The 113,127-nt window shown below is 43.2% G+C and carries 122 protein-coding genes, 4 tRNA genes, 2 rRNA genes and 1 pseudogene (1 of these 129 only partly in view); 82 read left to right on the forward strand and 47 right to left on the reverse strand.

Features of this window, described 5'->3' with window-relative positions; all coding sequences use genetic code 11:
- The 4 genes from rrf (DK415_RS09580) to DK415_RS03810 all read left to right on the forward strand — a co-directional run.
- Nucleotides 1–79, forward strand: a 5S ribosomal RNA gene (gene rrf / locus DK415_RS09580); the annotation flags it as partial.
- Between the two features lie 52 nt (nt 80–131).
- A 5S ribosomal RNA gene (gene rrf, locus DK415_RS03800) occupies nt 132–247 on the forward strand.
- Between the two features lie 8 nt (nt 248–255).
- A tRNA-Asp gene (locus DK415_RS03805) sits at nt 256–332 on the forward strand.
- A 32-nt stretch (nt 333–364) separates the two neighbouring features.
- A tRNA-Trp gene (locus DK415_RS03810) sits at nt 365–440 on the forward strand.
- Nucleotides 441–465: 25 nt separating this feature from the next.
- Here DK415_RS03810 and DK415_RS03815 read toward each other — a convergent pair.
- From DK415_RS03815 to DK415_RS03825, 3 genes are all read right to left on the reverse strand, one after another.
- Nucleotides 466–1,014: a YtfJ family protein gene (locus DK415_RS03815; RefSeq protein ID WP_109432544.1), complete on the reverse strand. Its 549-nt coding sequence runs from the start codon at nt 1,012–1,014 to the stop codon at nt 466–468.
- A gap of 50 nt (nt 1,015–1,064) precedes the next feature.
- Nucleotides 1,065–1,141, reverse strand: a tRNA-Arg gene (locus DK415_RS03820).
- Nucleotides 1,142–1,175: 34 nt separating this feature from the next.
- Nucleotides 1,176–1,252, reverse strand: a tRNA-Pro gene (locus DK415_RS03825).
- A gap of 156 nt (nt 1,253–1,408) precedes the next feature.
- On the opposite strand from DK415_RS03825, the gene folD reads away from it, so the two are divergent.
- Nucleotides 1,409–2,266, forward strand: coding sequence for a bifunctional methylenetetrahydrofolate dehydrogenase/methenyltetrahydrofolate cyclohydrolase FolD (gene folD, locus DK415_RS03830; RefSeq protein ID WP_109432545.1), 858 nt, complete (start codon nt 1,409–1,411; stop codon nt 2,264–2,266).
- 89 nt (nt 2,267–2,355) lie between these two features.
- Here folD and groL read toward each other — a convergent pair whose 3' ends face one another.
- The 3 genes from groL to DK415_RS03845 all read right to left on the reverse strand — a co-directional run bounded on the left by groL (nt 2,356) and on the right by DK415_RS03845 (nt 4,946).
- Nucleotides 2,356–3,999: a chaperonin GroEL gene (gene groL / locus DK415_RS03835; RefSeq protein ID WP_109432546.1), complete on the reverse strand. Its 1,644-nt coding sequence runs from the start codon at nt 3,997–3,999 to the stop codon at nt 2,356–2,358.
- An 89-nt stretch (nt 4,000–4,088) separates the two neighbouring features.
- A complete protein-coding gene (locus DK415_RS03840; protein ID WP_109432547.1) occupies nt 4,089–4,379 on the reverse strand; it encodes a co-chaperone GroES in 291 nt (96 codons plus the stop codon).
- Between the two features lie 84 nt (nt 4,380–4,463).
- Nucleotides 4,464–4,946: an FxsA family protein gene (locus DK415_RS03845; protein ID WP_109432548.1), complete on the reverse strand. Its 483-nt coding sequence runs from the start codon at nt 4,944–4,946 to the stop codon at nt 4,464–4,466.
- 226 nt (nt 4,947–5,172) lie between these two features.
- Here DK415_RS03845 and aspA point away from each other — a divergent pair, with 226 nt between their 5' ends.
- Together aspA and DK415_RS03855 are read left to right on the forward strand one after the other, a co-directional pair.
- Entirely contained in the window at nt 5,173–6,591 is a 1,419-nt protein-coding gene (aspA, locus tag DK415_RS03850; protein ID WP_109432549.1) for an aspartate ammonia-lyase, read from the forward strand.
- Nucleotides 6,592–6,759: 168 nt separating this feature from the next.
- Entirely contained in the window at nt 6,760–7,803 is a 1,044-nt protein-coding gene (locus DK415_RS03855; protein WP_109432550.1) for a glycosyltransferase family 9 protein, read from the forward strand.
- Here the strand turns inward: DK415_RS03855 and yczE are convergent.
- On the reverse strand, nt 7,744–8,412 hold the full coding sequence (yczE, locus tag DK415_RS03860; protein WP_109432551.1) for a membrane protein YczE: 669 nt from the start codon (nt 8,410–8,412) through the stop codon (nt 7,744–7,746). The two genes, DK415_RS03855 and yczE, sit on opposite strands and share 60 nt — an antisense overlap.
- Before the next feature lie 237 nt (nt 8,413–8,649).
- Here yczE and DK415_RS03865 point away from each other — a divergent pair, with 237 nt between their 5' ends.
- The 5 genes from DK415_RS03865 to DK415_RS03885 all read left to right on the forward strand — a co-directional run bounded on the left by DK415_RS03865 (nt 8,650) and on the right by DK415_RS03885 (nt 20,089).
- Nucleotides 8,650–9,900, forward strand: a complete 1,251-nt coding sequence (locus DK415_RS03865) for a NupC/NupG family nucleoside CNT transporter (RefSeq protein ID WP_048749684.1) — start codon at nt 8,650–8,652, stop codon at nt 9,898–9,900.
- 115 nt (nt 9,901–10,015) lie between these two features.
- A complete protein-coding gene (gene deoD, locus DK415_RS03870) occupies nt 10,016–10,735 on the forward strand; it encodes a purine-nucleoside phosphorylase (RefSeq protein WP_109432552.1) in 720 nt (239 codons plus the stop codon).
- A 416-nt stretch (nt 10,736–11,151) separates the two neighbouring features.
- Complete coding sequence (locus tag DK415_RS09565; RefSeq protein ID WP_109432553.1) at nt 11,152–11,274, forward strand: ESPR domain-containing protein; 123 nt, start codon at nt 11,152–11,154, stop codon at nt 11,272–11,274.
- 197 nt (nt 11,275–11,471) lie between these two features.
- Nucleotides 11,472–19,061, forward strand: coding sequence for a YadA-like family protein (locus tag DK415_RS03880; RefSeq protein WP_162540465.1), 7,590 nt, complete (start codon nt 11,472–11,474; stop codon nt 19,059–19,061).
- 206 nt (nt 19,062–19,267) lie between these two features.
- Entirely contained in the window at nt 19,268–20,089 is an 822-nt protein-coding gene (locus DK415_RS03885) for an OmpA family protein (protein ID WP_109432555.1), read from the forward strand.
- 136 nt (nt 20,090–20,225) lie between these two features.
- On the opposite strand, the gene udp is transcribed toward DK415_RS03885, so the two are convergent.
- Nucleotides 20,226–20,984 carry a uridine phosphorylase gene (udp, locus tag DK415_RS03890; protein ID WP_109432556.1) on the reverse strand — a complete coding sequence of 253 codons (759 nt, stop codon included), beginning with the start codon at nt 20,982–20,984 and terminating at the stop codon, nt 20,226–20,228.
- Between the two features lie 28 nt (nt 20,985–21,012).
- Nucleotides 21,013–21,465: a transcriptional regulator AsnC gene (gene asnC, locus DK415_RS03895; RefSeq protein ID WP_005715729.1), complete on the reverse strand. Its 453-nt coding sequence runs from the start codon at nt 21,463–21,465 to the stop codon at nt 21,013–21,015.
- Nucleotides 21,466–21,636: 171 nt separating this feature from the next.
- Here asnC and asnA point away from each other — a divergent pair, with 171 nt between their 5' ends.
- Nucleotides 21,637–22,629 (forward strand): aspartate--ammonia ligase, encoded by a 993-nt coding sequence (gene asnA, locus DK415_RS03900; protein WP_109432557.1) that lies wholly within the window; start codon nt 21,637–21,639, stop codon nt 22,627–22,629.
- 129 nt (nt 22,630–22,758) lie between these two features.
- Here asnA and dusA read toward each other — a convergent pair whose 3' ends face one another.
- Both dusA and DK415_RS03910 read right to left on the reverse strand, forming a co-directional pair.
- Nucleotides 22,759–23,742 (reverse strand): tRNA dihydrouridine(20/20a) synthase DusA, encoded by a 984-nt coding sequence (gene dusA / locus DK415_RS03905; RefSeq protein ID WP_109432558.1) that lies wholly within the window; start codon nt 23,740–23,742, stop codon nt 22,759–22,761.
- A 2-nt stretch (nt 23,743–23,744) separates the two neighbouring features.
- The gene (locus DK415_RS03910) at nt 23,745–25,133 is read right to left on the reverse strand and encodes a chloride channel protein (RefSeq protein ID WP_109432559.1); all 1,389 of its coding nucleotides are present in this window, start codon (nt 25,131–25,133) and stop codon (nt 23,745–23,747) included.
- 260 nt (nt 25,134–25,393) lie between these two features.
- On the opposite strand from DK415_RS03910, the gene DK415_RS03915 reads away from it, so the two are divergent.
- The 32 genes from DK415_RS03915 (at nt 25,394) to rplQ (ending at nt 43,623) form a co-directional block, all read left to right on the forward strand.
- Nucleotides 25,394–26,398 carry an ornithine carbamoyltransferase gene (locus DK415_RS03915; protein ID WP_005715736.1) on the forward strand — a complete coding sequence of 335 codons (1,005 nt, stop codon included), beginning with the start codon at nt 25,394–25,396 and terminating at the stop codon, nt 26,396–26,398.
- A 10-nt stretch (nt 26,399–26,408) separates the two neighbouring features.
- Entirely contained in the window at nt 26,409–27,341 is a 933-nt protein-coding gene (gene arcC, locus DK415_RS03920) for a carbamate kinase (RefSeq protein ID WP_048750166.1), read from the forward strand.
- 110 nt (nt 27,342–27,451) lie between these two features.
- A complete protein-coding gene (locus DK415_RS03925) occupies nt 27,452–28,981 on the forward strand; it encodes a YfcC family protein (RefSeq protein WP_109432560.1) in 1,530 nt (509 codons plus the stop codon).
- Between the two features lie 94 nt (nt 28,982–29,075).
- Nucleotides 29,076–29,543: an Lrp/AsnC family transcriptional regulator gene (locus tag DK415_RS03930; protein WP_109432561.1), complete on the forward strand. Its 468-nt coding sequence runs from the start codon at nt 29,076–29,078 to the stop codon at nt 29,541–29,543.
- A gap of 313 nt (nt 29,544–29,856) precedes the next feature.
- A complete protein-coding gene (gene rpsJ / locus DK415_RS03935) occupies nt 29,857–30,168 on the forward strand; it encodes a 30S ribosomal protein S10 (RefSeq protein ID WP_001181005.1) in 312 nt (103 codons plus the stop codon).
- 16 nt (nt 30,169–30,184) lie between these two features.
- A complete protein-coding gene (gene rplC / locus DK415_RS03940; protein ID WP_005704440.1) occupies nt 30,185–30,811 on the forward strand; it encodes a 50S ribosomal protein L3 in 627 nt (208 codons plus the stop codon).
- 15 nt (nt 30,812–30,826) lie between these two features.
- On the forward strand, nt 30,827–31,429 hold the full coding sequence (gene rplD / locus DK415_RS03945; protein WP_005556240.1) for a 50S ribosomal protein L4: 603 nt from the start codon (nt 30,827–30,829) through the stop codon (nt 31,427–31,429).
- Entirely contained in the window at nt 31,426–31,728 is a 303-nt protein-coding gene (gene rplW, locus DK415_RS03950; protein WP_005701885.1) for a 50S ribosomal protein L23, read from the forward strand. Before rplD ends, rplW begins: the two co-directional genes overlap by 4 nt.
- Before the next feature lie 20 nt (nt 31,729–31,748).
- On the forward strand, nt 31,749–32,570 hold the full coding sequence (gene rplB, locus DK415_RS03955) for a 50S ribosomal protein L2 (protein ID WP_005701883.1): 822 nt from the start codon (nt 31,749–31,751) through the stop codon (nt 32,568–32,570).
- A 25-nt stretch (nt 32,571–32,595) separates the two neighbouring features.
- Nucleotides 32,596–32,871 (forward strand): 30S ribosomal protein S19, encoded by a 276-nt coding sequence (gene rpsS / locus DK415_RS03960; protein WP_005539416.1) that lies wholly within the window; start codon nt 32,596–32,598, stop codon nt 32,869–32,871.
- Between the two features lie 10 nt (nt 32,872–32,881).
- On the forward strand, nt 32,882–33,214 hold the full coding sequence (gene rplV, locus DK415_RS03965; protein ID WP_005539363.1) for a 50S ribosomal protein L22: 333 nt from the start codon (nt 32,882–32,884) through the stop codon (nt 33,212–33,214).
- A gap of 16 nt (nt 33,215–33,230) precedes the next feature.
- Nucleotides 33,231–33,938, forward strand: a complete 708-nt coding sequence (gene rpsC / locus DK415_RS03970; RefSeq protein ID WP_005715746.1) for a 30S ribosomal protein S3 — start codon at nt 33,231–33,233, stop codon at nt 33,936–33,938.
- A 13-nt stretch (nt 33,939–33,951) separates the two neighbouring features.
- Nucleotides 33,952–34,362 (forward strand): 50S ribosomal protein L16, encoded by a 411-nt coding sequence (rplP, locus tag DK415_RS03975; RefSeq protein WP_005715748.1) that lies wholly within the window; start codon nt 33,952–33,954, stop codon nt 34,360–34,362.
- On the forward strand, nt 34,362–34,553 hold the full coding sequence (gene rpmC, locus DK415_RS03980; protein WP_005539356.1) for a 50S ribosomal protein L29: 192 nt from the start codon (nt 34,362–34,364) through the stop codon (nt 34,551–34,553). The genes rplP and rpmC overlap by 1 nt, the downstream gene beginning before the upstream one ends.
- Nucleotides 34,553–34,810: a 30S ribosomal protein S17 gene (rpsQ, locus tag DK415_RS03985; RefSeq protein WP_005539352.1), complete on the forward strand. Its 258-nt coding sequence runs from the start codon at nt 34,553–34,555 to the stop codon at nt 34,808–34,810. Before rpmC ends, rpsQ begins: the two co-directional genes overlap by 1 nt.
- A gap of 294 nt (nt 34,811–35,104) precedes the next feature.
- Complete coding sequence (gene rplN, locus DK415_RS03990; RefSeq protein WP_005548786.1) at nt 35,105–35,476, forward strand: 50S ribosomal protein L14; 372 nt, start codon at nt 35,105–35,107, stop codon at nt 35,474–35,476.
- 10 nt (nt 35,477–35,486) lie between these two features.
- The gene (gene rplX / locus DK415_RS03995) at nt 35,487–35,798 is read left to right on the forward strand and encodes a 50S ribosomal protein L24 (protein ID WP_005548785.1); all 312 of its coding nucleotides are present in this window, start codon (nt 35,487–35,489) and stop codon (nt 35,796–35,798) included.
- Nucleotides 35,799–35,815: 17 nt separating this feature from the next.
- The gene (rplE, locus tag DK415_RS04000; protein ID WP_005715751.1) at nt 35,816–36,355 is read left to right on the forward strand and encodes a 50S ribosomal protein L5; all 540 of its coding nucleotides are present in this window, start codon (nt 35,816–35,818) and stop codon (nt 36,353–36,355) included.
- Between the two features lie 12 nt (nt 36,356–36,367).
- Entirely contained in the window at nt 36,368–36,673 is a 306-nt protein-coding gene (gene rpsN, locus DK415_RS04005) for a 30S ribosomal protein S14 (protein ID WP_005715753.1), read from the forward strand.
- 36 nt (nt 36,674–36,709) lie between these two features.
- Nucleotides 36,710–37,102, forward strand: coding sequence for a 30S ribosomal protein S8 (gene rpsH / locus DK415_RS04010; protein ID WP_005715755.1), 393 nt, complete (start codon nt 36,710–36,712; stop codon nt 37,100–37,102).
- Nucleotides 37,103–37,117: 15 nt separating this feature from the next.
- A complete protein-coding gene (gene rplF / locus DK415_RS04015) occupies nt 37,118–37,651 on the forward strand; it encodes a 50S ribosomal protein L6 (RefSeq protein ID WP_109432562.1) in 534 nt (177 codons plus the stop codon).
- Between the two features lie 13 nt (nt 37,652–37,664).
- Complete coding sequence (gene rplR / locus DK415_RS04020; RefSeq protein ID WP_048750160.1) at nt 37,665–38,018, forward strand: 50S ribosomal protein L18; 354 nt, start codon at nt 37,665–37,667, stop codon at nt 38,016–38,018.
- Nucleotides 38,019–38,033: 15 nt separating this feature from the next.
- The gene (rpsE, locus tag DK415_RS04025; protein WP_005715763.1) at nt 38,034–38,534 is read left to right on the forward strand and encodes a 30S ribosomal protein S5; all 501 of its coding nucleotides are present in this window, start codon (nt 38,034–38,036) and stop codon (nt 38,532–38,534) included.
- Between the two features lie 6 nt (nt 38,535–38,540).
- Nucleotides 38,541–38,720, forward strand: a complete 180-nt coding sequence (rpmD, locus tag DK415_RS04030; RefSeq protein WP_005715766.1) for a 50S ribosomal protein L30 — start codon at nt 38,541–38,543, stop codon at nt 38,718–38,720.
- A 3-nt stretch (nt 38,721–38,723) separates the two neighbouring features.
- Nucleotides 38,724–39,158 carry a 50S ribosomal protein L15 gene (gene rplO / locus DK415_RS04035; protein ID WP_109432563.1) on the forward strand — a complete coding sequence of 145 codons (435 nt, stop codon included), beginning with the start codon at nt 38,724–38,726 and terminating at the stop codon, nt 39,156–39,158.
- Nucleotides 39,159–39,161: 3 nt separating this feature from the next.
- Nucleotides 39,162–40,487, forward strand: a complete 1,326-nt coding sequence (secY, locus tag DK415_RS04040; protein WP_005715771.1) for a preprotein translocase subunit SecY — start codon at nt 39,162–39,164, stop codon at nt 40,485–40,487.
- Nucleotides 40,488–40,511: 24 nt separating this feature from the next.
- The gene (gene rpmJ / locus DK415_RS04045; protein ID WP_005548767.1) at nt 40,512–40,625 is read left to right on the forward strand and encodes a 50S ribosomal protein L36; all 114 of its coding nucleotides are present in this window, start codon (nt 40,512–40,514) and stop codon (nt 40,623–40,625) included.
- A 137-nt stretch (nt 40,626–40,762) separates the two neighbouring features.
- Complete coding sequence (gene rpsM / locus DK415_RS04050; RefSeq protein WP_005548758.1) at nt 40,763–41,119, forward strand: 30S ribosomal protein S13; 357 nt, start codon at nt 40,763–40,765, stop codon at nt 41,117–41,119.
- Nucleotides 41,120–41,134: 15 nt separating this feature from the next.
- Nucleotides 41,135–41,524 carry a 30S ribosomal protein S11 gene (gene rpsK / locus DK415_RS04055; RefSeq protein ID WP_005701868.1) on the forward strand — a complete coding sequence of 130 codons (390 nt, stop codon included), beginning with the start codon at nt 41,135–41,137 and terminating at the stop codon, nt 41,522–41,524.
- A gap of 29 nt (nt 41,525–41,553) precedes the next feature.
- Complete coding sequence (rpsD, locus tag DK415_RS04060) at nt 41,554–42,174, forward strand: 30S ribosomal protein S4 (RefSeq protein WP_109432564.1); 621 nt, start codon at nt 41,554–41,556, stop codon at nt 42,172–42,174.
- A gap of 28 nt (nt 42,175–42,202) precedes the next feature.
- Complete coding sequence (locus DK415_RS04065; RefSeq protein WP_109432565.1) at nt 42,203–43,192, forward strand: DNA-directed RNA polymerase subunit alpha; 990 nt, start codon at nt 42,203–42,205, stop codon at nt 43,190–43,192.
- 41 nt (nt 43,193–43,233) lie between these two features.
- The gene (gene rplQ / locus DK415_RS04070; RefSeq protein WP_048750157.1) at nt 43,234–43,623 is read left to right on the forward strand and encodes a 50S ribosomal protein L17; all 390 of its coding nucleotides are present in this window, start codon (nt 43,234–43,236) and stop codon (nt 43,621–43,623) included.
- A gap of 95 nt (nt 43,624–43,718) precedes the next feature.
- Here the strand turns inward: rplQ and DK415_RS04075 are convergent, their stop codons facing one another.
- Nucleotides 43,719–44,480, reverse strand: coding sequence for a glycosyltransferase family 2 protein (locus DK415_RS04075; RefSeq protein WP_109432566.1), 762 nt, complete (start codon nt 44,478–44,480; stop codon nt 43,719–43,721).
- A 97-nt stretch (nt 44,481–44,577) separates the two neighbouring features.
- On the opposite strand from DK415_RS04075, the gene waaA reads away from it, so the two are divergent.
- Nucleotides 44,578–45,861: a lipid IV(A) 3-deoxy-D-manno-octulosonic acid transferase gene (waaA, locus tag DK415_RS04080; protein WP_109432567.1), complete on the forward strand. Its 1,284-nt coding sequence runs from the start codon at nt 44,578–44,580 to the stop codon at nt 45,859–45,861.
- A complete protein-coding gene (gene coaD / locus DK415_RS04085) occupies nt 45,862–46,347 on the forward strand; it encodes a pantetheine-phosphate adenylyltransferase (RefSeq protein ID WP_109432568.1) in 486 nt (161 codons plus the stop codon).
- A gap of 59 nt (nt 46,348–46,406) precedes the next feature.
- Here coaD and DK415_RS04090 read toward each other — a convergent pair whose 3' ends face one another.
- Nucleotides 46,407–47,132: a 3-deoxy-D-manno-octulosonic acid kinase gene (locus DK415_RS04090; RefSeq protein ID WP_109432569.1), complete on the reverse strand. Its 726-nt coding sequence runs from the start codon at nt 47,130–47,132 to the stop codon at nt 46,407–46,409.
- 87 nt (nt 47,133–47,219) lie between these two features.
- Between DK415_RS04090 and DK415_RS04095 the strand changes: the two genes are divergently transcribed.
- Nucleotides 47,220–48,263 carry a glycosyltransferase family 9 protein gene (locus DK415_RS04095; protein WP_109432570.1) on the forward strand — a complete coding sequence of 348 codons (1,044 nt, stop codon included), beginning with the start codon at nt 47,220–47,222 and terminating at the stop codon, nt 48,261–48,263.
- An 87-nt stretch (nt 48,264–48,350) separates the two neighbouring features.
- On the opposite strand, the gene DK415_RS04100 is transcribed toward DK415_RS04095, so the two are convergent.
- The gene (locus tag DK415_RS04100; protein WP_032997740.1) at nt 48,351–48,692 is read right to left on the reverse strand and encodes a carboxymuconolactone decarboxylase family protein; all 342 of its coding nucleotides are present in this window, start codon (nt 48,690–48,692) and stop codon (nt 48,351–48,353) included.
- A 113-nt stretch (nt 48,693–48,805) separates the two neighbouring features.
- Between DK415_RS04100 and DK415_RS04105 the strand changes: the two genes are divergently transcribed.
- From DK415_RS04105 to yigB, 5 genes are all read left to right on the forward strand, one after another.
- Nucleotides 48,806–49,723 (forward strand): cupin domain-containing protein, encoded by a 918-nt coding sequence (locus DK415_RS04105; protein WP_109432571.1) that lies wholly within the window; start codon nt 48,806–48,808, stop codon nt 49,721–49,723.
- An 89-nt stretch (nt 49,724–49,812) separates the two neighbouring features.
- On the forward strand, nt 49,813–51,657 hold the full coding sequence (locus DK415_RS04110; RefSeq protein WP_109432572.1) for an ABC transporter ATP-binding protein: 1,845 nt from the start codon (nt 49,813–49,815) through the stop codon (nt 51,655–51,657).
- Nucleotides 51,658–51,827: 170 nt separating this feature from the next.
- Complete coding sequence (gene dapF / locus DK415_RS04115) at nt 51,828–52,652, forward strand: diaminopimelate epimerase (RefSeq protein ID WP_109432573.1); 825 nt, start codon at nt 51,828–51,830, stop codon at nt 52,650–52,652.
- Nucleotides 52,653–52,668: 16 nt separating this feature from the next.
- Nucleotides 52,669–53,559, forward strand: coding sequence for a tyrosine recombinase XerC (gene xerC, locus DK415_RS04120; protein WP_048750148.1), 891 nt, complete (start codon nt 52,669–52,671; stop codon nt 53,557–53,559).
- 10 nt (nt 53,560–53,569) lie between these two features.
- Complete coding sequence (yigB, locus tag DK415_RS04125; RefSeq protein WP_109432574.1) at nt 53,570–54,283, forward strand: 5-amino-6-(5-phospho-D-ribitylamino)uracil phosphatase YigB; 714 nt, start codon at nt 53,570–53,572, stop codon at nt 54,281–54,283.
- A gap of 87 nt (nt 54,284–54,370) precedes the next feature.
- Here yigB and DK415_RS04130 read toward each other — a convergent pair whose 3' ends face one another.
- Complete coding sequence (locus DK415_RS04130) at nt 54,371–54,796, reverse strand: excinuclease ABC subunit A (RefSeq protein WP_109432575.1); 426 nt, start codon at nt 54,794–54,796, stop codon at nt 54,371–54,373.
- Nucleotides 54,797–54,987: 191 nt separating this feature from the next.
- Between DK415_RS04130 and DK415_RS04135 the strand changes: the two genes are divergently transcribed.
- Genes DK415_RS04135 through DK415_RS04220 form a run of 18 tightly spaced genes read left to right on the forward strand, consistent with a single transcriptional unit; the run spans nt 54,988 to nt 70,148 of the window.
- On the forward strand, nt 54,988–55,404 hold the full coding sequence (locus tag DK415_RS04135) for a hypothetical protein (RefSeq protein WP_109432576.1): 417 nt from the start codon (nt 54,988–54,990) through the stop codon (nt 55,402–55,404).
- A 6-nt stretch (nt 55,405–55,410) separates the two neighbouring features.
- The gene (locus DK415_RS04140) at nt 55,411–56,154 is read left to right on the forward strand and encodes a beta-ketoacyl synthase chain length factor (RefSeq protein WP_109432577.1); all 744 of its coding nucleotides are present in this window, start codon (nt 55,411–55,413) and stop codon (nt 56,152–56,154) included.
- Entirely contained in the window at nt 56,139–56,927 is a 789-nt protein-coding gene (locus DK415_RS04145) for a lysophospholipid acyltransferase family protein (protein ID WP_109432578.1), read from the forward strand. Before DK415_RS04140 ends, DK415_RS04145 begins: the two co-directional genes overlap by 16 nt.
- On the forward strand, nt 56,905–57,168 hold the full coding sequence (locus DK415_RS04150) for a phosphopantetheine-binding protein (protein ID WP_005715810.1): 264 nt from the start codon (nt 56,905–56,907) through the stop codon (nt 57,166–57,168). Before DK415_RS04145 ends, DK415_RS04150 begins: the two co-directional genes overlap by 23 nt.
- 1 nt (nt 57,169) lies before the next feature.
- Nucleotides 57,170–57,421, forward strand: coding sequence for an acyl carrier protein (locus DK415_RS04155; protein ID WP_005715813.1), 252 nt, complete (start codon nt 57,170–57,172; stop codon nt 57,419–57,421).
- Complete coding sequence (locus tag DK415_RS04160) at nt 57,421–59,085, forward strand: ApeI family dehydratase (protein ID WP_109432579.1); 1,665 nt, start codon at nt 57,421–57,423, stop codon at nt 59,083–59,085. The genes DK415_RS04155 and DK415_RS04160 overlap by 1 nt, the downstream gene beginning before the upstream one ends.
- Before the next feature lie 48 nt (nt 59,086–59,133).
- Nucleotides 59,134–59,679: a COG4648 family protein gene (locus DK415_RS04165; protein ID WP_109432580.1), complete on the forward strand. Its 546-nt coding sequence runs from the start codon at nt 59,134–59,136 to the stop codon at nt 59,677–59,679.
- The gene (locus DK415_RS04170; protein WP_109432581.1) at nt 59,672–60,982 is read left to right on the forward strand and encodes an AMP-binding protein; all 1,311 of its coding nucleotides are present in this window, start codon (nt 59,672–59,674) and stop codon (nt 60,980–60,982) included. Before DK415_RS04165 ends, DK415_RS04170 begins: the two co-directional genes overlap by 8 nt.
- Nucleotides 60,979–61,701 (forward strand): glycosyltransferase family 2 protein, encoded by a 723-nt coding sequence (locus DK415_RS04175; RefSeq protein ID WP_109432582.1) that lies wholly within the window; start codon nt 60,979–60,981, stop codon nt 61,699–61,701. The genes DK415_RS04170 and DK415_RS04175 overlap by 4 nt, the downstream gene beginning before the upstream one ends.
- The gene (locus DK415_RS04180) at nt 61,698–62,618 is read left to right on the forward strand and encodes an LpxL/LpxP family acyltransferase (protein ID WP_109432583.1); all 921 of its coding nucleotides are present in this window, start codon (nt 61,698–61,700) and stop codon (nt 62,616–62,618) included. The genes DK415_RS04175 and DK415_RS04180 overlap by 4 nt, the downstream gene beginning before the upstream one ends.
- On the forward strand, nt 62,611–63,072 hold the full coding sequence (locus tag DK415_RS04185; protein ID WP_204098396.1) for an acyl-CoA thioesterase: 462 nt from the start codon (nt 62,611–62,613) through the stop codon (nt 63,070–63,072). The genes DK415_RS04180 and DK415_RS04185 overlap by 8 nt, the downstream gene beginning before the upstream one ends.
- A complete protein-coding gene (locus tag DK415_RS04190) occupies nt 63,072–63,656 on the forward strand; it encodes a LolA family protein (protein ID WP_109432584.1) in 585 nt (194 codons plus the stop codon). Before DK415_RS04185 ends, DK415_RS04190 begins: the two co-directional genes overlap by 1 nt.
- 6 nt (nt 63,657–63,662) lie before the next feature.
- Nucleotides 63,663–65,936, forward strand: a complete 2,274-nt coding sequence (locus DK415_RS04195) for an MMPL family transporter (protein ID WP_109432585.1) — start codon at nt 63,663–63,665, stop codon at nt 65,934–65,936.
- Between the two features lie 6 nt (nt 65,937–65,942).
- Entirely contained in the window at nt 65,943–66,419 is a 477-nt protein-coding gene (locus DK415_RS04200) for a hypothetical protein (protein WP_048750136.1), read from the forward strand.
- 7 nt (nt 66,420–66,426) lie between these two features.
- Complete coding sequence (locus DK415_RS04205) at nt 66,427–67,650, forward strand: beta-ketoacyl-ACP synthase (protein WP_109432586.1); 1,224 nt, start codon at nt 66,427–66,429, stop codon at nt 67,648–67,650.
- Entirely contained in the window at nt 67,643–68,086 is a 444-nt protein-coding gene (locus tag DK415_RS04210) for a hotdog family protein (protein WP_109432587.1), read from the forward strand. The genes DK415_RS04205 and DK415_RS04210 overlap by 8 nt, the downstream gene beginning before the upstream one ends.
- 49 nt (nt 68,087–68,135) lie before the next feature.
- Entirely contained in the window at nt 68,136–68,864 is a 729-nt protein-coding gene (gene fabG, locus DK415_RS04215) for a 3-oxoacyl-ACP reductase FabG (protein WP_109432588.1), read from the forward strand.
- A gap of 39 nt (nt 68,865–68,903) precedes the next feature.
- Nucleotides 68,904–70,148 carry a beta-ketoacyl-ACP synthase gene (locus DK415_RS04220; protein WP_109432589.1) on the forward strand — a complete coding sequence of 415 codons (1,245 nt, stop codon included), beginning with the start codon at nt 68,904–68,906 and terminating at the stop codon, nt 70,146–70,148.
- A gap of 26 nt (nt 70,149–70,174) precedes the next feature.
- Here DK415_RS04220 and DK415_RS04225 read toward each other — a convergent pair whose 3' ends face one another.
- The 14 genes from DK415_RS04225 to ilvG all read right to left on the reverse strand — a co-directional run bounded on the left by DK415_RS04225 (nt 70,175) and on the right by ilvG (nt 84,019).
- Nucleotides 70,175–70,762: a hypothetical protein gene (locus DK415_RS04225; protein ID WP_109432590.1), complete on the reverse strand. Its 588-nt coding sequence runs from the start codon at nt 70,760–70,762 to the stop codon at nt 70,175–70,177.
- The gene (locus tag DK415_RS04230; protein ID WP_109432591.1) at nt 70,759–71,745 is read right to left on the reverse strand and encodes a beta-ketoacyl synthase N-terminal-like domain-containing protein; all 987 of its coding nucleotides are present in this window, start codon (nt 71,743–71,745) and stop codon (nt 70,759–70,761) included. The genes DK415_RS04225 and DK415_RS04230 overlap by 4 nt, the downstream gene beginning before the upstream one ends.
- Entirely contained in the window at nt 71,745–72,035 is a 291-nt protein-coding gene (locus DK415_RS04235) for an acyl carrier protein (RefSeq protein ID WP_109432592.1), read from the reverse strand. Before DK415_RS04235 ends, DK415_RS04230 begins: the two co-directional genes overlap by 1 nt.
- Nucleotides 72,035–73,276, reverse strand: coding sequence for an ABC transporter permease (locus tag DK415_RS04240; RefSeq protein WP_109432593.1), 1,242 nt, complete (start codon nt 73,274–73,276; stop codon nt 72,035–72,037). Before DK415_RS04240 ends, DK415_RS04235 begins: the two co-directional genes overlap by 1 nt.
- Nucleotides 73,270–73,992, reverse strand: coding sequence for an ABC transporter ATP-binding protein (locus DK415_RS04245; protein ID WP_109432594.1), 723 nt, complete (start codon nt 73,990–73,992; stop codon nt 73,270–73,272). Before DK415_RS04245 ends, DK415_RS04240 begins: the two co-directional genes overlap by 7 nt.
- Nucleotides 73,993–73,998: 6 nt before the next feature.
- Nucleotides 73,999–74,481 (reverse strand): ATP-binding protein, encoded by a 483-nt coding sequence (locus DK415_RS04250; protein WP_109432595.1) that lies wholly within the window; start codon nt 74,479–74,481, stop codon nt 73,999–74,001.
- Nucleotides 74,482–74,491: 10 nt separating this feature from the next.
- Nucleotides 74,492–75,475, reverse strand: a complete 984-nt coding sequence (gene darH / locus DK415_RS04255) for a BtrH-related acyltransferase DarH (protein WP_109432596.1) — start codon at nt 75,473–75,475, stop codon at nt 74,492–74,494.
- A 220-nt stretch (nt 75,476–75,695) separates the two neighbouring features.
- Complete coding sequence (locus DK415_RS04260; RefSeq protein WP_109432597.1) at nt 75,696–76,085, reverse strand: DarG family dialkylresorcinol biosynthesis protein; 390 nt, start codon at nt 76,083–76,085, stop codon at nt 75,696–75,698.
- Nucleotides 76,075–77,235: a beta-ketoacyl-ACP synthase III gene (locus tag DK415_RS04265; protein ID WP_109432598.1), complete on the reverse strand. Its 1,161-nt coding sequence runs from the start codon at nt 77,233–77,235 to the stop codon at nt 76,075–76,077. Before DK415_RS04265 ends, DK415_RS04260 begins: the two co-directional genes overlap by 11 nt.
- Nucleotides 77,236–77,237: 2 nt before the next feature.
- Nucleotides 77,238–78,158, reverse strand: coding sequence for a hypothetical protein (locus tag DK415_RS04270; protein ID WP_109432599.1), 921 nt, complete (start codon nt 78,156–78,158; stop codon nt 77,238–77,240).
- A 158-nt stretch (nt 78,159–78,316) separates the two neighbouring features.
- Complete coding sequence (gene ilvA / locus DK415_RS04275) at nt 78,317–79,858, reverse strand: threonine ammonia-lyase, biosynthetic (RefSeq protein ID WP_109432600.1); 1,542 nt, start codon at nt 79,856–79,858, stop codon at nt 78,317–78,319.
- A gap of 173 nt (nt 79,859–80,031) precedes the next feature.
- The gene (gene ilvD, locus DK415_RS04280; protein WP_109432601.1) at nt 80,032–81,870 is read right to left on the reverse strand and encodes a dihydroxy-acid dehydratase; all 1,839 of its coding nucleotides are present in this window, start codon (nt 81,868–81,870) and stop codon (nt 80,032–80,034) included.
- Between the two features lie 276 nt (nt 81,871–82,146).
- Nucleotides 82,147–82,362, reverse strand: coding sequence for an acetolactate synthase 2 small subunit (gene ilvM / locus DK415_RS04285; protein WP_109432602.1), 216 nt, complete (start codon nt 82,360–82,362; stop codon nt 82,147–82,149).
- A 4-nt stretch (nt 82,363–82,366) separates the two neighbouring features.
- A complete protein-coding gene (gene ilvG, locus DK415_RS04290) occupies nt 82,367–84,019 on the reverse strand; it encodes an acetolactate synthase 2 catalytic subunit (protein ID WP_109432603.1) in 1,653 nt (550 codons plus the stop codon).
- 153 nt (nt 84,020–84,172) lie between these two features.
- On the opposite strand from ilvG, the gene DK415_RS04295 reads away from it, so the two are divergent.
- Nucleotides 84,173–84,991 (forward strand): Cof-type HAD-IIB family hydrolase, encoded by an 819-nt coding sequence (locus DK415_RS04295; protein ID WP_109432604.1) that lies wholly within the window; start codon nt 84,173–84,175, stop codon nt 84,989–84,991.
- On the forward strand, nt 84,991–85,377 hold the full coding sequence (gene crcB, locus DK415_RS04300; protein ID WP_109432605.1) for a fluoride efflux transporter CrcB: 387 nt from the start codon (nt 84,991–84,993) through the stop codon (nt 85,375–85,377). The genes DK415_RS04295 and crcB overlap by 1 nt, the downstream gene beginning before the upstream one ends.
- Here crcB and DK415_RS04305 read toward each other — a convergent pair.
- The 4 genes from DK415_RS04305 to DK415_RS04320 all read right to left on the reverse strand — a co-directional run bounded on the left by DK415_RS04305 (nt 85,355) and on the right by DK415_RS04320 (nt 89,608).
- Nucleotides 85,355–86,287, reverse strand: a complete 933-nt coding sequence (locus DK415_RS04305; RefSeq protein ID WP_420884509.1) for an alpha/beta fold hydrolase — start codon at nt 86,285–86,287, stop codon at nt 85,355–85,357. The genes crcB and DK415_RS04305 overlap by 23 nt on opposite strands.
- 119 nt (nt 86,288–86,406) lie before the next feature.
- Complete coding sequence (gene fbaA, locus DK415_RS04310; protein ID WP_109128352.1) at nt 86,407–87,486, reverse strand: class II fructose-bisphosphate aldolase; 1,080 nt, start codon at nt 87,484–87,486, stop codon at nt 86,407–86,409.
- Between the two features lie 125 nt (nt 87,487–87,611).
- Complete coding sequence (gene pgk, locus DK415_RS04315; protein ID WP_109432606.1) at nt 87,612–88,775, reverse strand: phosphoglycerate kinase; 1,164 nt, start codon at nt 88,773–88,775, stop codon at nt 87,612–87,614.
- A 137-nt stretch (nt 88,776–88,912) separates the two neighbouring features.
- On the reverse strand, nt 88,913–89,608 hold the full coding sequence (locus tag DK415_RS04320) for a ribonuclease T2 family protein (RefSeq protein WP_109432607.1): 696 nt from the start codon (nt 89,606–89,608) through the stop codon (nt 88,913–88,915).
- A gap of 66 nt (nt 89,609–89,674) precedes the next feature.
- Here DK415_RS04320 and DK415_RS04325 point away from each other — a divergent pair, with 66 nt between their 5' ends.
- Complete coding sequence (locus DK415_RS04325) at nt 89,675–89,935, forward strand: YfhL family 4Fe-4S dicluster ferredoxin (protein ID WP_109432608.1); 261 nt, start codon at nt 89,675–89,677, stop codon at nt 89,933–89,935.
- 59 nt (nt 89,936–89,994) lie between these two features.
- On the opposite strand, the gene DK415_RS04330 is transcribed toward DK415_RS04325, so the two are convergent.
- A complete protein-coding gene (locus DK415_RS04330; protein ID WP_109432609.1) occupies nt 89,995–91,071 on the reverse strand; it encodes a tRNA/rRNA methyltransferase in 1,077 nt (358 codons plus the stop codon).
- 171 nt (nt 91,072–91,242) lie between these two features.
- On the opposite strand from DK415_RS04330, the gene pssA reads away from it, so the two are divergent.
- On the forward strand, nt 91,243–92,610 hold the full coding sequence (pssA, locus tag DK415_RS04335) for a CDP-diacylglycerol--serine O-phosphatidyltransferase (RefSeq protein WP_109432610.1): 1,368 nt from the start codon (nt 91,243–91,245) through the stop codon (nt 92,608–92,610).
- A gap of 133 nt (nt 92,611–92,743) precedes the next feature.
- Here pssA and uvrA read toward each other — a convergent pair whose 3' ends face one another.
- Complete coding sequence (uvrA, locus tag DK415_RS04340; RefSeq protein ID WP_109432611.1) at nt 92,744–95,575, reverse strand: excinuclease ABC subunit UvrA; 2,832 nt, start codon at nt 95,573–95,575, stop codon at nt 92,744–92,746.
- Nucleotides 95,576–95,744: 169 nt separating this feature from the next.
- Between uvrA and DK415_RS04345 the strand changes: the two genes are divergently transcribed.
- Together DK415_RS04345 and DK415_RS04350 are read left to right on the forward strand one after the other, a co-directional pair.
- On the forward strand, nt 95,745–96,221 hold the full coding sequence (locus DK415_RS04345) for a single-stranded DNA-binding protein (RefSeq protein WP_109432612.1): 477 nt from the start codon (nt 95,745–95,747) through the stop codon (nt 96,219–96,221).
- A gap of 369 nt (nt 96,222–96,590) precedes the next feature.
- Nucleotides 96,591–98,705: a DUF262 and DUF1524 domain-containing protein gene (locus DK415_RS04350; protein WP_109432773.1), complete on the forward strand. Its 2,115-nt coding sequence runs from the start codon at nt 96,591–96,593 to the stop codon at nt 98,703–98,705.
- 69 nt (nt 98,706–98,774) lie between these two features.
- Here DK415_RS04350 and DK415_RS04355 read toward each other — a convergent pair whose 3' ends face one another.
- The 3 genes and pseudogenes from DK415_RS04355 to DK415_RS04365 form a co-directional block, all read right to left on the reverse strand.
- Entirely contained in the window at nt 98,775–99,125 is a 351-nt protein-coding gene (locus DK415_RS04355) for an SDR family oxidoreductase (protein ID WP_204098397.1), read from the reverse strand.
- Nucleotides 99,126–99,254: 129 nt separating this feature from the next.
- Nucleotides 99,255–99,672, reverse strand: a pseudogene (locus tag DK415_RS04360) (IS1595 family transposase); the annotation flags it as partial.
- Complete coding sequence (locus DK415_RS04365) at nt 99,594–99,938, reverse strand: nitroreductase family protein (protein ID WP_109432614.1); 345 nt, start codon at nt 99,936–99,938, stop codon at nt 99,594–99,596. The pseudogene DK415_RS04360 and the gene DK415_RS04365, both read right to left, overlap by 79 nt.
- Nucleotides 99,939–99,976: 38 nt before the next feature.
- On the opposite strand from DK415_RS04365, the gene DK415_RS04370 reads away from it, so the two are divergent.
- Both DK415_RS04370 and DK415_RS04375 read left to right on the forward strand, forming a co-directional pair.
- On the forward strand, nt 99,977–100,177 hold the full coding sequence (locus tag DK415_RS04370; RefSeq protein WP_204098398.1) for a type 2 periplasmic-binding domain-containing protein: 201 nt from the start codon (nt 99,977–99,979) through the stop codon (nt 100,175–100,177).
- 159 nt (nt 100,178–100,336) lie between these two features.
- A complete protein-coding gene (locus DK415_RS04375; RefSeq protein WP_109432615.1) occupies nt 100,337–100,915 on the forward strand; it encodes an NAD(P)H-dependent oxidoreductase in 579 nt (192 codons plus the stop codon).
- A gap of 99 nt (nt 100,916–101,014) precedes the next feature.
- Here DK415_RS04375 and DK415_RS04380 read toward each other — a convergent pair whose 3' ends face one another.
- From DK415_RS04380 to DK415_RS04415, 8 genes are all read right to left on the reverse strand, one after another.
- Nucleotides 101,015–101,881, reverse strand: a complete 867-nt coding sequence (locus tag DK415_RS04380) for a Dam family site-specific DNA-(adenine-N6)-methyltransferase (protein ID WP_109432616.1) — start codon at nt 101,879–101,881, stop codon at nt 101,015–101,017.
- Nucleotides 101,882–101,885: 4 nt separating this feature from the next.
- Nucleotides 101,886–102,974: a 3-dehydroquinate synthase gene (gene aroB, locus DK415_RS04385; protein ID WP_109432617.1), complete on the reverse strand. Its 1,089-nt coding sequence runs from the start codon at nt 102,972–102,974 to the stop codon at nt 101,886–101,888.
- A gap of 33 nt (nt 102,975–103,007) precedes the next feature.
- Nucleotides 103,008–103,535, reverse strand: a complete 528-nt coding sequence (gene aroK / locus DK415_RS04390; RefSeq protein ID WP_048750075.1) for a shikimate kinase AroK — start codon at nt 103,533–103,535, stop codon at nt 103,008–103,010.
- 214 nt (nt 103,536–103,749) lie between these two features.
- Complete coding sequence (locus tag DK415_RS04395; RefSeq protein WP_109432618.1) at nt 103,750–105,174, reverse strand: type IV pilus secretin PilQ; 1,425 nt, start codon at nt 105,172–105,174, stop codon at nt 103,750–103,752.
- A gap of 19 nt (nt 105,175–105,193) precedes the next feature.
- On the reverse strand, nt 105,194–105,580 hold the full coding sequence (locus tag DK415_RS04400) for a pilus assembly protein PilP (RefSeq protein ID WP_109432619.1): 387 nt from the start codon (nt 105,578–105,580) through the stop codon (nt 105,194–105,196).
- 10 nt (nt 105,581–105,590) lie between these two features.
- Nucleotides 105,591–106,118, reverse strand: a complete 528-nt coding sequence (locus DK415_RS04405; protein ID WP_109432620.1) for a competence protein — start codon at nt 106,116–106,118, stop codon at nt 105,591–105,593.
- Nucleotides 106,115–106,633 carry a PilN domain-containing protein gene (locus DK415_RS04410; RefSeq protein WP_109432621.1) on the reverse strand — a complete coding sequence of 173 codons (519 nt, stop codon included), beginning with the start codon at nt 106,631–106,633 and terminating at the stop codon, nt 106,115–106,117. The genes DK415_RS04405 and DK415_RS04410 overlap by 4 nt, the downstream gene beginning before the upstream one ends.
- Nucleotides 106,630–107,451: a type IV pilus biogenesis protein PilM gene (locus DK415_RS04415; protein WP_109432622.1), complete on the reverse strand. Its 822-nt coding sequence runs from the start codon at nt 107,449–107,451 to the stop codon at nt 106,630–106,632. Before DK415_RS04415 ends, DK415_RS04410 begins: the two co-directional genes overlap by 4 nt.
- A 110-nt stretch (nt 107,452–107,561) precedes the next feature.
- On the opposite strand from DK415_RS04415, the gene DK415_RS04420 reads away from it, so the two are divergent.
- From DK415_RS04420 to gorA, 3 genes are all read left to right on the forward strand, one after another.
- A complete protein-coding gene (locus tag DK415_RS04420; RefSeq protein ID WP_109432623.1) occupies nt 107,562–110,129 on the forward strand; it encodes a penicillin-binding protein 1A in 2,568 nt (855 codons plus the stop codon).
- Between the two features lie 92 nt (nt 110,130–110,221).
- Entirely contained in the window at nt 110,222–111,067 is an 846-nt protein-coding gene (locus tag DK415_RS04425) for a 23S rRNA (adenine(2030)-N(6))-methyltransferase RlmJ (RefSeq protein ID WP_109432624.1), read from the forward strand.
- A 109-nt stretch (nt 111,068–111,176) separates the two neighbouring features.
- On the forward strand, nt 111,177–112,547 hold the full coding sequence (gorA, locus tag DK415_RS04430) for a glutathione-disulfide reductase (protein WP_109432625.1): 1,371 nt from the start codon (nt 111,177–111,179) through the stop codon (nt 112,545–112,547).
- Nucleotides 112,548–112,666: 119 nt separating this feature from the next.
- Here the strand turns inward: gorA and crp are convergent, their stop codons facing one another.
- Nucleotides 112,667–113,127, reverse strand: partial view of a cAMP-activated global transcriptional regulator CRP gene (crp, locus tag DK415_RS04435; protein WP_109128369.1) — the 3' portion only. It continues 187 nt past the right edge of the window; the window shows 461 of its 648 coding nt (coding positions 188–648); its start codon lies off the right edge, out of view — the gene reads right to left on this strand; the stop codon is at nt 112,667–112,669.

Here is a 113,127-nt window from a genome sequence, read left to right on the forward strand (position 1 = left end):
TACCGAACTCAGAAGTGAAACGCCGTAATGCCGATGGTAGTGTGGGGCATCCCCATGTGAGAGTAGGTCACCGCCAAATTTATTACTTTAGTTAATTAAATATTATTAGTTAACTAAAGTAATAAAAATTTTTTAGCAGTCATAGTGCAGTAGATCCACCTGAATCCATACCGAACTCAGAAGTGAAATGCTGTTACGCCGATGGTAGTGTGGGGCATCCCCATGTGAGAGTAGGTTACTGCTAATCCCAATCTCGGAGTGGTAGTTCAGCTGGTTAGAATACCTGCCTGTCACGCAGGGGGTCGCGGGTTCGAGTCCCGTCCATTCCGCCAATTTTATAACTTTTCCAAAGTTAAGTACCAATAGGGGCGTAGTTCAATTGGTAGAGCACCGGTCTCCAAAACCGGGTGTTGGGAGTTCGAGCCTCTCCGCCCCTGCCATTCATTTTCTCATTTTTACTACTTTCTACTGAGTTAATTTTTTAATAAGTTCGATAACTTGATTCGTTTGTTGCTCAGATAATTTTCCTTCGTGTACAAATTGTACTTTTCCAGACTTGTTTAATACTACAATTAGGCTTTCTTTAGGCTGTAATCCCCAGACGTTTTTAACTAGACCTGTTTGATCCAAAATCACTTGGCTGTGTGGATTATTTTTTTTGCCTTTTTCAGCACTACTTTTGACGAAAGGACCCGTGCCAAAGATAGCGTCTTCTGCATTAATAATCGTTGTTGTTTGATATTTGCTAGCATCAAAGTGTTGAGCTTTGATCATTTCCATTAAGCCATCATTTTTTTCTTTAACGCTACTTCTTCCTGCCATGTGCTGAAGAACTCGTACTTTTCCTACAAGTGCTGGCGATTCCCAGTTTTTATAGTTGATGCTTCCATTGTTTATGATTACTTCTCCGTCAGTTTGAACGGAAACATAAGGGAGAGTTGTATTGAGTTGAAGATTATGAGCGAAACTCGATGTTGCTAAGGATGTTAGCAATACAAATGCTAATTTTTTCATTCTATTTTCCTTGGGTTGGAAGTAAAAAATATTTAGTCTGGCTTATTAAATGGCACGCCCTAAAGGATTCGAACCTTTGACCCACGCCTTAGAAGGGCGTTGCTCTATCCAGCTGAGCTAAGGGCGCATTTAAAATGGGATGATGAAAGAATAGAGAAAGGTGGTCGGCGAGATAGGATTTGAACCTACGACCCACTGGTCCCAAACCAGTTGCGCTACCAAGCTGCGCTACTCGCCGAAAGATGTGTAGCATTATAGTTTTCTTTCATTTTCAGTCAATCAATTTTTATGGTTTTACTGTCAATCGTCTAAATTTATTTCAATTCAGTTTACATAAAACGGATTTTTCTGACAAAATAGCGTGCGTAAATATTTACCTCATGCGGAGAATTCAATGGCAGCTCAAATTATTTCAGGTACTCAGTTATCCCAGCAAATTAAATTGAATATTACACAAAAAATTGCACAGTATATTGAGCTGGGTAAACGAGCTCCTGGTCTAGCGGTAATTCTTGTTGGTGCAGATCCGGCTTCTCAGGTTTATGTGGGAAGTAAGCGTAAAAGTTGTGCTGAAATCGGTATTTTTTCCAAATCTTACGATTTACCGGAAACCACCTCTGAACCAGAATTATTAGATCTCATTGAGCAGTTAAATCAAGATCCTGAGGTTGATGGTATTTTGGTGCAGTTACCGTTACCAAAGCATATCGATAGCACCAAAGTGATTGAAAAAATTTCACCGGAAAAAGATGTGGATGGTTTTCATCCTTATAATGTCGGGCGCTTGTGTCAACGTATTCCAACATTACGTGCTTGTACGCCTTATGGTGTGATGAAATTATTGGAAACCACCGGTATTTCTTTTTATGGCAAGCATGCTGTCATTGTTGGTGCGTCCAATATTGTTGGTCGTCCAATGGCATTAGAATTGTTACTTGCCGGCTGTACCGTCACGATAACTCACCGTTTTACCGAGGATTTAGCGAGTCATATTCGCCAAGCGGATATTTTAGTGGTTGCTGTGGGTAAACCTAAATTTATTAAAGGTGAATGGATCAAAGAAGGCGCTGTTGTTGTTGATGTCGGGATTAACCGTATTGATGGCAAGTTGGTTGGCGATGTTGAGTTTGAGGTTGCTGCCGACCGTGCTGCTTATATTACACCGGTGCCGGGTGGCGTTGGCCCAATGACGGTAGCAATGCTCATGTACAATACGCTTTCTGCTTATGAAAAACATGAAAATTTAGTGTAAAAGTGCGGTCATAAAAAATAGCGTTTTGACAGAGATAAAAAAGCCCTTGAATTAACTCAAGGGCTTTTGTTTTTTCGACAAGGGAGGAATTACATCATTCCGCCCATGCCTCCCATGCCACCCATACCGGCAGCACCTAGGTCAGCTTTGTCGTCTTTTGGTAATTCGGTCACCATACATTCGGTGGTGATCATTAAACCGGCGACAGAGGCTGCAAACTGCAATGCGGAACGAGTTACTTTAGTCGGATCTAAAATACCCATCACAATCATATCGCCGTATTGCTCGGTACCTGCGTTATAACCGAAGTTTCCTTCGCCGTTTTTCACCGCACTTGCAACCACAGAGGCTTCTTCACCGGCATTTGCGACGATTTGACGTAATGGGGCTTCCATGGCACGAAGGGCAAGTTTAATACCAACGTTTTGTTCTTCGTTGTCGCCACGTAAATCAGCAACTTTGCTGGCCGCGCGAATTAACGCCACACCACCGCCGGCAACCACGCCTTCTTCCACTGCTGCACGGGTAGCGTGTAGCGCATCTTCCACGCGGGCTTTTTTCTCTTTCATTTCTACTTCCGTTGCGGCACCGACTTTAATCACCGCAACACCGCCGGCGAGTTTCGCCACGCGTTCTTGCAATTTTTCTTTGTCGTAGTCGGAAGTGGATTCTTCGATTTGTTGACGAATTTGCGCCACACGACCTTGGATTTGCGCCTCATCGCCGATACCGTCGATGATAGTGGTGTTGTCTTTATTGATTACAACGCGTTTTGCTTGACCAAGATCTTCAAGAGTGGCTTTTTCTAACTCCATACCGATTTCTTCAGAAATCACCGTACCCGCAGTTAAAATCGCAATGTCTTGTAACATCGCTTTGCGACGATCACCAAAGCCCGGTGCTTTCACCGCAGCTACTTTCACGATGCCGCGCATGGTGTTCACGACCAATGTTGCTAACGCTTCGCCTTCTACGTCTTCCGCAATGATTAATAACGGTTTACCTGCTTTTGCAACGCCTTCTAATACCGGTAATAATTCACGAATATTCGAGATTTTTTTATCGACTAATAAAATGAATGGGTTATCTAATTCTACGGTCGCGGTTTCCGGTTTGTTGATGAAGTATGGGGAAAGGTAACCGCGATCAAATTGCATCCCTTCAACCACATCCAACTCGTCTTCTAAGCCGGTGCCGTCTTCTACGGTGATGACGCCTTCTTTACCCACTTTTTCCATCGCTTGTGCGATTAATTGACCCACAATGCTGTCGGAGTTTGCGGAAATGGTACCCACCTGTTCGATTTCTTTAGAGGTTTCGCAAGGTTTGGAAAGGGATTTAAGTTCGGCAACGACGGCAGTAACCGCTTTGTCGATACCGCGTTTTAAATCCATTGGGTTCATGCCTGCTGCTACGGCTTTTAGGCCTTCGTTCACAATGGCTTGCGCTAGAACCGTTGCTGTGGTTGTACCGTCACCGGCGGCATCATTGGCTTTAGAAGCAACTTCTTTCACCATTTGTGCACCCATGTTTTCAAATTTATCTTCTAATTCGATTTCGCGTGCTACAGACACACCGTCTTTAGTAATGGTTGGTGCGCCGAACGATTTGTCTAATACTACGTTACGGCCTTTTGGACCAAGAGTGACTTTTACTGCGTCAGCTAAAATGTTTACACCTTTTAACATTTTCACGCGTGCGTCGTTACCGAATTTTACGTCTTTTGCTGCCATATTTAATTTCCTTTTATTTTGTTGCGTGAGATTGCTCTCACCATGATCTATTTCGTTTAAAGTGCGGTCGTTTTTTAGCGTGTTTTTGCTTATTCAACAATCGCCAAAATATCGCTTTCGGAGAGGATGAGTACTTCCTCACCATCAATTTTTTCTGTTTTCACGCCATAGCTATCGCTGAAAATCACGATGTCGCCCACTTTTACGTGCATTGGGTGAATGCTACCGTTTTCTAATAAACGACCAGGGCCGACTGCTAACACTTTCGCGCGGGTAGATTTGGTGGCTGCAGAACCGGTCAATACGATACCGCCGGCAGATTTAGTTTCCACGTCTTCACGTTTTAAAATCACTTTGTCGTGTAATGGACGAATATTCATCTGAAATTTCCTCTATTTCTTAAATTAATAAAAAAGCTTTTTCTATATGGGAATCATTTTTCCGCTTTCAAGGGAAAGGCAAAATTATTTTAACCGTTTATTTTCATCCGCTTCCTTTTCAAATTCTGCCTCAAAAATTTCGCTGTCGTTCTGGCGATTGCCTTGGGACGAATAAAAAGTGCGGTCGGTTTTAAAGATGTTTTGTCGAAAGAATACAAACCGACTGCCAATGAAGGCGTTGATTATGTAACGATCGAGCGGGCTTAACAACACGCAAGCGAGAATGTCAGTCACAAAACCGGGAATGACAAAAAGGATGCCGGCAATAAACCAGCGCAGCGAGCCAAAAAGCGCATCAGTAGGCAATTCGCCTTGTGTGAGCTGCTGTTTTACGCGAGTGAGGCTATACCAACCACGAACACGGATGATGACAATGCCCAGTAGTGAGGAGCCAATCAGCAACAAAATGAGCATGAGGATACCCAAATGGCTTCCTAGCCAGACCAGTAGACTCAGTTCCACATAAATAAATAGAAAAACAGCGAAAAGAAAGGTGATAAACGGCATGTTCGCTCCTTAAAAACACGTTGGATGTGCATATTACCCGCTTTATTTTGCGGTGCAACTTTTATTCATGCCTACATCTTTCAGGTTAGAAAAACTAATCTGAAAAATAAAAATAACTCTTAAGGGCGTATAAAAATCTGTGACTTGGATCAATTTAATTTTAATCGAATTTTCTATAATTTAAATGACTTAAAGATGTCTGTTATGCATAAAAGGAGAAGCTCAAATGACACAATACAGAAAAGAAGTGGATTTATTAGGTGAACGTGAAGTCCCGGCAGATGCGTATTGGGGTATTCACACCTTAAGAGCGGTAGAGAATTTTAACATTTCGAATGTCACTATTTCCGATGTGCCGGAATTTGTTCGCGGCATGGTGATGGTGAAAAAAGCAGCGGCATTGGCGAACGGTGAGTTGGGTGCCATTCCAAAAGAAATTGCAGAAGCAATCGTAAAAGCTTGTGATGAAGTCTTAGTAAACGGCAAATGTTTAGATCAATTCCCGTCCGATATTTACCAAGGTGGTGCAGGTACTTCCGTCAATATGAACACCAATGAAGTGATTGCCAACTTAGCGTTAGAAATTTTAGGTCACAAAAAAGGTGAATATAAATACCTCGACCCAATGGATCATGTGAACGCCAGCCAATCCACCAACGATGCGTACCCTACCGGTTTCCACATTGCAGTGTACAATAGCGTGATCAAACTTCTCGAAAAAGTCGCTTATTTACAACAAGGTTTTGAAAATAAAGCGAAAGAATTCGAGAAAGTGTTGAAAATGGGTCGTACCCAATTACAAGATGCGGTGCCAATGACCGTTGGTCAAGAATTCAAAGCGTTTGCAGTGTTAATGGCAGAAGAAGTGAAACACTTAAAAGCCGCTGTAGCACACTTGCTTGAAGTGAACATGGGCGCGACCGCAATCGGTACCGGTTTAAATACCCCACAAGGTTATGTGCCTTCTGTTGTGAAACATTTATCCAACGTCACCGGATTACATTGCACCGGTTCAGAGAACTTAATTGAAGCCACTTCTGACTGTGGTGATTATGTTTCCGTGCATGGCGCGTTAAAACGCACTGCCGTGAAATTGTCAAAAATCTGTAACGACTTACGTTTACTTTCTTCCGGCCCTCGTGCAGGTATTAAAGAAATCAACTTGCCTGAATTACAAGCCGGTTCTTCTATCATGCCGGCAAAAGTGAACCCGGTTGTACCGGAAGTGGTGAACCAAGTGTGCTTCAAAGTCATTGGTAACGACACCACCGTCACCTTCGCGTCAGAAGCGGGTCAATTACAATTAAATGTAATGGAACCGGTAATTGTACAAGCCATGTTCGAATCCATTGAGATTTTAGGCAACGCTTGCGTGAACTTACGCGATAAATGCGTTGATGGCATCACCGTAAACAAAGAAACGTGCGAAAACTATGTTTACAACTCTATCGGTATTGTCACTTACTTAAACCCATTCATTGGTCACCACAACGGCGACTTAGTGGGTAAAATCTGTGCGCAAACCGGTAAAGGCGTGCGTGAAGTCGTCTTGGAAAAAGGCTTGTTAACCAAAGAACAATTGGATGACATCCTTTCCGTAGGAAACTTGATGAATCCGACTTATAAAGCAAAATTAAATAAATAAAAGTGAACAAATCGGCAAATAATACGTCGAAGAATTAACTTGTTTATTTAGTCAAAATCAGCGTCTTAAGGGATTAGGGCGCTGATTTTTTATTTGTCGCTTTTTAATGGTGGTTGGTCAGGCTAGAATAACGCCTAATTTGGGAAAGAATCTGTATAGGATGAAATAATGAAAAACGTATTGGTGATTCGTAACGATAAATTGGGCGATTTTATGTTGGCATGGCCATCCTTTGCCATGTTAAAAGCCTCCGAACCATCGCTAAAACTGACCGCACTTGTGCCGGCTTACACAGCAGATATTGCTCGGGCATGCCCTTATTTAGATGACGTTATTATTGATGCGCCGAAAGATGATAAAACCGCGTTTCAGCGCGTGGTGAACGACATTAAAGCGCGCCAATTTGATGCCATGATCAGTTTCTTTTCCAATACACATAACGCCAAATTGGCGTGGAAATGCCGCATTCCCTACCGTTTAGCACCGGCAACAAAATGGGTGCAATTTTTCTATAATCATCGTTTAACGCAACGCCGTTCCCAGTCAGCTAAGCCGGAATTTGAATATAACTTGGATTTGGCCCGTACGTTTTTACGCGATCATGGCATCGCTGTTGTCGAGCCGCGCCCACCATACCTTACTTTCCCTAAAAGTGCGGTGGATTTTCAGCGTGAATCTTTGTGTCATCAGTTAAACATTGATGCTGAGAAAAAATGGATTTTTGTACACAGCGGTTCGGGCGGGTCTGCCAATAATTTATCCTTGGCACAATATGCGGAGCTCATTTGCGGCTTATTAGCGCGGTTTGACGCCTATGTGATTTTAACGGCGGGACCAAATGAAAGTGAAAAAGCCCACGAATTGGCAAATTTGGTACAGGATTATCGGGTGGTCGTGTATGACAAAAATAACGGCATGGTGGATTTTGCTCAATCTCTGGCGTGTGCTGATTTGTTTGTTGCCGGCTCCACCGGGCCATTGCATTTAAGTGCTGCATTAAATGTCCCGACCATCGGTTTTTATCCAAGCCGTCGTTCTGCCACACCGTTGCGTTGGCGTCCAATTAATGATGTCGATAAACATTTGGCATTTTGTCCGCCGAATGACAAAGAGAGCCAAACGGATTTAAGCAAAATTCATATTGATGAGAAATTAGAGGAGATCGCGCGGTTTGTCATTCAAGTGTGGCACGCGACAGCGAATAAAGAATAGGGTGTATTGCACTACCCAGCCAATCCCCAGTGCGAACATGAGTGTGCCGATGCCGAGCACGCCACCGAGCAGATAGCCGAAGAGGCACACTAAAACTTCAATGGACGTTCGCACGATGCCGATTTTCCAATGGAAATGATAGCAAAGCCCCACCATTAACCCATCGCGCGGGCCGGGGCCTTGGTGGCAGGTCAGGTAAAAGGCATTACCGATGCCGAACAATAAGATACCGACGACAGCGTAAGTGAAACGCAGATAAAGTGCGGTGGGTTTTTCCAGTAAATAAACGGTTAAGCCGAGAAAGAGGGCGATCACAAAAATATTCATGACGGTGGCAAGTCCTGGCCTCAGTTTTAATGGAAACCACGCTAACATCACGATTGAACTGATTATCCATGACGCCCAACCGACACTAAACTCCCATCGTAATGCCACGCCTTGCGATAATATGGTCCAAGGCGCGGAGCCCAAATCGGAGAGAAGCAATAACGCGTCGCCAAATCCCATGACACTTAAAGATAAAAGCAGCACACTAAATGATTTCGGCTCAAATGCCCAGAGAGATTTTGCTGCCCAAGGTGTATACGGCAGAACATGTGCTTTCTTCATTAATCTTTAATCCATCGTTTATTACTAAGTGGCGCGCATTATCCCAGTCTTTATTACTACTGTCTAAATAAATTACGTTGAATTTTGACCGCACTTTATCCATTTTTAATGACGTCATTTGTATCTAAGGATGGTCGGTTGCACTAATTATGATATTAATCAATAAAATTCACTCTCCTTTTTTATGGAAAACAAGTAGAATACGGAAAATTTTATTCAATGACTTTTGAGGTATTTATGGACATTTTAATTAGTGTTGTTGGTATTTTCGTGCTGTTAGGGATTGCTGTCTTGTTCTCTAACAACCGTAAAGCGATAAATCTGCGTACTGTTTTCGGTGCGCTAGCAATTCAAATCGCAATTGGTGCTTTTGTGCTGTATGTGCCGGCAGGGCGTAGTGCGTTACAAGCGGCTTCTGATTTTATCGGTAAAATCATTAGCTTCGGTAACGAAGGGATTAGTTTCTTATTTGGTGGTTTGACTGACCCAAGCCAAAGTTTCGGTTTTATCTTTGCGATTAAAGTGTTGCCGGTCATCATTTTCTTCTCTGCTTTGATTTCTTTGCTTTATTACATTGGCGTCATGCAATGGGTCATTAAATTAATCGGTGGTGGATTACAAAAATTATTAGGCACATCAAAAGCGGAATCTATGTCTGCGGCTGCCAATATTTTCGTGGGTCAAACAGAAGCGCCATTAATCGTCAAACCATTTATCAGTCGTATGACGCAATCCGAATTATTTGCTGTGATGGTTGGTGGTGTTGCCTCTATCGCCGGTTCTGTGATGGCGGGGTATGCCGGTATGGGTGTGCCGTTAACTTACTTAATCGCAGCCTCTTTTATGGCGGCGCCGGGTGGTTTATTGTTTGCTAAAATCATGTTCCCACAAACCGAAAAAACGGATGACTCATTAAAAGAAAGTGCAGACGTTGAAAAACCATCTAACGCAATTGAAGCCTTAGCAAACGGTGCGCGTGACGGTATGCACTTAGCGATGAACGTGGGTGCCATGTTAATCGCGTTTGTTTCTGTGATCGCTTTAATCAACTGGATTCTAAGCAGCTTCGGCGGCGTTATTGGCGAACCGGATTTAACCTTACAAGTGATTTTAGGTTGGATTTTCAAACCATTGGCATACTTAATCGGGATTTCTTGGGAAGAGTCTGCCATTGCCGGTCAAATGATTGGTTTAAAATTAGCAGTGAATGAATTTGTGGGCTATTTAGAATTTGCTAAATATTTACAACCGGATTCGGCTGTGGTGTTAAGTGATAAAACCAAAGCGATTATTACCTTCGCACTTTGTGGTTTCGCTAACTTTAGTTCAATCGCGATCTTAATTGGCGGCTTAGGCGGCATGGCACCAAATCGTCGTAGTGACGTGGCTCGTTTAGGCTTGAAAGCCGTAGTTGCGGGTTCATTATCTAACTTAATGAGCGCAACAATTGCAGGTTTATTTATTGGTTTAAGTGGTGCCGTGCTATAAAGTGCGGTATGATTTCGCCATGTTTTTTATGATGACACCACGGCCACGTTCGTGGTGTTGTCGTTTATAGGCAACGGAAACGTTTGCTTCATCATGTCAACAAGAGGGAAAAACTATGACTCCACACATTAACGCACCTGCCGGTGCATTTGCTGATGCTGTATTAATGCCTGGTGATCCGCTACGTGCGAAGTATATTGCGGAAACTTTTTTGGAAAACGCACAGGAAGTGACTAACGTACGCAATATGTTAGGTTTTACCGGCACCTATAAAGGTCGCCGTATTTCCGTGATGGCGCATGGTATGGGGATCCCTTCCTGTTCCATTTATGCGAAAGAACTGATCACCGAATATGGCGTGAAAAAAATGATTCGCGTCGGGTCTTGTGGTGCGGTACGCATGGATGTGAAATTGCGTGATGTGGTTATCGGTGTAGGCGCATGTACCGACTCCAAAGTAAACCGTATCCGTTTTAAAGATAACGATTTTGCCGCCATCGCAGATTTTGGTTTAACACAAGCCGCCGTGCAAGCAGCGAAAAACTTAGGTGTCAAAGCGCTCGTTGGGAATTTATTCTCTGCCGATTTATTCTACACGCCGGATGTTAGCATGTTTGATGTGATGGAAAAATACGGCATCCTTGGGGTGGAAATGGAGGCCGCCGGTATTTACGGTGTTGCCGCAGAATATGGTGCACGCGCATTAACCATCTGTACGGTATCTGACCACATTCGCACCCACGAGCTCACCAGTGCGGAAGAGCGTCAGCTCACGTTTAATGAAATGATTAAAATTGCCTTAGAGGCTATATTGATTGACGATCAATCAATTTAGTTTTAAAATTCCTCCCCCCTTATATCATAAGGGTATTTTTTTATATGTTACTTATTCAATTAATATGATAGTAACGATTTCAGTTTTTATACTTGTGATAAACATTATTGGTAGTGATATTTGTGTCGTTTAGTGGTTCAAATGGCTTAGCACTATTGATGATGTTATTTATAGGGGGGGGATTCTTTTTAGGAATTCTATGAATGTTTTAGTGAAAAGGTCGTAGAAAGACAGGTGTCTAGTAGACCGACTAAATAAATGTATTTGCATTTTCTATGTTGAGTGGTCTTAGGGTTGCTCGACATTTTTTCATACGTCACAGATCTATATTTTTGATATAAAACAAAAACGTTGTTTATGGCAGTTAGGCGTTTGTATAGATTTGAATCAAGTTTCAATCAGTTAGGAGATTTTCCATGAATAATATATATAAGGTTATCTGGAGTAAGGTGGCCAACGCATTAGTTGTTGTATCTGAATTAGCGCGCTCCAAAGGGGTTCCGGACGCAATTCAGTCGCGGCATCAAGCAATACAGTAAAAGTACGTACAAAATTAACCGCACTTTCCGTTGCACTTTCATTCTGTTTCGGTGCGTCTTCTGTTTTTGCGGCGGATATTAAAGAAGCGAATGTGACCGCGACAACATCATTGACAGTTGGTGCCGCAGGTGCCGCTGGTAGTGCTGCAACAGGTACAACAACATTGCATGGTACTGCTACACTGAACGGAAAAAATTTGGCAACTGTTGCTGATTTAGTAACTAAAGCAGATCAAACTGCTTTAACTGCCTTAGAGGGTAAGGTTAATACCAAAGCAGATCAAACTGCTTTAACTGCCTTAGAGGGTAAGGTTAATACCAAAGCAGATCAAACTGCTTTAACTGCCTTAGAGGGTAAGGTTAATACCAAAGCAGATCAAACTGCTTTAACTTCCTTAGAGGGTAAGGTTAATACCAAAGCAAATCAAACTGCTTTAACTGCCTTAAAAGATACGGTGGATAAATTAGGTATTCAGACTACCTACAATGGTATTAAATATTTCCGTGCAAATTCAACCGGCGAAGATGCTACGGCAACAGGTACGGATGCGGTTGCAATTGGTTCTAAGGCTCATGCAACAGCGGTTGAGACGGTCGCCGTTGGTCACGAGGCGAGAGCATTAAAAAGTACGGCTATTGCAGTAGGTAAAAAATCGTATTCTGGTGGTAAGGATGGTGTTGCCGTGGGTAAGGGCGCTATGGTTACAGGGGATGCAACTTCTGCAGTTGCATTGGGCCCGACTGCTCAAGCAGGTTCTAAGAGTGGTAATGATCCAGAGGGGAACCCCTGGACCGAAAATACTTATGACGGTGCTAATAAATACCTAGTCGGTGACGGTCATAGCGCAATTGCTATCGGTAATAAAGCAGTAAGCCGAGGGCAACAAAATATTGCGATTGGTAAAGACGCATTAACAACAAACAAGGATAAAGCGGGTGCATTTAGTTTTGATAGCATAGCCATTGGTACTAGTGCTAAAACCATTGCTGCAAGTTCTGCTATCGCCCTCGGTAAAAATGCACTTGTTGGTGTAAGCGCTGATTCCGCTATTGCGATGGGGGATGGGGCGCAGGCTACCGGGTTAGATGCAACAGCAATCGGTCATTCAGCACAGGCAAGTCAATACGGGTTAGCCGCCGGTTCTAGTGTTCAAGCAGTTGGAGAAGGGGACGTTGCATTAGGTCGTTTAACGACTGCTGCAGGAGGCAGTTCAGTCGCTATTGGTGAAAATGCAAAGGCTTTACAGTGGAAAACCATATCTATTGGTTTAAATGCGGGTGAAGGCCAGGCAGCTGATGTCACAAGAACGAAACATTCTAATATTAATATCGGTGCTTTGTCAGGTAAAAGTGCTGAAGGTCAACATAACATTTTCATTGGTTCTGAATCCGGCCATAATACAAAAGGTAAAGCCAGTGTAGCAATTGGTTTACAAGCTGGTACGAATACTAGTGCGGGTTCTACTCCAGAGGCTATGGTTGAAAACGTTTCAATCGGTAACAAAGCAAATTACCGTGATGATACAACTTCTTCAGTGACGAAAGCGACTGCTTTAGGTGCCCAAACGTTTGCTGCAGATATGGCGACTGCCGTGGGTTATGGTGCGCGATCTGAAAGAACTCGCTCACTGGCGGTGGGTAATATGTCTGTTGCTAACGGTGAAGAGTCAACAGCAATTGGTGCTTCTGCGCAAGCTCATGGTGGTAGTGTCGCTTTAGGCTCAAATTCAATTGCGAAGAATAAAACTGCTCAAGGCGTATATACTGGAATGCAGTCTGAATCCGTTGTCTCTGTTGGTAACGACACATTAACAACACCCCTTTATCGTCGTTTGGTTAATGTTGCTGACGGTGCGGATGACCACGATGCCGTCACAGTGCAGCAACTGAAAGAATTAAAAACGCAAGTTACACAAACAATTGCAGTGGCTAACAATACCGCGGCCTCTGTTGCGGGAGCTGTGCTTTATGACACGACTGATGGGGATAATGATCCTACAACGAATAGTGTTACATTCAAAGATTCTGGTGGTTCCTCACCAAAACTCACACGTTTGCAAGGGGTTGCTGCAGGAAAGAACGAGACTGATGCAGTTAACTTTAAACAGCTGAAAAGTGAAATTGCTCAAAACTCCCAGCATTATTTTAGTGTCAATGATGATAAAGAAACGGGTATTGCCAACTATGATAATACGGGCGCGAAAGGAAAACGTTCAACCGCAATCGGGACTAGCAGCATTACATACAGTAATAATAGCGTTGCTTTAGGTAATGAAGTGACTAACTATGATGAGGGTGGTATTGCTATCGGGACAGAATATGTTGGTAGTGATGCATTAGATGACAATAAAAAAACCGATGGTAAAACAACCGTATCGAAACAGAACCAAAATTATAAATATGGTATAGCGTTAGGTGCTGGTACAAATGCTCAAGGTAATAACTCAATTGCTATTGGTAGTTTAGCGGCGACTTCTACAGATGATGTTGCGCACGGTGATCCGGATCGCGCCATTGCAATCGGTTATTACGCCGTGTCTTCTGCTGCAAAAGCAAATGCTATAGGTGATCGTGCAAGAGCTAACTCCTTAAAATCAAATGCCTTTGGTAGTCAGGCTGAAGCCCTTAACGAATCAGCAAATGCATTTGGTTCGGTAGCTAGGGCAAGCGGTAAAAATTCAATTGCTATGGGGACACACCAAGAAGTGACGGGCGAAAATTCCGGTAGTATTGGTTACGCTGGGGGCTTTACTAATACGACAGTAGGTTCAAAACTGTCCGGTACTTATGATCCTAATGCAACAAAAGTTGCAGGCTCAGGTACTTATTCTATTGGTAACACCAATAGTAAGATTACCTCTAATGAATCAGGCGTATTTGGTAATAATAACTTTGTCCAAGGCAAAGAAAATATCCGCGTGATGGGGAACAACAATATTATTACCAAGAATAATCAAGATTTGACAGGCGGTGGAGCAGCGGTCACGCCGACATTAAAAAATGTCTATGTGACCGGCCATGGCAATACTATTGATACGGCTAAGAAACCGTTAGAAGCCAGCAAAAATATTTTTGTTATGGGTGCTGGGAATACTATTGGTAGCGAGTCAGATAAAGATGCACTGAAGATCACTGATTCTTATGTTATCGGTACCGGAAACACGATTAATAAATCAAATAAAGCACTCGATAACGCTGAGGATCCATCTGATCTAGCGGCTGCCGGTCAAAAAGCTAAGATCGGTAAAGGTTATTTCATCTTAGGTAACAACGTTAAGGCTTTAGAAGATAACTCGGTTTATCTAGGTACAAGCTCTGCCTTTATTGCCTCAGGTAATGTATCTGCCGGAAGAGATAACTATAGTCAATTCACGGCTAGCAACCGAATTGGTGCTCCGACTTATACTTATGCTGGTGGGGCAGCAGTAGGTGTTGTTACGATCGGTAATGATGCTGAGACACGTCGTCTTCAAGGTGTTGCGGCTGGTTTAGTGGATTCTGGAAGTACCGATGCAATCAATGGTAGCCAATTGTATGCGCATACCCGTCCGCTTGGTTTTGCTGCAGATGATTCTACTGGTTTTAACGCAGCGAATAGTAACACGTTGGCTGTTGATGAAGGCAAAATCACTAAGATGGTCAAACGTTATGCCGGACAAGCAATTCAGCTTAAAGGTGGCGCGACAAATCTTTCCAATGAGAATATTGGTACTGTTGTCGATGAAGCTAATAATGCCATTAATATCAAATTAGCCAAAGAGCTGAAAGGGCTGACCAGTGCTGAGTTTGTTGAAGGTACAGCGCCAAATAAAAATACTACGATCATCAATGGTAAAGGTGTCACTATCAATACCGATGGTCCACGTATGACAACTGACGGTATTCACGCAGGTAATCTGAAAGTGACCGGTGTAAAAAGTAGCATTACGGATCAGGTTATCAACAATAATCCTAATCCAACCTTTATTGACAAGCTCAAACAAGCGAATAATACAAATCCGAATAATGCGGTAAACGTAAGCGACTTACACAATGTAGTGAGTGGTGCTAACGGCGGTGGTTTTGGCTTGAAAGACCAAGATGGTGCAGAAGTGAAACAAGACTTAGGCACAACCGTGAAGGTGAAAGGCGATGCTAACGTTTATACCAAAGTGGTTACGGATGGTAGCGGAAAAGCGTTAGAAGTTGGCTTGAAGGATACTGTAACCTTAGGTAAAGCAGGTACTGACGGTAAAGACGGTAAGATTGGCGTGAACGGTAAAGACGGTTCAGCGGTTGTTATCAATGGTAAAGACGGCTCCATTGGTCTGAATGGTAAAGACGGTAAAGATGGTTTAACCATGAAGTCAGCTAATGGCAAAGACGGTGTTGATGGATTAAACGGAACCGATGGTAAAACCCGTTTAGTGTATGAATACAAAGATAAGAACAATCAGCCTGTTAAAGAAGAAGTAGCGACCTTGAATGACGGTCTCAAATTCGGTGCTAATTCAGGTGATGTTCATAATGCTAAATTGAATAGCCAAGTGAATGTTAAAGGTGCAGAAACGAATACAGATTGGACTAAATTTGATGCGGGTACAAACATCATGACCCAAGTCACCACAGATAAAAATACCGGTAACGGTACGGTCACTGTAGGGTTGGCTAAAGACTTGACGAAGCTCAATAGCGTGACCTTGGAGAACAAAGATGACTCAACTAAATCTGTGACGTTGAAAGCAGACCAAGGGGGTAACTTGGATGTTGGTGGTAAGAAAATTACCAACGTTGCAAAAGGTACAGATGACACTGATGCAGTGAATGTCAGTCAGTTGAAAGAAGTCGCTGCGACAGCTGGAAAAGGTTGGAATCTTACTACTGGTGGTGATGTAAACACTAAACACAATGTTAAACCTGATGGTACTGTTGATATTAGCGGAGATGAAAATATCACTGTAACAAATCCGGGAGAGAACGGTAAAGGTAGTGGTAACGTTAAAGTAGGCTTGAAACCGGTTGTTACGCTTGGTGAAAAAGCTGTGCCGGCAGCAAATGGTCAGCCGGGTAAAGATGGTGTTGACGGCAAACTTAGCGTGAACGGTAAAGACGGTTCAGCGGTAGTTATCAACGGTAAAGACGGCTCCATCGGTTTGAATGGTAAAGACGGTAAAGATGGTTTAACCATGAAGTCTGAGGTCGGTGACGCAGGTCTTGACCAAAATAATGCGACTGATCCGAATAAGCCTGATGATAAGGGAAGCAAAACGCGTCTTGTGTATGAGCATGTGTTGAAAGACAAAGATGGTAACCCTCAGAAAGGTCAAGATGGCAACCCTGTGACAGTGAAAGAACAGGTGGCGACATTAAATGACGGTCTCAAATTCGGTGCTAATGCGGGTGCGGTGCACAGTGCGAAACTTAACACCCAAGTGGATGTTAAGGGGGCAACAGAGAACACAGATTGGACTAAATTTGATGCGGGTAAAAACATCATGACCAACATCGCTGGAAATACCATTACCGTGGGATTAGCCAAAGACCTTGATGTCAATAGTGTTACAACGGGTGATACAAAAGTTAAGAATGATGGAATCACTATTAAGAATGGTTCTGAACAAAGTAAAACAGTAAGTTTAACTAAAACTGGTTTAAACAATGGCGGTAACCAAGTCGTCAATATGGATAGTGGTCTAAAAGATTCTCAAGGTAATAAGGTTACGTTAACTGAGGCAACTGGTGCCGTATTAAACAATGGCGTCAATGTCGGCGACTTAAAAGAGACCGTTAATAAGCTTATTGGACCAAGCGATATCGGTGGTTTTGGTCTGAAAGATAAAGCGGGTAATGAGTTCAAACAAAGCTTAGGTACTACCGCTCAAATTACCGGTGATAAGAACATCAACACTAAAGTTGTTGATGTGTTAGATGCACAAGGTAAAGCGACAGGTAAAAAAGCGCTTGAAGTGGGTTTAAACCCAGAAGTTGAGCTTGGTAAGAAAGGCAACGATGGCGTTGACGGCAAACTTACCGTGAGCGGTAAAGACGGTTCAGCGGTTGTTATCAACGGTAAAGACGGCTCCATCGGTCTGAACGGTAAAGACGGTGAAAATGGTTTAACCATGAAATCAGCTAACGGCAAAGACGGTGTTGATGGAGCGAATGGTACAAACGGTAAAACGCGTATTGTTTATGAGCTTAAAGACAAAGATGGCAACCCTGTGAAAGGTGCTGATGGCAAACCTGTTACAGAAGAAGTGGCGACACTGAACGATGGTTTAGTCTTTGCGGGTAACAACACAGATAAAGAGAACAAACACAAGTTGAACTCAAAAGTGAACATTGTGGGTGATTCTACCGCTGAACAGTTGAAAGACTTCAAGAGCGCGACAGGCAATCTTAATGTTGTTGCGGATGGTAACAATAAATTGACGGTTCAAATGAGCAAAAATCTGAAGAATCTCAATAGCGTGACCTTAGAAAACCCAACAGATACGACAAAATCTGTGACATTGACTGTAACGGATAAAGGTGAGTTGAATGTTGGTGGTGGTAAAGCTGAGGGTAACCAAGTTACTGGGGTGAAAAGTAGTATCACCGATAAACTTGCAGACAATCCTAAAGCGACTTTTGCTGATAAGTTGAAAAATGCCGCCAATAAAGATAACGGCAATCCGAATAATGCGGTTAATGTTGGCGACTTGTATAACGTCTTCAGTGGTGAGTCTGGCGGTGGCTTTGGTCTGAAAGACAAAGCGGGTAATGAGTTTAAACAAGACTTAGGTACTGCTGCTCAAATTACCGGTGATAAGAACATCAACACTAAAGTTATTGATGTGCTAGATGGTCAAGGTCAGCCGACAGGTAAAAAAGCGCTTGAAGTGGGTTTAAACCCAGAAGTTGAGCTTGGTAAGAAAGGCGACGATGGCGTTGATGGTAAGATTGGCGTGAACGGTAAAGACGGTTCAGCGGTTGTTATCAACGGTAAAGACGGCTCCATTGGTCTGAACGGTAAAGACGGTAAAGATGGTTTAACCATGAAATCAGCACAGGGTAAACCGGGTGTAGATGGTAAAGATGGCGAAACTAAAACGCGTATCGTTTATGAGCTTAAAGACAAAGATGGCAAGCCGGTGAAAGGTGCTGATGGCAAACCTGTCACAGAAGAGGTGGCGACCTTAAATGACGGTCTCAAATTTGGTGCTAATTCAGGTGATGTTCATAATGCTAAATTGAATAGTCAGGTGGATGTTAAAGGTCATAAAGACAACACGAAATGGGATAAATTTGATGGTGGTAAAAACATCATGACCCAAATCAATGGAAACACCATCACAGTAGGGTTAGCGAACGACATTAATGTTAGTAGTGTTACAACGAATAAAGTGACTGTAGGCGATACCACAATCACTACTGATGGCGTAACCATTAACAACGGTCCAAGTATGACGAAGAGCGGTGGTATCAACGCGAATAATACAACGATTAAAAATGTTGCGCCTGGTGTGAACAGTACGGATGCGGTGAATGTTTCACAATTGCGTGCGGTTGAAGGCAAACTCAATCGTGCGGATAAACATTTACGTGCCGGTATTGCAGGTGCTAATGCGGCCGCAGGTTTACCACAAGCCTACTTACCAGGTAAGAGCATGGTGGCTGTTTCTGCCGGTACGTATCGCGGTGAAGGCGCGGTTGCTTTAGGTATGTCCCGCATTTCCGATAACGGAAAAGTGGTGGTGAAAATTACCGGTAACAGCGACACGCGTGGCAACCTTGGTGCTTCTTTAGGTGCAGGCTATCAATGGTAGTAGCGTTGGCATAATAAAATAGGGAAGCAGTCGCTTTCCTATTTTTGCCGACATGCCAAGGTGAATTTCACGCGAAAAAATGACCGCACTTTTGCGTGCAATCAGGTTTAATCATGTGATTACGCCTTGGCAACCTAAAAGAACTCAGCTAAATAAGCCAAAGTTGAAACAGACAACATATTTTATGAATTTTACGAGGTGAAGAGATGACCTTAGCAAAAATGTTATTATCGACTATCGCAGCGACAATGTTGGTTGCTTGCGGTAATTTAAGTCAAGTATCTAAAGAGGGCGCACCGGCGGATAACACGGAGTTGGTATGGCCTAAAATTGAAGATTCCAAATTTAATCACGATGGCAGCCAATTCGGTTCTTGGCCGAATTGGGATAATGTGCGCATGATTGAAAAAGGCATGAATAAAGATCAGCTTTACAATTTGATCGGCCGTCCGCATTTTGCGGAAGGTTTATTTGCCGTACGTGAATGGGATTATGTTTTCCATTATCGTGAAAACGGCGAACATAAAGTATGCCAATATAAAGTTTTGTTTGATTCAGACATGAACGCACAGAATTTCTATTGGTATCCAAACGGTTGTAACAGCAATTTCTCCTTCAGCTTAGCGGGTGATTTCTTATTTGATTTTGATAAGGACACATTAACCGCAAGAGGTGTTGAAGTGATTGATAACATTGCTCAACAGTTAAAATCGGCACATGCGAAAGATGTGAAAATTGATGGTTATACGGATCGTTTAGGTTCAGACCGCTATAATTTAGCCTTATCACAACGCCGTGCAGACCGCGTGAAAGCTCGTTTAATCGAATTAGGTTTGAATGCGCGTATTGTAGCTATCGGGCACGGTAAAGCAAATCAAGTGAAAGCCTGTGATGGCAGTGGCCAAGCACTAAAAGATTGTTTAGCGCCTAATCGTCGCGTAGAGATTTCCTCCTCCGGCTCATTGGTAAAAGCCGAAGGCACGAAATCGATGGGAAGAACAGGCCCTGCACCGTTATACGCAAAATAACATGCTAAAAAAAGCCTCTGAACAGAGGCTTTTTTATTGCCATTGATTTGGTTCAGACAATAAGAAAGAGCGGTCGAAATTCATTGTATTTTTCGACCGCTCTTTTTTTATACGATAAGCCCTGTGCTTACGTCAATTACACCAACAAGCCTGCCGCTTTCACTACTACGTGAATGGCGGTTTCTTCCGTGGATTGAATCGTCGCCTCATTCGGGATTTCTTGTTGGGTGCGGTTGACGATAGCACCTGCGATCATGCCGGCACGCAAACCCAGTGCGGAGCACATGGTGAACAAGGTGGCAGATTCCATTTCGTAGTTCATTACGTTCAATTCTTGCCATTGTTTTAATGAACCTTGGAAATGACGGCAAATCTTGCCGGTGTAAGTGTCATAACGTTCTTGTCCCGGGTAGAAAGTATCTGAAGAGGCGGTGATACCCACATGGACGGCATCGCCGACTTCTTCTTTGGCAACTTTGTAAAGGGCTTCGGTACATTCAAAGTTTGCCACCGCAGGATATTCCAATGGCGCAAAATGGCGGCTGGCACCATCGAGACGCACCGCCCCAGTTGTGACTAATAAATCACCGACGTTAATGTGCGGTTGGATGGCGCCGGTTGTGCCGATACGTAAGAAAGTACGCACACCGAGTTGGGCTAATTCTTCTACCGCGATGGAAACCGATGGACCACCAATACCAGTGGAACACACGACCACGGCATGCTCCTCAATATAGCCGAGCCAAGAGGTAAATTCGCGGGTGGAGGCGAGGAATTTTGGGCGATCCAATAAGCGTGCAATGCGTTCCACACGCTCCGGCGCACCCGGAACGATGGCTAATTTAGCCCCATCTAACATGGCTTTCGTTAAGCCAAGGTGAAAGACTTCTGACATAACATCCTCCTTTCTTGTTCGTTGTTTTTTAAGGTTTAATATCACGCAAAATCGGATTCTGCATGGAAATTAAGGTTTCTGTGGATTGAATCTCGTCGATTAACTGAATTTTAGCCGACAAGACTAAATGCAATTCGGCGATCGTGTGCGTCATAACTTTAATAAAAATGGAATAATTGCCGGTGGTGTAATAGGCTTCCACCACTTCATCAATGGCTTCCAGCTTTTTGATCACTTTGTCATAATCTTTTGCCGATTTCAAAATAATGCCAATGAAACCGCAAACATCATAACCCAGTTTGCGTTCATTGATTTTCACTTTTGTCCCCTCAATAATGCCTGACTGGCGCATTTTTTCCACCCGGACATGAATGGTGCCGGGGCTAACACCAAAATTTTTCGCCATTTCTGCATAAGGGGTTCGGGCATCTTTGGTTAATACACGCAATATTTGTTGATCTAAATTGTCGATATTGTGCATAACACACTCCTTTGTTTTAAAAACTCTAAATAATTATATTATTTTTTAGATGTTATTTAAATAATGATGGGGTTTCTTTAATTCTGGCTAAATTGTGTTGCATTAATCCTAAAGAATGGGGAGAATCTACCGCATTCATGTAGAAACGTTAAATAATATAGGGTAAAAACAATGAAAAAGACATTTATTTTGCAACAACAAGAGATTAGTTTTGTAAAAAATACATTTACTCAAAACCTCATCGAGCAATTAGGCATCATCGAAGTTCAAGGTCCAATCTTAAGTCAGGTCGGTAATGGCATGCAAGATAACCTTTCCGGCATTGAAAAAGCGGTTCAAGTGCATGTAAAACAAATTCCAAATGCGGTGTTTGAAGTGGTTCACTCTTTGGCAAAATGGAAACGTCATACATTGGCTCGTTTCCATTTTAAAGAAGGCGAAGGCCTGTTTGTGCACATGAAAGCGTTGCGTCCCGATGAAGATTCGTTAGATGCGACCCACTCCGTGTATGTGGACCAATGGGACTGGGAGAAAGTGATTCCGGAAGGTCGTCGCAATTTCGCCTATTTAAAAGAAACCGTGAATTCGATTTATCGTGCGATTCGTTTAACAGAATTGGCGGTGGAAGCCCGTTTTGATATTCCGTCCGTACTACCAAAACACATTACTTTCGTACACAGTGAAGACCTCGTGAAACGTTATCCAAACATGAGCGGCAAAGAGCGTGAAAATGCGATCTGTAAAGAATACGGCGCCGTTTTCTTAGTCGGTATTGGCGGCAAATTGTCTGACGGCAAGCCACACGATGGACGTGCACCGGATTACGATGACTGGACAACAGAGTCAGAAAACGGCTACAAAGGCTTGAACGGCGATATCTTGGTTTGGAACGACCAACTCGGCAAAGCCTTTGAGTTGTCTTCTATGGGGATTCGTGTAGATGAAGCGGCGTTACGTTTACAAGTGAGCTTAACCGGTGATGAAGACCGTCTCAACATGGATTGGCACCAAGAATTATTGCAAGGCAAATTGCCGTTAAGTATTGGTGGTGGTATCGGTCAATCTCGTTTAGCAATGTTGTTATTACGTAAAAAACATATCGGTGAAGTGCAATCCAGCGTTTGGCCGAAAGAAATGTTAGAAGAATATCAACATATTCTGTAATAGATGAAAAAGTGCGGTGGGTTTGCAAAACGTTTTTTAAATCCACCGCACTTTTGTTTTATAACTGATTTATTGATGGCACGCATTTTCTCATGCGTGCTTTTTTTGCATCTAAAACTGACCGCACTTTTACGCTTCCACAAACCCTAATGCGGTTTCTACTACGTCAATACCTGCGCCTTCTTTGTAGGCGTTTTCGCTTAAATAACGACGCCATTGGCGTGCTCCTTTGCAGTGTTGGAAGGCACCGAGCATGTGGCGCACGATATGATTCAGATAGACGCCTTGGCTGAGTTGCTGTTCGATGTATGGAAACATGTTTTCCACCGCTTGGCGTGGGGGGATAATCGGGGCATTCTCGTCAAACAATGCGTGATCGATATGACCGAGTAATGCGGGATTTTGATAGGCTTCGCGCCCCACCATGACACCATCCACATACTTCAAGTGCTGTTGCATTTCTTCAAGGGTTTTAATGCCACCGTTAATGCTGATGAGCAAATGGGGGAAATCCTGTTTTAGTTGATACACACGTTCGTAATTCAGCGGCGGAATTTCACGGTTTTGTTTTGGGCTTAGACCGGATAACCACGCTTTGCGTGCATGCACGATAAATTCCTGACAGCCGGCTTGCTGCACTTTTTGGACAAAATCACATAGAAAATCATAGCTGTCAAAATCATCAATGCCGATGCGGGTTTTTACGGTGACGGGAATGTGCACCGCACTTTGCATTTGCTGCACGCACTCCGCAACCAGTTCCGCTTTTGCCATTAAGCAAGCACCGAACATACCGTTTTGCACGCGGTCGGATGGGCAACCTACGTTCAAATTGATTTCTTGGTAACCGCGCTGTTGTGCTAATTGAGCGCAATGTTGAAGTTGTTTCGGATCGCTGCCACCCAGTTGCAACGCCACCGGATTTTCTGCCGGATCAAAATCAAGGTGATCGTACTTGGCATGAATAATGGCTTGGGTAGTCACCATTTCCGTATAAAGCAAGGCGTGACGGGAAAATTGGCGGTGGAAATAACGGCAATGGCGCGTTGTCCAATCTAGCATCGGGGCAACGGCGAAGCGGCCACGGTAAAAGTGCGGTTGATTTTGGGACATTTTTATGGGTTTTCCTTCATGTCTTTTGGCATTTCTTCTTTGATCCGTTGGCGGAAACGCCCTGCCGCCATGTGATAAAACGGCTTCGGATTAAATTGGCGTGAAATAATGGAGGAAATCAGGCAGCAAATCAATAGCCAAATCAATACAGGTTGGCAGCCGGTCATTTCCATCACGATAACGCTGGCGGTGACCGGCGATTGGGTCGCACCTGCGAGAAATGCTGCCATACATAACAACACCAGCAAGCGCTGGTCGACTGAACCGTCAGTAAAGGCGGCAACTTGTACGCCAAGCCCTGCACCGATGGTAAGCGATGGGGTGAAAATACCACCGGCAATGCCTGTCCAATATGTGCCTACTGTGGCGAACAGTTTCATGATGCCAATGTCGCTTTGTACCGCTTGGCCATCGAGTGCTTGGGTGACAACTTGGTAGCCGGTACCGTAACTTTGGCCGTTGGTGTAAACGCCAAGTGCGGTCAAAATTAGGCCTAAAATAATGGCAGTGAAAATAGGGTGCTTGCGTATCCAATGACGACAGAAAGGGATGGTCCCGGCAGCCCCTTTGATTAACAAGCGGCCGAAAATTCCTCCGCTGACACCGCTCACTGTGCCACAAACCAAAACCCATAAACATAAATAAGGCATATCGGTGACACCTTGATATGTTGGAAAATAGGGGTTGTTACCTTCAATCGCCACCAAAATAAAACCGGCAGCGAGCACCCCTAACAATACGCGCCGTTCCCAACGCAATAACACGCCACGTCCCAATTCCTCTATGGCAAAAATAACGCCGGCTAAAGGCGCATTAAATGCAGCGGCAAGGCCACCGGCCGCCCCGGTTGCCATCAGTTCATTCGCACTCAATCCATTAAATGCCACGCCGTATTTTCGGCACAAGTTGCCCCACCATAACATCACGGCTGCACCGACTTGCACGGAAGGACCTTCCCGTCCTACGGAGGCGCCGATAAGCATCGCTAAAAACGTGAGTGGAATTTTCCATAGAGTTTGTCCAAAGGCGACTAAACGGTTTTTATTGGCTTGATGGGGCAGGCTAAGCGAGGCAATCACTTGCGGGATGCCACTGCCACCGACATAAGGTGTGTATTTGGCGATGAACCAGGTTAAGAGCGCCAAACCGCCGGGCAAGATAAACCAAACGGCAATCGGATGTTGTTGTGTCCATTGGGCATTCCATTCCAAGCCCAAATCCGCAAGTTTGGCAAAGCCAAGGGAAAATAATGAAACCAAGCTGGCGCCGATCAGTAAACAGGTAAATTCAACGCTTTTATGGGAGATTCGATAGGTTTGACGTAATTTCTTGTGTAAAACATACCGCACTTTAATGGCGTTATGACGTAAAAAAAGAAGCACAGTGTTCATGATGAGGTTAATGTTGGGTGATGAGGTTAAAATTTTTTCACATAGAAAATTTTTTGTTCGAATTTTATACCAATAAAAAGCCCTTTGTTAGACATTTGTTCAAAATCTTTACATTACGAGCGGAAATTCGAAACGATATTTACTTGCCTTTCTTTTAGAATGAAGTCGTTCGCAAGGAGTAGGTTGTATGTCGAATAAATAGTTTGTGAATAGCTTGGCTATTCGGATTAAGTCAATAAACAAAAATCAAGGAGATTATTATGGCTTTCAATCTTAAAAACAGACACTTATTAAGTCTTGTTAATCACTCAGAACGTGAAATCAAATATTTATTAGATTTATCCCGAGACTTAAAAAGAGCAAAATATGCCGGTACCGAACAACAAAAATTAAAAGGCAAAAACATTGCGCTAATTTTTGAAAAAACCTCTACCCGCACCCGTTGCGCCTTTGAAGTCGCTGCTTATGACCAAGGCGCCCAAGTTACTTACATCGATCCAAACTCATCTCAAATTGGCCACAAAGAAAGTATGAAAGACACTGCCCGCGTATTAGGCAGAATGTACGATGCTATTGAATATCGTGGTTTCAAACAAGAAATTGTGGACGAATTAGCAGAATATGCCGGTGTGCCGGTGTTCAACGGTTTAACCGATGAATTCCACCCAACACAAATGTTGGCGGACGTGCTAACCATGATTGAAAACTGCGATAAACCATTAAGTGAAATCAAATATGTTTACATCGGTGATGCGCGCAACAACATGGGTAACTCCTTGTTGTTAATCGGTGCTAAATTGGGTATGGATGTACGTATTTGCGGACCGAAAGCCTTATTGCCGGATGCAGAGTTAGTTGACATGTGCGAAAAATTTGCAAAACAAAGTGGTGCACGAATTACGGTAACCGATGATATTGATAAAGCCGTGAAAGGCGTTGATTTCGTGCACACCGACGTATGGGTCTCCATGGGTGAGCCATTAGAAACCTGGGGCGAACGCATTAAATTATTATTACCTTATCAAGTGACACCTGAATTGATGAAACGCACCGGCAATCCACGTGTGAAATTCATGCACTGCTTACCGGCATTCCACAACAGTGAAACCAAAGTGGGGCGCCAAATTGCAGAAAAATACCCTGAATTAGCCAATGGTATTGAAGTGACCGAAGATGTCTTTGAATCTCCAATGAATGTGGCTTTCGAACAAGCAGAAAACCGCATGCACACCATTAAAGCCGTACTTTATTCCAGCTTAATTTAAGAGGTGGTATATGAGAATTGTTATTGCATTAGGTGGAAATGCCTTGTTGCGTCGCGGCGAGCCGCTCACCGCTGAGAACCAGCGATTAAACGTGCGCATTGCTTGCGAACAAATTGCGAAGATTTATCCAAATAACGAATTGGTCATCGCACATGGTAATGGTCCACAAGTAGGTTTGTTAGCATTACAAAGTGCGGCCTATAAAGAAGTGCCTCCTTATCCGTTAGATGTATTGGGGGCAGAATCTGTGGGTATGATTGGTTACATGATTGAACAAGAATTAGGTAACTTAGTGCCGTTTGAAGTGCCGTTCGCCACATTGCTATCACAAGTGGAAGTCGATATTAACGACCCGGCATTTAAGAACCCAACCAAACCAATCGGTCCGGTGTATTCCAAAGAAGAAGCGGAACGCTTAGCGAAAGAGAAAAACTGGAGCATTGCACAAGATGGCGACAAATATCGCCGCGTGGTGCCAAGTCCGTTACCAAAACGCATTTTTGAAATCAATCCGGTGAAATGGTTGTTGGAAAAAGGCAGTATCGTGATTTGTGCCGGTGGTGGCGGTATCCCTACTTACTACGATGAGCAACATAATTTGCGCGGCGTAGAAGCGGTTATCGATAAAGACTTATGTTCTGCATTACTTGCCGATAATTTGGAAGCAGATTTATTCATTATCGCGACTGATGTGTCAGCAACCTTTGTAGATTGGGGCAAACCAACACAAAAAGCTATCGCGTCAGCACCACCGGATGAAATTGAAAAAATGGGTTTTGCCGCCGGTTCTATGGGACCGAAAGTACAGGCTGCAGTGAATTTTGCACGTAGTACCGGTAAAGATGCGGTGATCGGTTCACTTTCCGATATCGTTGATATCGTGAAGGGTAAAGCCGGCACACGTATCACGAATAAAGTGAAAGAAATTTCTTATTATTCATAATAATAAACTCACTTTGAGTATTTTAGCAGTTCAAAGTAGAATGTGCGGTCGGCATAGTTGATGAATGATTATGCCGAACTGCTAACTTCGATATTGACGAGGAGTCTGCTATGGAAGCGTCTAATAAAAAAAAGGTCTTTAATTTCCCATCAGCGTTCACGATTTTATTCTTCATTTTAATCCTTGCGGTGGGATTAACATGGGTTATTCCTTCCGGTTCCTATTCTAAGTTGACCTATAATATGACCGAAAAAGTCTTTGTAGTAAAAGCTTATGGTGAGCAAGATAAAACCTATCCTGCTACGGAAGAAACCTTAAATAATCTTAATATCAAAATTAAACTCTCCAATTTCACCGAAGGGGTGATCAAAAAACCGATTGCCATTCCGGGCACTTATCAACGTATTGAACAACATTACAAAGGTATCAAAGATATTCCTATCAGCATGGTGGAAGGAACCATCGAAGCGGTAGATGTCATGGTGTTCATCTTCGTGCTGGGCGGTATGATCGGTGTGATTAATAGAACAGGGTCATTTAACGCAGGGCTCATGGCACTAGCACGGCGCACGAAAGGCAATGAATTTATGATTGTATTTAGTGTTTCCGTGTTGATGGTGTTAGGCGGTACAACTTGTGGTATCGAAGAAGAAGCCGTTGCGTTTTACCCTATCTTGGTGCCGGTATTTTTAGCGCTGGGGTATGATGCCATCATTTGTGTTGGTGCAATCTTCTTGGCTTCCTCTATGGGGACAGCGTTTTCCACAATTAACCCATTCTCAGTGGTTATCGCGTCTAATGCTGCCGGTATTCAATTTACTGAAGGGATTGGATTCCGTGCCATTGGTCTCTTGTTAGGGGCAACTTGCGTTATTGCTTACTTATATTGGTATGGTAAGAAAGTAAAAGCGGATCCGAGTTTTTCCTATACTTATGAAGATAGAGAAGAGTTTTATCATCGTTATATGAAAAACTTTGACCCAAATACCGTGGTTGAATTTACCTTAAGAAGAAAACTGATCTTAATCCTCTTCTGTATTGCTTTCCCAATCATGATTTGGGGGGTAATGGCTGGCGGTTGGTGGTTCCCACAAATGGCTGCTTCTTTCTTGTCCATCACAATTATCATCATGTTTATCAGTGGCTTGAAAGAAAAAGATATTGTGGAATCCTTTACCGAAGGGGCTTCCGAATTAGTTGGCGTTTCTTTGATTATCGGTTTGGCGCGTGGTGTAAACTTAGTGCTTGAACAAGGTATGATTTCCGACACCATTTTGGACTATATGTCTAACCTTGTAAGTGGTATGCCGGGTAGTGTCTTTATTCTTGGTCAATTAGTGGTCTTCATCTTCTTAGGCCTTATCGTGCCATCTTCTTCCGGTTTGGCTGTGCTTTCCATGCCAATTATGGCACCGCTTGCGGACGCAGTGGGTATTCCGCGTGACATCGTGGTTTCTGCCTATAACTGGGGTCAATACGCCATGTTGTTCTTGGCACCGACCGGTTTGGTGTTGGTGACATTACAAATGTTGCACATTCCATTTAATAAATGGGTGAAATTTGTGATGCCGATGATTGGCTGCTTATTGGTCATCGGGGCAATCCTACTGGTTGTTCAAGTCTCCTTATATAGCGTTTAACATCAATTTTAATAAAGGCCACCTATATCACAGTTTTTTATAGGTGGCCTTGTTATAATGCGCACGCGTTTTCTTTCCTAAAAAAGGATTTTTTATGTTTAAGAAATTATTCGATAACATTGATACGCGCATTTTAAAGGCTTTACAGCGCAACGGGCGCTTACAAAATAATGAGCTCGCCAAAGAAATCGGGCTATCAAATTCCGCTTGTTTGCGTCGAGTAAACCATTTAGAAGAAAGCGGTGTTATCGATGGTTATACGGCGTTATTGAATCCTAAAAAATTAAACCGCGATTTACTTGTTTATGTGCAGGGGACATTTTTTGAAGAAGATCCTGCCCTCAAAGAGCGGTTCATTTTTGAAGTAAAATTGATTCCGCAAATCACGGAATGCCATTTGATGGCGGGAAGTTACGATTTTATTTTAAAAATGCTGGTATCCGATTTGGATGAATTTCACGCCATAAAAACCAAATATTTGACCAAAGAGATCGGCATTAAAACGTTAAAGTCGGAAGTGTCGTTAAAAACTATTAAATACACTACCGAATTGCCTTTGTAATTCTCTGCTTCATTAATAAAGTGCGGTCGTTTTAGAAAACGTTTTTAAAATTCACCGCACATTTATCAATGTAAAAAGTAAGAAAAGGCTTGCAGTTCAGGCTGGGTTTTAGTAGAATTCACGGGCTTTAATTATAGAAGCCGTTTAATGTAATCATTTATTAAACGGGTATTACGATATGTAATACTAACAATGTCTCCGATTTGGAGACTATATAACAGGTAGCTTGCACCTCCTTTTCTTGTTGTTTTGATGTAAGAATTGTGATGGTGTTAGTTTTTTTATTAGCTAAATTTATTGGAGCTCTGGTCTCATGCAGAACCAAAGAATCCGTATCCGCCTTAAAGCGTTTGATCATCGTTTGATCGATCAATCCACAGCGGAGATCGTTGAAACAGCTAAACGTACCGGTGCGCAAGTGCGTGGTCCGATTCCTTTACCAACTCGTAAAGAGCGTTTCACAGTATTGATTTCTCCACACGTAAACAAAGATGCGCGTGATCAATATGAAATCCGTACTCACAAACGTTTAGTTGATATTGTTGAGCCAACAGAAAAAACTGTTGATGCTTTAATGCGTTTAGACTTGGCTGCCGGCGTTGACGTGCAGATCAGCCTAGGTTAATTAAGAGGTTATTACAATGATTGGTTTAGTCGGTCGTAAAGTCGGTATGACCCGTATCTTCAATGAAGATGGCGTGTCTGTACCGGTTACCGTTATCGAAATCGAAGCCAACCGCGTAACTCAAGTTAAAACTCTTGAAAACGATGGCTATACTGCAGTTCAAGTTACCACTGGCTCTAAAAAAGCAAGTCGTGTAACGAAGCCTGAGGCGGGTCATTTCGTGAAAGCTGGCGTTGAAGCTGGTCGCGGTTTATGGGAATTTCGTACTGAAGGTGAAGAATTCACTTTAGGTCAAGAAATTAACGTTGACATCTTCGCAGATGTTAAAAAAGTTGATGTTACCGGTACTTCTAAAGGTAAAGGTTTCCAAGGTGGTGTTAAACGTTGGAACTTCCGTACTCAAGATGCTACCCACGGTAACTCTTTATCACATCGTGTTCTCGGTTCTATTGGTCAAAACCAAACTCCGGGTCGTGTGTTTAAAGGTAAAAAAATGGCAGGACACTTAGGTGCTGAGCGTGTAACCGTTCAATCCCTTGAAGTTGTTCGTGTAGATGCTGAGCGTAAATTGTTATTAGTAAAAGGTGCCGTTCCAGGTGCTACTGGTAGCGATGTTATCGTTAAGCCGGCAGTTAAAGCATAGGTCTAGGAGATAGAGATGGAATTACAAGTTGTTGGTGCTAATGCACTCACTGTTTCTGAAACTACCTTCGGCCGTGAGTTTAACGAAGCGTTGATTCACCAAGTTGTTGTTGCTTATGCAGCAGGTGCTCGTCAAGGCTCTCGTGCACAAAAAACTCGTGCTGAAGTGTCCGGTTCAGGTAAAAAACCTTGGCGTCAAAAAGGTACAGGTCGCGCTCGTTCCGGTGATATTAAATCACCAATTTGGCGTTCTGGTGGTGTCACTTTCGCAGCGAAACCACAAGATCACAGCCAAAAAGTGAACAAGAAAATGTACCGCGGTGCAATCAAAAGCATTCTTTCCGAGCTTGTTCGTCAAGATCGTTTAGTTGTTGTTGATAAATTTGAAATTGATGCACCAAAAACCAAAGTATTAGTACAAAAATTAAAAGAATTAGCACTTGAAGATGTGTTAATCATCACAGCAAGTTTAGATGAAAATCTGTTCTTGGCAGCACGTAACTTATACAAAGTAGATGTTCGTGATGCTCAAGGTATTGATCCGGTAAGTTTAATTGCTTTTGATAAAGTAGTTGTAACTGTGGATGCTGTGAAGCAAATTGAGGAGATGTTAGCATGAGTCAAGAACGTTTGCTAAAAGTGCTTAAAGCACCACATGTCTCTGAGAAAGCAACAAATAATGCTGAGAAGTCAAACACGATCGTTTTCAAAGTCGCTTTAGATGCGAATAAAGTAGAAATTGCTAATGCAGTAGAGCAACTTTTTGAAGTGAAAGTGGATTCTGTTCGTACCGTTGTGGTGAAAGGTAAAACTAAACGCCGTGGTGCTAAGATGGGACGTCGCAGTGACTGGAAAAAAGCTTATGTTACACTTCAAGAAGGACAATCTTTGGACTTCGTTGAAGGCGCAGCAGAGTAATTACGGAGGAGTAGAAGATAATGGCTATCGTTAAATGTAAGCCGACCTCCGCTGGTCGTCGTCATGTTGTTAAAGTTGTTAATCCTGAGTTGCATAAGGGTAAACCTTTTGCTGCGCTTTTAGATACTAAATCTAAAACCGGTGGTCGTAACAACTATGGTCGTATTACTACTCGTCACATCGGTGGCGGTCACAAACAACATTATCGTTTAATTGATTTTAAACGTAATAAATTAGACATTCCTGGTGTTGTTGAACGTTTAGAATACGATCCGAATCGTTCTGCAAATATTGCTTTAGTGCTTTATAAAGACGGTGAGCGTCGTTATATCTTAGCACCAAAAGGTTTGGCTGCAGGTGATCAAATCCAAGCGGGTGCACATGCGCCAATTAAAGTTGGTAACTCATTACCAATGCGTAATATCCCGGTTGGTTCTACCGTACATAACGTTGAATTAAAACCAGGTAAAGGCGGTCAAATTGCTCGTTCAGCCGGTGCTTATGTACAGATCATTGCCCGTGAAGGTAATTATGTGACTTTACGTCTCCGTTCTGGTGAGATGCGTAAAGTGTTAGCTGAATGTTCTGCCACCATTGGTGAAGTAGGCAACTCAGAGCATATGCTTCGCGTATTGGGTAAAGCTGGTGCTAACCGCTGGAGAGGTGTACGCCCTACAGTTCGTGGTACTGCAATGAACCCAGTAGATCACCCACACGGTGGTGGTGAAGGTCGTAACTTTGGTAAACACCCAGTAACACCTTGGGGCGTTCAAACTAAAGGTAAGAAAACTCGCCATAACAAACGTACTGATAAATATATCGTACGTCGTCGTGGTAAATAATTTTAATTAAATAAGAGGATAAGCCATGCCACGTTCTCTCAAGAAAGGTCCTTTCCTTGACCTACACTTGTTGAAGAAGGTAGAGAAGGCGGTGGAAAGCGGGGATAAAAAACCAATTAAAACTTGGTCCCGTCGTTCAATGATCATTCCATCAATGATTGGATTGACCATCGCAGTCCATAATGGTCGTCAGCATGTTCCTGTTTATGTTTCTGATGAAATGATCGGTCATAAATTAGGCGAATTTGCACCGACTCGTACTTACCGCGGTCACGCTGCGGACAAGAAAGCTAAGAAGTAAGGGGTAAAAGATGGAAACTATTGCAAAACATCGTTACGCTCGCACTTCAGCGCAAAAAGCTCGCTTAGTTGCGGATTTAATCCGTGGCAAGAAAGTTGCTCAAGCTCTAGAAATTCTTACTTACACGAATAAAAAAGCATCTGCTTTAGTGAAGAAAGTTCTTGAGTCAGCGATTGCTAATGCTGAGCACAATGACGGTGCAGATATCGATGATCTTAAAGTTGCGAAGATTTTCGTAGATGAAGGTCCAAGCATGAAACGTGTTATGCCACGTGCTAAAGGTCGTGCAGATCGTATTTTAAAACGTACAAGCCACATTACTGTGGTTGTGTCAGATCGTTAATCGTAGAGGAATAACAATGGGTCAAAAAGTACATCCACATGGTATTCGCCTAGGTATTGTAAAACCTTGGAGCTCTACTTGGTTTGCGAATACACAAGACTTCGCTGACAATCTTGAAGGCGATTTCAAAGTACGTCAATTCTTAAACAAAGAATTAGCGAATGCTTCCGTTTCACGTATCACTATTGAACGTCCTGCGAAAAGTATTCGTGTTACTATTCACACAGCTCGCCCAGGTATCGTAATTGGTAAAAAAGGTGAAGATGTTGAGAAATTGCGTAATGCAGTAGCAAAAATTGCTGGCGTTCCTGCACAAATCAACATTGCTGAAGTGAAAAAACCTGAATTAGATGCAAAATTAGTTGCAGACAGCATCGCTTCACAATTAGAACGTCGTGTTATGTTCCGTCGTGCTATGAAGAAAGCGGTACAAAATGCAATGCGTTTAGGCGCTAAAGGTATCAAAGTTGAAGTTAGCGGTCGTTTGGGCGGTGCTGAAATTGCTCGTTCTGAATGGTATCGTGAAGGTCGCGTGCCTCTACATACATTGCGTGCGGACATCGACTATAACACTGCAGAAGCTCATACTACATACGGCGTAATCGGCGTTAAAGTATGGATCTTCAAAGGTGAGATTCTTGGTGGAATGGCTGCGCTAGCGCAACCGGAACAACAACCTGCCGACAAGCCTAAAAAGGCTCCGCGCGGTAAAGGTCGTAAGTAAGGAGAATCGCTAAATGTTGCAACCAAAACGTACAAAATTCCGTAAAGTTCACAAAGGCCGTAACCGCGGTATCGCGGGCGGTACAGAAGTTAGCTTCGGTACTTTCGGTTTAAAAGCAGTTGGTCGTGGTCGTTTAACTGCGCGTCAAATTGAAGCCGCTCGTCGTGCTATGACACGTGCAGTAAAACGTCAAGGTAAAATCTGGATTCGTGTATTCCCAGATAAACCAATTACTGAAAAACCATTAGAAGTCCGTATGGGTAAAGGTAAAGGTAACGTTGAGTACTGGGTAGCCTTAATCCAGCCGGGTAAAGTTCTCTATGAAATGGATGGTGTGTCTGAAGAGATCGCAAGAGAGGCATTTGCTTTAGCAGCTGCTAAATTGCCAATTAAGACCACTTTCGTAACTAAGACGGTGATGTAATGAAAGCTCAAGAACTACGTACAAAAAGTGTTGAAGAGCTGAATGCTGAATTGGTTAACTTGTTAGGTGAGCAATTCAAGTTGCGTATGCAAGCAGCCACCGGTCAGCTTCAACAAACCCATCAGTTAAAACAAGTGCGTCGTAGTATTGCACAAATTAAAACTGTTCTAACCGAAAAGGCGGGTGAGTAATGACTGATAAAATTCGTAGCGTGCAAGGTCGTGTAGTAAGTGACAAGATGGAGAAATCTTTCGTTGTTGCTATTGAACGCAAGGTTAAACACCCACTTTATGGTAAGTTTATCCGCCGCACAACTAAACTACATGTGCACGATGAAAATAACGAAGCTAAATTAGGTGATTTAGTAGAAGTTCGCGAATGTCGTCCGATTTCTAAAACTAAATCATGGACTTTAGTTCGTGTAGTTGAGAAAGCAGTGATTGCTTAATTAACAACAAAAAGTAATAAAATAAAAGCCAATAGCGTAAAGTTGTTGGCTTTTCATTTTTTAAACGCTTGAAATTCTGACCGCACTTCTATTTTCTCACATAAGTATAAGAGGGAGATGAGATTTTACTAACTGGAATTTTTTCCTATAAGTAAATTTTTAGAAATAAAATCCCGTTGCTTTTCGTATCTAATTTTGCTAAACTCCGCCACCTCTCCGTCGTACATATTTAGTAATATGTTAGCGGAAGGTTCGTCCCGCAAGGGTGGTTTTTTAATTTAACGGAGCACTAATATGATCCAAGAACAGACTATGCTGGATGTTGCTGATAACTCAGGGGCTCGTAGCGTAATGTGTATCAAGGTTCTAGGTGGATCGCACCGTCGTTATGCTGCTATTGGCGACATCATCAAAATTACCGTAAAAGAAGCAATTCCACGTGGTAAAGTTAAAAAAGGTGATGTGTTAAAAGCAGTTGTTGTGCGCACCAAGAAGGGTGTTCGTCGCCCAGATGGGTCAGTTATTCGTTTCGATGGTAATGCCTGTGTAATTTTAAATAATAACACCGAGCAACCAATCGGTACTCGTATTTTTGGACCGGTGACTCGTGAACTTCGTTCTGAGAAATTCATGAAGATCATTTCTTTAGCTCCAGAAGTACTGTAAGGAGAATGTAATGGCTGCAAAAATCCGTCAAAATGATGAAGTAATTGTGCTTACTGGCAAAAGCAAAGGTAAGCGCGGCAAGGTAACAAAAGTGTTATCTAACGGTAAAGTGATTGTTGAAGGTGTAAATATCATCACTAAGCATGAAAAACCGGTACCTGCTTTAGGTAAAGAAGGTGGTTTAGTGAAGAAAGAAGCTGCGATTGATGTGTCAAACGTTGCAATTTTTAACCCGACAACAAACAAAGCTGACCGAGTAGGTTTTAGATTTGAAGACGGCAAAAAAGTACGTTTCTTTAAATCTAACAATGAAATTATTTAACAAACTGGAGTAATGCGATGGCGAAACTGCATGATTACTACAGAGATCAAGTAGTAAATGAATTGAAAACTAAATTCAACTACTCATCTGTCATGCAAGTCCCACGAATCGAAAAGATAACCCTAAATATGGGTGTGGGTGAAGCATTGACCGATAAAAAATTGCTAGATAATGCAGTAGCAGATTTAGCAGCAATTAGCGGTCAAAAACCTTTGGTTACTAAAGCTCGCAAGTCTGTTGCCGGCTTTAAAATCCGTCAGGGATATCCAATCGGTTGTAAAGTAACACTACGTGGTGAACGTATGTGGGAGTTCTTAGAACGTTTAATTACAATTGCTGTTCCACGTATTCGTGACTTCCGCGGTTTAAGCGCGAAATCATTTGATGGTCGTGGAAATTACAGTATGGGTGTGCGTGAGCAAATCATCTTCCCTGAAATCGACTACGATAAAGTAGATCGTGTACGTGGTTTAGATATTACTATTACCACAACAGCTAAGAATGATGAAGAAGGTCGAGCACTATTGGCTGCCTTTAATTTCCCATTCCGTAAGTAAGGCAGGTTGCAAATGGCTAAACAATCAATGAAAGCACGCGATGTAAAGCGCGTCAAATTGGCTGAAAAATTTTATGCGCAACGCGTAGAATTGAAAAAAATTATTTCTGACGTTAATGCCTCTGACGAAGACCGTTGGAATGCCGTGATGAAGTTACAAACTTTACCACGTGATTCTAGCCCTAGTCGTCAACGTAACCGTTGTCGTCAAACTGGACGTCCTCACGGCGTTCTTCGTAAGTTTGGTTTAAGCCGTATTAAGGTTCGTGAAGCTGCTATGCGCGGTGAAATCCCAGGCCTTAAGAAAGCTAGCTGGTAATATGCCACTTTAATTTGGAATCGGAGTAAAAGCACAATGAGTATGCAAGATCCTATCGCAGATATGTTGACCCGTATTCGTAACGGTCAAGCTGCGAATAAAGTTGCGATCAGTATGCCTTCATCCAAGCTAAAAGTTGCAATTGCCAATGTATTAGCTAGCGAAGGTTATATCGAAAGCGTTAAAGTAGTTGAAGGTGTAAAACCTGAATTGGAAATTACATTAAAATATTTCCAAAATAAACCGGTTGTAGAGAGTATTCAGCGTGTAAGTCGCCCAGGTCTTCGTATTTACAAACGTAAAGACGAATTACCGAAAGTAATGGGTGGTTTAGGTATTGCTGTAGTATCTACATCTAAAGGTGTAATGACTGACCGTGCAGCTCGTCAAGCGGGTTTAGGCGGTGAGATCATTTGTTATGTAGCTTAATGGAGAGGTAGGAAAATGTCTCGTGTTGCAAAAGCACCTGTTAGTATTCCTGCCGGTGTTGAGGTAAAACTTAACGGACAGTTACTAACAATTAAAGGTAAAAATGGTGAGTTATCTCGCTCTATCCATCATTCAGTAGAAGTTAAACATGAAAATAATGAATTAACATTTTCACCTCGCGAAGGTATTGAAGGTGGTAATGCTCAGTCAGGTACTGCTAGAGCATTAGTTAATTCCATGGTTATCGGTGTGACTGAAGGATTTACAAGAAAACTACAATTAGTAGGTGTAGGTTATAGAGCTCAAATTAAGGGAAATGCTGTTGCTTTAAGTCTTGGATTTTCTCACCCTGTTGAGCATGTTTTACCTGCAGGAATTACTGCTGAGTGTCCTTCTCAAACTGAAATTATTTTGAAAGGCTCAGATAAACAGTTGATTGGTCAAGTTGCTGCAGATATTCGTGCTTATCGTCGCCCTGAACCGTATAAAGGTAAAGGGGTACGTTACGCTGATGAAGTGGTACGTATTAAAGAAGCTAAGAAGAAATAATTAAGGTAACACTATGGATAAGAAATCAGCTCGTATCCGTCGTGCGGCTCGTGCGCGTCATATGATGAGAGAGCAGGGAGTAACTCGTTTAGTTATTCATCGTACTCCACGTCATATCTACGCTCAGGTGATCGCACCAAACGGTTCGGAAGTGCTTGCTGCTGCTTCTACTGTTGAGAAAGTAATTAGTGAGCAAGTGAAATATACCGGAAATAAAGAAGCAGCCGCTGTTGTCGGTAAAGTTGTTGCGGAAAGAGCATTAGCAAAAGGCGTTAAAGACGTGGCTTTTGATCGTTCTGGTTTTAAATATCATGGCCGTGTCCAATCTTTAGCGGATGCTGCTCGTGAAGCTGGTCTACAGTTCTAATTGAGGTAATTTGAGATGTCAAACATCGAAAAACAAGCTGGTGAACTGCAAGAGAAGCTAATTGCGGTAAACCGCGTATCTAAAACTGTGAAAGGTGGTCGTATCATGAGCTTCACTGCGTTGACCGTAGTGGGTGATGGTAATGGTCGTGTCGGTTTTGGATATGGCAAAGCGCGTGAAGTTCCTGCAGCTATTCAAAAGGCAATGGAGAAGGCGCGTCGTAATATGATCAATGTAACTTTAACTGAAGGAACATTGCAGCACCCTGTTAAAGGTGTTCACACAGGTTCTAGAGTATTTATGCAACCTGCTAGTGAGGGTACCGGTATCATTGCCGGTGGTGCAATGCGTGCTGTGTTAGAAGTTGCTGGCGTACGTAACGTATTGTCAAAGGCTTATGGTTCAACTAACCCAATCAATGTTGTTCGTGCAACTATTGATGCTTTAGCAAATATGAAATCACCAGAAATGGTTGCTGCTAAACGTGGTAAATCAGTTGATGAAATTTTGGGGTAATTAATAATGGCTAAAACTATTAAAGTAACGCAAGTTCGTAGTTCTATTGCTCGTTTACCGAAGCATAAAGCTACGCTACGTGGTCTTGGTCTTCGCCATATGCATCATACTGTTGAGTTAATTGATACTCCGGCAGTACGTGGAATGATTAACCAGATTTCATATATGGTTAAAGTGGAGGAGTAATAGATGCGTTTAAATACTCTATCTCCGGCTGAAGGTGCTAAGCATAGTGCTAAACGTCTTGGTCGTGGTATCGGTTCTGGTTTAGGTAAAACCGGTGGACGTGGTCATAAAGGTCAAAAATCTCGTACCGGTGGCGGTGTTCGTCGTGGGTTTGAAGGTGGTCAAATGCCTTTATATCGTCGTTTACCTAAATTTGGTTTTACTTCAATGAAGTCTGCAGTAACAGCAGAAGTTCGTTTAGATGACCTAATCAAAATTGAAAATGGCATTGTAACTTTAGAGACACTAAAAGCAGCTAATATTTTAACTAAGGATATTCAGTTTGCTAAGGTAATTTTAGCTGGTGAAGTTAAAGTTAAGTTAGTTGTTCGTGGATTACGTGTTACTAAAGGCGCTAAAGCAGCTATTGAGGCTGTTGGCGGTTCAATTGAGGAATAATTAATGGCTAAGCAACCAGGCTATCAAACGAGAAGTGTTCAAGACGGTAAAAGTGAACTGAGAAGCAGATTATTATTTGTTCTTGGAGCGCTTATTGTTTTCCGTATTGGTTCGTTCATTCCGGTTCCTGGTATAGATGCAGCTGTGTTAGCTCAATTAATTGAACAGCAAAAAGGCACCATCATTGATATGTTTAATATGTTCTCTGGTGGTGCATTGAGCCGAGCTTCTATTTTTGCTTTGGGTATTATGCCTTATATCTCGGCATCAATTATTATTCAGTTGTTAGCATCGGTTCATCCAGCACTTGCTGAGTTAAGAAAGGAAGGTGAATCTGGTCGTCGCAAAATTAGTAAGTATACCCGTTATTCTACGGTTGTTCTTGCTACCTTGCAGGCGGTTGGTATTTCAACGGGTTTACCTAACATGCTACCAGGCCTAGTTCCGAATCTAGGGTTTGGGTTCTATTTTACTGCCGTGATTAGTTTAGTTACAGGAACCATGTTTTTAATGTGGCTAGGCGAGCAAATTACAGAGCGTGGTATTGGGAATGGCATTTCTTTAATTATCTTTGCTGGTATTGTGGCAGGATTGCCTGCGGCTGTAGGTCAAACAATTGAGCAGGCTCGTCTTGGTCAGATGCATTTTCTGGTTCTTATATTAATTGCTGTAATTGTCTTCGTAGTTACTTATTTTGTTGTTTTCGTAGAACGAGGGCAAAGAAGAATTAAAATTGAGTATGCTAAACGCCAACAAGGTAGACAAATCTTGGGGGGACATACTACTCATCTTCCATTAAAAGTGAATATGGCAGGTGTTATCCCAGCAATTTTTGCATCAAGTATAATTCTTTTCCCAGCAACATTAACTCAATGGGTTGGGCAAGGGTCAAGCTTAGAATGGCTAACTGATTTATCAATGTTATTGCATCCTGGGCAACCTTTATACTTGATTGTTTATGCTACTGCAATTATCTTCTTTAGCTTTTTCTATACTGCAATGCAATATAATCCTAGAGATACAGCAGATAACTTGAAAAAATCAGGTGCATTTATACCTGGAATTAGACCTGGGGAACAAACATCTCGGTATATCGATAAAATTATGACTAGATTAACTCTTATTGGTGGTCTATATGTCACATTTGTTTGTTTAGTTCCTTATATCATGACATCAGCTTGGAATGTGCAGTTTTATTTTGGCGGTACCTCTTTGCTAATTGTTGTGGTGGTCATTATGGATTTCATCGTTCAGATTCAGAGTCATTTGATGTCTACAAAATATGAATCTGCGTTGAAAAAAGCAAACCTCAAAGGTTTTGGACAATAGTCCAATTATTCAAAAGGATAAGCAATGAAAGTTCGTGCTTCCGTTAAGAAATTATGTCGTAACTGTAAGATTGTTAAACGCGAAGGTGTTGTTCGTGTACTTTGTAGCGATCCTAAGCATAAGCAACGTCAAGGTTAGTTGATATTTTTCTTGCAAAGAACAGGTTGGGTATATATACTACCCAACTCATTTATTTCCTCGACGCTCTGTTTGAGTATCCTGAAAACGGGCTTTTCAAGATCAGAGTGTCAACTAATTAACAATAGGAGTGCATAGTGGCCCGTATTGCAGGCATTAACATTCCTGATCATAAACACGCTGTAATCGCTTTAACTGCAATTTACGGTATTGGCAAAACCCGCTCAAAAAGCATTTGTGCTGCTGCGGGTATTGCCGAAGATGTTAAGATCAGCGAATTGTCTGAAGAGCAGATTGACAAACTGCGTGACGAAGTTGGTAAATTTACCGTCGAAGGGGATTTGCGTCGTGAAGTAACACTTAACATTAAACGCCTATTAGATTTAGGTTGTTATCGTGGTTTACGTCATCGTCGTAGTTTACCGGTACGTGGTCAACGTACTAAAACTAATGCGCGTACCCGCAAGGGTCCTCGTAAGCCGATCAAAAAATAGTCGGGGTAAATTAAGATGGCAAAAACACCAGTTCGTGCACGTAAACGTGTAAAAAAACAAGTTGTAGATGGCGTTGCACATATTCACGCATCTTTCAATAACACAATCGTTACTATAACTGATCGTCAAGGTAATGCCCTCGCTTGGGCTACCGCAGGTGGTTCAGGTTTCCGTGGTTCTCGTAAATCCACCCCGTTTGCTGCACAGGTTGCTGCTGAACGTTGTGCTGAAGTTGTAAAAGAATTCGGCTTGAAAAACTTGGAAGTTATGGTAAAAGGACCTGGTCCTGGTCGTGAGTCAACTATTCGTGCATTAAATGCGGCAGGTTTCCGTATTACGAATATTACTGATGTGACTCCGATTCCTCATAACGGTTGTCGTCCACCGAAAAAACGTCGTGTTTAATGACGTTATAGGATAGTTGGAGAAAGAAAATGGCAAGATATTTGGGTCCTAAACTCAAGCTAAGCCGCCGTGAAGGTACTGATTTATTTCTTAAATCAGGCGTTCGTGCGATTGATTCAAAATGTAAAATTGATACTGCGCCAGGTCAACATGGTGCACGTAAGCCACGTTTATCTGACTATGGTAGTCAGTTACGTGAGAAGCAAAAAGTTCGCCGTATGTACGGTATTTTAGAACGTCAATTCCGTAATTACTACAAAGAAGCAAATCGATTAAAGGGTAATACAGGTGAAAATCTATTAGTATTACTTGAGGGTCGATTGGATAATGTAGTTTATCGTATGGGATTTGCAGCAACTCGTGCTGAAGCTCGCCAGTTAGTGAGTCATAAAGCTATCGTTGTTAATGGTCGTGTGGTAAACATCCCATCTTTCCAAGTTTCAGTTAATGATGTGATTGCTGTTCGTGAAAAATCTAAAAAACAAGCACGTATTAAAGCATCATTAGAATTAGCAGAACAGAAAGAAAAACCAACTTGGTTAGAAGTTGACGCTGCTAAAATGGAAGGTGTATTCAAACGTGTTCCTGAGCGTTCTGATTTATCAGCAGACATTAATGAACATCTGATCGTTGAGCTTTATTCTAAATAATAGAGCTTAGAAGCAAAGAGAGGATAAAATGCAGGGTTCTGTTACAGAATTTTTAAAACCACGTTTAGTTGATATTGAGCAAATTAGCTCAACTCAGGCTAAGGTGATCTTAGAGCCTTTAGAGCGTGGTTTCGGTCATACTCTAGGAAATGCACTACGTCGAATTCTTTTATCTTCAATGCCAGGTTGTGCTGTTACTGAAGTAGAGATTGATGGTGTACTGCATGAATATAGTAGTAAAGAAGGTGTACAAGAAGATATTATCGAAGTGCTGTTAAACTTAAAAGGTTTAGCTGTAAAAGTACAAAATAAAGATGATGTTCTTTTGACACTTAGTAAGTCTGGAATTGGCCCTGTTGTTGCTGCAGACATTACCCATGATGGTGATGTTGAAATTGTAAATCCTGAACATGTCATTTGCCATTTAACAGATGAGAGTGCGTCAATTAATATGCGCATTCGTGTCCAGCGTGGTAGAGGATATGTCCCAGCATCTGCTCGTACTCAGAATCAAGATGAGGACCGTCCAATTGGACGTTTATTGGTAGATGCTTGTTATAGCCCTATTGACCGTATTGCTTACAATGTTGAGGCAGCACGTGTTGAACAACGAACCGATTTAGATAAATTGGTTATTGAGCTAGAAACAAATGGTACCATTGATCCTGAGGATGCGATTCGTCGTGCAGCAACAATTTTAGCAGAACAGCTTGATGCATTCGTTGATTTGCGTGATGTTCGTCAGCCTGAAGTTAAGGAAGAGAAGCCAGAATTCGATCCAATTCTGCTTCGTCCTGTTGATGACTTAGAGTTGACAGTTCGTTCTGCTAACTGTTTGAAAGCAGAAACAATTCACTATATCGGTGATTTAGTTCAACGTACAGAAGTTGAGTTGTTAAAAACTCCTAATTTGGGTAAAAAATCACTTACTGAAATTAAGGATGTGCTCGCTTCAAGAGGCTTATCACTAGGTATGCGCCTTGAAAATTGGCCACCAGCAAGTATTGCTGAAGACTAGTTTGGTCGTAGGTTAAAGATTTTTCTGAGAAGGATAAGGTTATGCGCCATCGTAAGAGTGGTCGTCAACTAAACCGTAATAGCAGTCATCGTCAAGCGATGTTCCGTAATATGGCAAGTTCTTTAATTGGTCATGAGATCATTAAAACAACTTTGCCTAAAGCAAAAGAATTACGTCGAGTAGTTGAGCCGTTAATTACTTTAGCAAAAGTAGACACTGTGGCAAATCGCCGCTTAGCTTTTGCTCGTACACGCAATATTGAAACTGTTGCAAAATTATTTAATGAATTAGGTCCACGTTTTGCTCAGCGTGCTGGTGGTTACACCCGCATTCTTAAATGTGGTTTCCGTGCAGGCGATAATGCACCAATGGCTTACATTGAGTTAGTTGATCGTCCGGAAGTTTCTACTGAAGAAGCTGTAGCGGAATAAGATTTTAATTTATTAACTAAAAAGGTCGAATGGCAACATTCGACCTTTTTTATTTTTAAAGAGTTATAGGCTTAAAATATCGTAATATATCACTCTTATTTAGTTCTCTTTCTAACCCATAAATCTGCGTATTTTACAAAAGTAGAGTGTGCAGAAAGAATTGCTAGTAATAACCCTGCCTTGCCATCCAAGAAACCTAATCGAATAAAATACATTTTTACAAAACAACCGATAGCATGGGTTATGCCTTGCCATAAGGTGGCTTTTTTACCCGCTTTTTCTCGTTGCTCTGCCCATGCTTTGGCATAGCCGGCAGATTTGACTAAGTAATGATGAATATCTTGATAAGTGTAATGAAGCAAATCGCCATTTAATTTTTGAATCTCCGCATTGGCAGGCAATTCGACTTTTTCATGCACTAATTGATCTCCATAGTGGGCGAAATCTGTGCGGTAAAGACGAATGACATAATCGGGATACCAGCCGGAGTAGCGAATTTGGCTACCGAACACTTCGCTTAAACGCGGGATTTTGTATGCTGTATTTGGTGCATCTTGTGCTATTGCATTTTGAATAGATTGGCGTAATTCTGGTGTGACTCGTTCGTCTGCGTCTAACCATAGTACATAATCACTGGTGACATGTTGTTGAGCCAATTGGCGTTGTTTACCAAAGCCAGGCCAATCAATATTCTGGTAAAATTTTGCACCGTATTGCTCGGCGATGCGTTGCGTATCGTCTGTACTGCCGGAGTCTAAAATGATGATTTCATCTACCCAATCTTTCACCGTATTTAAGCAAGATGCGAGGTGATGGGCCTCATTTTTGACAATCATCGCAACACTGATAGTAGGCATGTTTTTATCCTTTGTGAATCTGTTGCAAACGCTTATACTAAGCGCTTGTTTATCATTATTAATTTTCGCAATTCTAACATAAGCCGGCGTATTTTCTATGTTACGTTTTTTTTATACCTGTGTAATGTATCTTGCCCAGCCATTTTTGTGGTTGACACTGCTGGCTGGTAGCATAAAGGCATCTAATGCCCGTAAACGTTTGAGTGAACGTTATGGCTTGTATTGTAAGTTGTCCTCGCCTAAACCTAATGGTGTGCTTATTCATGCCGCTTCTGTGGGAGAGGTCATCGCTGCAGTGCCACTGATTAAGCGTATTCAGCACGATTATCCGGATTTGCCGATTACCGTCACGACCATGACACCTACCGGTTCTGATCGCGTTAAAGCGGTTTTTGGAGAAAGTGTTACTCACGTTTATTTGCCTTATGATTTACCTGATGCCGTTGCACGCTTTATTCTTTTTGTGCAGCCAAGTTTAGTCGTGGTGATTGAAACGGAACTTTGGTTTAACCTGATTCATCAACTGGCCAAGAAACAAATTCCATTTGTTATTGTGAATGCCCGCTTATCAGCACGCTCTACCAAACGTTATGGTTGGTTTAAAAAGGCATTAAAACCGCTTTTAGAGAACATCACTTTAATTGCTCCGCAAGATGAGGTGAGTTTATCGCGTTACGCTCAATTAGGGATTGCGCCAGAACGCTTAAAATTGGCCGGCAACATTAAATACGATTTAAATTTAACAGACGATTTATTGGCTAACATTTCGGCATTAAAAACCCAATGGAATACTGGTCGCCCTGTTTGGATTGCGGCGAGTACCCATGAAGGTGAAGATGAAATCATCTTAAAAAGCCACCGCACTTTACTGCAGCGCTTTCCCGATTTATTACTGATTTTAGTCCCTCGTCATCCTGAGCGTTTTAATTCCGTTGCACAGCTTATTGAACAACAACGTTTTAATTATATTCGTCGTAGCGGATATTTGATTCCACAGGCAGAAACGCAAGTAGTACTCGGTGATACGATGGGTGAGCTGATGTTGCTATACGGCATGGCAGATGTTGCCTTAGTTGGCGGGAGTTTAGTGGCACATGGCGGGCATAATCCGTTGGAGCCGTTAGCGTTCAAATTGCCGGTGATTAGCGGTAAACATACCTTCAATTTTCCTGAAATATTTGCCAAGTTGGAAGCGCGTCAAGGCGTGTTAATGACGGAAGAAAGTCCTCAAGCCGTGGCAGAGGCTGTTGCACAGTTTTTAGAATCACCGACGCTTAGCCAACGTTATGGTAATGCAGGTTATGCAGTATTAAATGAAAATCGCGGTGCGTTGCAACGAGTGATGGATTTATTAAAACCTTATTTGAATGAGGCAAACTAAATGACAACGGTAATTTATCCCGGTACTTTTGACCCCTTAACTAATGGCCATTTAAATATTATTGAGCGAAGTGCGGTGCTTTTTTCTCACGTTTTGGTAGCCGTAGCCGAAAGCCCAAGTAAGAAACCGTTATTCAGTTTGGCGGAGCGGGTAGCGTTGGCGCGTCAATCAACAGCGCATTTGCCAAATGTGGAAGTGATTGGGTTTAATAATTTATTAGCGGACACCATTGCGGAATATCATGTCAAAGCGATTATTCGGGGGGTGCGTAGTACGACAGATTTTGAATATGAAGTTCAGCTAGCCCATCTTAACCGTTTGTTGACGCATGGTGTTGAGAGCCTGTTTTTTCCACCGGTCGAGCAATGGTCTTATGTGTCTTCTACGATGATTCGTGAGATTTATCTTCATAATGGCGACATGAGCCAACTTGTTCCACCGGCCGTGTTAAAGGCGTTGCAGCATAAACGAGAATTAGGTACATAGGCATCTGTAACTTACTATGTCACTAGTGCATGTATTTTGCCTGCACTAGCATTTTCTCCTTAGCTTGAATATCCCTCGAGTAAATCCCGCCAATTCTGTTCATCAAACTGAATATGCATTCGTTCCACTTCCTTAATAAAAGAACGATGTAATCGTTGTAAGTTTGCGTCTTTCCAAAAACTTCTGGATTTTTCACCGCACTTATCGAAGTCGATGAGCCAGAATTGGCTGTCGCTTTCGTTTTGTTGAAACAGAATATTATGGGCATTGAGGTCAGTATGGCAGATTTGTAAATCGTGTAAGCGGCGAATAAGTCCACCGATTTCTTGCCATTGTTTGGGTTCAAGGACGTGATGTTGTAAAAGTGCGGTCAGATCTTGGGCATTTTCTACTTTTTCACTTAATAAATCGGCTTGATAACAAATGCCTAGATTCCCCTTATACACCCGAGCCCCAATCGGTTTCGGCACCGGTAAACCAGCTTGATGTAATTGATTTAGTAGGTTGAATTCCGCCATGCTGCGAGTATGGTTCAAATCGTTGAAGCGATAACGATCTTTGTTGATTTTTCCCCACAAGCCACCGCGATAATAATGTCGTAATGCCGTGTTTACGCCAAATAGATCTGCGGTTTGGAGAAACCACGTGGTGCCACGCCCTTTGGCGGAGCCGATAATGCGATTGTGTTGTTGCCAAAATGTTGGATTAAAAAACAGATCTTGGTTTGCCAGCGGTTGATCAAAATTAAAGAGAAAAAAGTCGTTTTTGAGTTGAAATTCAAGCATTTTAAGTGATGAAAATGAGATAGCGGATAGGCTCATTCTACTTTAAAATAAGCCGATTCCCAAGTTTAACCGAGATAACAAATCCCCATGGCACTTTTCTCCCAAGCACCTCAATCTCTCTGCATTCTACGTTTATCCGCTATCGGTGACGTTTGTCATGCGTTAGCGGCAGTGCAACATATTCAACGTTATTGGCCGAACACCCAAATTACTTGGATTATTGGCAAAACTGAAGCGCAGTTATTTCGCCATGTGTCGGGCATTGAATTTATTGTTTACGATAAAAAGAGCGGTTGGCGTGGTGTGTGGGATTTATGGCGGCAATTGAAACATCGTCGATTTGATGCACTTTTGAATATGCAAACAGCCTTTCGAGCCTCCATTTTATCTCTCGGAATCCATGCGAAATACCGTATTGGTTTCGGTAAGCAACGGGCACGAGAAGGGCAGTGGTTGTTTACGAATCAACGAATTCATGATCCTGCTAAGCCGCATGTATTAGACGGGTTTATGGCATTTGCCGACTATCTTGGTGTCCCCTTCTCTCAACCGCAGTGGGATTTACCGGTGACGGAGGCGGATTTAACAGCCGTGCGAGAATATCTTGATCCGCATCGCAAAAATCTGCTGATGTCACCTTGTTCCAGCAAAAAAGAAAAAGACTGGCTGGTGGAACGTTATGCTGCAGTGGCAAATTGGGCACATCAACATGATATCAATGTGATTTTATGTAGCTCACCCGCGCCACGTGAATTGGCGATGATTGAGGAAATAAAAACCTTATGCAATTTTGAGCCTGTAGATGTGGCTGGCAAGTTGACTTTAACTCAACTGACCGCATTAATTCGCGAGGTCGATTTAGTGATTTCACCGGATTCCGGCCCGGCGCATATTGCCACGACACAAGGGACGCCTGTTATTGGGCTATATGCCTACCATAATCCACTTCGCACCGGACCTTACCATAATTTAGATAATGTGGTTTCTGTGTATGAACAAAATGTACAAAAAGAATACGGCAAACCTTCAGCGCAATTGCCTTGGGCAACCAAGTTAAAAGGGCAAAATTTGATGGCTCAAATTGAAGTGAAAGAGGTGGTTAAACAAATGGAAGCCTTTCTCTTGCCGTAAAAGTGCGGTGGTTTTTCATCTTGTTTTTTATAAGAAAATCGGCACCTATAAAAGGTGCCGATGATATAAAGTTCCTAATAAATGAAGTTAGTCTTTCTGCGTATTATATGCTTCTAATGCGCGTAAAGAATAGGTGTAGGCAGCACCGGCATTGAGTGCGATTGACATCGCTAAGGCTGCGGCTACTTCTTCTTCGGTTGCACCGGCTTTTACCGCTTCCGCGGCGTGTACGCCGATACAGCTTTCGCAGCGCGTGGTGACGGCCACTGCAAGGGCAATTAATTCGCGGGTTTTAGCATCCAACACGTCGCCTTCTGCCGCTGCTGCGCTTAGTGCGCCGTAGGCTTGTAACATTTTCGGGTGTTTTTTACCTAATTCGCCGAATGATTTTTTTACATGGGCAACATCATTTTTCCAATCTGCAAACATCTTGTTCTCCTTAAATATGTTTAAAATGTGTTCTGAATTTCGGAACAAATTATAGGCGAATTCTTGTATCATACTTGCCAATTCGTCTTAACTTTTATACTTAAAATCTCATTATGGATTGTTTAGATAAACTTATTCAGTTAGCGCAGGTCAGCGGAGAAGTGAACGTCCGTTGTTTATTTCAGGGTGATTGGCAGGTGCAGCAGGACATTGGTGAAAATCAATATGTCGGCATTTTTCATTTGATTGAACAAGGGAATTGTTGGTTGAGTTTGGAAAATCAACAGATTCATTTGCAAGCGGGCGATGTCTTTTTTCTTCCACAAAATCGACCGCACTTGATTACCAGCCACTCACCACAGGCGGCAATTCAAGCATCGTCAATTCTGGCAACACCGCAAGAAAACCAGACAGATTTATTTAAGGTTTATCATATTGGGCGGAATTCACCGGATTTGAAAATGTTTTGCGGCATGTTGTATTACAGTCGTCCGTCGTTGTTAATAGAGGCGCTGCCTACATATTTGCATTTGTCTTTGCATGATACGCCGTTGTTAGCATTGATTCAGGTGCTACAACAGGAGGCGAACAAAACGCAAAGTGGGGCGAAATCTTTGATTGATTCACTGGTCACGGTGCTGTTTATTTATATTTTGCGCCACGGATTGCAATCAACTCAGTTAAATCAAGGGGTGTTGGCGGGGTTGCAGGATAAACGTTTGAGTCATGTGATAACACAGTTATTAAGTGCACCGCAACAAGCATGGAATATGGATTCTTTGTCCGAGTTGGCGGCAATGTCGCGAGCGAATTTTATGCGGGTGTTTCAGCAAAAAATCGGTATGGCACCGGGTAAATTTTTAACTCAGCTTCGTCTTCAACAAGCGGCGCTATTATTAAACCAAGGCCAGAAAAGTGTATTGGCGGTGGCGTTGGACGTGGGCTATCAATCGGAAGCGCATTTTAGCAAGGCTTTTAAAAGCGCTTACGGTATGAGTCCAAGCCAATACCGTAAACGTGTCTCCCTTTAGTATGGGTTGAAGACAATTTAGGCTATAATATGCCGCAGTTTGTGGGCAACATCGAATAAGGTTGCCCTTTGTTTTTAAGGAAAGATGATATGTTAAATAAAATTTTTAGTTGGTTTGAAAATCGCTTGAACCCCTATCCCGACCAATCGCCGAAAACACCGGAAAACGGTTTGCTCCGCTTTATTTGGTCGAGTATTGAGGGCATGAAAGGCTGGATTTTGTTGTTAGCGGTGCTGACGATTGGCAACGGTGTGATGGAAGCCATGTTGTTCCAATTCATGGGCTTGTTGGTGGATTGGTTAGGGGCTTATACACCGGCAACCTTATGGCAGGAAAAAGGCCATTTACTCATGGGGATGGGCGGCTTGTTAGTCTTCAGCATCGTTTGGTTGTTTTTAGCTTCCTCCGTGCGTCTGCAAACCTTACAAGGCGTGTTCCCAATGCGCCTGCGTTGGAATTTCCATCGTCTGATGTTGGGGCAAAGTTTAAGTTTTTACCAAGACGAATTTGCCGGACGGGTGTCTGCCAAAGTCATGCAGACGGCTTTAGCGGTGCGTGATACGGTGCTGACGATCGCCGATATGTTGGTTTATGTGGTGGTGTATTTTGTGACCTCAGGCTTGGTGTTGGCATCATTGGATAGTTGGTTCCTCGTGCCTTTCTTTGTTTGGATTGTGCTTTTTATCACCATTTTGCGTTTGTTAATTCCCCGTCTGTCTAAAACAGCTCAACGTCAAGCGGATGCCCGTTCATTAATGACGGGGCGAATTACCGATGCCTATTCTAATATTGCCACCGTAAAATTGTTTTCTCATGGTGCTCGTGAAGCGGGTTACGCCAAACGTTCCATGGAGGAATTTATGGTCACGGTGCATGCCCAAATGCGTTTGGCAACCTCGCTAGACAGCTTAACCTACATCAATAATGTCGTGTTGATTTTAAGTACGGCAATCATTGGTGTATTGCTATGGCAACAAAGTTTAGTCGGCGTTGGCGCGATCGCTACGTCCACGGCGATGGCGTTGCGCGTTCATGGCTTGTCGCGTTGGATTATGTGGGAATCGGCACGCTTGTTTGAAAATATCGGTACGGTAAATGACGGCATGAATACGCTGACCAAGCCGCAGACCATTTTGGATAAACCAAATTGCCCACCGTTAAATGTCACGCGTGGCGAGATTAAATTTAACGACCTAAGTTTTGCCTACGATCCGGCAAAACCTTTGTTGAGCCATTTTAATTTAACCATTAAACCAGGTGAAAAAGTGGGATTGATTGGGCGTTCCGGTGCAGGGAAATCCACGATTGTGAATTTGCTGTTACGCTTTTATGAAGCGCAACAAGGCAGCATTACCATTGATGGACAAAATATCATGGACGTGCAACAGGAAAGCCTGCGCAGTCAAATCGGTTTGGTGACGCAAGATACGTCGTTATTGCACCGTTCTGTGCGTGATAACATCGTGTACGGCAGACCGAGTGCCACCGAGCAGGAAATGTTTGATGCGGCGGCGCGTGCAGAAGCGGCGGATTTTATTCCGTTTTTAAGTGATGCACAGGGACGCAAGGGATATGATGCGCACGTTGGTGAACGTGGCGTGAAACTCTCCGGTGGGCAACGTCAACGTATCGCCATTGCCCGCGTGATGCTAAAAGATGCGCCGATTTTATTATTGGACGAAGCCACCAGTGCGTTGGATTCCGAAGTGGAAGCGGCGATTCAAGAAAGTTTGGATAAAATGATGGAAAACAAAACCGTTATCGCCATCGCGCACCGTTTGTCTACGATTGCCGCGATGGATCGTCTGATTGTGTTGGATCACGGACAAATCGTGGAGCAAGGCACTCATGTTGAATTACTCGCACAAAACGGTCTTTATGCCAAATTATGGCAGCACCAAAGCGGTGGCTTCTTGAGTGGGCACACAGATTAAAAATACCTTCTAAAACGACCGCACTTTTGCTTGGCAAAGTGCGGTTTCTTTTTACGGCGTTTTTCAGCCTTGTGTTCTTCGCATTTTTTTAGCGTAGAAGCAATAGATTTACTCAACGGATAGGGCTGATTATAATGCTTCGCATGATTTAAACGATTTTAAGGATACACATGCAATTTTCTAAAATGCACGGGCTCGGCAATGATTTTATGGTGGTGGATGCGGTTACGCAGAATGTTTATTTTCCCGCCGACACCATTAAACGTTTAGCCGATCGTCATCGTGGCATTGGTTTTGATCAGCTATTAGTGGTGGAGCCGCCTTATGATCCTGAATTGGATTTTCATTATCGTATTTTTAATGCGGACGGCAGTGAAGTGGCGCAATGTGGTAATGGTGCCCGTTGCTTTGCCCGTTTTGTCACGCTTAAAGGCTTAACCAATAAAAAGGACATCGCCGTCAGTACGCAAAACGGCAAAATGGTGTTAACCGTTAAGGAAGACGACAATGTGCGTGTGAACATGGGCGAACCCATTTGGGAGCCGAATAAAATTCCGTTTACCGCCAATAAATTCGAGAAAAATTATATTCTGCGCACGGAAATTCAAACGGTACTGTGTGGCGCGGTATCCATGGGGAATCCCCATTGTGTGGTGCAGGTGGATGATATTCACACGGCTAACGTAGCGCAGCTCGGACCATTACTCGAAAACCATGAGCGTTTTCCGGAACGGGTGAATGCCGGTTTTATGCAAGTGGTGAACCGTAAACATATTAAATTACGCGTACATGAGCGTGGCGCGGGCGAAACCCAAGCCTGCGGTAGCGGTGCTTGTGCGGCAGTCGCTGTGGGGATTATGCAAGGCGTATTGGACAATGAAGTGCAGGTGGATTTGCCCGGCGGCAGTTTGCTGATTGAATGGCAAGGCGAAGGGTATCCGCTGTATATGACCGGTAGCGCCACCCACGTCTATGACGGCGTGATTTATCTCTAATTTTCGATCATCTGCGATGCAAAACGAACTGCAAAAATACCTAACTTATCTGCGCATTGAACGTCAAGTGAGTCCTCATACGCTGACCAACTATCAACATCAGTTGGTACGCGTTATCGCCATTTTGCAGGACGCCGGAATTCAACAATGGCAACAAGTCACACCAAGTGTCGTGCGCTATGTGCTGGCACAAAGCAGTAAACAGGATGGCCTAAAAGAAAAAAGCTTAGCGTTACGCCTTTCTGCGTTGCGCCGCTTTTTGAGTTATTTGGTGTATCAAGGGCTGCTCAAGGTGAATCCGGCTGTCGGCGTTTCCGCACCTAAGCAACCCAAACATTTACCCAAAAACATCGATACGGATCAAATTCAGCTATTACTTGCTAATGACAGTAAAGAACCTATTGATATCCGCGATCGTGCCATGATTGAATTGTTTTACAGCTCCGGTTTGCGTTTGTCGGAATTGCAAGGATTGAACTTAAACAGCATTAATCTTCGCGTGCGTGAAGTGCGGGTGATTGGTAAAGGGAATAAAGAGCGCATTGTGCCACTGGGACGTTATGCTTCCCACGCCATTCAACAATGGCTCAAAGTGCGGTTGTTATTTAACCCAAAAGACGATGCGTTATTTGTCAGTCAGTTGGGGAATCGCATGTCCACGCGCACGATTCAAATGCGCTTGGAACGCTGGGGAATTCGACAAGGGTTGAATAGCCATTTGAATCCGCACAAACTTCGCCACTCTTTTGCTACTCATATGTTGGAAGCCAGTTCGGATTTACGTGCGGTGCAAGAATTGCTCGGACATAGTCATTTATCAACAACGCAAATTTATACACACTTAAATTTTCAACATTTAGCAGACGTGTATGATGCGGCGCATCCGCGAGCCAAACGGAAAAAATAAGAGAAACGTCATGAAATTTTACCGCACTTTACAGCCTTTTCAGGTGATCAGTTTTGATTTGGATGACACCTTATACGATAACTCACAGGTGATGATTAAAGCGGAAAGTGAATTTTTGGCATTTTTACGCCAATATGACGGTGTTCAAGACGTGACGCAGGCGGAATGGGTGTTTTGGAAAGAAACGATTGGGCGTGAAAATCCTCTCCTACAAGAAAATGTTACCGCATGGCGAACGCAAAGTTTACAAGCGCTATTAGCAAAACGACAAAAAAGTGCGGGGGACATTTCCGCTATTTCTGAAAAAGCCATGTCGTATTTTTTACACTGGCGCCATCAAATCGACGTGCCACCACAAAGTTTCGAGATTCTAAAACAACTCAAACAACACTATAAACTTGTGGCGATAACTAACGGCAATGTAGAACCGGCACGTATTAGCTTTCACCACTTTGATTTAACATTACGCGGCGGTGAGCATGGCAGAGCTAAACCCCATGAGGATTTATTCCGACAGACCGCCCGGCATTTCAATATTTCACCACACCAACTTTTGCACGTAGGCGATAACTTACAAACTGACGTACAAGGCGCCATCCAAGCCGGCTGCCAAGCAGTTTGGTTAAACTTAACTCAAAAGCATATTCACCAATTCAGCGATGCTCGTCTGTTACCAACGGTAGAAATGTCGGATTTATCAGCATTGTTGTCGTTGCATTGTTAAAAGTGCGGTCCTTTTTTACCGTGTTTTGATAAAGAAAAAGGCATAGTCAATCTATGCCTTTTTTATTTTATGAATGAATCTTTCCGATTATTTTACAATATCGCCTTTTAGTGCGACACCAGCGATAAGGTTGCCCGCGTGGCATTCATACTGTGTTTCGCTAGTATAAGGGGTCTTTTTGTAGTAACTCACGATGTTACCCACTTTTGTGGCACCCGAGGATTGTGCTTTTTCTTGTAATTGTTTTACGGCGGATAAGAATGCCCATTGGCAGGCTTTTTCATCTGACTTGTTAGCGGCATTCGTTTTTTTGTTCGTTACGGCATTTGCTGCGATGACTTTTCCCGGTGCAGGTTTGCCGAAATAAAGTTTAATGTTTGGGTTTATGATGCCTTGCGCTTCTGCTGATTTTAAAGCGCTTTGGATATCATAGTGATGTGCAGTGTCTCTTGGTGCGCAAGCAGCGATGAAGATGCTGGCTAAGACAACGCTTAATTTCATAGTAAGTTTCATAAACCTCTCCTTGGGTAGTGAATAAATTGAGATCGTGAATACAATCAGATTGAGTATAGCATTTTTATTTTAGTTACGAATTAACATATTGTCTTTCTTATTGGGTTGCGATTTGCTTTAATTAGGCTGGGTATGTAAAATTGACAAAATTTGCATTTTGATATTTTAAATTTAATTAAATGGATCATTTCATGAAAAAATTATTGTTATCTATGAGTTTAGCCGCATTTTCTTTGACTGCTTGTTCTTCCGGTGTTGTTGATTTAAAACCTGTTAGTGCGACTCAGAACATTAAGCATATTTGTTTAAAAGGCAGTATTAAAGCTGCGCCGGATAATTTTATTGATGCATTAACGCGTAGCTTAAAAAATAAAAATATTTCAGCTGAATTAATGAGAAATAAAGCGGATTGTGATTACGTCTTATTTTTTAACGTAAGAGGAAATAATCATATTATTGGCCGTGCTAAATTTGAGTTGAAAGAGATGGGAACAAAACAATCTTTGGGATCATTATCGTATAAACGTCGCGGTGATGAGAAAGAACGTGTTGATCAGGTTGGTTTACAAGGTCAAACGGATTTAATGATTAACCAACTCTTTCAATAAACCATAATGACTAAGACCATTTGTCAGTTTTCTTGCAATATTTCAGCGTGGAACATTGTTTGTAATAAGATATTATCCGACAATGATTGGGCGCTAGGATATGCTCATTGGCAACAAAATAGCGGAAGTTTTCCTGATTTTGTTCCTAAACTTGAGTTTTTAGCGCCATTAAAACGTCGCCGTTTAAGCGATTCCGCCCGTTTAATTTTTGAGGCAGCTTGGAATCTGGTTGAGGAGAAAAACAATTTACCGGTGGTTTATGCGTCAGCAAATAGTGAAATTAATCGCAACTTTAGTTTGTGGCATGCTTTATTAACGGAAGGGGATGTATCTCCAACCTCTTTCAGTTTGTCAGTACACAATGCATTAATCGGGCAATGGTCTGAATTGCGTCAAGTGAAAGCGGAAACAACTGCACTGGTTGCTAACAAAGACAATTTGGAGATTGCATTATTGGAAGCCTATCTCCTGTTACGGGAAGGTAAAAAGCAGGTTCTTGTGGTTGTCGCAGAATCACCTCTTGCCCTGGAATACAACGCTCATCCGGTTATGCGTCAGCCTTTTAGCTATGCGTTGGCATTGGTGGTGGAAGCCGGGGAACAATACCAATTAAGTCTTTCTAATAGCGCTTTTGAAATGGAACCTGTTTTGGATTCGGCCTTAGAATGGGTTAAAAATCAGCATTTAAACTGCACACAATGGCAAACGCCAAATAGTACGGGAGGCGTTTGGACATGGCAGAAAAACTAGATTGGCTTCGACGATTTATCGGGACAGCAATTGGTTTTTTCTTTTGGGGTACGGCAGGCGTGTTACTTCAGTTGGTTTTGTATCCCTACATGCTTACTCGCAAAACTCACTCGCTACAAAATCAATTAAAGACGCGCCGTTTTGTTGGTCGGATTTGGTATTACTTTATTCGTTATTTATCTTTTGTTGGTGTATTACAAGTCACTTATAAAGGATTTGAAAAGCTTGGTCGTCCTGGACAATTAATACTGCCAAATCACCCTTCTTTATTGGATGTCGTATTAATTTTAGGTAAAGTGCCAACGCTCAACTGTATTGTTAAAAAAGATTTATTAAATAACCCTACCATGCGAAATCAGATATTGGCTTGTGGTTTTTTACCTAATACAGAGTCTGTCGAATTACTCGAACAAAGCGACGAAGTACTCAAAGAACAAGCTTTGTTGCTTTTTGCAGAAGGAACGCGAACCGGTTGGGATGGGGTGGTTAAACTTAACCGAGGTGCAGTATCTATCGGTTTACGTAGCGCTAAAGTGATTACACCAGTCGTGATTCGAATGCTTCCGTTAAATTTGAAAAAAGGTCAACCGTGGTATCAAATTCCGAAGACACGCATTCAATATGAGCTTATTGTTGGGGAAGATATCGCTCCTCAAGACTGGCTACAAACCCAATCTTTACCAATGGCTTCTCGTCGATTGACTAAATATTTAGAAGATTATTTTAATTTACACACAAAGGACAACAAAAATGGAACTGGAACAGCAAATTAAACAATTAATTATTGATAGTTTGGCATTAGAAGATATTAGTGTTGAAGATATTGAAAATGACACCGCACTTTTTGGTGATGATGGTTTAGGGTTGGACTCTGTTGATGCGCTTGAACTGGGCTTGGCAGTGCAAAAAACATTTCATTTGCAACTGGATAGTGAACAAACCCAAGTACGTAATCACTTTGAAAGTGTAGCGACCTTGGCAAGTTTTATTCGTAGTCAAAAAGGTGAGGCGTAATATGACCGAACAAGAAATTCGAGATTTATTGACTGAGGCGCTTGAGTCTTTATTTGAAATCGAACCGGAAAGAATTAAGCCGGAAACTAATCTGTATGAAGATTTAGAAATTGATAGCATTGATGCGATTGATTTGATCGATCACATTAAACGTAAAACAGGCCACAAATTGCAAGCGGAAGATTTTCGTAATGTCCGTACCGTAGATGATGTGGTCAAAGCCGTGCTAAAAATTAGTCAGAGCGTTCAATAATGCGTAAATATGCCCCAACCGATCTCATTGCACTCGACCCTGTATGGTGCTATTCGGATTTCGAACAAAAAGCGTATCAAATATCCGCAGAATTTCAACACCGTCAGATTCAAGCTGTTGCAGTATGGTTTGAAGACGGCGCCAAATTGGCGTGTACGCTTTTAGCCGCTTGGCATGCCAAAGTGCGGGTGCTTTTCCCGCCGAATGTTACGCCGGAAAGTGTAGCGTGGGTGAGCACCCATGCGGATTTGTGGCTAACCGATGTGGGGATTCACTCTTCCTTGGCGGTGTGTTTTGATGATTTTGGTGCGCAACAGTCTTGTCAAAAACACGCTGAAAATCGACCGCTCTTTGATTATGACAACCAAACGGAAATCTGGCTGAAAACCTCCGGCAGTACCGGTGAGGCAAAAACAATCATTAAAACCGCAGAGCAAATGTGGCTTGGTGCGGAAGTCTTGACAGAAGCCTTGCCGTTTAAAGCTGAGAATAATGTGACGGCTATTAGTACGGTCAGTATTCAACATATTTATGGTTTAACCGTACACATCATGATGTCCTTGGTCAATGGCTGGCAAATTGGGCGTAAGCAACAATTTTATCCGGAATGTATGCTTGCTGAAGCTCGGAATACTGAACAGACAGTGATCGTCAGTAGCCCCGCTATGCTAACCCGTATTGACTGGTTTAATACGACAATGCCGAAAAATATCGTCGGTGTGATTTCTTCCGGTGGTGCATTACCGGAAGAAACTTCGGAACAAATGCGCCATTTATTGCAGCAGCCTGTCATTGAAATTTATGGCAGTACGGAAACCGGCCCAATTGCGATTCGTGATGATATTCATTTATGGCAAACCTTGCCGAATAGTCGTTTAGGCTGTAATGAAGATGGTGCGCTATGGATCGAGGGATGTTGGCTTTCGACACGTGAGCAAACGGCAGATGTGGTGGAGTTTCTTGATGGTGGATTCCGTTTATTAGGGCGCAGTGATCGTATCGTCAAAATCGGTGATAAACGTACTTCATTAGCCGGTATTGAAACCAAGTTAAACCAACATGCTTGGGTTGAGGATTGCTATATTGCGCAACATCCTGAACAACCTAGATTGGCTGCTTGGGTCGGCTTAAATGCACAAGGGATTGAAATTTTAAGAGAGAATGGTCGACGTCATTTGATTGACCAGCTTAAAGCGTATTTGGCTGAAACACAGGATAAGACGGCGATTCCGCGTTTTTGGCGTTTTACGGATAAATTGCCGCGCAATAGCCAATCTAAAATAAACAAACTGGAATTTAACCGCACTTGTATTGAGCCGCAGCGTGAACCGATTTGGTTAACCGAACAGCAAACTGAACGTCATTATCAGGCAACCGGCAAAGTGCCATTGGATTTGTTGTATCTTAAAGATCATTTTGCCAATTTCCCTTTAGTGCCGGGCGCAATTGAATTGCAATGGATTAGTGACAAGATTAAAGCGTTGGTGGCGCAGAATGTTGAATTTAGCCGTTTGGATAAATTGAAATTCCAAAAATTCTTACGTCCGAATGACCGTTTTTCTCTTGAATTAAACGTCGCCGAGAAACGGGATAAAGTCACTTTCCAACTGAAAGTAGAAAATGATATGTGCTGTAGCGGCGTCGCAGTGTTATCGTATCGTTAACCATGTTATCACTTGTTTGCCTCATAAATTGTGTTGCCTCTTGTGAATATGATTAAGATTATTATCAACCTTTTACTAATGTTAACCGGTATCGCTTATCCGATACTCTGGTTATTCGCCGATAATCAGCAAATGCTGTTTCATTTACCTTGGATTATGGCGTTGCTTTGGGCGTGTAAAGGGGCTTTTCAACAGCAGGGGCAACGTTATTTTGCCTGGTGTATGGCGTTTATTTTAGCTGTGGTGGCGCTAACCCGCTCCATTGAAACCATGTTTTTGTACCCTATCGTCATTAACGTGTTAATGCTTTCGCTATTTGGTGGGAGCCTATTGCGTGGGCAAACTGTGGTTGAGCGTTTAGCGCGTCTTCAAACACCGGATTTAAATGAGCATGGTGTTCGTTATACCCGAAAAGTCACTCAACTGTGGTGTGGGGTTTTTATTGTAAATATCTTGATTACTGCGACAGCCATTGGATTGGAATATTATGATTTTTGGGCACTCTACACCGGTGTGATTTCCTATTGCATTATGGCGATTGTGATGGCCGGTGAATGGTTGGTCAGACAAAAAGTAAAAAAACATTATGAATAATCTACGGGATCCTAATGCACTAATTGCCCGCCATCCTGACTGGCAATGGCAAGACTTTCTAACAAGAGCATGGCAAATTTCAGCACAATTAAAGCAAGAACAGATTAAGTCGGTTGCTTTTTGGTTTGATGATGCGGCATCGTTTGCATGTGCTATGCTGGCGTGTTTTCATTCCGGTACGCGTATTTTACTTCCTCCTAATTTGCTTTCGGAAAATCAACAATGGATCAAAGAAAATGCGGATTTTCTGTTTGATGACACCCTGTTTAATCATTACGGTATTGAACAAAAATCCCCTGAAAACCTACCGCACTTTGATTGCCATCATCCCACGGAAATTTGGCTAAAAACCTCAGGCAGTAGCGGACAGGCGAAAATATTGGTCAAAACAGCTCGGCAAATGTGGTTAGAGGCGGAAGCCATCCATCAATCCCTTCCTTTCCCGCAGGGGAATCATATTCATTTAGTATCCAGTGTTTCTGTGCAACATCATTATGGCCTTTCATACCGTATTATGTTGCCGCTTATTATGGGGTGGACGATTGCACGTCAACAACAGCCTTATCCCGGACATTTGATTAAAGAAAGTTTTGCTGCACCGGCAAGTATTTGGATTAGCAGCCCAACGCTTTTGACCCGCTTAAACCTGGATGATGCGAAGTTACATCAATGCCCTTTGCTGGGAATGATTTCCTCCGGCGGTGTATTACCGACAGATACCGGCAATGCTATTCGGCAACAATTGAAGGTTGATGTGATTGAGTGCTACGGTAGCACGGAAACCGGCGCAATTGCTTTTCGTGCTGATGACGGTTTGTGGCAGCCGACCGCAATGACTAAGGTCGGACTGAATACCGAAGGCGCCTTATGGGTTGATTCTGCTTGGCTAAATCAACGGGAGCAAACGGCAGATGGAGCGGAATTATTTGAGGATAAATTTCATTTATTAGGGCGGATTGATCGCATTGTGAAGTTTGGTGACAAGCGTATTTCATTGGTGAACATCGAGCAGGATTTATTGCGTCACCCTTGGGTGGCGGATTGTTATGTTGCGCAACATCCGATGCATTTTCGACCGGCGGCTTGGGTTGCGTTAAATCCCGATGGTATGCAAGCCTATCGACAACGTGGACGACGTGTCCTAGTGAGTCAGTTACGTCACTTTCTAATGAAAACTCAAGAACATGCAGGGTTGCCTCGTTTTTGGCGCTTTGTGGAAACACTGCCTCGTAATAGCCAATCTAAAATTAGTAGGCCTGACTTTGAACAAGCCTTTTTAGCAGGAAAAGAGGATGCTCTATGAACAAGGTTATTGTCATTGTTCCTCACTATAATCATTCCAACACGATAGAACATGTTGTTCAGCAGGTACTGAAACAACATCTCCCGGTGTTGATTGTCGACGATGGCTCTGCCGAAACTCACGTGGACGTCTTAAAAACATTGCAACATACACCTAACGTTTTTGTGCATTACTGCCCGACTAACGGGGGTAAAGGTGCGGCAATGAAAATCGGCTTCAGGAAAGCGGCTGAAATGGGGTTTACTCATGCTATTCAGGTGGATGCCGATGGTCAGCACAACCTTCCAGATATGGCAAAAATGTTGCTCGAAATGCAAAAAAATCCGACCGCACTTATTTGCGGTAAACCGATTTATGGCGAGGATGCACCGAAAACGCGTTTATACGGACGTAAAATTACAGATTTTTGGAATGCTATTCATACGCTTTCTTTTGATATTAAAGATGGCATGTGCGGTTTTCGTCTTTATCCTTTAGTGCCGATTTTGGATTTAATGCAAGCGGAGTCGTTAGGAAATCGTATGGATTTCGATATTGATATCGTGGTGAAAGCCCATTGGCATCAAATCCCCTTAATTTGGGTTGATACGCCGGTACGTTATCAACAGGACGGCATATCCCATTTTCGTGGTTTTGCCGATAACTGGGGCATCAGTAAAATGCACAGCCGTTTATTTTTGGGTATGTTGGCACGAGTATTGACGGGGCGTAAAGTATGAGCTCTCAACATTGGGCAGAGCAAAATGAGCGCGGTAGTAAGCTCTCCTTAAATTTAACTCGTCTTATTGTGCAATACTGCCCGTTGTGGGTCATTAAACTGGTCACTTTTTTTGTAGTGAGCTATTTTTTCCTGATGTCTCAAAAGGCTCGACGTAATATTCGTCGCTATCAACAACGACTCCAACAAACCTTTCCTCAGGTTAATTTGCCTCGTTATCCCGTGTTTTGTCATTTTTTAGCCTTTGGTGAGGCGATCACGGATCGTTTTGCCGTCTGGCAGAAAAAAATTCGTTATGCTGACTTAATTGACGATGACACGGATAACGTCTATCAAGCGATTCGTTCAGGAGGTCGTGGACAAATTCTGGTTTGTTCCCATTTTGGCAATATCGAGATTTGTCGTGCGTTGGTCGATAATCCAAATCATAGCAATTTTAAGTTAAACATTTTGGTGCATAACCGTCATGCACAAGCCTTTAATGAATCTCTCGAAAAGGCGGGCGCTTCCTCCTTGCCATTAATTCAAGTGGAGGATTTGGATGCGGCAAAAATGTTGGAGCTACATGAACGGCTTAAACGTGGCGAGTGGATTGCGATTGCAGCCGATCGCGTGCCGGTACGTGGTGATAAAACGCAAAAAGTGGATTTCTTAGGTGCTCAGGCTTCTTTTCCGAAAGGTGTTTGGCTAATGGCAAGTTTACTGAAAGCACCGATTAATACGATCTTTTGCTTAAAAAAATGGGGCGACTATCATTTAAAATTGCGTCATTTTTCCGGCCCTATCGAGGGGCACGGAAAGCAACGTGCTGAGAATATTGAACAGGCAATGCAACGCTATGCGGATTTATTAGCGCAAGAATGTGCCGAAAACCCGTTGTATTGGTTCAATTTTTACGATTTTTGGGAAGATGATTAAAATGTTAAGAAAGAAAAAACATGTTTATTGTCACCATGCTTCTGAATATGAAATCCAGTTTTTTGATGTGGATTCCATGAATATTATGTGGCATGGGCATTATGTGAAATATTTGGAAATGGCGCGTTGTGCCTTTTTAGACGAAATTCATTACACCTACGACGTAATGAAAGAAAAAGGCTACGGTTGGCCTATCGTCCAGTTGAATTTGAAATATGTGAAACCGGCGTTGTTTCGCCAAAAAATTCGTGTGGAGCTTGCGTTGGTGGAATATGAAACCTGCATTCGCATTGATTATATTATTCGTGATATTGCAACGAACGAGAAACTCACTGCGGGTAGCACAACGCAAGTGGCCGTAGAAATTAAAAGCGGAGAGATGCAGCTGCAGACACCGCCTTGTTGGCGAAGTGCGGTGGAAAATCACCCGAGTTTTCAACAGGAGAACGCATAATGCGCATTTTATTGGCTATTTGTTTATTGTGGCTGAGTCCGTTGAGTTGGGCGTTTTCTGAAAATGAACTCATTACTTTGTTGCAAACTCCACAAAACGTACAAGGTGATTTTACTCAGCAGCGTTTTCTGAAATCTTTAAATAAGCCAATTACCACCCAAGGTAAATTTGTCTTATTGGCACAGAAAGGGCTTTTATGGCAAATGGAAAAACCCTTTACTAATCAGCTCCGTGTAAAAAAAGACGGCATTATGCAATGGGACGGGAAGCAATGGGTGGCAAATGGAAAAATGGGACAGGCGGAACAAATTAGCTTGTTCCTCGGTTTGTTGTCAGGGGATATTTCCGGGTTAAAAACGCAATTTGATGCAACGCTGGTTGGTGAAGCGAAAAATTGGTCTTTAACGTTAACGCCAAGTTCGTTGCTGATGAAACAGATTTTTAATCACATTGAAATTCAAGGTGATAGCGTGGTGAAAACCATTGTATTAGATGAAAAACAAGGAGATAAAACTCAAATTCATTTTGACAATGTCCAACAAAACCAACCGTTAACGGCGTTTGCGCAGGCGGCGTTGGAATAAAAAACGATGAAAAAATCCACCGCACTTGCCTTTCTTTATGCTTCATTTTTACTGATCACCTTGTTGCTGTTTGGCTACGCTGTGAAGCAAGGCCATTGGCTACAAACGGATTTGCGCGCTTTATTGCCGCAAGAACAAGGCTGGTCGTCTTGGCAGGCGAAGGCGGATCAACATCAAGAAGAACAACTTAATCAACAAGTGATTTTGCTGGTCGGTCATTCGGATGCGCGAACCGCCTTTACATTAAATGCGTCTGTGGCGCAACAATGGCGGGAAAGTAGGTTGTTTGTTCAGGTCAATGACCGAATGCAGCCGGATATCGATGTGCTACGTAATGAAATCAAACATCTACGTTTAGCCACCTTGCCTCAAGAGATTCGTCAGCAGTTATTAACGGCACCCCAAGTTTATTTCCAACAATATGCGGAACAATTGCTCAACCCTTTTACCCAAAGTAATTTATTGTCTTTAGAGCAAGATTGGCTAGGGTTGGGGCGTTTTGTTTTGCCACAGGCGAAAACACAAAGTCGTCTTCAATGGAATGCGACAAATGGCATGCTTTATGTGACGGAAAATGATCAAACATGGGTGTTGTTACGAGGCGTATTGCGACAGAGTAGTTTGATTAATCCATCTGTTAATTTGACCGCACTTTTGGCGCAAAATCGTCTTCAAATTGAAGAAAATAAGGGGCAAATGCGTGCTGCCGGTGCGGCGTTATTTGCGGCTCATGCCAAAGTGAAAGCAGAACAAGAAAGCACTTTCATGAGTATCTTGGGCATTAGTCTGACCTTATTGTTGTTGCTATTTACGTTTCGAACCTTTCGTGTGCTTTGGTTGTTTTTGCCGATCTTAGCCGGTATGTTAAGTGGCGTGACGGCAACGGTGTACGCATTTGGACAAATTCATATTTTAACCCTTGTTATCGGCACCAGTTTAATCGGTGTGCTCATTGATTTCCCGCTCCATTGGCTTTCATCTTCACTTTCTCATATTACTTGGAACGCCGCGCAGACCATGCGGAAATTGCGTTTTACCTTTTTGATTAGCCTATTGGTGACGTTGCTTGGCTATGGCTTGTTGGGTTTTACGGTGCTTCCGGTATTAAAACAAACCGCACTTTTTTCTGCCGTAGCGCTGATTGCTGCTATGTTAGCGACCTTGCTCTTTTTGCCGCCACTATTCCGTCATTATCAGGCTAAACCTTTACCTTTCCGCCCTAAAGTGCGGTCGATTTTTACGCTGTTTTTACACTACAAATTCGGCATTTTTGCGAAAAGCATCGCTTTGCTTTTTGTTGCGGCAGGGTTGTTTCAATCAAGTTGGCGCGATGATATTCGCGAATGGGTTGCTATGCCGCAGGGAATGCTGATGGAAGCAAAGCAAATCAGTGAGTTAACGGGCATTGACTTAGGGAATCGTTATTTCTTGGTGCTTGCAGAGAATGATGATGAATTACTGGAAAAAGAGACTGTCTTGACTCAGCAACTAGAGGTGCAAAATATTCCGTACCGAGCCTTATCTCAATGGATTATGTCAACAAACCAACAGCAGCAATTTATTCAGCAATTCACTGCGGCGGTCCAACCGCAAGATTATGCTGTGTTGCAAGATATTGGGATTCCTTCGGAAACCATTCAAACCGCTTTGGCAGCGTTAGGCTCGGAAACACCTATATCCTTGTCTTCTGCCTTGCAGCAACAAATCGGGCAGGCGTGGCAAACATTATATTTAGGTCATTTGGTGCCGGGGAAAGTTGCAGGTATCGTTCAGATTGTCGGTCAATCGGCCTTTCCATTAGAAAATTTGTCCAATCAGCAAGATATCTTTTGGACGGATAAACGATCGCATTTGAATCAGGCATTTCAAACCACTCGTGATCAGGCAGCCTGGCTTAAAGCAATGTCATTTTTGTTTGCCGGTTTATTGTTATGGCGTTTCTTTGGTGTGAAAAAGACGGTGACCATGTTATTGCCACTATTGTGTGCCATTGTGTTGACGATAGCCATTTTCGGCTGGGTAGGTTGGCCAATCAGTTTATTTACGATGTTCGGCTTGTTATTGGTGTCTGCCATCGGGATTGATTATACCGCCTATATGCAAACGGCAAATGAACCTTTATACGGTAAGTACATTGCGGTATTATTGGCGGCAACCACAACGCTCATTTCCTTTGTTTTACTGGGCTTAAGCTCGACACCTGCTATCGCCTCTTTTGGTTTAAGCGTCAGTCTTGGTGTGTTATTCAGTGTTATCATTACGTTTAAAATGTTGCGGTAAGGAAGTATGAAATATTGTTTAATTCTCTTTTTTGCCATGCTAACGGCGTGTAGCACATTACCAACGGTAAAACAGTTACCGGCGCATCAAGGCATTCGAATCTTTAAAGTCGAACAAGTGACGGCTGAAAATCAATTACAGCAAGCCAGTTTGTTAACCTTACAAATGGATGCGCAACAATGGCGTTGGGTGCAAACGGATCCGCTTGGTGCACCGTTAGCGAGAGTAATTTTAACTAAACAAGGGTGGCAAAATGACGGTTTTGTTATGCCGAATCAACAGGCTCGTCAGCTCTTTTCCGCCCTTTCTACGGCATTAAACCCGCAGCAACCTTTATTTGATTTTAGCGCTGTTCAGCCTATTTCAAACGGCGCAGATTATTTTGTTAAACAGAAAAAAGTATGGCAAATCAGACAATTGCCATCCATGATTGAAATCGATTTGTCGGATCATAGCCATTGGCGAATCGAGGAACTAAATTAAGAGAAAAATGACCGCACTTTATTTAAGCAAACCGGCAATCCTAAGTAGTCTAGGTGAAGGTATCGAGAGACATGTTCTGCATTTACTCAATGCCGAGGATTCGCCACTAAAACTTTCCGAGCGTGCTTTTCATATTTATGGGCTAGAAGGAAAACCACGTGTCTTTGGCGAAGTGAATGTTTCTTTACGTCCTTTCCCACGGAATTTACCGGAAATCCATGTGAGCCGTAACAATCAATTACTGTGGCATTGTTTGGCGCAGATAGAAGATCAGATCGCGTCAGTCATTCAACGTTTTGGAAAACATCGTATTGCCGTAGTAATTGGCACATCGACAACCGGCGTTGATGAAAATATTCCGGTGTTTAAATATGCGGCACAGCATCATGATTGGTCGAGTGAACGCTTTAAACAACAGCAACAATATTTTTCCGCACCAGCTGATTTTGTCGCCTACCAATATGGTTTGGAAGGGCTAACTTACGGTATTTCTACTGCCTGTACTTCCGGCGCAAAAGCCTTAATCAGTGCCGCGCGTTTGTTAAATGCCGGCTTGTGTGATGCGGTGATTTGCGGTGGTGTGGATGCACTTTCCCCGCTTACAATCAGCGGTTTTTCCTCTTTGTCTGTGTTGTCCGATAAGCGTTCTAACCCGCTTTCGGTTAATCGTGATGGCATCAATCTTGGTGAAGGCGCCGCTGTTTTTATCATGACACGAGAAAAATCAGAGGAAAGCAACATTGCGTTGTTAGGTTATGGCGCAAGCAGTGATGCTTATCATATGTCGTCTCCGCATCCTGAAGGTGAGGGCGCGATTGCTGCGTTTCGTGCTGCACTGAACTCAGCCAAATTAGCAGCGGATGAAATAGGTTGGATTAATTTACACGGCACTGGCACAGTACATAACGACCAAATGGAAACCTTAGCGGTTCATCAGGTGTTTGGCGATGACACGCCATGTACTACAACTAAACCCTATACAGGGCATACTCTTGGTGCGGCTGGGGCTGTAGAGGCTGCGATTGTATGGGGTATTATCGATCGTACATTAAATCCAACAGGTAAGTTGCCGGCACAATTGTGGGATCATCAGACCGATGCCGCATTGCCGGTAATAAATATCACCCATGAACAAAGTCAGTGGGCTAAGTCACAACGCATTGGGGCGAGCAGTTCTTTTGCTTTTGGTGGAAATAATACCGTATTGATTTTAGGGGAACGACATGGCTGATTTAACCTGTCCGATAACAGACATTGCACCTTTGGTGCCGCACAGTGGCAAAATGATTATGCTGGACAAAATTCTTGATTTTGGTACGGATTTTTTGATTGCCGAGATGGAGGTTCGACCGAATAACCTTTTTCTCCAGGGGGAGAGACTGCCTAGTTTTTTAGGGGCGGAAATTATGGCGCAAGGCGTTGCTGCCTGGGATGGCTGTAAATGTGCGCAACTCGGAAAACCCATCGGATTAGGGTACTGGCTGGGTTCACGTAAATTAAGTATTCATCAGCCTTATATTGCTATGGGCAGTAAATTACGTATTCAAATTAAGCTTTCCATTGAAGATGCTTCCGGTTTCGGCGTGTTCGATTGCCAATTAATCGATGTTAACAGTCAACAGATTATCGTGGAAGGCGCATTAAATGTCTTCAGACCGCAAGCGTAAATTCATCGTTAAAAACCACCGCACTTTTTATCTAATCTAAGGAATTTATATGAGTGAAACAGTTTTAATCACAGGTTCTAGCCGAGGTATTGGCAAGGCGATTGCCTTACAGTTGGCACAGTCAGGCTTTGACATTGTGGTACATTGCCGTAGTCGAGTGGAAGAGGCGGAAGAGGTTGCAAAGGCTGTTCGCGAATTGGGGCAACGTGCTCGCGTATTACAGTTTGATGTCAGTCATCGCGCGGAGGTCGCAGAAAAACTACTTGCCGATGTGGAAGAGAGCGGTGCTTACTACGGTGTGGTGCTGAATGCAGGACTCACCCGTGATAACGCATTTCCAGCCTTAACCGAAGAGGACTGGGATCAAGTATTGCGTACGAATTTGGATGGTTTTTACAATGTATTACATCCGATTATGATGCCTATGATTCGCCGCCGCAAAGCAGGGCGTATTGTTTGTATTACATCGGTTTCTGGCTTAATCGGCAATCGTGGTCAGGTCAATTATAGTGCTTCCAAAGCCGGGATTATCGGTGCGGCGAAGGCGCTTGCAGTGGAATTAGCAAAACGTAAAATTACGGTAAACTGTGTGGCACCGGGATTAATTGATACGGATATTCTGGATGAAAATGTGCCTATTGATGAAATTCTAAAAGTGATTCCGGCAGGGCGAATGGGCGAGCCGGAAGAAGTGGCACATGCGGTAGATTTTCTCATGGATGAAAAAGCGGCTTACATCACCCGCCAAGTGATCGCCGTGAATGGCGGTTTATGCTAACGCATCTAGAAACCATGAAGACGTCAAAGAGATAAATAAATGAAACGAGTTGTGATTACGGGAATCGGCGCCGTTACTGCCTTTGGTAAAGAATGGTCGTCTGTCAAAGCGGCTTTTCAACGCAAACAAAATGCAGTGCAGGCAAAAACAGAATGGGCAGAACGTTACCCTGAGTTGGGCGCTAATCTGGGCGCCGAAATTTTAGGGTATGAGCCACCGAAACATTGGAATCGCAAACAATTACGCAGTTTAGGACGCGTCTCTCAACTTGCTGTGGAAGCCGCTGAAAATGCGTTAGCAAATGCGGGATTATTGGATGAAAACGGCGAAATTCTGGCTTATTTAAAGGACGGCAGAATGGGCGTTGCTTGTGGTTCTTCGACAGGCTCTACCAATGATGTGCGTGACGCGGCAGAGTTGCTTATGACTGGGAAATCTGACGGTTTTAATGCGAATACTTATGTGCGCATGATGCCGCATACCGCCGCCGCCAATATCGGTATTTTCTTAGGTTTGACCGGACGAATTATTCCTACTTCTAGTGCGTGTTCTTCCGGTAGCCAAGGTATTGGTTATGCGTATGAATCCATCAAATACGGTTTAATTCCCATGATGTTGGCTGGCGGTGCGGAGGAGTTTTGCCCGTCGGAAGTCTATGTGTTTGATTCTTTATATGCGGCCAGCCGCAATAATGCCAATCCAGACAAAACACCACGCCCTTATGATAAAGATCGTGATGGTTTGGTCATTGGTGAGGGTGCCGGGATTTTTGTCCTCGAAGAGTTGGAGCACGCGCTTGCCCGTAACGCTAATATTATTGCAGAAGTGGTGGGCTATGGGGCGAATAGCGATGGTGCTCATGTGACCCGCCCGCAAAAAGACACCATGCAACGTTGCATGGAATTGGCGTTAAAAGATGCTCGTTTATCTCCGGAACATATTGGTTATGTGAATGGACATGGTACGGCAACAGAACAAGGTGATATTGCAGAAACGCTCGCGACAGAAGCTATATTCGGTCACATTCCATTAAGTTCACAAAAAAGTTATTTAGGTCACACACTTGGGGCTTGCGGCGCATTAGAGTCTTGGTTTTCCATTGAAATGATGCGTGATGGCTGGTTTGCGCCAACCATTAATCTAGATCATATTGATGAGCGTTGCGGCAAGTTAGATTATATTCAAGGTGATGGCCGTTATATTGACACGGATTATGTCATGAACAATAACTTTGCTTTTGGCGGTGTGAATACATCGTTAATTTTTAAACGCTGGCAGGGTTAATGTGTAAGGTCGGGTTCTGCCCCGACCTAGTAAAGTGCCGTTTGCACTAGAGATAAAAAATCTTTTTCTTTCATGTTATCAGTGCTAGGTAAAACAGCTAATTTTTTGACCGCACTTTTAGCGTCTTTCGATATCACCCAAAAACATGCGCCTTCTTGTTGCTCGTTATCCGTTTCTAATACCCAACCGACGAGAGCAGATGGTATTGTGTCCTGTTCTAAATCCAATAATGCCAGTTGTAGCGGTTGCCAAATAGTGTGTTGATTGACCGCTAAGAAGAGCGAATTCCCGTTAATTTGTAAGATTTGCGCCAGTTGGAAGGTCGCCGCATTGTTAATGTTCGCCATAAAATCTAACGGACTTGGCAGGTTTTGTGCCGTCAGTTGGTGGAACATTTTGTCGAATTTGCTTGGCGAATTAAACGGAGAGCCTAAGTAAATTCCACTTTTTTCTGCTAAATAAGCCTTGAGGGGAAGGGCGCCAAGTAAGGCAAGTTGCGTAAACCGGCTTAAACGACGAGCATCTACGCCGTAGGTTTTCAATTCTTGACGCAAGGACTTGTCATCTTTTTGGTTACCACTGAAGTGATGGATTTGCTGAATATAATACGTCATTGCCCCACCTTAAGTACCCAAGCAATATTGCTGCCGCCAAAGCCTAAGAAATAATTTAAAAAATAACTGCACTTTTGCTCATTATTTTTAAATTGCTCTAATAAAAATGCACTTTCTAATGCACCGCTGGCGCCGAGCGTGTGCCCCATTCGTGCTTTCAGTGAAAGCTGTTGCGCGTGCGGGAAGAGATCTTGTAAAACGCGGATCTCCATTTCATCGCTATTTCCACCAACGCCGTGTACTTTCACCCCATCAATGTGTGTAGGAGATAAATTGGCTTTGTTTAAGCAGGCGTGAATCAGGTGACGTAATGCGGACTCGCTACTGTTCGTTAGGTTTTCATTGTCAGTTAGCGTGACCACGCCTAATAGTTCACAAGAGCATTGTGGATTCGGTTGAACAGATAAGGCAACACAACCGACGCCTTCGCCTAGCACAATGCCTGTTGGCTGGATTAACGGCAAATATTGTGCGTCCTGCGATAACAAATTCATTGCTTGAAAATGCTCAAATGTCAGGCGATTAAATGTTTCAAACCCGATGACCAAGGCTTTTTCATACAGACCGTTTTGGAGCATTTTGTAAGCATATCCCATCGCTTGCGCAGAGGAGGTGCAAGAGGTTGCAAAGCTAAAGACCTCCGTTTTATAACGTCGGCGTAAATCATCGGCAATGACTGCCAGACTGTGTTGTTCCGGCAAAGGAAGATGATTAGCTAAACGGGCTTCGCAATCGCTGATCACATAGGCTGTTGAACCGAGCAAAATGGGGATGTTTTTCAATTCACTTTTATCCCAGCCTGCCAGTTGTAAAGTGCGGTCGATTTCTACATCAAAATAGGCATAGAGTTGTTCAAGAGAGAGCAACGCCTCATCAAACGCGTTGAAATAAGGAAAATGAAGCGGTTGCCCCAACATATGAGAGGTTCGTTGCCCGAGATGATTGGCAAATTTGGCAGAAGCCGCGGTGAGATAAACGTTCATTAGGCTTTTTGGTGTTGTTCACGAATAAAGGCGGCAAGATCGTGTATGTTCATCATGTGTTTGCGCACCATGCGATCTCCCTGTAATCGCACGCCAAAATGTGCTTGTAATGCCACAACGACCTGCAAAGCATCTAAAGAATCCAACTGAATGCGGCTTTGTTCACCGAAGAGCCATTCATCATCGCTGATTTCCATTGGGTCAAATTCGTCTTTTTCTGTTTCTTGGATAATCAGTTTTTTGAGTTCTTGTTCTAATGCCGGGGATTCCAGCGTGAAAAGATAAGCCATTAGAATCTCGCTTGTTTGGTTAATTGTTGTTGATAAGTTAACGTGGCAAAAAGTAACGTTATCGCACCAAAGCCACTTAATAAATAGAGCGGTTGTTGAATTTGGCTGAGGTGATATTGGTTTAACAATAAATTTTGAAAACCGCTTAATGCCCAACCCATAGGGGAAAATTGAGCAATGGTTTGCATGATTTCCGGCATCACATACACCGGCACCATAATACCGCCAATGGCCGCCATGATAATAATGCCGCCCCCGCCCAATACGACGGCGTGTTCGGTCGTTCTTGCCAGCACACTGATTAATAAACCATAGCCTAGTGCAGCAAGGCTTACTGCAGCGGATAAGACAAAATAAGGCAACCAACTTCCGGAAAGCGTAAACGCAGGCATATCTAGTGCAGGCAAAACAAAATAACCTAGCGCCACCATGCCGACAAATTGTAATTGGTTGATCAAAAAATAAGGAATTAGCTTGGCAATAATCAAGCTCAATGCAGAAGCTCGCGCCATACGCAACCGAGTCAGCGTGTTGGTTTGGCGTTCCATCGCCATTACATTGGAAAGCGGAATCATAATAAAGAACATACCAAAAATCAGCCATGCCGGGACACTGTGTTGCACAGAATTAGGTTTAGAAACCTCTTTTCCTTGTCGATTTACATAAATTTCTTGCCACAAATCTTTCGCAAGATAATCGTTAATTTGCGCGAATTTGCTGTCCAGTTCTTGATTGACTTTATTTTGAATCTCTTTGATTGGCTTACGTTTATTATTTTCTAACGTAATGTGATTGTCTGCCAAATAATCGTTTAAACGCAGTTGCGAATAATGCTTTTGCAACACACCTTTCACACCCAGTAGCCAACTGCGATCTACACTAGGGTTCAACCAAAGTTGTAAGGCTTGTTCTTCTGAAAGTGCGGTCTGTTTTTGATTAGGATTTAAAACCAATAGGTCAAATTTACCTGCTTGTAAATCAGCTTGATATTGAGTTAATTCTGATAATGGAGCTTGTTTAACAGCGAGGTTTTCTTGTTTGAGTTTGGCTAAGAAATCATCATTTAGTTGATTTTTTTCACTTAATAGCACAATTTCCGACTGATTGCTTAAGGCATTATCGTTACTCAAGGCTGCCGACATAATTAACATAAACAAAATGGGCATAATAAATAATACGGCAACGCCATGCAGATCGCGACTTAATAGACGCATTTCTTTGATAATCGATGCAATTAACATGTTTTTCCCGCCTTATTTAAAAAATCTAAATAAAAACGTTCCAGACTTTGCCCTTCTTCTAAAATGCCTTGCACCGAGCCTTGATAAATGAGATTGCCTTCATTTAACAACACTAATTTGTCACATAATTGCTCAATTTCTTGCAAGTAATGAGAGGTATAAATTACCGTCACGCCTTGCTGTTTCAGCGCCGCTACGCTATCTAAAATAAACTGACGGGATTGCGGATCAATCCCCACGGTGATTTCATCGAGAAAAATCACTTTTGGGCGATTAATTAAGCCAATAGCAAAATTTAAACGGCGTTTTAACCCGCCGGATAAATGCTTCGCCAGCTTGTTTTTATGCGACATTAAATCTACTTTGGTTAATAATTCCAACAAATAGTTTTTATCCCGAACATCATACAATGATGCAAAAAATGTCATATTTTCCCAAACGGTCAGCAACGGATAAAAAGCAAAATCCTGTGGAACCAAGGAAATCTGATGGCGTTGTTTCTTGCTCAATTTCGCCAAAGGCACGCCATCAAAATAAATCTCTCCTTGTTGTACGGATTGTAATCCTGCAAGTAGAGACATTAAGGTGGTTTTACCCGCACCATTCGGACCTAAGAGCCCAACTGTGGAAGCAGATTCAATATCAAAATTGACCGCACTTAATGCATTTTTTTCTGCGTTAGCGTAGAGATGGCTGAGATAGCTTATTTGAATCATTTATATTTATTTCAATAGATAGTTAATTAAATAATCCATTAAATAATTAACTTCTAACTCTGTAATTTTATCTAAATGTATATTCTTATCTGTTCCTATAGATTTTTTAATTGGGTCATATGTTCGATATAATTTCTCTATCCATTCTAATTGGAATTTATTTTCTTTAGAAATTTTTTCTAATATAGAAACAGTTTTACCTTTTGTTCGTGATGCAGTAAATATTATTTTACAGTCATGTTTTTTTATTAAACATGTTTCAACACGATTTTTAATAATTTTCTTTATATCGCCCGCAGTAGATATTCCAATTTTAATACCGTTATAATCAAAAATAGCAACAATGTCATGTTTTTCATTTGAATAATCATCATCTAATTTAATAAAATCAAAATTTTTCTTTTTCTTAAGTTGATGAATAAATTTTTTTAAAGCTGTAGATTTGCCTCTACCAGATGAGCCATATAAAGCAACTATTGTTTTTTTCATTTGCAACCTCCTATACTAGATTTTTCCATAATATTTGTTCTTTATCCGCAATTTCCCGCAAATAGTCTGCTACCGTTTTATAGCCTTCCATTGATGGCTTTTTGCATTGCTTCACACACAAACCCGCAAATTGGCGCCACATATCGCCGATTTCTGTCATTTGCTCTGATGCCTGTTTGTATTTTGACTCTTGGCAGATATTGGCAGCTTGTTCAAGAAAATAGGCGTATAAATAACGGAAACCTGCGCCGCCGGTGCCGATTTCTTCTTGCATACGCACGATATGTCCGAGGTATAAGCGTTTGTATTTTTCCGAAGGATGCGTTGCCAGTTTTTCAATTTGCTTGGCTACGGTACGAATGCCTTTTACACCTACGAAAAAGAGCGGAGCCAACATTTGTTTGGCATTTTTTCGAATGGCTTTACGGATGAGGTTTGGTAAGTCAATTTGTGTTAAATCAGGTTGATTTTCAAAATAATACATCAACCCTTTCGGTGCTAATACGCCCCTCGCAAAACGAGCCCGTTGCAAATCTTCTACTGTACAACGTTGTACGCTTTCAAACACGGGATCGCTAATCAAATAGTCATTTTGTTCTTTGCCGTACACAATTAAATTGTGCGCATTAAAATGGAAACGCATTTCAGGCGGGAAATAAGGCAACCAGAAAACAGAGGTTTGTAAACCGACCAATTTTTCTTCATTAAGTGCTTGATCTAACGCTTGCTGTCCGGCTTGTGGCGAACGAAACTTTTGCATTTTCAACCGCACTTTCAACTGCTTTGATAGCCTTTTGATAATGGAGCGCGGCGGCATTCGATAAGAAATCAGCGGCAACCCGTTAATTTTTACCAACGGAATATAAACAAAGGTCAACGCCGAGGCCAAACCAAAAACCATTGCTTCGTTAAAATCCACACCTTGTGCTTTTAACATGGTAGACATGACACCGCTTTCACAGTGAGCGGTGTGTTGGTGGTGAAAGTTGTTCATTATTATTCATATACAAGAGCTAAAATTACGGTTGCTGAGCTTGTCGAAGCATGAGTGATTTTAGCGGTTAATTTCTGGTTTTCGCCAATTTAGGGAGAAGATCATATTGCCCTTGGATTAGCGCTTCTTTTTTTGCTCTGCTCCAACCTTTCATTTTTTATCTTGAGGAGAATTACTTATGCTTCGACAAGCTCAGCAACCGCAATTCTCTTTATTGGATTTAGACCTGTTTTAATTCTAAAGTCGATACCCTAAACACCTCTGCATATCTCTCCAACACTTTATCCGACAATTTAGCAAACACCCTTGGTTTAAAATGTCGTTTGATTTGGCATTGCCAAAAGCCGGTGGCTTGGGCGAGGCTGGGGAGGTCGAACCGATAACGGTACATATAATAAAAGAGCGGTGACTTTTCACCACGTTTTACGGCGTCTAACGCTTCGGCAGTCAGTTGGTTGAGTTCTTCTACCGCTTGTTCTGTCGCGAATTCTTCCGTTTCCCAGCCGTTAGTGGTAGCGGTTTGGTAGTTGCCGTCTTTGGTAGCATAGACCACTTTGCGTTGCCCGCGAAAGATTTTGCTGTTGTCTTGCGGGATATCGTTAATTTCCATTGACGACCTCAAGCAACATAAAACAGGAGGAAAAACGTCCGCTTTCCGGAATATAACACAACACCTTTTGTCCGTTTTTTAGTGGATATTTCTCTAAAAATTCTTGAAGAATGATGTAGATGGAGGCTGAACCGGTATTCCCTTTTGTTTCCAAATTGGTAAACCACTTCTCTTGTGGAATAACGAAATTGATATTTTTCAGCCCGTCCAACAATTTGTCACGGAAAAAACCGGAAGAATAATGTGGTAAAAAATAATCAATATCTTCGGCTTTCAAACGATGTTTTTCGATTAAACGCAACAGGGCATTTTCCACCGTACAACGCACAATATTTTCGTTGAGCAATTTGACATCTTGTTTGACCGACATAAGACTGCGCGCGTCGCGCTCGTCCTTAGTGACGTTTTTCCAACTGATAAATCGCGTGTCTTGAATTTCTGCGCCGGCATACATGCACACCGGCATTTCATTGGCATAGGAAATCAGGTCAATCCAGTGAATTTTCAGGCTCACGCCTTGCGTGTTTGGTTGATGGCTTAACTGCACCGCTCCCGCGCCATCAGACAACATCCAACGTAAGAAATCTTTTTCAAAACCGATTTCGGGTTTGGCGTCTTCCAATTGTTTTTGGTCGATTTCTGCTTGGAAATGTTCACCCCGCATAATGGCGGAAGCCGTTTCGGAGGCCACGGCAATGGCGCCTTGATGCTCGCCTGTACGAATGGCGTTATAAGCATGTTTCATCGCTGCCATGCCCGCCACGCAAACTCCTGCTGTCGTGAGCACTTCATAAGCCGGTGCATTTGGGATTAAACCATGCACCATCACGCCTTGACCGGGCATGACTTGATCCGGATAGGAGGTGCCGCAAGCAAGACAGCTGACGTCATTAACATCCATCCCTTGAGCAATTAACCCGTTGATTGCTTCAACCGCTAATTCTGTGCCGGTGTGTGTGGTTTCTCGTGTCGTTGGATCAATTGCGTAATGACGGGTTTTGATGGCATTGGAACGCAAAATCATTTTGCGTACACGGGACGGCGTATCGCCTACCATGCCCAATACGTGTTCCATGTGATCGTTATCCACAGGCGCATTGGGTAAAAAAGCAGCGACTCGGTTAATGTAAACATCGGCTAGTGCAGTCAAGATTATTCCCCTGATGGTTCGGCAAAATAGCGTTTTTGACGCGCTAATTTTTCTTTTAATAATGGTTTAAGTAAGCGTTTGATGACCGCGGAGAGCGGCACGACCGTGAGGATCAGTATAATTAAAAAGAGAATATAAAAATAGAGCACAACACGGCGAAAACGCGGTGAAATTTGATCGCACTTTAACAGCAATTTGCCCCACAAATAGAAACTACGATGACCGACTTTCTCACTCATCATCAGTTTTTCGTCAATTTTGACCGCACCCATGTGACGAAAGAGCGCGTTATTGAGCGGTTGGTCTTCATTCAGGGTTTCTGCCAATTTGGTGCCAAAGCGTTGCATATCATGCAGTTCATCATCGCTAATGCCGGCACTGGGAAGCCATGAAAAATAACGCTTCTTTCCGCTTAACATCCAAGCCGGTGTGGTGATAAAACTGGCCCACGAATTGGATTGGTCGGTTTTTACAATGTTTCCGATAAGAGGCGCATCAAGTGCGGTCAGCATTTTCTTTATTTTTTCTTGTGCCATCAGCCACATATTGCGACAGCCGATCAGTGTGATCACCGGTGTATTCTTCAAAATCTTAGCTTGCTCTGATTGCAAAAAGGCAGTGATGGGCTGTGAGGGTGACAAGAACCAAACTGTATAAGCAATGATGACTAAATCATAGTGTTTTTGTTGTAATTCGGGTGTTTCTATTGGTGCCGGCTTTAGGTGTACCGATTCCGGAAATTGATTAAAAAACGGAATAAATTTCCAAGGAAAGGTATAAGGTTGAAGCGGACGAATTTTATATTCTTCGATCACTGTGTTTTCTTGTTGTTTTAATGGATGAAGAAAATGACTGGTCAGCGCGTCAAGCTGTCCTGTTTGAGAGTAAGAAACTACTAAAATATGTTTTTGAGCGTCTGACATAGGTTAGAAATATTGGGCTAAATATAAAGGCTAGATTTTATCCTAATTTTGATGAATTTTTAATTGCTATTACAAAGAGACGTTATAAGAAAGTCCTCAATAAAAAAGACCGCACTTGATGATTTAAGATCAAAGTGCGGTCTTTTTTTGTGGTGTTTTTAACGCAAGAAATAACGATACGATTTGCTGTCTGTGACATCTTGATAGACGTAGTCCAGTTTTTCTAATGCACTTTCAAGCTCGGCGACATCGCTTTGTTCCAACTGAAATCCTGCGAGAATATTGCCGTAGTCGGCACCATGAGCGCGATAGTGGAAGAGTGAGATATTCCAACGGTTTTGTAGCGTTTCAAGGAATTTCAACAATGCGCCTTTTTGTTCCGGGAATTCAAAGGTGTATAGGCGTTCTCCGTGATTCGCAACACGACCGCCCATTAAATAACGCACGTGGGTTTTGGCGATGTCGTCATCAGACATATCTTCTACATCAAAACCGTTTTGCGTGAGATCAGCGATGATATCGGCTTTTTCTTGTTCATCTGCGGTACGAACCCCCACAAAGATGCAGGCGCGTTTATCATCGGCATAACGGTAACTGAATTCCGTCACAGCGCGACTGCCTAGTACGTGGACGAATTTTAAGAAGCTACCCGGCTGTTCCGGCATCGTCACGGCAAGTAAGGCTTCGCGATTTTCACCGATTTCGCAACGTTCGGACACATAGCGAAGGGTATGGAAATTCAAGTTGGCGCCGGACAAAATGGCTGCCATGTTTTTGCCCTGAATATTGTGCTGTTTGACGTATTTTTTCAGACCGGCTAAGCCTAATGCGCCTGATGGCTCGGAGACGGCGCGGACGTTTTCAAACAGATCTTTCATCGCGGCACAGACTTCATCGCTGTCCACTAACACCATGTCGTCTAAATAGCGCTGGCACAGACGGAAGGTTTCATCACCGATACGTTTTACCGCTACGCCATCGGCGAATAAGCCAACGTGTGCTAAATCCGTTGGTTCGCCTTTTTCTAATGCGGCAGTTAGGCAGGCAGAATCTTTGGATTCTACGCCGATGACTTTAATTTCCGGCATGAATTGTTTCAGTAAAATTGCCACACCGGCGGCCAAACCGCCACCGCCGACTTGCACGAAGACATAATCCAAATCAGCCACTTGTTGCAACATTTCCATCGCTAATGTGCCCTGGCCGGCAATGACTAACGGATGGTCGAAGGGCGGAATAAACGTCATGTTTTTTTCTTTGGAAAGCGCAATGGCCTTAGCCTTAGCTTCATCGAAATTGGCGCCGTGCAATAACACCTCGCCGCCGAAACCACGTACCGCATCCACTTTAATGCTTGGGGTATTTTGTGGCATCACGATAAGGGCTTTTAAGCCAAGTTGTTTCGCCGATAATGCCACGCCTTGCGCATGGTTACCTGCCGACGCTGCGATTACACCCGCCTGTTTTTGTTCATCGGAAAGGGTGGAGATCATGGCATAAGCGCCACGTAGCTTGAAGCTGTTAACCGGTTGGCGGTCTTCACGCTTAATCCAAATATGGTTATGCAGACGGTCGGATAATTTGCCCATTTTTTGTAACGGCGTGACTTGCGCGGCTTCATATACGCGCGAGCCTAGTTTAACGATGGCGTTAATGTAATCGTTTTGGCTTGGTTGTGGCGTGGTGAGTAGGTTTTTCATAATATCGTAGGGCGTTTAGCTCGCCAGGTTATTCATTCATGTTAAATGGTGGGATAAATCCCATCTTATAACCGCGGTTATTTTTCTAACCATTTAAAAAAACACTCAGAAAAATGACCGCACTTTATTGAATTTTGTTGTAGGGACAGGTTTTATACCTGTCCCTACAATTTTTATTTTAATAAGGTTTTATCACGCACCGCGCCTTTATCTGCGGATGTGGCGAAGTGTCCAAACACTTTTAAGGCGAAAGACACTTCACGTTCACGGTGAGCAGGTTGCCAACCTTTGGCATCTTGTTCGGCGCGGCGTTTGGCTAATTCGTCATCGCTGATGTTGAGGTTAATTGCGCGATTTGGAATGTCGATTTCGATAATATCGTCATCCTGTACTAAACCGATAGCACCGCCGGAAGCCGCTTCAGGCGAAGCATGGCCGATAGATAAGCCGGATGTTCCGCCGGAGAAACGTCCGTCCGTTAACAAGGCGCATTTTTTGCCTAAGCCCATGGATTTTAAATAGCTGGTCGGATAAAGCATTTCTTGCATACCCGGGCCGCCTTTCGGGCCTTCATAGCGAATTACGACGACATGGCCTTCTTTGACTTTGCCGCCTAGAATGCCGGCAACGGCGTCTTCTTGGCTTTCAAACACGATGGCTTTGCCGGTGAATTTCCAGATAGATTCATCCACGCCCGCGGTTTTGACGATACAACCGTCTTCGGCAATGTTTCCGAACAAGACGGCCAAACCACCTTCTTGAGAAATCGCATTTTCTTTGTTGCGGATACAGCCGCTTACACGGTCATCGTCCACGCTGTCCCAACGGCAATCTTGTGAGAAGGCTTGGGTGGTACGAATGCCTGCCGGGCCGGCGCGGAAGAATTTGTGTAATACTTCGTCTTGGTTACGGATGATATCATATTGATTTAATTGTTCTTCCAACGTCATGCCCAACACAGTTTTAGTGTGGCGATGAATTAAACCGGCGCGATCCAGTTCACCCAATAAGCCCATAATGCCGCCTGCGCGGTGTACGTCTTCCATGTGGTATTTGTTGGTGTTCGGCGCAATTTTACTTAAGCAAGGCACGACGCGAGATAAGCGGTCGATGTCTGCCATTTTGAAATCTACCCCTGCTTCTTGCGCCGCTGCGAGCAAGTGTAAAACGGTGTTACTGGAACCGCCCATGGCGATATCTAAGCTCATAGCGTTTTCAAAGGCGTCAAAGGTACCGATGGAACGAGGCAATACGCTTTCATCGTCCTGTTCGTAATAACGTTTGCACAGTTCGACGATTTGACGACCGGCTTTTAAGAATAAATCTTTACGGTCAGCGTGGGTGGCTAGCATAGAGCCATTGCCCGGTAAGCTTAAACCGAGCGCTTCCGTTAAACAGTTCATGGAGTTGGCAGTGAACATGCCGGAGCAGGAACCACAAGTCGGGCAGGCGCTACGCTCAATGGCTTCAACATTTTCATCTGAAACGGTTGGGTCTGCACTTTGAATCATGGCATCCACTAAATCTAAGCGGATTAATTGATCGGAAAGTTTGGTTTTGCCGGCTTCCATTGGGCCGCCTGATATGAAGATAGTCGGAATATTCAAGCGCATTGCCGCCATCAGCATTCCCGGGGTGATTTTGTCACAGTTGGAAATGCACACCATGGCATCGGCGCAGTGCGCATTCACCATATATTCCACGCTGTCTGCGATTAAGTCACGGCTTGGTAGGGAATACAGCATCCCGCCATGTCCCATGGCAATACCGTCATCCACCGCAATGGTGTTGAATTCTTTTGCCACGCCGCCGGCTTTTTCAATTTCCGCCGCGACCAGTTGTCCCATGTCTTTTAAATGCACATGCCCGGGAACGAATTGAGTGAAGGAGTTCACCACCGCAATAATGGGTTTTCCGAAGTCATTTTCTTTCATTCCTGTGGCACGCCATAAGGCACGTGCACCCGCCATATTACGACCTTGTGTACTGGTCGCTGAACGTAGTTTTGGCATAAATAAGTTCTCCGAGTAAGTTTTCGTTAAGGTTTATATGAATTTCTTCGTTAATTGAGACTGTCAAATCTCCCCTAACCCCTCTTTGCTAAAGAGGGGGATTTCTTTAGCTGTTTAATTTATCTGGCTCATTTATGTCTCATTTTATTGATATTTCAATATTAAATTCGCGAGACGATATTCAAATTTTTTAACTTATTCCCCTCTTTAGCAAAGAGGGGTTAGGGGAGATTTGGCAGAAGATAAAATGAAAAAATTATTTATAGTAGGCTCGTTTTATTTAATCTCCACCACATCATAAATTTTTTCCAACTGACTGACCAACAAATCCAAAGTGCGGTCGGATTTTACGGTGAATTTTAACCGCACTTTGTCGTCAATCAGCTGCATATCCATTTGCGTCACGGTAAAACCGCGGTGGCGGACAACACGGAGAATGCGCTCTAATACTTCGGGGCGGTGTTGGGCGGTGAGTTCGATTTGCTGTTCCATGTGATTACTCCATACTTTCCAACATATCTGCGTTGCACGCGCCCGGCGGCACTAACGGCCACACGTTTTCATCGGAATGGATGCAAATATGTAATAAATAAGCTTCTTGACTGTTGAATAAACGTTCTAGCGCGGCGTCCACTTGGTGGGCGGAATCAATGCGTTCCCCTTTAATGCCGAAAGCTGAGGCGAGCACCACAAAATCCGGGTTGTCGTCTAGAATGGTGCTACTGTGACGGGCATTGAAGAAGAGAGATTGCCATTGGCGCACCATGCCGAGGCGTTGGTTATCCAATAACACGATTTTAATTGGGGCTTTGCCGCGACCAATGGAGCCAAGTTCTTGAATGTTCATCATGATGGAACCATCACCGCTGACTAAAATCACTTCATCTTCCGGGCGGGCTTTTTTCGCACCGATGGCGGCAGGCAAACCGAAACCCATGGTGCCGAAACCAGCGGAGGTAATGAAGTTTTCCGGGGCGTGATGTTGCACGTGTAATGCAGACCACATTTGATGTTGTCCCACATCGGTGACGACGATAGTTTCCGGTGTTTTTTTGCGTGAAATGCTGTTGAGCAACCATAACGGGTTGATGAGCTGTTCGCCGCTATGTTCGCCATAGCTGAACGCAAATTGTTGTTTATATTGTGCGACGGTTTGTTGCCAAGGGGCGATATCAAGCGGCACACTGAGACTTTCTAGCGTGGCGATTAGATGGCCGCGTAATGCTACATCTGGTCGGCGTAATTTGCCTAATTCAGCGCCGTCGATGTCCACATGAATCACTTTAGCGTGTGGCGCGAAGGTATCGAGTTTGCCAGTCACGCGGTCATCAAAACGTGCACCGAACACAAGCAATAAATCGGCTTCTTGTGTGGCGTAGTTAGCGGCTTTGGTGCCGTGCATACCGATCATGCCGAGATAATAAGGATCGTCAGGCGATACCGCGCCAAGCCCTTTTAAGGTTACGATGCTTGGCATTTGAGTCGTGTGTAAGAAATAACGCAATGCCGGTACGGCACCTGCCATACCCACACCTCCGCCGATATACGCCATCGGGTGTTTAGCGTGTTTTAATAACTCAAGCGCCTGGGTTAGTTGCTTGTCACAAAGTGCGGTGGTTTTGGGCGGCGAATTCACGATAGGTTTTGCCGTGGTTGTCGCAATTTGAACGTCTTTCGGCACATCGATCAAGACTGGGCCCGGTCTGCCACTTTTGGCAATTTCAAAGGCTTTGGCAATAATTTCCGGTAATTCGTCGATATTTTGTACGATAAAACTGTGTTTGGTGCAGGCGAGGGATAAGCCAAGTACATCTGCTTCCTGAAAGGCATCGGTACCGATAAGTGGAGAGGCAACTTGACCTGTAATGGCAACGATAGGAATGGAATCCATTAAGGCATCGCCTAAACCGGTGACCAAATTGGTTGCGCCGGGGCCCGAAGTGGCAATACATACGCCAACTTTGCCTGATGCACGCGCATAGCCAATAGCTGCCATGGCAGCACCTTGTTCGTTACGGCAAAGTAAATGGTCCAAGCCGGAATCGTAAATTGCATCATAGGTCGGCATGATGGCACCGCCGGGATAACCGAAAATGGTATCCACGTGATGTGCTTTTAAGCACTCGATGATTAAATTTGCACCGTTCATATTCTTCGCCGTTTTCAATTGTTAGGGAGTGATTTTTTTAGTGTGAAAGGTCTAATCTTTTATTACATTTCCTAAAAAAATTCAAGAAAACCTCAAATATTTTTATACAAAATTTGCTACCATTAGTCATTATGTCATTTGAGGTGAAAAATTATGCAAAAACTTCCTTATCGAGCCATCGTTTCGGATATGGATGGGACGTTACTTAACGGACATCATGTGGTCGGCGATTTTACCGCACACACCTTGGAACGTTTGTATGACAGCCAGGTTGATATTGTGCTGGCAACAGGGCGTAATTATTTCGATGTGTCCAGTATTTTGAAGAAAACCAAGGTGAAGGATGCGGTGCTGATTACTTCAAATGGCGCACAAGCGCATAACTTACAAGGAGAGTTGTTGCTAAATAATTCCTTACCGGAAGAGATTGCTTATCAAGTGATGAATTTGCCCTTTGACGATAAACGAGTCTGTGTGAACAGTTATCAGGCTGATGGCTGGTTTATCAACAAAGACATTCCTGAGCTTTATAAGTATCACAAAGATTCCGGTTTTGTGTACGATGTGGTGGATTTTAAGCAACATCACGGCAGAGATACTGAGAAAGTGTTTTTTATTGGAAAAGCGCAGGCAGATTTAGTGGAATTGGAACAGCGTATTCGTCGGGACTTCGGCGATAAAATCAGCATGACTTATTCCACGCCGATTTGCTTGGAAGTGATGAATAAAAATGTGTCAAAAGCCACCGCACTTGCGCAGGTAATTGAGCAACGGGAATACGGTTTGCAAGATTGTATTGCCTTTGGTGATGGGATGAATGACGTCGAAATGCTGGCGGAAGTGGGCAAGGGATGCATTATGGGAAATGCCGATCCGCGCTTAGTGCAGGCGTGTCCGCAATTAGAAGTTATCGGTCGCCATGGACATGAAGCCGTCGCGTCTTACCTTCGTGCGATTTTCGGGATTTATTAATGCCGTTGTTATCTTCTTTATTATGGATTAGTGGCGGTGCCGTGCTGGGTGCTTGCTTGCGTTGGGGCTTGGGCTTGTTTCTCAATCCATGGTTTAGCGCTTTTTCTTTTGGCACCTTGATCGCCAATTATTTAGGTTGTTTTATTATTGGTGTGTTGTTTGCCGTTTTTTGGTCTTTCCCATCACTTTCTTCGGAATGGAAACTCTTTTTAGTCACCGGATTTCTAGGCAGCTTGACCACCTTTTCAGCATTTTCGATCGAAGTGGTGGAAAATTTGTTGAACGGCAAGTTTTCTGTCGGCATCGGATTAATTGCTACCCATGTTTTTGGCTGTCTGCTTTTTACCGCCTGCGGTGTGTGGCTTATGCGTTGTGTGTTGAAGTAAAAAATGCCTGAATTTGCTGTAACACCGGTGAGCGAATATTGTCGGTTTCAAACAGAATTTCATGTTTTGCTCCGGCGATTTTTTTCAGACTGCCACACATGAAAAGTGCGGTGAGTTTTTCCAACGTTTTATTATTGACGATTTGTTCTTGTTCCGCCTCTAACACCAATACCGGCGTTTCGATGCGTGGCAATATTTTCGGCAAATGCTTAATGGCGATCAGACATAAATAGGCCCAACGGAAAGTCGGACCGCCCAAACGAATAGAAGGGTTTGCCAAATTAATTTCATTCATTCTTTGCATTCGCTTACTATCATGGCTTAACAAATTTTCCTGCACATCCACCGGTTTATAAGGCCCTTTACCAAACACATAACGCTTTCCTTGCCCAAATAACATCATAAGATTAAGCGCGATTTCATCCCGTATAGGGTGGCTTAATGGCATGCCAAAAAACGGCGCGGAAAAAACCGCACGTCTAATTTGGTGATCAAAATTCGCTAAATAGTAGGTTGAAATCAACGCACCTAAAGAATGGGCGAGCAAATATTGTTGCTCGTAGGGGTAAAGTGCGGTCAGATTTTCGATGATTTTTGCCATGTCTTGTGCATAAAACCGAAATTCGTCCAAATGCCCTTTTTCGCTGTCCGCTAACAGATGCTGTGAATAGCCCTGACCGCGATGATCAAACAGCAACACATCATATCCCTGCGCATAGAAATCTTGTGCAATTTCTGTCCATTTTTGGATGTTTTCCACCCGCCCATTAACTAAAATGACCAATTTATCGGCAATAGGCTGATGAACACAATATCGATAAGCCAATCGACAGCCACGTTGCCCATCAAGGTATTGTAGGGGAAATTGTTCGGCGAATTGGTGTAATGGGCTGTTCTCTATGTTGTGCATGGCAAATGAGTTGTTGAGGCAAAAGGATTCAAAATAAAAAGAGGAAAAAATAACCGCACTTTAAAGTACATCTCAAAAAGTGCATCTAAAGTGCGGTCGGTTTTCAGCGTGTTTTTAAATTATAAAACGTCAACGCAGTTTAAGTCTTCGAAAGATTGTTCTAAGCGTTTAGACATAGATTCTTCCATTTTGCGTAACCAAACGCGTGGGTCGTAGTATTTTTTGTTTGGTGCATCAGGACCTTCCGGGTTACCTAACTGACCTTGCAAATACGCTTCGTTCGCTTTGTAGAAGTTGAGAATACCATTCCAAGCCGCCCATTGGGTATCGGTGTCGATATTCATTTTAATTGCGCCGTAGCTAATCGCTTCACGAATTTCTTCGCGGCTAGAACCGGAACCACCGTGGAACACGAAGTTGATTGGTTTTGCCGGAAGATTGCGTTCTTTCGCCACGAATTCTTGGCTTGCACCTAAGATAGATGGTTTTAATTTTACGTTACCCGGTTTGTACACGCCGTGTACGTTACCGAATGCGGCTGCAACGGTAAAGTTCGGGCTGACCGGATTTAATTGGTCGTAAACATAAAGCACATCAGATGGTTGAGTGTAAAGACGAGATTCATCTACGCCGGAGTTGTCCACGCCATCTTCTTCACCACCGGTGATGCCGATTTCGATTTCAAGGGTCATGCCCATTTTGTCCATACGAGCAAGGTATTCACGGCAGATTGCCATGTTTTCTTCCATCGGCTCTTCGGAAAGGTCAAGCATGTGGGAAGAGAATAGTGGACGACCGGTTTCAGCGAAATGTTTTTCACCGGCTTCAAGTAAGCCATCGATCCATGGAAGTAATTTTTTCGCCGCGTGGTCGGTGTGTAAAATGACCGGTACGCCATATTCTTTGGCTAAAGTATGAACGTGTTTTGCGCCTGCAATCGCACCTAAAACGTCTGGACGTGCGCCGCTGGTCGGTTTGATGCCTTTGCCTGCGTAGAATGCGGCACCGCCATTAGAGAATTGAATAATTACCGGCGCTTTCACGCGGGCAGCCGTTTCTAATACGGCATTCACGGAGTCGGATCCTACGCAGTTTACGGCAGGAAGTGCGAAGCCGTGTTCTTTTGCGTATGCGAATACTTTTTGAACATCTTCACCGGTAAGCACGCCCGGTTTGACGATATCTAATAATTTAGCCATTTTCGTTTTTTCCTTTTGTGTTGGGTGGGTTGAACCCACCATTTGAAGAATTTGTTTTACATTTCTTATTGATAGCACGCATCAGGAGACACGTGCTATGACGATCTTACGCAGAAAAAGTGCGGTTAGTTTTTCGCTCGTTTTTCGAGGATTTCTACTGCCGGTAACACTTTACCTTCGACGAATTCTAGGAAAGCACCGCCACCGGTAGAGATGTAGGAAATTTTATCTGCGATACCGAATAGGTCGATAGCAGCAAGCGTATCACCACCGCCTGCAATGGAGAACGCATCGCTGTTAGCAATGGCGTGAGAAATGATTTCTGTTCCTTTGCGGAAGTTCGGGAATTCAAATACACCCACCGGGCCGTTCCATAAAACGGTTTTCGCATTTTTGATGATTTCTGCTAATTGTTCTGCAGATTTATCACCGATATCGAAAATAGATTCATCATCTTTCACTTCGGTCACAGATTTTTCTGTCGCCGGTGCCGTTTCGGAGAATTCAGTCCCTACGCGAACATCTACTGGCACAGGAATGTCTGTGCTTGCCGCTAATTCTTTAGCAACCGGGATTAAATCGGCTTCATATAAGGATTTACCCACGTTATGACCAGCGGCAGCAATGAAGGTGTTGGCGATACCGCCACCCACGATAATTTGGTCGGCAATTTTAGAAAGTGAGTTTAACACTTCTAATTTGGTAGAAACTTTAGAACCACCCACGATAGCCACCATTGGACGTGCAGGTTCTTTTAACGCTTTACCTAACGCATCTAATTCTGCAGCAAGCAATGGACCTGCACAGGCAACCGGTGCAAATTCTGCAACGCCGTAAGTTGATGCTTGCGCACGGTGAGCTGTACCAAAGGCATCCATGATGAACACATCACAAAGTGCGGCGTATTTTTTACCTAATTCAGGATCATTTTTCTTTTCGCCTTTGTTGACGCGCACGTTTTCTAATACCACGATTTCACCGGTGTTCACTTCAACACCGTCAAGGTAATCGCGTACTAAGCGTACCGGAACATCAAGATGTTCATTTAAATAATCAACAACAGGTTGGAGGGAATCTTCAGGTTTGAATTCACCTTCGGTTGGGCGACCTAAGTGAGAGGTCACCATCACTTTTGCGCCTTTTTCCAAGGCTAATTTTAAGGTTGGGATGGTGGCACGGATACGCGCATCAGATGTAACTTTACCGTCTTTTACCGGCACGTTTAGGTCGGCACGGATAAATACGCGTTTACCATTCAAATCTAAATCGGTCATTTTAATTACTGACATAATTTACCTCTTTTTACTGGTTAAAATTAAAAATAAAAACTGTTGGCATTATACCCGTAACTGAGTAGTTTGTAACCTGAATTCAAGGGCTCAAATTCAGGATTACACATTTCATTGATCCATGTCGAATTATTGGATTAATAACCGGTTCGGCTGCTTGGGCAATCCATAATTTGCCAGTTTAAATCGTAACAAATAAAGAGCTCGTTACGTGCGGCGCCCAGGTAAACATCCTTTAATTGCGGGTTGTTTTTTCGCATCCATTTAAACAGTTCGGTGCTGCTTAATTCATAGTTCGGTAGCTTCAAAGTGCGGTATAAATTTTTGATCTTTTCAAAATAATCTTGCGCATTGTTAAACATGCACGCGCCGTGTTTTTCCCACTCGCCTTGTAATAAGCCGGCGCTCGGCACTTCAGGCAAATAGCGCTCAATCAGATCTTGCGGTAATTTTGGCAAATCGCCCTGACAAAAGCGCGGGTGATCGGAGACTCTTCGGGCTTGTTTGTTTTGTGACCATAATCCATGCACAATCCAACCGAATTGTTGGGTTAAGCCGCATTGATATTGCAAAGAGGTCGGTAAATTATCACCGTATTGTTGACGTTGTCGTTCACAAAATGCCGGCGACCAAGATAACACGAGGGTGTAATAATCGGTTTGAGCCTGTTTATTTTGCCCGATAGGATCGTTTTTCATGACGTAATCGTAATTACGATCAACAACCACCTCCGCCGCTTGTTTCTGTTGGGAAAAATAATACCAACCGGCAAGTAAAAACATTAAAAATGCCACCACAAAAAAAGACTGTAGCAACATACGTTTCTCGTTCATAAAATTCCTTTCACTTTGTTAACGTATTGATTATAATCCGACCCTTTCATTTTCCCCGAGGACGCTATGGCTCTACTCATCACTGACAAATGCACGAATTGCGATATGTGCTTGCCGGAATGCCCGAATGAAGCAATTTCAATCGGCGATGAGATCTATGTCATCGATCCCGAACTCTGCACCGAATGTGTCGGTCACTACGACACGCCCACCTGTCAAAAAGTTTGCCCTATTAGCAAATGTATTATCACCGACCCGGATCACGTGGAAAACGAAGAACAGCTGTGGGAACGTTTTGTGTTAATTCACCACGGGGACAAACTGTAACGCGTTTGAACGTGCGGTGAAAAAAGAGGGCGTTTTTACCCGCCCTAACTTTTCTCGTTTTATCTAAAATACCATTTCGCCAGCAAAATTCCGGCATTGACCGATACGTTTAAGCCATTTTTCAGTGGGCTGGCAAACGCCAAACGAACCTGCTCATCGCTTTTCTCTGATAAAGCCTCTGTAGAACCTTCGCTCAGTACAAAAACCGTTTTATTTTTTAACCGTACTTTATCCAATGCTGTGGCGTTTTCATCGCTGCTCACGTGAAGGATTTGATAACCGGCTTGGCGTAATTGAGAAAGCGCATTGCGGGAGTCATTGGTCTCCAATACACGCACATATTCCGCACCGCCTTCTGCAACGCGTAAGGTCACGGCAGAATTGAGGCTTTCAGCGTTTTCTACCACAATATTTTTCACCCCGAAAAAGGCGCAAGTACGTAAAATACCGCCAATGTTTTGTGCGTTGTTCACATTATCTAACAACACCAAGCAATCTTCTTGATGCGGCACATCGAGATAGCCTTGCAACGTAAACGGATGCGTTTTTTTCACCAACATACAAATGCCACCGTGGTGTTCTGTGCCGCTGACTTTGATCATCTCGTCGTTGTCCACAATGTGATACACCTTTTTATTAGTGGCTAAATAACTGCAAATATCCCCAATTTTATGCGCCATTTGTACGGTTGCCCACAAGCGCACAATGCTTCCCGGGCGTTGTTGAAATAAGGCTAAACACGCATTTTCACCATACACTTTCATTTCTTCTGCGCGATTCTTTTTGATTTTTTCCGGTGCGCGTGGTGACAATGGGCCGGTCTTTTTCTCTCTCGGCTTATCATCGAAACGACTGCTTTTGACGGTGACTTTCACGTTGCCTTCCGCACCACCGGCTTTTTTCATGGTGCTTTCGGCAATGTGTAAGGTTTTTTCTTGGCTTTCAGCGCGTTTAAATTTCGGCTTAGTATTTCTGTCGTTATCTCGCTCTCTGCGAAATTCTTGGCGAGAATCGGTTTTTGAGGAGGCAAAGTGCGGTCGATTTTTATCGCGTTTTTGACGGTCGTCACCGACACTGCGTTCGGAAAAAGTACGGTTGTTTGATTTGAAAGTCGGTTTGTTTGAATTTTGGTTCATAGTTATGTTGCCGATAGGGTGGATGAATGGAATAAATTTGCGCTGTTGGCAATAAATTTGTGAGCATTATAACGAAAACCAGCCTTTTTTCTACCAAGGGGAGCGATAAATATTGTAAACTATCGCCCCAATTAGGTTCCGACTCATTGAGTACAACAGAGAACAAATTTTATGTTTAGAGATAAGACAAAACGGGCTCAGAAGCGTCTTGAAAGCCTGCCATGTTTAGCTTTACAGGCGGAACAAGTTGAATTTATTTACAGCCCAATGGCATTTAAAAATGAAATTATTCAACTGATCAGACAGGCGAAAACGCGTATTTTTGTGACCGCACTTTACTGGCAAAATGACGAAGCCGGACAAGAAATTCTCGATGAAATTTACCGTGCTAAACAAGATAAGCCTGAACTTGAAGTGAAAATTTTAATTGACTGGCATCGTGCACAGCGCAATTTATTAGGGGCGGAAAAGAGTGCGACCAATGCCGATTGGTATTGCGAACAACGCCAAAAATATCAACTTGCCGATGACCCGAATCTATTTTTCGGCGTGCCGATCAATACGCGCGAAGTGTTCGGCGTGTTGCACATCAAAGGCTTTGTTTTTGACGATACCGTGCTTTACAGTGGCGCCAGTATTAATAACGTGTATTTGCAACAAAATGAAAAATACCGTTACGACCGTTATCAAAAAATCACCCATCCGCAATTAGCCGACAGCATGGTGGCCTTTATTCGCGACTTTTTGTTGAATAGCGATGTGGTGTTGCCGTTAGATAGCGTTAATCGTCCGAAAACCAAAGAACTTCGACAAAATATCCGTCATTTCAGAAAAAATCTTGCACTTAATGGGCAATATAAACTGTCAAGTGCGGTTGATTTTGGCAACGAATTAACGGTAACACCGTTGTTTGGTTTAGGTGGTGCGGGCAATGTATTGAATTGCACGATCGAAGATTTATTTCAGCTGGTTGATGAAAAGCTAACTATTTGTACGCCGTATTTTAATTTCCCGCGGACATTGCAACAAAAAATCCGCCATTTGCTACGTAAAGGCAAAAAAATCGAAATTATTGTGGGCGATAAAGTAGCAAATGATTTCTACATTCCACCGGAACAACCCTTCAAAATGGTGGGGGCATTGCCTTATTTGTATGAAAACAATTTACGCCGCTTCAGCAAAAAGTTTGAACGTGAAATGGCACAAGGTCAGCTAACCATTCGGACCTGGAAAGATGGTACGAACACCTATCATCTAAAGGGCGTTTGGATTGACGATAATTATATTTTGTTGACCGGCAATAATTTGAATCCGCGTGCGTGGCGATTGGATGCGGAAAATGGTTTATTTATTCATGATCCGAAACAACAACTGTTACCTCAAGTGGTTCAGGAATTAGATTGTATTCGCCAACATACGACGGTGCTTCAACATTACACCGAGTTAGAAGAAATGAAGCAATATCCGGCACCGGTGCAAAAATTATTGAAAAAATTTGCCCGTATTAAAGCGGACAAATTAGTGAAGATGATTTTGTAATCACATTGTAAGTGCATTTACACTCAATATAAAAAAGGATTGTCAGTGAATGACAATCCTTTTTTCGTGATAAACGTCGTGAAAAGAGACCGCACTTTGGGTTGTTTAAGTGCGGTAGAAAAATAAAATGTTTTTAACCTTTCGCCAAAATCCCTTTCAGGAAGCGCGCGGTATGCGAACCTTCTACGTTAGCGACCTGCTCCGGCGTACCGGTGGCGATAATTTGTCCGCCGCCGCTACCGCCTTCGGGACCGAGATCCACAATCCAGTCAGCAGTTTTAATCACATCTAAATTGTGCTCAATGACCACGATGGTATTACCCTGATCGCGCAAGCGGTGCAACACGGAGAGCAGTTGTTTGATGTCGGCAAAGTGTAGCCCGGTGGTGGGTTCGTCCAGAATATACAGGGTTTTGCCCGTATCCCGTTTAGAGAGTTCCGTTGCCAATTTCACCCGTTGTGCCTCACCACCGGAAAGGGTGGTGGAGGATTGACCTAAGCGAATGTAAGACAAGCCTACATCCATGAGGGTTTGCAGTTTGCGCGCAATCATCGGAACTGCATCGAAAAATTCGCGCGCCTCTTCCACGGTCATATCCAACACTTGATGAATGGTTTTGCCTTTGTAGCGAATTTCCAAGGTTTCACGGTTGTAGCGTTTGCCTTTACATTGGTCACAAGGCACATACACATCCGGCAGGAAGTGCATTTCCACTTTGATTACGCCGTCGCCCTGACAGGCTTCGCAACGCCCGCCGCGTACGTTAAAACTGAAACGTCCCGGATTGTAGCCGCGTGCTCGGGCTTCCGGTACGCCGGCGAACAGCTCACGAATCGGGGTAAATACGCTGGTGTAGGTTGCCGGGTTAGAACGCGGTGTACGGCCAATCGGGCTTTGGTCAATGTCGATAACTTTGTCGAAGAATTCAAAACCTTCAATGGATTTATACGGCGCAGCCTCCGCATTTTCGGCGCGGTTTAATGCGTTTTGAGCAATCGGGAACAAGGTATCGTTAATCAACGTGGATTTGCCTGAGCCGGACACGCCGGTGACACAGGTAAATAATCCGACCGGAATCTCTAAGTTGACGTTTTTCAGGTTATTGCCTGATGCACCGAACAACTTGAGTGTTTTTTTCTTATCAAGTGCGGTACGTTTTTTCGGTATTTCGATTTTTTCCGCGCCGGATAAGAATTTACCCGTAAGCGAGTTTGGATTTTGCATGATGTGTTGCGCTGTACCTTCGGCAATGACATTGCCACCATGTACACCTGCGCCCGGGCCAATATCGATAATGTGGTCGGCGCTTAAAATCGCATCTTCATCGTGTTCCACCACAATCACAGTGTTGCCGAGATTTCGTAAGTGAATCAAGGTATTGAGCAAGCGTTCATTATCCCGTTGATGCAAACCGATAGACGGTTCATCCAACACATACATCACACCAACCAAGCCTGCGCCGATTTGGCTAGCAAGACGAATGCGTTGCGCTTCACCGCCTGAAAGGGTTTCGGCGGAGCGGGAAAGGGAAAGATAATTCAAGCCCACATTCACCAAAAATTGTAACCGCTCTTTGATTTCTTTCAGAATCTTCTCGGCAATTTGCGCTTTTTGTCCGCTCAGTTGTAGCTCTCCAAAAAAGCTCAAGGCTTCCCCGATGCTTTTCTCCGAGACATCAGGCAGATTGGTTTGCTCAATATAAACGTTACGCGCCTCGGGACGCAGACGCGAACCGCCACAATCGGCGCAAGGGCGATTGCTGATGTGTTTAGCAAGTTCTTCGCGCACGGACATGGATTCCGTTTCTTTATAACGGCGCGCCATGTTGTTCAAAATGCCTTCAAAGACATGGTGGCGCAACACCACATCGCCGCGATCGTTCATGTATTGGAATTCGATTTCTTCCTTGCCGGAACCGTGCAAAATAATCTGTTGAATTTTTTTCGGCAGTTCTTCAAAAGGCGTTTCAATATCGAAATGGTAGTGTTTCGCTAGGGACGTGAGCATTTGGTAATAATAGAAATTACGACGATCCCAGCCTTTAATAGCGCCATTGGCAAGGGAAATACTCGGATTTTGCACCACGCGTTTTTCATCGAAATATTGTTGTACGCCCAAACCATCACAAGTCGGGCACGCACCGGCGGGGTTATTAAAGGAGAAGAGACGAGGTTCCAGTTCCGGTACGGAATAGCCACAGTGCGGACAGGCAAAGTTGGCAGAGAACACCAGTTCTTCTGCTTTCGGATCGTCCATATACGCGACGACCGCCGTGCCGCCGGAAAGCTCGAGCGTGGTTTCAAAGGATTCCGCCAATCTTGTGGCTAAATCCGACCGCACTTTAAAGCGATCTACCACCACTTCGATGGTATGTTTTTTCTGTAATTCCAGTTTCGGCGGATCGGATAAATCACAAATCTCACCATCAATACGGGCGCGAATGTAACCTTGTGCGGCAATTTGTTGCAATAATTTAACGTGTTCCCCTTTGCGCTCTTTTACCACCGGCGCCAACAACATCATTTTGCTTTCTTCCGGCAGAGAAAGCACTTTATCCACCATTTGGCTGATGGTTTGCGCCGTGAGTGGCACATTGTGATGAGGACAGCGCGGCTCGCCCACGCGGGCAAACAACAAACGCAAGTAATCGTGAATTTCGGTAATGGTGCCTACCGTTGAACGTGGGTTGTGTGAGGTGGATTTTTGCTCAATAGAAATAGCCGGTGAAAGCCCTTCAATATGGTCCACATCGGGTTTTTCCATTAATGACAAAAATTGACGCGCATAGGCGGACAAGGATTCCACATAACGGCGTTGCCCTTCAGCATACAGCGTGTCAAAAGCCAAAGAAGATTTGCCTGAGCCGGATAAGCCGGTAATGACGATTAATTTATCACGGGGAATAGTTAAGTTAATATTTTTCAGATTGTGGGTTCTTGCACCACGAATATCGATGGTATCCATAATAGATTTTATAAATGAAAGAAGTGTAAATTTGCGACAATTATCGCATATTCCCAAATAACTGTGCAAATATCCAGTTAATTTTGTTGAAGGCGTGGATTTATTCCAAATTTTCAGGCAGAATAGAGCAAATTTTTTTACAGCAAAATTGAATAAAGAAGAGGATATTATGGCTGGAGTAAATAAAGTCATTATTGTTGGTAACTTAGGTAACGATCCTGAAATTCGCACCATGCCGAACGGCGAAGCGGTTGCCAACATTACCGTTGCCACCAGTGAAAGCTGGAATGATAAAAATACTGGCGAACGTCGTGAAGTGACCGAATGGCACCGCATTGTGTTCTATCGTCGTCAGGCGGAAGTGGCGGGCGAATACCTACGCAAAGGCTCTAAAGTTTATGTTGAAGGGCGTTTAAGAACCCGCAAATGGCAAGACCAAAACGGCCAAGATCGCTACACCACCGAAATTCAAGGCGATGTTTTACAAATGTTAGACAGCCGCTCTGATCGTCAATCCGGCGGCTACGCACCGGCAGCACAGCCAAGCTACCCAAGCCAATCACAAAGCGCGCCACGTGCAACACCGGCAAGCAAACCGGCAGCCGAAGCACCGATGGATAACTTTGATGATGATATTCCGTTCTAACGAATAAAGCACAAAAATGATAAAGGGTCTGATGTTATGTCAGACCCTTTCTTTTTTTGTCGTAGAGAATGAGGGTATTTTCTTGCGCAAAAGTGCGGTCATTTTTCAGCGTGTTTTTCCAACTTGAATATCGCAAATTTTGACCGCACTTTTTTTATCGTAATAAGAAAATAGGGCATTTTAGGGCGCAAGTATGCAATCACCGGATACTGCGACATTTCCAACGTAAGAGGCTTTTGTAAGGCGTTTGCTCATTGATTAATCCTTAGAAAAATAGGCACAAACGTGGACGTTTGCGCCATCGGAGGGGTACAAGTTAGTGATGAAAAAATTTATAATGCACAAGTTATTTTTTTAGAGGAAGCATCAATGAGAGCATTAGAAGCTAATTTGCTTAAATTTTTGAAAAAATCATCCCAGTTCATCATCCCTATCTATCAACGGAACTATTCTTGGACAGACAAACAGTGTACCCAACTGTGGGATGATATTATGCGGACAGGGACTGATGGACGCATTCACGCACACTTCATCGGTTCTATCGTTTATGTTGAGCGCGCACTATCCACCGTAAGCAGTCAGGAATCCTTACTAGTGATTGACGGGCAGCAGCGTTTAACTACTTGCACCCTACTCATTGCAGCATTGGCTGAGTTTTTTGAGCAACATAATATCCCTGAATTGTTAAATAGTTTTTCCTCTAAAAAACTGCATAACTATTACTTAACCAATCCTGAGGAAGAAGGCGAAAGACACTTTAAATTGATTTTGTCTGAAACTGATAAAGATACCCTTCTTGCCATATTGAAAAATACGCCACAACCAGAACGATTCAGCAGTAGAATTCAAGAAAATTACGAACAATTCCAAAAACTGATTCAGGAAAATCAAGACAAATTGGAACAAATTTGCCGAGGTTTGGATAAATTGGTTATTGTGGAAGTCGCGCTTGATCGAACGCAAGACAATCCACAACTGATTTTTGAAAGCATGAATTCAACAGGTTTGGAGCTTAGTCAAGCAGACTTAATCCGTAACTATATTCTGATGGGATTAGAACCAGACCTACAAACCGAACTATATCGCGATTATTGGCGTAAAATGGAACAACTTTTCGGGCAAGAAGCATATAGTCAATATTTTGATGATTTTATGCGTCATTATTTGACTGCGAAAACAGGAAATATTCCGAATATTCGTCAGGTTTACAGTGAATTTAAACTTTTTACTCATACCCATTTTTCCAATAATGTAAAAGAGCTGGTTGCCGATATTTATACTTATGCAGGTTACTATTGTGCCTTTGCTTTAAACAAAGAAACCAATCCGGCTTTGAAAGAAACATTTACCGACTTGCGTGAATTGAAAGTCGATGTTGCCTATCCATTTTTATTAGATGCCTACCATACTTACAAACAGGAAGGTTTAAGTACTGACGAAATGTGCCAAATTGTGCGTTTAGTGGAAAGCTATGTTTTCCGCCGCGCGGTATGTAATATCCCTACTAACTCGCTTAATAAAACCTTTGCTTCACTTGCCAGAAATCTGGATAAAACAAATTATGTGGAAAGTTTGCAAGCCAAACTACTCATTCTTCCATCTTACCGCCGCTTCCCATCTGATGAAGAATTTTTGCGTGAAATTAAAATTCGTGATTCCTACAATTTTGCCCGCCGGATTTACCTGCTACGCAAGCTTGAAAATTACGGACGTAAAGAAAAAGTCAATGTCAATGAGTACACTATTGAACATATCATGCCGCAAAACCCGAATTTATCTGACGAATGGCAGGCAGATTTAGGAAGTGATTGGCAGAAAGTTCAACAGACTTATTTGCATACATTGGGAAATTTAACCTTAACCGCCTATAACAGCGAATACAGCGACCGTCCCTATGTTTACAAACGAGACCAAGTAAAAGATGGAGACGGTAACGCTATCGGTTTGTCATCTAGTCCATTAAACTTAAATAAAAATTTGCCAAAGGAATATTGGAATGAAGAACAAATTAATCTGCGTGCAAAGCGATTATCCGTTTTAGCAGCCAAAATTTGGTCTATTCCTTATTTAACACAAGAACGACTTTCTCATTATCAACCCCAAAAGAACACTGAAACGACATACAATATTACAGACCATCCACACCTGATGCTGAATGCGGCAATGCACACTTTATTCCAAACATTACGGCAACAAATTCTGGCATTTGACGCATGTGTCAGCGAGGAGTTTTTAAAATTGTATGTCGCCTATAAAGCAGAAACCAATTTTGTGGATATTATCCCGCAGGCTAAACGATTACGTTTAGTTTTAAACATGCGATTTGCCGATATTCAAGACCCACGCGGGCTGTGTCGAGATATTACAAATTTAGGGAAATGGGGTAATGGAGATGTTGAAGTCCGCTTAGATAATTTTGATGATTTGACTTATGTTATGGGGCTGATTCGACAATCTTTTGATTATCAAATGATAAAAGATTAACGCCTATTTTTAAAAGGCCGTCTGAAGCCTTGTTTGGCTTTTCAAACGACCTTTGTTCACTCCAAACGCTTACTTCGCCTGAAAACCGCCGTCCACGCTAAAAATGTGTCCAGTGGTGAAGCTGGCTTCATCGGACATCAGCCACACAATCGCGTTCGCCGGTTCGTGCGGGTTACCCATTCGATTCATTGGGTGCATAGTTTCCAAGGCTTTCGGGTCGATGTTTTCATCCACGCCTGAAATCTGTTTGGCGATGATTTCGGTGCGAGTTGCACCCGGTGCGATGCCGTTGATGCGGATTTTTTCTGCCGCATGGTCAAGGGCGCAGGATTTGGTGAAGCCGACCACCGCGTGTTTGGTGGAAACATAGGTGTTGGCGTAAGGAATGCCGTTCAAGCCCGCGATGGAACACAGGTTCACAATCGAGCCACCGTAGCTCCATCTGTAATGCCATCGTAATCCAATTGTAATTCCATCATAATGTCATCATAACTCAATAGCTTTTTAATTTTTTGCTTCAGTAATTTATTTTTGGTCTGTACCAGATAACTAGATTAAATTCTCTTTAACTAATTGTTTTAAAATGGAAATTTTAGATTTTATTTCACTATTGTTAAAATGCCATTCGCATTCCTTCAAATACAGTTCAAAATGCGCTTTGGGAATGCCATTAAATTTGCGCAAATAACGTTTTGCTTGGTTCCAAAAATTTTCAATTCCATTTATATGGTTATGATTTTCAGCAAAATGCGTACTGTGATTGATGCGGAAATGACTAAATTCGCTGACATCAAGCACATCATAACTACAGTAAGTGTCTTGTGTAAACAATGCTATCGGGCTTAACTTTCTCACGAATTAGTGTTGCTGATTGGGAATTTGGTATAACTACGGTATAAACTTTACCATTTCTCTTGAGAAACCCGAATACCGCGACTTTGCCTGCTGCGCCACGACCACGCTTACCTTAAATTCTTTGGTATCAAATAAGCCTTTTTCCGCCAATAACGCTTCCATTTTGGCATAAGGGAAACCTTCAATCGGGGTGCTGTCAATACCGATCATTGCTGCCGAGGTCAGCATATTCCCCAGCGCAATATAACTTTGCTTACATGCCCAATCGTAAAAAGCTCTCGGATTATCTGCAAATACGCCTTCAAATTGACTGTATTGGCGGAAGAATTTCAAGCGCATGGTAACGGTATCTTCAGGTAGCTGCTGAACGGTGCACATAAAATACGGCAAATAATCGCCGTTCGGGTCAAGGATGGTTGCTGGCGCAAGGCGATTTACTGGCGGTCGTGCCTGAGCGTTTGATTGCCAACTTGCCCAATCTCAAGCGCTTTGAACCATCTCTTAAAATTCAAGGCTTTACCAAAACACTGATTTGGCACGAACGGACCCATAAAGATCCTGCGTATCGCTGGGTAAGGGAGTTGATTGAAAAGGCTTGTTTAGTTGATGGGAAATAGTGAATGTTGATGCTACCGATTAGCCGTAATTGATGGCGTACGAGAAATTTCCCCTTATGATCTGAAAATAGCCTGGTAAGCAAAGGCACTTTTTAAATATAGGGTAAAAAGGCATAATTGCAGCCCCATTTTTTGAATTATTTATTTAGGAGCAAAAAGATGAATATTTTATTACTAGACGGTGGAAAAGAGTTTGGTCATTCGCATGGTGAGTTAAACCATACGCTTCATAAAAAAGCGAAAGAAGTTTTGACCGCACTTGGATACAATGTAAAAGAAACTGTGATTGATGCCGGCTATGATGTTGAGGCAGAAATCGAAAAATTTGTTTGGATGGATGCCGTGATTTGGCAAATGCCGGGTTGGTGGATGCACGAGCCTTGGACAGTGAAAAAATACATAGACGAAGTATTAACTGGTGGACACGGCAAGCTTTACCAGAGTGACGGCCGTCATCGCGTAAATCCCACCGAAGGCTACGGCACAGGTGGCTTGTTGCAAGGCAGAAAATACATGCTTTCGCTTACTTGGAATGCGCCGATTGAAGCCTTCACCCGCGAAGGCGACTTCTTTGAAGGCAAAGGTGTGGATGCTTTATACATGCACTTCCACAAACTCAACGAGTTTATCGGCTTGACCCGTCTGCCGACATTCTTATGTAACGATGTGATTAAAAATCCACAAGTCGAACAATACTTAGCAGACTACCAAGCACATTTGGAAAAAGTATTTGGTTAATTGATAATTGAGAAATATTAGCCTAAAAGGTGAGCATTTTTGCTCACCTTTGTTTTTTTGTCGTAGAGAATGAGGATATTTTATTGCGAAAAAGTGCGGTCATTTCTCAGCATATTTTTCTGCTTTAAATATTGCGATCAGCTCCCGTACTTTAATTCGCTTATGTGACGCTTGGCTGATAGAGCGTTGTACTTTTAAACGGCGGATTTTCGCGCCTTGGTAGATTTCACGGGTGAATGGCGTGTCGTGGTTGGAAATCACTACTTGGACATTGCGTTGTTTTACGGTGTCTTTGGCAAGGTTGGCAAGATCACGCTGGTGGGCGATGGAAAATTCATTGCCCGAATAATTGGTGAAATTGCTGTCTTGTGAAAGAGGGGCGTAGGGGGGATCGCAGTAGATGACTGAATTTTTATCCGCCATTTGAAAGGTTTGTTGAAAATCAGCGCAAATAAAGATCGCACTTTGTGCTTTCGTTGAGAAAAAACGGAGTTCTTCTTCCGGGAAATAATGGGTTTTGTAAGCACCGAAGGGCACATTAAATTCGTTTTTGGAATTGTAGCGACACAAGCCGTTAAAACCAAAACGGTTTAAATACAGGAATAATACGGCACGTTGGAAGACATCGGTACTTTGATTAAATTCTTTACGCTTGCTGTAGTAGTAACTTTCTGTGTTGGCATCCGGGTGGAAGAAAACTGGTTTGCACGCTTGGATGTAGCCTTCTACGTCCTGTTTGACGATGTTGAATAGATGGATTAAATCAGGGTTGATGTCTGCCAGAATGTAGCGTTCAAAATGGCTGTTGAGAAATACTGCACCGGCGCCGACAAACGGTTCGACCAAACATTGTTTACGTTTTGGCAATAAGCGGTTGATTTCGTCTGTGAGGCGATATTTACCGCCCGCCCATTTGAGAAAGGGGCGGCTTTTGGTTTTTGTTGTGGGTTTAGCGGGTTTAGGCATGGGGTTAGTCAACTTGCGTACAACGATTGATGGCTTCAATGACCTGTTCTTGTGGGACATCCGTCGCCACATAAGCCTGTCCAAGGGCTTTGAGGAGCACCAAACGCAATTTGCCATTGAGTACTTTTTTATCACGCATCATTAGCGGCAAGTAATCTTGTGCGGTCATGCCATCCGGGGAAACGGTTGGTAAATTGGCGCGCGCTAAAAGTTTTTCTAAACGTGCGACATCATGTGGGGTTAAATCGCCTAATTTTTCTGATAACGCCGCAGCCATCATACAGCCGGCGGATACCGCTTCGCCGTGCAGCCAGTTGCCGTAACCTAAATAGGTCTCGATGGCGTGACCGAATGTGTGGCCCAGATTTAATAGCGCACGATCGCCTTTTTCCGTTTCATCACGCGCAACAATATCTGCTTTTAATTGGCAACAACGGGCGATACATTGTTGTAATGCGTTTTGGTCAAGGGCGACTAAGTTATCGATGTGTTGTTCTAGCCATTGGAAAAAGGGGAAATCTAAAATCGCACCGTATTTTATGACTTCGGCTAGGCCGGCGTTGACTTCACGTTTTGGTAAGGTGTTTAGGGTGAGCGTATCGACAATGACGGCACTCGGTTGATAAAACGCGCCGATCATGTTTTTGCCTAATTCGTGATTTACCGCAGTTTTACCGCCCACGGAAGAATCCACTTGGGCTAATAACGTCGTCGGAATTTGAATAAAACGAACGCCACGTTGATAGCTTGCTGCGGCATAGCCTGCCACGTCACCGATGACACCGCCGCCTAATGCCACGATCGTGGTATCGCGTCCGTGGTTGGCTTTTAAAAGTGCGGTGAAAATCAGGTTCAAAGAATCCAGGGTTTTGTATTGTTCGCCGTCCGGCAATACCACGTGGTCAATAAGACAACCGATTTTTTCTAAGGTGTCCGTCACGGTAGAAAGATAATGTTGTGCAACAGTTGGATTGGTCACGATCATGACTTTATTGCCGGATTTCAGCGGATAGCAATCGGTATTCGTGAGTAATCCGGCACCGATATGAATCGGGTAGCTTCTTTCTTTCAATTCAACATTTACACACAACATTTACTTTGCCTTTAAGGTGTTTAACCGTTTGTATTAACCGTTGTAGTTGTCAATCAGGTCGATAATTTGTGTCGCCATGACTTTGGCACTTTGTTCGTCAGTTGGTAGGGTGATGTCCGCCACTTCTTCATAAAGTGGATTGCGAACTTTAGCTAAGTCTTCCAACACTTGGCGCGGATCGGTCACATCTTGCAATAACGGACGTTTTTTGTCTCGCTGTGTGCGTTGATATTGTTTATCCACGGTAGTTTCGAGGTAAATCACAATACCGCGCGCGGAAAGGTGATTGCGGTTGTCTTTTGATAGTACAGCGCCGCCACCGGTCGATAACACGATGCCTTGACGTTGCGTTAATTCATTAATGAGACGTTCTTCTCTTTTACGGAACCCTTCTTCGCCCTCAACATCAAAAATCCAACCGATATCGGCACCGGCGCGTTCTTCAATTTCCGCATCGGTATCGACGAAATCCATGTTGAGTAATTGTGCGAGTTGGCGACCGATGGTGCTTTTACCTGCACCCATAGGGCCCACTAAGAAAATATTACGTTTTTCTGCCATTGCTATAATCTTAAATTTATGTCGTCGTAAAGAATGTGATCTTTTAGAAAATAAGAAACGACCGCAAGTCATGATTCATGTGGTCGTGTGAAAGTTTTGAATAAAATTGAAAAGATCACCCCAAAATTGCACGAGATTATCTCAATAAATCGCCATTCTTTTCAACATAAACAGGCGATTTATTTCGTTTATACCGCGTTAAAGACAAAATAAACTACGGGTTTCTTTCCTTTTTCGGTTTATTTTGTGCGGTCTTGGATTTCTCTTGCTTCTTGTTCTTTTTCTCAGGTGTTGGCTTGCCTTTCAAGTTTTCCAATGTCTCGCCGGGGCGCAAAATATGTGGGGTGACGAAGATCACTAATTCCCGTTTTTGGTGGCGATCACTTTCTTTGCTAAATAAATGCTTAATGCCGGGAATGTCTCCCAGTAATGGCACTTTGTCTAAGCTTTTAGTAATGGTGTCATGAAAGACGCCGCCAAGTACGATGGTTTCGCCGTCCTTGGCGAAAACTTGCGTATTTATTTCTTGTTTATCAATCGAAACCACCTCGCCTAAACCGTATGCCACGCGACTGCCCGGCGCGTTTTGGCTGACAATTAAATCCAACAGAATTTGCTTATCTAAGGAAATATGTGGTGTGACTTCCAACCCTAATACGGCTTCGCGAAACTCTACGCTTTGCGTACCACTTTTTTCATTCACCATGATATAAGGCAATTCCGTCCCTTGCTTAATGCTGGCGCTTTTCTTGTTGGTGGTAAGCAAACGTGGGCTAGCGATAATTTCCACATTGTTTTCTCGTTCAAGTGCGGTCAATTCTAAGTCTAAAAGTCGCCCGTTAATTTTGGCTACCTGTAACGCGAGAGACCCGGCCGGTGTCGTGGCGGTGGGCAAGTTGACGTTTAATTGATTGGCAATATTGTCAAAGCCGTTAGCGGCGAGACTGCCAGCAATTTTGTGGGCATTTTCTGTCGGGTTAAAAATCCCCCAACGCACGCCCAAATCTTTCAAACTTTCGGCGTTGATGGTGACAATACGTGCTTCGATGGCGATTTGTTCAATGGGCTTATCCAATTCCTTGATCAATTTCTTCAAGTTGGCGATGGATTTTGGTTCGTCTTGAATCAGCAAGAGATTGCTTCGGTCATCAAAGGTAATGCTGCCGTTCGGCGATAACATCGACCCACTGCCACCAGTGAGCGATTTCATGACTTCAGAGGCTTTGGCAAAGTGCAGTTTAATGGTGGCCGTCGTGAGCGAGGTTTCTTCCTCCGAAGGCAGTGCCGCAATGGCTTGAGGTTCCGTCATATTGCCGGCAAATTTGGCGGCGGTATCACGTTTACTTAAATAATAAATGCCGTCTTCTTGCCATAAATCCAATTGTTTAATTTTGGCAATGGAACGAAAGATCTGATCTAAATTCACGTTATCTAATTTTAGTGTCAGTGTGCCTTGCAATTCATCATCGATCAGTAAGTTGACATTTTGCGCCAGCGCGAGTTGTTGTAAGGTCGGTACTAAAGGCGCTTGTTTGAGTTGAATGGAAAAGGTTTGATGTTGTTCGGCATGCACGGTGAACGAGAAAAAACATCCGAAAAACAGACCGCACTTTAAGATCTTGAGAAAAAGCGATTGCATGATATTTCCTTAAAATGATTTAAAACTGAACATTGAACGGGAGCGTCTGTTCACAATGTTGATTGTTTTCTCTGCGTAGAAACGCAATTTGCTGTTTGGCGATATGGTCTATTTTGATTGCCTCTGCGGCGATGACATCACCGACGTTCGCCAAATGAACTTGCTGGTCGACCTGTAAAATAAGTCGGTAATCTTTTTGTTGTTGAATGATGCCAACAATCTGAATTTGAGCAAAAGGCGTGTTTGGAAAGATCCCTGTTTGGCATGAATGCGCTGGCGGTTGTTCTGGTTTCTGGACATGTTCTGGTTTGGTGCGATGGCGTTGTGTTTTATCAAATGGATCATTCGCTGCAGCGGGTAAGCTGAGCAAAATGCCCAATATTAAGTATAAAAGTGGTTCTCGCATTCGTTTTTCCTTAGTTTCCTTTGCTATTTAATTGAAATAAAAGTTCTGTTTGAATGGATGATGCCTCATTGGCTTCATCGTGTTGCGAAACTTGCCATTCCACGAGTTCCAATTCTGTGTTCGCGTTTAAAAGTGCGGTTAAAAATGAATGTAAATCTTTGAAATGGCCTTGAAGTTGTAGCCTGAGTAAGGGCTTTTGATGAAAATCCCATTGGCTTTGTACGATTTGCAAACCTTGAGCAAGTTGTTGGATTTGCTGATTAATCGGTGGCAGTTTGGCAGCCAGCGCCGGTGTGAGTAATTGCGTTGCCGCTTTCTCTTTTAGAGCGGCTAACAGTTTTTGTTGATGTGCTAAGTTTTCCCGTTGCGTTTGTAATTGTTGCTCCATATGTGTCATGTGAGCACGTTGTTGCCAATAATGTTGCAAGGGGAAAGAGAGGGTAAATACGCCGAGGAAAAGTAACGTGGAGTGTTGTTTCCAGGGATGTAAACGGTGCCAATGGGCCAATGTCTCGGTAAGTTTTTGTCTGAAATTCATGGTGTTGTTTTTATCTTTACATTAAATTGGAAACGCAGTTCTTGCGCTTGTGGTTTAAATTCCACCAGATTAACTTCGCGAAATAACGGTTGTGCGGAGAGATATCCATTGAGGCGAGAAAACTCTTCTTGGTTTTCAGCATATCCCTTGAGCATAAGATGTTCGGTATTGAGGTGTAATTCCGTTAATTCACCTTGTGTAAGTGGAAACTCAGCTAATTGATTTAACAAAGAAAAAAGCGTTTCTTTCGGAATTTCCTGAAGGGTTTCCAATTGCGCATGACTGTGCCGAAATTGTTGGATTTGTTGTTGTATTGCGTGTAATTCTTGTTGATGGCCGGTGTATTGCAACTGTGCTTTGCCCGCATTGTCGGTATAGCCTTCCGCAAAATGGGTGAGCGATAATGTGCCGATCGTACATAACGTTGCCCCGATAAATAGGGTAACCAACAAACGCCGATTTTTCTGTCGAAGCTGTTTAATGCGCCAAGGCAACAAATTCATGTCTTTTTTCATGTCATTTTCTCTAAAGGTGGCGCTTTAACACCAAAAAGTGCGGTGGATTTTTGTAACGTTTCTTGTTGCCACAAGGCATTACCAAGGGCGATAAAAGGAAGGGAGGTGTTTATTTCCACCCAGTCTGATGCAATGTGTGGTGTAGATTCAGTGCTGTAATAGAACACTTTTTCCGGTTTTTCATCATAACGCTGGCAATATTGCTCAAAAAGTGAGGTCAAATTTCCGTCCGTTTGAAACAGTGTTTGGGTTTGTTGTCGTTTTGGGTGAATCGCTAATGCGCCGCTTTCGTCTTGGTATAACACTAAGGCGTCGATCGGTAATGCTTGCTCTAAAATATATTCGCTGGCGCGTAAAACAGCTTTGGCAACGCTATCTAACACATCAATTTGCAAGGGAATAAATTGATTTAAATAGTTTTTCGCAATTTGTTGTCTAATCGCGAAAATATCTAAACGAAATCCTTGTTTTAGCGGCATCGCCGTATAGTCATACCAAACTTCCTCAAGTGGAATTGGCAATTCGTGGGTAAGGGTAAAATGACACTGCTGTTCGCATTCTTGGGTATTCAGGTTTTGCGGCAGAATAAGGCTTTTTTGCCAGATATGCTGCGGCATAATGGCGGTAATGAATTTATAGTTTGCTCTTCTCGGTGATTGATTTAATTTCTGATTTAACGTGGAAGAGAGTGTAAGTAAATCCAGTTCGCTACATTGTAAAAACTGGGCTTGGTTTTGTGAATCGAACCAAAGAACATCAATATGTTGTGGGTGATAGCAAAGGCCAACTTGAATGGCGTGCTGATGTCTGATGAACATGAAGTATCCTTGTTTGCAATATTTACTGTCGTTTTTGTTGCGTAGTCTTTATACTTAGCCACTATATTTTTCATTCCTTTTATTGCATTTAACTAAGTGAGAATTTTTCGATGCGGATCGCAAAATTAATATTAAGTTCCTTATTAACGCTGTTCATTTTGGGTTGTATTGCTGTGGGCGTTGTCTATGTGCAGCTAAAATCCGATTTGCCGGACGTGGAAACGCTGAAAACCGTTGAGTTGCAACAGCCAATGCAAATTTATACTTCTGACGGTAAGTTGATTGGTGAAGTGGGCGAACAGCGCCGTATTCCGGTGAAATTAAATGAGGTGCCGCAAAAGTTAATTGATGCGGTATTGGCGACGGAAGACAGCCGTTTTTATGAACACCACGGGCTAGACCCGATCGGGATCGGCCGTGCCGTGATGGTGGCAATCAGTAAAGGTGGCGCTTCCCAAGGGGCGAGTACCATCACGCAACAGTTGGCGCGTAACTTCTTCTTAACGCCGGAAAAAAGTTTGATTCGTAAAGCCAAAGAGGCGATTTTAGCTATTGAGATCGAAAATGCTCTGGATAAAAACGAAATTCTTGAGCTTTACCTAAATAAAATTTATTTGGGCTACCGCTCTTATGGTGTGGCGGCCGCGGCAAAAACCTATTTTGGTAAAGAATTAAATCAACTGACTTTGTCCGAAATGGCCGTGATTGCAGGTTTACCGAAAGCACCTTCTACAATGAATCCACTTTTCTCCCCGAAACGTGCATTAGAGCGTCGTAATGTAGTGTTGGGGCGTATGTTGGATCAAAAATATATTTCTCAGGAAGAATATGATGCTGCGTTGAAAGAGCCGATTGTCGCCAGCTATCACGGTGCGCAATTGGATTTTCGTGCTGATTACGTCACAGAAATGGTGCGTCAGGAAATGGTAAAACGTTTCGGTGAAGAAGACGCCTATACCAAAGGCTATAAAGTGTACACCACGGTGCTTTCCAAAGATCAGGAAACGGCGCAAAAAGCGGTACGTGATAATTTAATCGCTTACGATATGCGTCATGGTTATCGTGGTGGTGAACCCTTATGGAAAAAAGGCGAAGCCTCTTGGGATAATGACACTATTATTGGTTTTCTGAAAAAGTTACCAAATTCTGAGCCGTTTATTCCGGCTGCCGTCATGAATGTATCTAAATCGAGTGCAGAGCTTTTATTGGCATCCGGTGAGAAAATAACGTTGCCAAGTAGTACGATGCGCTGGACGGGGCAGTCTGCTCCGGTGAAAACAGGTGAGCAAATTTGGTTACGTAAAAACGATAAAGGTGAATGGGTCTTGGGGCAAATTCCACGCGCCAATTCTGCGTTGGTTTCTTTGAATAGTGACAATGGCGCCATTGAAGCGATTGTGGGCGGTTTCAGTTTTGAACAAAGTAAATTTAACCGTGCGACACAATCATTAGTGCAAGTAGGTTCTTCCATTAAACCGTTCATTTATGCGGCTGCATTGGAAAAAGGCTTGACCTTGTCCAGTGTGTTGCAAGATACGCCGCTTGTGTTGAAAAAGCCGGGACAAAAGGAATGGCGTCCGAAAAACTCGCCGGATCGTTATGATGGTCCGTTGCGTTTACGTGTGGGACTAGGCCAATCTAAAAACATGATTGCCATTCGCTCCATGCAAATGGCCGGTGTCGAGTTTGTTGCGGATTTCTTGCAACGTTTTGGTTTTAAACGAGATCAGTATTTTGCCAGTGAAGCCCTTGCATTAGGTGCGGCTTCCTTTACGCCGCTTGAAATGGCGCGTGGTTATGCAGTATTTGATAACGGTGGTTATTTAGTTGATCCTTATATTATTAATAAGATTTTAGATAATACCGGCAAAGAAATTTTTGTGGCCAACCCTAAAGTCGCCTGCCCAACTTGCGACAGTATTCCTGTGATTTACGGCGAAACGGAAAAATTAGATGGTTTCAAAAATACCGATTTGACCATGGCTGATGGCTTGAAACGCAGCGATGATTCCACGAACGGCGAAGAAGTAGATCAAGGTGAAACTGTGCCGGATATTCCGGAGTTACAGCCACGTGTTGATTCTGTGAAAGAAGAAAATTTAAATTTCATGGCGCAAGCAAAAACCAACAGCTCGCAAGTTGAGTATGCGCCACGTGTCATTAGTGGTGAATTGGCGTTCTTGATTCGTAGTGCATTAAATACGGCGATTTATGGTGAACAAGGGCTAGATTGGAAAGGCACCAGTTGGCGCATGGCAAATGAGATCAAGCGTAAGGATATTGGCGGTAAAACCGGGACGACCAATAACTCCAAAGTGGCGTGGTATGCCGGGTTTGGCGCGAACTTAACGACGGCTGTGTATATTGGTTTTGATGACAATAAATTCGATTTAGGTCGCGGAGAGGCTGGTGCGAAAAGTGCGATGCCGGCGTGGATTAGTTACATGAAGGCCATTTTGAAAGAGGTACCTGAACGCATGTTGCCGACTCCGGCGAATATTGTCGAGAAAAATATTGATCCGCGTTCCGGCTTATTATCTGGTGGTGGACGTGTCGAATACTTCATTAAAGGCACCGAACCGACCCGAGCTTATGTGGAAGAACGTGGTTATTATGTGCCTAGCGATCTGCAGGAAGGCGGTGGCGCATCGGGTGGCCAACGGGAAGAATTATTCTAGACCGCGACTTGTTTTTGAAGCCCGGCAGCTGTCGGGCTTCCTTTTTGGGGAAAAGTGCGGTCATTTTATTTAACGTTTTATAAGTAGGAATTATGCTCAGTTATCGTCATAGTTTTCATGCAGGTAATCATGCGGATGTGTTGAAACATATCGTGTTAATGCTGATTATTGAAAGCCTGCAACAGAAAGATAAAGGTTTTTATTATTTAGATACGCATTCAGGCGCGGGACGTTATCGTTTATTTAGTGCAGAAGCGGAGAAAACGGCTGAATATGTGGATGGTATTGGTCGTTTGTGGGGACGAGAGGATTTACCGCCAGAAGTGGCGCGGTATGTGGCACTGATTAAAAAACTCAACTATGGCGGGAAAGAATTGCGCTATTACGCTGGCTCCCCGTTATTAGCCGCCAATTTATTGCGCCCACAGGATCGTGCGTTAATGATGGAATTACACCCAAGCGAATTTCCGTTATTACGCAATAATTTCAAAGAATTTGAAAATGTGACGGTGAAAATCGGCGATGGCTTTCAGCAAGTCAAAGCCACATTGCCTCCTAAAGAGCGTCGAGGCTTGGTACTAATTGATCCGCCTTATGAACTGAAAGAAGACTATGATTGGGTGGTGAAAGCCATTGAAGAAGGTTATAAACGTTTTGCGACTGGTGTGTATGCGATTTGGTATCCTGTGGTGCTACGTCAGCAAACCAAGCGCATCATTAAAGGTTTGGAAGCTTCGGGCATTCGTAAGATTTTGCAAATTGAATTGGCGGTGCGCCCGGATTCAGATCAGCGCGGTATGACGGCGAGTGGCATGATTGTGGTGAATCCACCTTGGATGTTGGAACAGCAGATGAAATCCATTTTGCCGTATTTAACCACCGCACTTGTGCCGCAAGGTACCGGCAGTTGGTCGGTAAACTGGATTACACCTGAATAAGATGACGCCAGCATAAGATAATACCGATTAGACCGATTTATCCTATTTGTTTGATTTGTGAACATCCTTTGGGCAGAATAGCGCCCAGTTTATTAATAAGGAAAAGAATATGACTAGACATTATGATTACATTGCCATCGGTGGTGGCAGCGGTGGAATTGCTTCCATTAACCGGGCAGCAAGTTATGGCAAAAAATGTGCCATTATTGAAGCAAAACATTTAGGCGGAACCTGTGTTAACGTGGGCTGCGTGCCGAAAAAAGTGATGTTCTACGGCGCACAAATTGCGGAAGCCATCCATCATTATGCACCGGATTACGGTTTTGATGTGGACGTCAAAAAATTTGATTTCGCTAAGTTGGTGGAAAGCCGTCAAGCCTATATTTCCCGCATTCATACCTCATACGATAACGTATTAGCAAAAAATAACGTGGATGTGATTCGCGGTTTTGCCAAGTTTGTCAATAAAAATACCCTTGAAGTGGCTTTCGCCGATGGCACTACTGAACAAGTGACAGCAGATCATATTTTGATTGCTACCGGTGGACGTCCAAGTATTCCTGCAATAAAAGGCGCAGAATACGGTATTGATTCTAATGGCGTTTTTGCGTTAACCGAGCTACCTAAACGTACAGCTGTTGTTGGCGCAGGTTATATTGCCGTGGAGTTGGCCGGCGTCTTAAACAGCCTTGGTGTGGAAACCCATTTATTTGTGCGTAAACACGCGCCGTTGCGTAATTTTGATCCAATGATGGTGGAAACCTTGGTGGAATCCATGCAACAAGACGGTATTACGTTACACACCCATGCCATTCCAAACGAAGTGGTAAAAAATGCAGACGGTTCTGTGACCCTTAAATTAGAGGATGGTCGCGAGCAAACCGTAGATTGCCTGATTTGGGCCATTGGACGTGAGCCGACAACGGATAAAATTAATTTACACGCCGCCGGCGTAGAAGCGAATGAGCGAGGTTTCATCAAGGTAGATAAATACCAAAACACCAATGTGCTGGGTATTTATGCGGTAGGCGATATTATTGAAGGTGGCATTGAACTCACGCCGGTAGCGGTTGCAGCCGGACGTCGTTTATCCGAACGCCTGTTTAACAATAAACCAAACGAACATTTAGACTACAATTTAGTGCCTTCTGTGGTGTTCAGTCATCCGCCAATCGGCACTGTGGGATTAACCGAACCACAAGCCATTGAACAATATGGTGCGGAAAATGTAAAAGTGTATAAATCGTCCTTTACTTCTATGTACACGGCTGTCACCCAACATCGTCAAGCTTGCCGCATGAAATTGGTGTGCGTTGGTGAAGAGGAAAAAATTGTGGGCTTACACGGCATTGGTTTTGGCGTGGACGAAATGATCCAAGGTTTTGCTGTTGCTATTAAAATGGGCGCGACAAAAGCAGATTTTGACAACACAGTGGCTATTCACCCAACAGGCTCGGAAGAGTTTGTAACAATGCGTTAATTAACACTTATTAAATAAAAAAGGTCTGAGTTTTCAGACCTTTTTTGTATTCTTTATTCACTATGTTAGACACAAACTTTAGTATTTCAACTAAAGTGCGGTCTTATTTTATTGTGTTTTTAACGGGTCCCATAAACGACGATGGTCTTGCCATGGGCTGAAATGAGATGTTGATCTTCTAGCATTTTGAGAATGCGCCCAACGGTTTCACGGGAACAGCCTACCATTTGGCCGATTTCTTGGCGGGTAATTTTAATTTGCATACCATCCGGATGAGTCATCGCTTCCGGCATTTTGGCTAGGTTTAATAAGGTTTGAGCAATGCGCCCGGTAACATCCAAGAAAGCCAAGTTACTGACTTGGCGTGAGGTGTTTTGTAAACGACGTGCCAACTGCGCGGTAAGGAGCATTAGAATTTCAGGGTTAACTTGAATTAATTGGCGAAATTTACGGTAGGAAATTTCAGCAACTTCACAAGCCGCTTTGGCTTTTATCCAGGCGGAACGACGCTGATCTTCTTCAAATAAACCGGCTTCCCCGAAGAAATCGCCTTGGCTTAGATAAGTCAGGATCATTTCTT

This window comes from Aggregatibacter segnis (assembly GCF_003130075.1).
Classification (GTDB): Bacteria; Pseudomonadota; Gammaproteobacteria; order Enterobacterales; family Pasteurellaceae; genus Aggregatibacter; species Aggregatibacter segnis_A.

Bases quoted from the DNA above. Each gene is read 5' to 3' on its own strand.
- DK415_RS03815 (WP_109432544.1), bottom strand. From the start codon at position 1,014: ATGAAAAAATTAGCATTTGTATTGCTAACATCCTTAGCAACATCGAGT.
- folD (WP_109432545.1), top strand. From the start codon at position 1,409: ATGGCAGCTCAAATTATTTCAGGTACTCAGTTATCCCAGCAAATTAAA.
- groL (WP_109432546.1), bottom strand. From the start codon at position 3,999: ATGGCAGCAAAAGACGTAAAATTCGGTAACGACGCACGCGTGAAAATG.
- DK415_RS03840 (WP_109432547.1), bottom strand. From the start codon at position 4,379: ATGAATATTCGTCCATTACACGACAAAGTGATTTTAAAACGTGAAGAC.
- DK415_RS03845 (WP_109432548.1), bottom strand. From the start codon at position 4,946: ATGCCGTTTATCACCTTTCTTTTCGCTGTTTTTCTATTTATTTATGTG.
- aspA (WP_109432549.1), top strand. From the start codon at position 5,173: ATGACACAATACAGAAAAGAAGTGGATTTATTAGGTGAACGTGAAGTC.
- DK415_RS03855 (WP_109432550.1), top strand. From the start codon at position 6,760: ATGAAAAACGTATTGGTGATTCGTAACGATAAATTGGGCGATTTTATG.
- yczE (WP_109432551.1), bottom strand. From the start codon at position 8,412: ATGAAGAAAGCACATGTTCTGCCGTATACACCTTGGGCAGCAAAATCT.
- DK415_RS03865 (WP_048749684.1), top strand. From the start codon at position 8,650: ATGGACATTTTAATTAGTGTTGTTGGTATTTTCGTGCTGTTAGGGATT.
- deoD (WP_109432552.1), top strand. From the start codon at position 10,016: ATGACTCCACACATTAACGCACCTGCCGGTGCATTTGCTGATGCTGTA.
- DK415_RS09565 (WP_109432553.1), top strand. From the start codon at position 11,152: ATGAATAATATATATAAGGTTATCTGGAGTAAGGTGGCCAACGCATTA.
- DK415_RS03885 (WP_109432555.1), top strand. From the start codon at position 19,268: ATGACCTTAGCAAAAATGTTATTATCGACTATCGCAGCGACAATGTTG.
- udp (WP_109432556.1), bottom strand. From the start codon at position 20,984: ATGTCAGAAGTCTTTCACCTTGGCTTAACGAAAGCCATGTTAGATGGG.
- asnC (WP_005715729.1), bottom strand. From the start codon at position 21,465: ATGCACAATATCGACAATTTAGATCAACAAATATTGCGTGTATTAACC.
- asnA (WP_109432557.1), top strand. From the start codon at position 21,637: ATGAAAAAGACATTTATTTTGCAACAACAAGAGATTAGTTTTGTAAAA.
- dusA (WP_109432558.1), bottom strand. From the start codon at position 23,742: ATGTCCCAAAATCAACCGCACTTTTACCGTGGCCGCTTCGCCGTTGCC.
- DK415_RS03910 (WP_109432559.1), bottom strand. From the start codon at position 25,133: ATGAACACTGTGCTTCTTTTTTTACGTCATAACGCCATTAAAGTGCGG.
- DK415_RS03915 (WP_005715736.1), top strand. From the start codon at position 25,394: ATGGCTTTCAATCTTAAAAACAGACACTTATTAAGTCTTGTTAATCAC.
- arcC (WP_048750166.1), top strand. From the start codon at position 26,409: ATGAGAATTGTTATTGCATTAGGTGGAAATGCCTTGTTGCGTCGCGGC.
- DK415_RS03925 (WP_109432560.1), top strand. From the start codon at position 27,452: ATGGAAGCGTCTAATAAAAAAAAGGTCTTTAATTTCCCATCAGCGTTC.
- DK415_RS03930 (WP_109432561.1), top strand. From the start codon at position 29,076: ATGTTTAAGAAATTATTCGATAACATTGATACGCGCATTTTAAAGGCT.
- rpsJ (WP_001181005.1), top strand. From the start codon at position 29,857: ATGCAGAACCAAAGAATCCGTATCCGCCTTAAAGCGTTTGATCATCGT.
- rplC (WP_005704440.1), top strand. From the start codon at position 30,185: ATGATTGGTTTAGTCGGTCGTAAAGTCGGTATGACCCGTATCTTCAAT.
- rplD (WP_005556240.1), top strand. From the start codon at position 30,827: ATGGAATTACAAGTTGTTGGTGCTAATGCACTCACTGTTTCTGAAACT.
- rplW (WP_005701885.1), top strand. From the start codon at position 31,426: ATGAGTCAAGAACGTTTGCTAAAAGTGCTTAAAGCACCACATGTCTCT.
- rplB (WP_005701883.1), top strand. From the start codon at position 31,749: ATGGCTATCGTTAAATGTAAGCCGACCTCCGCTGGTCGTCGTCATGTT.
- rpsS (WP_005539416.1), top strand. From the start codon at position 32,596: ATGCCACGTTCTCTCAAGAAAGGTCCTTTCCTTGACCTACACTTGTTG.
- rplV (WP_005539363.1), top strand. From the start codon at position 32,882: ATGGAAACTATTGCAAAACATCGTTACGCTCGCACTTCAGCGCAAAAA.
- rpsC (WP_005715746.1), top strand. From the start codon at position 33,231: ATGGGTCAAAAAGTACATCCACATGGTATTCGCCTAGGTATTGTAAAA.
- rplP (WP_005715748.1), top strand. From the start codon at position 33,952: ATGTTGCAACCAAAACGTACAAAATTCCGTAAAGTTCACAAAGGCCGT.
- rpmC (WP_005539356.1), top strand. From the start codon at position 34,362: ATGAAAGCTCAAGAACTACGTACAAAAAGTGTTGAAGAGCTGAATGCT.
- rpsQ (WP_005539352.1), top strand. From the start codon at position 34,553: ATGACTGATAAAATTCGTAGCGTGCAAGGTCGTGTAGTAAGTGACAAG.
- rplN (WP_005548786.1), top strand. From the start codon at position 35,105: ATGATCCAAGAACAGACTATGCTGGATGTTGCTGATAACTCAGGGGCT.
- rplX (WP_005548785.1), top strand. From the start codon at position 35,487: ATGGCTGCAAAAATCCGTCAAAATGATGAAGTAATTGTGCTTACTGGC.
- rplE (WP_005715751.1), top strand. From the start codon at position 35,816: ATGGCGAAACTGCATGATTACTACAGAGATCAAGTAGTAAATGAATTG.
- rpsN (WP_005715753.1), top strand. From the start codon at position 36,368: ATGGCTAAACAATCAATGAAAGCACGCGATGTAAAGCGCGTCAAATTG.
- rpsH (WP_005715755.1), top strand. From the start codon at position 36,710: ATGAGTATGCAAGATCCTATCGCAGATATGTTGACCCGTATTCGTAAC.
- rplF (WP_109432562.1), top strand. From the start codon at position 37,118: ATGTCTCGTGTTGCAAAAGCACCTGTTAGTATTCCTGCCGGTGTTGAG.
- rplR (WP_048750160.1), top strand. From the start codon at position 37,665: ATGGATAAGAAATCAGCTCGTATCCGTCGTGCGGCTCGTGCGCGTCAT.
- rpsE (WP_005715763.1), top strand. From the start codon at position 38,034: ATGTCAAACATCGAAAAACAAGCTGGTGAACTGCAAGAGAAGCTAATT.
- rpmD (WP_005715766.1), top strand. From the start codon at position 38,541: ATGGCTAAAACTATTAAAGTAACGCAAGTTCGTAGTTCTATTGCTCGT.
- rplO (WP_109432563.1), top strand. From the start codon at position 38,724: ATGCGTTTAAATACTCTATCTCCGGCTGAAGGTGCTAAGCATAGTGCT.
- secY (WP_005715771.1), top strand. From the start codon at position 39,162: ATGGCTAAGCAACCAGGCTATCAAACGAGAAGTGTTCAAGACGGTAAA.
- rpmJ (WP_005548767.1), top strand. From the start codon at position 40,512: ATGAAAGTTCGTGCTTCCGTTAAGAAATTATGTCGTAACTGTAAGATT.
- rpsK (WP_005701868.1), top strand. From the start codon at position 41,135: ATGGCAAAAACACCAGTTCGTGCACGTAAACGTGTAAAAAAACAAGTT.
- rpsD (WP_109432564.1), top strand. From the start codon at position 41,554: ATGGCAAGATATTTGGGTCCTAAACTCAAGCTAAGCCGCCGTGAAGGT.
- DK415_RS04065 (WP_109432565.1), top strand. From the start codon at position 42,203: ATGCAGGGTTCTGTTACAGAATTTTTAAAACCACGTTTAGTTGATATT.
- rplQ (WP_048750157.1), top strand. From the start codon at position 43,234: ATGCGCCATCGTAAGAGTGGTCGTCAACTAAACCGTAATAGCAGTCAT.
- DK415_RS04075 (WP_109432566.1), bottom strand. From the start codon at position 44,480: ATGCCTACTATCAGTGTTGCGATGATTGTCAAAAATGAGGCCCATCAC.
- waaA (WP_109432567.1), top strand. From the start codon at position 44,578: ATGTTACGTTTTTTTTATACCTGTGTAATGTATCTTGCCCAGCCATTT.
- coaD (WP_109432568.1), top strand. From the start codon at position 45,862: ATGACAACGGTAATTTATCCCGGTACTTTTGACCCCTTAACTAATGGC.
- DK415_RS04090 (WP_109432569.1), bottom strand. From the start codon at position 47,132: ATGCTTGAATTTCAACTCAAAAACGACTTTTTTCTCTTTAATTTTGAT.
- DK415_RS04095 (WP_109432570.1), top strand. From the start codon at position 47,220: ATGGCACTTTTCTCCCAAGCACCTCAATCTCTCTGCATTCTACGTTTA.
- DK415_RS04100 (WP_032997740.1), bottom strand. From the start codon at position 48,692: ATGTTTGCAGATTGGAAAAATGATGTTGCCCATGTAAAAAAATCATTC.
- DK415_RS04105 (WP_109432571.1), top strand. From the start codon at position 48,806: ATGGATTGTTTAGATAAACTTATTCAGTTAGCGCAGGTCAGCGGAGAA.
- DK415_RS04110 (WP_109432572.1), top strand. From the start codon at position 49,813: ATGTTAAATAAAATTTTTAGTTGGTTTGAAAATCGCTTGAACCCCTAT.
- dapF (WP_109432573.1), top strand. From the start codon at position 51,828: ATGCAATTTTCTAAAATGCACGGGCTCGGCAATGATTTTATGGTGGTG.
- xerC (WP_048750148.1), top strand. From the start codon at position 52,669: ATGCAAAACGAACTGCAAAAATACCTAACTTATCTGCGCATTGAACGT.
- yigB (WP_109432574.1), top strand. From the start codon at position 53,570: ATGAAATTTTACCGCACTTTACAGCCTTTTCAGGTGATCAGTTTTGAT.
- DK415_RS04130 (WP_109432575.1), bottom strand. From the start codon at position 54,796: ATGAAACTTACTATGAAATTAAGCGTTGTCTTAGCCAGCATCTTCATC.
- DK415_RS04135 (WP_109432576.1), top strand. From the start codon at position 54,988: ATGAAAAAATTATTGTTATCTATGAGTTTAGCCGCATTTTCTTTGACT.
- DK415_RS04140 (WP_109432577.1), top strand. From the start codon at position 55,411: ATGACTAAGACCATTTGTCAGTTTTCTTGCAATATTTCAGCGTGGAAC.
- DK415_RS04145 (WP_109432578.1), top strand. From the start codon at position 56,139: ATGGCAGAAAAACTAGATTGGCTTCGACGATTTATCGGGACAGCAATT.
- DK415_RS04150 (WP_005715810.1), top strand. From the start codon at position 56,905: ATGGAACTGGAACAGCAAATTAAACAATTAATTATTGATAGTTTGGCA.
- DK415_RS04155 (WP_005715813.1), top strand. From the start codon at position 57,170: ATGACCGAACAAGAAATTCGAGATTTATTGACTGAGGCGCTTGAGTCT.
- DK415_RS04160 (WP_109432579.1), top strand. From the start codon at position 57,421: ATGCGTAAATATGCCCCAACCGATCTCATTGCACTCGACCCTGTATGG.
- DK415_RS04165 (WP_109432580.1), top strand. From the start codon at position 59,134: ATGATTAAGATTATTATCAACCTTTTACTAATGTTAACCGGTATCGCT.
- DK415_RS04170 (WP_109432581.1), top strand. From the start codon at position 59,672: ATGAATAATCTACGGGATCCTAATGCACTAATTGCCCGCCATCCTGAC.
- DK415_RS04175 (WP_109432582.1), top strand. From the start codon at position 60,979: ATGAACAAGGTTATTGTCATTGTTCCTCACTATAATCATTCCAACACG.
- DK415_RS04180 (WP_109432583.1), top strand. From the start codon at position 61,698: ATGAGCTCTCAACATTGGGCAGAGCAAAATGAGCGCGGTAGTAAGCTC.
- DK415_RS04185 (WP_204098396.1), top strand. From the start codon at position 62,611: ATGATTAAAATGTTAAGAAAGAAAAAACATGTTTATTGTCACCATGCT.
- DK415_RS04190 (WP_109432584.1), top strand. From the start codon at position 63,072: ATGCGCATTTTATTGGCTATTTGTTTATTGTGGCTGAGTCCGTTGAGT.
- DK415_RS04195 (WP_109432585.1), top strand. From the start codon at position 63,663: ATGAAAAAATCCACCGCACTTGCCTTTCTTTATGCTTCATTTTTACTG.
- DK415_RS04200 (WP_048750136.1), top strand. From the start codon at position 65,943: ATGAAATATTGTTTAATTCTCTTTTTTGCCATGCTAACGGCGTGTAGC.
- DK415_RS04205 (WP_109432586.1), top strand. From the start codon at position 66,427: ATGACCGCACTTTATTTAAGCAAACCGGCAATCCTAAGTAGTCTAGGT.
- DK415_RS04210 (WP_109432587.1), top strand. From the start codon at position 67,643: ATGGCTGATTTAACCTGTCCGATAACAGACATTGCACCTTTGGTGCCG.
- fabG (WP_109432588.1), top strand. From the start codon at position 68,136: ATGAGTGAAACAGTTTTAATCACAGGTTCTAGCCGAGGTATTGGCAAG.
- DK415_RS04220 (WP_109432589.1), top strand. From the start codon at position 68,904: ATGAAACGAGTTGTGATTACGGGAATCGGCGCCGTTACTGCCTTTGGT.
- DK415_RS04225 (WP_109432590.1), bottom strand. From the start codon at position 70,762: ATGACGTATTATATTCAGCAAATCCATCACTTCAGTGGTAACCAAAAA.
- DK415_RS04230 (WP_109432591.1), bottom strand. From the start codon at position 71,745: ATGAACGTTTATCTCACCGCGGCTTCTGCCAAATTTGCCAATCATCTC.
- DK415_RS04235 (WP_109432592.1), bottom strand. From the start codon at position 72,035: ATGGCTTATCTTTTCACGCTGGAATCCCCGGCATTAGAACAAGAACTC.
- DK415_RS04240 (WP_109432593.1), bottom strand. From the start codon at position 73,276: ATGTTAATTGCATCGATTATCAAAGAAATGCGTCTATTAAGTCGCGAT.
- DK415_RS04245 (WP_109432594.1), bottom strand. From the start codon at position 73,992: ATGATTCAAATAAGCTATCTCAGCCATCTCTACGCTAACGCAGAAAAA.
- DK415_RS04250 (WP_109432595.1), bottom strand. From the start codon at position 74,481: ATGAAAAAAACAATAGTTGCTTTATATGGCTCATCTGGTAGAGGCAAA.
- darH (WP_109432596.1), bottom strand. From the start codon at position 75,475: ATGAACAACTTTCACCACCAACACACCGCTCACTGTGAAAGCGGTGTC.
- DK415_RS04260 (WP_109432597.1), bottom strand. From the start codon at position 76,085: ATGGAAATTAACGATATCCCGCAAGACAACAGCAAAATCTTTCGCGGG.
- DK415_RS04270 (WP_109432599.1), bottom strand. From the start codon at position 78,158: ATGTCAGACGCTCAAAAACATATTTTAGTAGTTTCTTACTCTCAAACA.
- ilvA (WP_109432600.1), bottom strand. From the start codon at position 79,858: ATGAAAAACCTACTCACCACGCCACAACCAAGCCAAAACGATTACATT.
- ilvD (WP_109432601.1), bottom strand. From the start codon at position 81,870: ATGCCAAAACTACGTTCAGCGACCAGTACACAAGGTCGTAATATGGCG.
- ilvM (WP_109432602.1), bottom strand. From the start codon at position 82,362: ATGGAACAGCAAATCGAACTCACCGCCCAACACCGCCCCGAAGTATTA.
- ilvG (WP_109432603.1), bottom strand. From the start codon at position 84,019: ATGAACGGTGCAAATTTAATCATCGAGTGCTTAAAAGCACATCACGTG.
- DK415_RS04295 (WP_109432604.1), top strand. From the start codon at position 84,173: ATGCAAAAACTTCCTTATCGAGCCATCGTTTCGGATATGGATGGGACG.
- crcB (WP_109432605.1), top strand. From the start codon at position 84,991: ATGCCGTTGTTATCTTCTTTATTATGGATTAGTGGCGGTGCCGTGCTG.
- DK415_RS04305 (WP_420884509.1), bottom strand. From the start codon at position 86,287: ATGCACAACATAGAGAACAGCCCATTACACCAATTCGCCGAACAATTT.
- fbaA (WP_109128352.1), bottom strand. From the start codon at position 87,486: ATGGCTAAATTATTAGATATCGTCAAACCGGGCGTGCTTACCGGTGAA.
- pgk (WP_109432606.1), bottom strand. From the start codon at position 88,775: ATGTCAGTAATTAAAATGACCGATTTAGATTTGAATGGTAAACGCGTA.
- DK415_RS04320 (WP_109432607.1), bottom strand. From the start codon at position 89,608: ATGAACGAGAAACGTATGTTGCTACAGTCTTTTTTTGTGGTGGCATTT.
- DK415_RS04325 (WP_109432608.1), top strand. From the start codon at position 89,675: ATGGCTCTACTCATCACTGACAAATGCACGAATTGCGATATGTGCTTG.
- DK415_RS04330 (WP_109432609.1), bottom strand. From the start codon at position 91,071: ATGAACCAAAATTCAAACAAACCGACTTTCAAATCAAACAACCGTACT.
- pssA (WP_109432610.1), top strand. From the start codon at position 91,243: ATGTTTAGAGATAAGACAAAACGGGCTCAGAAGCGTCTTGAAAGCCTG.
- uvrA (WP_109432611.1), bottom strand. From the start codon at position 95,575: ATGGATACCATCGATATTCGTGGTGCAAGAACCCACAATCTGAAAAAT.
- DK415_RS04345 (WP_109432612.1), top strand. From the start codon at position 95,745: ATGGCTGGAGTAAATAAAGTCATTATTGTTGGTAACTTAGGTAACGAT.
- DK415_RS04350 (WP_109432773.1), top strand. From the start codon at position 96,591: ATGAGAGCATTAGAAGCTAATTTGCTTAAATTTTTGAAAAAATCATCC.
- DK415_RS04365 (WP_109432614.1), bottom strand. From the start codon at position 99,938: ATGTGCACCGTTCAGCAGCTACCTGAAGATACCGTTACCATGCGCTTG.
- DK415_RS04375 (WP_109432615.1), top strand. From the start codon at position 100,337: ATGAATATTTTATTACTAGACGGTGGAAAAGAGTTTGGTCATTCGCAT.
- DK415_RS04380 (WP_109432616.1), bottom strand. From the start codon at position 101,881: ATGCCTAAACCCGCTAAACCCACAACAAAAACCAAAAGCCGCCCCTTT.
- aroB (WP_109432617.1), bottom strand. From the start codon at position 102,974: ATGTTGTGTGTAAATGTTGAATTGAAAGAAAGAAGCTACCCGATTCAT.
- aroK (WP_048750075.1), bottom strand. From the start codon at position 103,535: ATGGCAGAAAAACGTAATATTTTCTTAGTGGGCCCTATGGGTGCAGGT.
- DK415_RS04395 (WP_109432618.1), bottom strand. From the start codon at position 105,174: ATGCAATCGCTTTTTCTCAAGATCTTAAAGTGCGGTCTGTTTTTCGGA.
- DK415_RS04400 (WP_109432619.1), bottom strand. From the start codon at position 105,580: ATGCGAGAACCACTTTTATACTTAATATTGGGCATTTTGCTCAGCTTA.
- DK415_RS04405 (WP_109432620.1), bottom strand. From the start codon at position 106,118: ATGAATTTCAGACAAAAACTTACCGAGACATTGGCCCATTGGCACCGT.
- DK415_RS04410 (WP_109432621.1), bottom strand. From the start codon at position 106,633: ATGAAAAAAGACATGAATTTGTTGCCTTGGCGCATTAAACAGCTTCGA.
- DK415_RS04415 (WP_109432622.1), bottom strand. From the start codon at position 107,451: ATGTTCATCAGACATCAGCACGCCATTCAAGTTGGCCTTTGCTATCAC.
- DK415_RS04420 (WP_109432623.1), top strand. From the start codon at position 107,562: ATGCGGATCGCAAAATTAATATTAAGTTCCTTATTAACGCTGTTCATT.
- DK415_RS04425 (WP_109432624.1), top strand. From the start codon at position 110,222: ATGCTCAGTTATCGTCATAGTTTTCATGCAGGTAATCATGCGGATGTG.
- gorA (WP_109432625.1), top strand. From the start codon at position 111,177: ATGACTAGACATTATGATTACATTGCCATCGGTGGTGGCAGCGGTGGA.